A 115,343-nucleotide genomic window follows, 5' to 3' on the forward strand; every position below is an offset into this window, starting at 1 on the left:
AGTAGTAATAACCTTATAGGTTAAGTTAGTAAGGGCGCACGGTGGATGCCTTGGCACTAGGAGCCGATGAAGGACGGGACTAACACCGATATGCTTCGGGGAGCTGTAAGCAAGCTTTGATCCGGAGATTTCCGAATGGGGGAACCCACTGCTCGTAATGGAGCAGTATCCTTATCTGAATACATAGGATAAGGAAGGCAGACCCGGGGAACTGAAACATCTAAGTACCCGGAGGAAGAGAAAGCAATTGCGATTTCCTGAGTAGCGGCGAGCGAAACGGAAGAAGCCCAAACCAAGAGGCTTGCCTCTTGGGGTTGTAGGACACTCTATACGGAGTTACAAAGGAACGGAGTAGATGAAGAGGTCTGGAAAGGCCCGTCAAAGAAGGTAACAACCCTGTAGTTGAAACTTCGTTCCCTCCAGAGTGGATCCTGAGTACGGCGGGACACGTGAAATCCCGTCGGAAGCAGGGAGGACCATCTCCCAAGGCTAAATACTCCCTAGTGACCGATAGTGAACCAGTACCGTGAGGGAAAGGTGAAAAGCACCCCGGGAGGGGAGTGAAAGAGAACCTGAAACCGTGTGCCTACAAGTAGTTAGAGCCCTGTGCATATTTTCCTTTGGAAAAATGCCGGGTGATAGCGTGCCTTTTGTAGAATGAACCGGCGAGTTACGATTTCATGCAAGGTTAAGCTGATGAGGCGGAGCCGCAGCGAAAGCGAGTCTGAATAGGGCGAACATAGTATGAGGTCGTAGACCCGAAACCAGGTGATCTACCCATGTCCAGGGTGAAGGTAAGGTAACACTTACTGGAGGCCCGAACCCACGCACGTTGAAAAGTGCGGGGATGAGGTGTGGGTAGCGGAGAAATTCCAATCGAACTTGGAGATAGCTGGTTCTCTCCGAAATAGCTTTAGGGCTAGCCTCAAGATGAAGAGTATTGGAGGTAGAGCACTGTTTGGACTAGGGGCCCTCATCGGGTTACCGAATTCAGACAAACTCCGAATGCCAAATACTTATGCTTGGGAGTCAGACTGCGAGTGATAAGATCCGTAGTCAAAAGGGAAACAGCCCAGACCACCAGCTAAGGTCCCAAAGTATACGTTAAGTGGAAAAGGATGTGGAGTTGCTTAGACAACCAGGATGTTGGCTTAGAAGCAGCCACCATTTAAAGAGTGCGTAATAGCTCACTGGTCGAGTGACTCTGCGCCGAAAATGTACCGGGGCTAAACGTATCACCGAAGCTGTGGATGGACACCGTAGGTGTCCGTGGTAGGAGAGCGTTCTAAGGGCGGTGAAGCCAGACCGGAAGGACTGGTGGAGCGCTTAGAAGTGAGAATGCCGGTATGAGTAGCGAAAGAAGGGTGAGAATCCCTTCCACCGAATGCCTAAGGTTTCCTGAGGAAGGCTCGTCCGCTCAGGGTTAGTCGGGACCTAAGCCGAGGCCGAAAGGCGTAGGCGATGGACAACAGGTTGATATTCCTGTACCACCTCTTTACCGTTTGAACGATGGGGGGACGCAGGAGGATAGGGTAAGCGCACTGTTGGATATGTGCGTCCAAGCAGTTAGGCTGGTTACGAGGCAAATCCCGTAACCGTGAAGGCGGAGCTGTGATGGCGAGGGAAATATAGTACCGAAGTTCCTGATTCCACACTGCCAAGAAAATCCTCTAGTGAGGTAAAAGGTGCCCGTACCGCAAACCGACACAGGTAGGCGAGGAGAGAATCCTAAGGTGAGCGAGAGAACTCTCGTTAAGGAACTCGGCAAAATGACCCCGTAACTTCGGGAGAAGGGGTGCTCTGGTAGGGTGCAAGCCCGAGAGAGCCGCAGTGAATAGGCCCAGGCGACTGTTTAGCAAAAACACAGGTCTCTGCGAAGCCGCAAGGCGAAGTATAGGGGCTGACGCCTGCCCGGTGCTGGAAGGTTAAGAGGAGGGGTTAGCGCAAGCGAAGCTCTGAATTGAAGCCCCAGTAAACGGCGGCCGTAACTATAACGGTCCTAAGGTAGCGAAATTCCTTGTCAGGTAAGTTCTGACCCGCACGAAAGGCGTAACGATCTGGGCACTGTCTCAACGAGAGACTCGGTGAAATTATAGTACCTGTGAAGATGCAGGTTACCCGCGACAGGACGGAAAGACCCCGTGGAGCTTTACTGCAGCTTGATATTGAATTTTGGTACAGCTTGTACAGGATAGGTAGGAGCCTTTGAAGCCGGAGCGCCAGCTTCGGTGGAGGCGTCGGTGGGATACTACCCTGGCTGTATTGAAATTCTAACCCGCACCCCTCAATCGGGGTGGGAGACAGTGTCAGGCAGGCAGTTTGACTGGGGCGGTCGCCTCCTAAAGAGTAACGGAGGCGCCCAAAGGTTCCCTCAGAATGGTTGGAAATCATTCGTAGAGTGTAAAGGCACAAGGGAGCTTGACTGCGAGACCTACAAGTCGAGCAGGGACGAAAGTCGGGCTTAGTGATCCGGTGGTTCCGCATGGAAGGGCCATCGCTCAACGGATAAAAGCTACCCCGGGGATAACAGGCTTATCTCCCCCAAGAGTCCACATCGACGGGGAGGTTTGGCACCTCGATGTCGGCTCATCGCATCCTGGGGCTGTAGTCGGTCCCAAGGGTTGGGCTGTTCGCCCATTAAAGCGGTACGCGAGCTGGGTTCAGAACGTCGTGAGACAGTTCGGTCCCTATCCGTCGTGGGCGTAGGAAATTTGAGAGGAGCTGTCCTTAGTACGAGAGGACCGGGATGGACGCACCGCTGGTGTACCAGTTGTCTTGCCAAAGGCATCGCTGGGTAGCTATGTGCGGAAGGGATAAGTGCTGAAAGCATCTAAGCATGAAGCCCCCCTCAAGATGAGATTTCCCATAGCGTCAAGCTAGTAAGATCCCTGAAAGATGATCAGGTTGATAGGTTCGAGGTGGAAGTGTGGCGACACATGGAGCTGACGAATACTAATCGATCGAGGACTTAACCAAAAAACGATTCTCTTTACTTGATTCTTCTGCAGTATTTAGTTTTGAGGGAACAAAATTCAATTAGTTATTGAAATTTTTCCTGAATCATATATAATAATATATGTCACATTGTTTGGTGGCTATAGCGAGAAGGTCACACCCGTTCCCATCCCGAACACGGAAGTTAAGCTTCTCAGCGCCGATGGTAGTTGGGGGCTCTCCCCCTGCAAGAGTAGGACGTCGCCAAGCAGTGTTCCACAGTAGCTCAGTGGTAGAGCTATCGGCTGTTAACCGATCGGTCGTAGGTTCGAGTCCTACCTGTGGAGCCATAAGGAGAGCTGTCCGAGTGGCCGAAGGAGCACGATTGGAAATCGTGTAGGCGGGCAAAACCTGTCTCAAGGGTTCAAATCCCTTGCTCTCCGCCATATTATTTCTGGCCCGTTGGTCAAGCGGTTAAGACACCGCCCTTTCACGGCGGTAACACGGGTTCGAATCCCGTACGGGTCACCATTCAATTACGGAGGATTAGCTCAGCTGGGAGAGCACCTGCCTTACAAGCAGGGGGTCGGCGGTTCGATCCCGTCATCCTCCACCATATATTATTGTCGCGGGGTGGAGCAGTCCGGTAGCTCGTCGGGCTCATAACCCGAAGGTCGCAGGTTCAAATCCTGCCCCCGCAATTAATGTAACTTATTTTCAAGGAAACTTGAAAATATTCGGTCTGGTAGTTCAGCTGGTTAGAATGCCTGCCTGTCACGCAGGAGGTCGCGGGTTCGAGTCCCGTCCAGACCGCCATTTTAAATAAAATATGTACATAGGCTCAGTAGCTCAGTCGGTAGAGCAAAGGACTGAAAATCCTTGTGTCGGCGGTTCGATTCCGTCCTGAGCCACCATTTTTTATGCCGGCCTAGCTCAATTGGTAGAGCAACTGACTTGTAATCAGTAGGTTGGGGGTTCAAGTCCTCTGGCCGGCACCAGAAGTTTTTCGGAGGGGTAGCGAAGTGGCTAAACGCGGCGGACTGTAAATCCGCTCCTTCGGGTTCGGCGGTTCGAATCCGTCCCCCTCCACCATTTAAGATAGGGGCATAGTTTAAAGGTAGAACTAAGGTCTCCAAAACCTTCAGTGTGGGTTCGATTCCTACTGCCCCTGCCAAACTAACTATAATGGCGGCTATGGCGAAGTGGTTAACGCACCGGATTGTGGCTCCGGCATTCGTGGGTTCGATCCCCATTAGTCGCCCCATTAAATTTATTCATATCATTGGGCTATAGCCAAGCGGTAAGGCAACGGACTTTGACTCCGTCATTCTCTGGTTCGAATCCAGATAGCCCAGCTTTCGCGGAAGTAGTTCAGTGGTAGAACACCACCTTGCCAAGGTGGGGGTCGCGGGTTCGAATCCCGTCTTCCGCTCCATCTTATTTCGGCGGCATAGCCAAGTGGTAAGGCCAGGGTCTGCAAAACCCTTATTCACCGGTTCGAATCCGGTTGCCGCCTCCATATTAATATGCCGGTGTGGCGGAATTGGCAGACGCGCACGACTCAAAATCGTGTTCCTCTGGAGTGTCGGTTCGACCCCGACCACCGGTATCTAATAAACAGTAGTCCTTGATATACATTATAAAAAATGTTATCAAGGACTTTTTCTATGTATTTTTTCTCTATATGATTCTTAACGGAATCCACTTGCATATACAATTGCAGACAAAATAGTAAATCCGATGGTAGGTTACGCAGGATATCCTATTATCTGTTCATACAGGTTCGAACTCCTCTTATTTACCAAGACTATAACGTACATTCCCTTAATGATTTTTTTGCCTCATACTCATCTCCAACACTTAAACCCTTCCTACATATTTTTTGATAAAAATCATCATTTATTAATTTTCACATCGAATAAATACTTTTTTAAAGGTAACCATATACCTGTCAATTCTTAATTTATCCTATGGAATTGAGGATAATTCAAACCTCTTGGGACAAGAAGAACATGCAAGTATATTAACCGACTACATCTACCACCTTAGGAGGTTTAAAATTAAATGGAAAACAGCTGCTTTTACTGTGATTATTCCATTGAAGGTGGAAAACATCACTATATTTCCTTTTTTAAGGATGGAGTAGAACATGAACAACCTCTTTGTGATATTTGTTACTCAGAATGGTTAGAGGGTATTAAAGAATAAGGTGAATTTAGAGGTCATTTGTTCCCTCTGTTAAATGGAGAGTTTACAAAAAAGTAGTACAAAAACAGCTAAGTCTTTTAAATTTAAGCTATGCCGAATTTGCTGCCGGGAATCAGCCTAAAAGATTAAATTTCCGGTGTGAAGGTTTTCAGCACCCCATATTTGGGGGCAATTAATTTACAAAAAAGTGAGAGAAAGTGCAGAAAAATATATGAGATTTTAAACCAAAAAGGAGATTTTATCATGACTCAAGAAACATTTATTATTAACAAGGCGACTTCAGAAGAATCCGTTCAAGAAATTGAGCAAGCTTTAAGTCAGTTAAGAGGGGTTGAAAGAGTTTTAATGGATATAGATGATGGTGAAGTTAAGATTGAATTTGATGAAAACATTATTTCCAGTAAACGTATTCTTAGTGCAATACAAGAATGCAGTATACACATTTAGCAGATCAAAAAGAACTACTTAGCTCATCCCAATAGTTTTTATTGTTTTAACCACCATAGTAAGGTTTTTGTTTCATTCAGAACGCCACTGCTATACCTGTAGGAGTATAAAGTCGGAGGACATATTTTGGTATATTTACCTTTCCTGGTGGACAAAGTACCAAAATTTCCACCGATGGTGCTTGACACCACAAAAATGTGTTACTATATAGTAGGAATATTATCCTATAAAGGAAATTTAAAAAGAACATTTTTAAGGTGCAACATGGAAGAATTTTATACACATATCAATAAAAAATTATATTATATAACAGTTTGCATTGTTATCACCATTATGGCAATGGGATTACTAGTGGGTGATGCTCTCATTGGCTGGAAGAAGATTGGGTTTGTTTTACATAGTCTGCTAGTAGTGATCTTATCTGTATGTTTATTAATATATCCTAAGCATGTAACTCATGTATTCAGAACCATCATTCTTATCTTGGCCTTTTGCTACTTTTATACCATCTTTTTCCTGTATCCTGATGTTGGCTCTACTTTTACTTTGCTATGTTTTATTCCTGCTGTTGCTATTTTGTTTTTTGATTCAAGGCTATTTTATTTTTCCATCCTGATTAACAGTATACTAATAACGTTTACGTTCATTTATATTAATCTATTGGATAAAGAATCTGCTTACTACTATATTCAAGAGAATTTAATCGGTAATGTAATAAATTTTATCGGGAGCCAAGCACTGATCTGTTTTATTTTCTATTTAACATACGGGCGAATGAAAAAACAGCAATTATATTATCAGCAAGTTAAAGAGACTGAACGTTTAAAGACAACTGGTCAATTAGCAGCTGCTGTAGCTCATGAAATTAGAAATCCTTTAACAGTGGTAAAAGGATTTTTACAGTTATATGAGAAAGATTCAGCATATAGTACAGATGCTAAAAGACATATCCGATTAATGATAGATGAATTAAATATAGCAGAAGAGGTCCTTTCTCAGTTTTTATCCATAGCAAAGCCGAATAGAAATGAAATGACAGAAACCGTAAATGTTAGATCTGTTCTTCAAAGTGTATCGGATTTGCTTCAATCATATGGGCTTTTTCGTGATAATAAAATTGAACTGAATGTGGTGGAAGATTGCTATATCAGAGCTAATAACATTGAGATAAAACAACTGCTTGTCAATATCTTGAAAAATGCCATTGAGGCTTCCAAAATTGGTGATTCTGTTATTGTAACAGCTGAAAGGAAAAAGCATTTCGTGGAAATGAAGGTTACAGACTTCGGAGATGGAATGTCTGAAGAAGAAGTGAAATCACTTGGTACTCCTTTTTATTCATTAAAAAGTAAAGGTACAGGCTTGGGGATGATGATTTGCTTTAATATTGCCGCCAAGTATAAAGGGACGATTGACTTTCATAGTGTAAAAGGAGAGGGAACGACGGTTACCATTCGGTTTCCTTGAGGTTAAAGCGAAGAGTTAGATGCTCTTTGCTTTTTTGTTTTCTCCAGTTTTTAAAGCCTGAATAAAAAATATGGAATCCGTTCCTCTGTCTTGTGTCTTTTGTGCAGTACGGGCACAAAATGATGCAGTTTCTCTATTAACCGGTGCAGTTGGATGCCTGAATGATGCAGTTCCCCTGAAATTTCATGCAGTTTAGGAAGGATTCTAGAGATTTTAGAATAGACGGGGATGGTTCTACCGTTGCAAATCCATCAGGATTTCTTACACTTATGATTTTCTTTTGGATAATATAAGAACATCGGGACCGTCCCAATGTTCCAAGAAAATGAAAAAGAAGCATCCGCCATTTCATCCCGAATGCTTCTTTCCTAAATAAAACTTATAATACTCGACGTGCCTTTACATAGTTCTGTTTAGCCCAATTAGATGCTAAATCCTCTGTAATAACACCATTGGAAGCTAAACGAATATATTTATTATTTCCAATGTAAATACCTGCATAAGTGATTTTTGTTCCACTATTATCACTAGAGAAGAAAATTAAGTCGCCTTTTTGTAAATCTGCTTTTTGAGTTGCTTGGCCAATTTCTGCTTGACGGCTCGCTAGTTTTTCTTTTAAATCGATACCCTGATTTTTGAAGACATAATACGTAAAGCCAGCAGGGGTAAAGGTTAAGGAATTCTCATCATAAACATAACCAAACTTTGCTTTTCCGATAAGACTTGTAGCGGAATCCACTATTTTATCTGCGGGCGATGATGTATTTGTTACCGGTGGTTTTTCATTTGGAGCAGGATTTTCAACTGGAACCGCTTTTTCGGTAAAAACACGTTTAGCCGTTATATAGTGCTGTTTGTAGTAATCAACAAAGAGAACCCTAGTCGAAATTCCATTTGAATTTGGAACGATAATTCTATGGTCTCCTGCATAGATGGCAACTGATCCCGGTGTCGTTGAACCAACCGTATTGTTGAAGAAGATCAAATCACCTTTTTTTAAGTTTTGTTGAGAAACAGTTGTTCCTTTATTCATAAGTTCTTTAAGGTTTGTTGTCCCTAATGTGACTCCATTTTTTTGATATACATAATTAACAAAACCGGTACTTGTAAATTTCATCGCTGCTTCATCATTTACGTTCCCCATTTTCACTTTATTCATCAAATCATAGGAAAGCCCGACAATGTTATCTCCAGTAGTTGCAGGGTTTGAAGGGAGTAAGGTTGGTAACACTCTTCTTGCAGAATAATAACTTTCCGTATAATAAGGTTTGCTATTCATGTCTGAGATAACGATATTTTGCTGTGGATCGGCCATATGAATGATTTTATTATCGCCTATATACATTCCTACGTGATCCGGATCTGTACCTGTTTTCTTACTTTTAAAGAAAACGAGATCCCCTTTTTGTAGTTCATTTCTGGCAACGTATGTTCCTTGTTGAACCATATAATCTTCATTGTACGTAGCTAAATCGACTCCATTTTTTTCAAAAATGTACATGATAAATGATGCACAAGAAAATTTATATGGGGCTGTTGGTTTATACTCTGTATTACTGTATGTTGCCTTTCCTATTAAACTTTTAGCTGTGTCAATTAATTGATCCGCTTTTGCCTCGACAGCTGATTGATTATTTTGAGGATTAATAGTAGCTGCCGATACTTTCCCTTCTTGAAGCGAAGGTACAATTATCGTGCCTAATCCAAGTGTAACTGCCAGCGCTGTGCTTACTAGATGTTTTTTCATTCCGTTACCTCCCAATACTGTCTTTCTAGTTTCGATTCTAGCATATTAAAAGGAGGTGTCTTGGTGGTTATTTATTCCTGCACTGTTTTTAATCGGCTTAGGCCTTGTTAAATCAGGGGGTACAAGAAAACCTAACACTTCCATTACAATTGCTACAATTTAAATACAAGGTAAGGTGTTGTGGCAGAAAACCTAACCATTGGATACCTGTATGAAACTAAAATTCCTATGATTGGAGTTTAATAGTTACTTGTACAAACATAAATCAAATTTCGGCATAACTTATCCTATAAATATGTGATGAAGGGAAGGTCTTGTTATGGGATTTTATCCATGTCCTCCAAATAATTGTTCGTGTCCAGTTAACTTTGTTCACAATATGGGAGGAAGTTTTAGTTTATTGTGCGGCAGTGAGCCATTCAAAATTTTTGAGAGTAATATTCCGACGGAGATGTTTATTTCTGTTCAACAAAATGAAATAGTAAATGAAGACTTATGTGATCTAACCGTAACCTTCGAACTAGAAGATGGGACTAGCAGGATGTTTGTGATACCAAATCCAAATTCATCTGCACAATCGTATGAATCTAGCGGTATACAGTTTTATAGTGACAATGTTCGAAGAATTACTCTTCAATGCCAGGGAGGCGAAGGAGGAACTCGATGTAATGGATATTTGCAAGCACAGATCTTTTTAAGAGGGTCGAGCACAGATCCCAATTGTGAATGTCCAGTTTATGTTAGAAATCCCGAATCCGGAGGTTTTCTCCCGTATGTTAGTACTAACTTTTTCCTTCCTTGCGGGAGCGAAGAGTATACAATCTTTGAAAGTGCTGAACCTGTTGAAATCATTGGATCAATAAGCTTAAGTGAATTTGCATCACAAAATAATGATACATGTGAATTAGAAGTAACGGTTGAATTAAACGATGGGAGTAATCTGGTTTTTCTTGTGCCAAATCCCAATACATCTCCATCAAGTAGTGATTCAAACATTATCCTCTTTCACACCAAGGAAACTAGAAGGGTTAATCTCCAATGTCTAAGTGGAGCAGGAAATGGATGCCGTGGAGGTTCTACTAACACGTTAGTGCTCCGTACGGGAAATAATTAAATGTGTGGTTGCTACGTTACTATATGGGAAGGAGGATTTTAATGAGTAACCGAACTAAGAGGTCACGTACGGATTGTTCCTGTCCAATAAATTTCGTTCAGGACATGGTTGGTGAATTTAATTTAATCTGCGGTAGTGAGCCATTCAAAATATTTGATAGTGATGTTCCAACAGAAATTTTTATAAGTATTGAGCAGAGAGAATTAATATTTTCAAATGAAAACTTGTGTGAACTACAAGTCACTATTGAACTAGACGATGGAAGCTTCATTGTCGAAACCATTCCAAATCCCAATGCGTCGGCGCAAGCTTATGAAAGCGTCGGTAAACAGTTTTACAGTAAAATGATAAGAAGAATTACCATTCAATGTGAGGGAGGGGAAGACGGGACTCAATGCTCAGGAAATTGGCAATTACAAATATTTTTAAGAGGATCAAACAAATATCCAAGTTGTGAATGTCCTGTATTCTTTAATCAGAATCAATTTGGAAGCTCTCTTCCAAGTACAGGTAATTTCTTAACACTTTCCTGTGGAAGTGAAGAATTTACAATGTTCGAAAGCAATGAGCCTTTAGAAGTCATCGGCCAGGTTGTTTTACGGGAGTTATTTTCAGCAAATAGGAATGTGTGTGAATTAGAAATAACAGTCGAACTACAGGATGGAAGCAGCATAGAGTTTATCTTGCCAAATCCAAATACAATACCAACAAGGGAGCAACAAAATACAATATCCTATCATTTTCAGGATACAAAAAGAATCACCCTGAAATGCTTAAGTGGCGAAGGAAATGGCTGCCCTATTAATTATCAAAACTATTTTGTAATGCGTTCTTGAAACAGTGAACAGATAATTGCTTGATTTAAAAGTATAAAAACAAATGAATTCATTTTGTTTTTATACTTTTTTTATACACAGGAATATACACAGGGAGCGTTCTACCGTTTCCATTCCATATGGATTTGTTCCCCTTATGATTTTCTCTTGGAAAAAAGAGAACAAGAGAACCGCCCTATGTTCATTTCCCAATATACTCAAGCGAATATATATGTGTTCTCGTTAAATCAATTACTTCTTGGATAAATTCCTCTTCAGACTCTTGGAAGTCATTTGTAATCCAATTCAGAAGTAATCCGTAAAAGCCATATGCTGTATAGCGTTTAAAATAATCCATGTTGACTGGTATATGGTTAATCGTTTCAAATGTAAATTTTTCCTTATATATTTTTAGAATCGTTTGTGGGAATCTCTTGTGTATTCCCGGTAAGGTGTCATCGTATTTAATAAGCTCAAAAAAATTCCTGTGCTTATATATGAAGGAAACGATATTAAAGGATGGAGCATTTAGTTTGGATGTATATACCTTGTGTCCAGGTGTATATGGTTTGCCTACGGAATCTTCTAATCCTTGAAACATAGAAACGAGTAACTCTTCCGCTAATTCAATTTTATCTTGGTAATGAACATAAAAGGTACTGCGATTATACGCGGCATGATCGACAATGTTTTTGACAGAAACGGAATGGAATCCCTTCTCTTTTATAAGTTCTATAAAGGCTAGCTTTAAATGCTCTTTTGTCCGGTTTCTCCGCTCTGATGTCAGACTTTGTTCATGATTCATGAAAAAACCTCCCTAAAAAAAGACAATTTTGCTATAGGTGTCTACTATTTAGACATTTGATAATATCTTAATGATTGTTAAATGTGCTAAATATTTTACAATTATATTGTGAACAAAATAGCACAAATGATATTGAAATATCTTTTTCAGGTTAAAATATGACAGTGCTATATTCATATTATAATGGAGGAATCTATTATGGGAAAATTACAAGATAAAGTAGCTGTGATTACTGGGGGAGCATCCGGTATTGGTGCAGCAACTGCACGTTTATTCGTTGCAGAAGGAGCGAAAGTGGTTATTGTTGATTTAAATGAAGAAAAAGGGAAGGCGTTTGAACAAGAATTAAAGGAGCATAATGCCGATGCTCTATTTGTAAAAGCAAATATTACTAGTGAAGAAGAAGTCGCGAATGTATTTAAACAAGCAGTGGAAACATTCGGTAAAGTCGATGTTGTGTTCAATAATGCTGGTATCGGACGCGTTCATTCATCACATGATTTAGAATACTCTGAATGGCGTAACACCGTGAATGTGGACTTAGATGGTGTATTCTTAGTCGCTCGTGAAGCAATCCGTGAAATGTTAAAAACAGGTGGCGGTACTATTGTGAATACTGCTTCTATGTACGGTTGGGTCGGTTCACCTGGTTCAGCAGCCTATAACGCAGCAAAAGGCGGAGTCATAAACTTAACTCGTTCACTTGCACTTGAATATGCAGAACAAAATATTCGGATTAACTCGTTATGCCCAGGCTTCATTGATACACCTATTATTCCAGCAGAAAGTAAACAAGCATTAGCTGCTATCACTCCGATGAAACGTCTTGGAAAAGCAGAAGAAATGGCAAAAGCTGTATTATTTATGGCTTCGGATGATTCTTCTTTCATGACTGGTAATAGCTTAACAGTTGATGGTGGTTATACAGCTCAATAATAAACCTTTAGGGCTTATATTACTTTAAATATATATGGGAGGTCAACATAATGACAAATCGTTTTGATGATAAAGTAGTTTTGATTACAGGAGCAGGCTCAGGTTTAGGACAAGCATCTGCATTACAAGTGGCAAAAGAAGGCGCAAAACTTTCACTTGTTGATTTACACTCTGAGTCTTTAGAGGAAACAAAACGCAAAGTTTTAGAAGTCGCACCAAATACGGAAGTGCTATTAATAACTGCGAACGTAGCAGATGAAAAAGCCGTGGAAAACTATGTAAACACAACCGTGGAAAAATACGGAAAAATTGATGGTTTCTACAACAATGCAGGTATTGAAGGAAAACAGGACCTAACAGAGGATTTTGGTATCGATGAATTCCAAAAAGTAGTAAGTGTCAATTTAAACGGTGTGTTTTATGGATTAAAATACGTATTGAAGGTTATGAGAGAACAAGGTTATGGTTCTATTGTGAATACCGCTTCTGTAGGTGGTATTCGAGGTGTGGGAAACCAATCTGGTTATTCAGCTAGTAAACATGGTGTAGTAGGATTAACAAGAAACTCCGCCATTGAATATGGTCAATACGGCATCAGTATTAAAGCAATTGCACCAGGCGCAATCATGACTCCAATGGTTGAAGGATCCTTAAAACAAATGGACCCAGATAATTGGGAAGAGGTAGGAAAACAATTTGTTCAGCCAAACCCAATGAAACGATTTGGCAAACCAGAGGAAGTTGCATATTTAGTTGCGTTTTTATTATCTGACCAGGCAAACTTCATCAATGCAGCTGTTATACCAATTGATGGTGGACAATCATATAAATATTAATGGAAATACCATAAGAGTAGCTCATATTTTGGGCTACTCTTTTTTTCGTCAACTTACTTACTTATAAAATGATCGTGTTTCATTATTATGGATTACTTATAGCATTTCCGTTATTCACTCCTGATAAATGAAAAAACAAAGGACATACTAAGTATTAAGTTTATATTGATAGTGGGAGGATATGAAGGTGAGTACACATGAGAATATCTTATCTATCTTCGCTTTAGGTGGCTTGAATGAAATCGGGAAAAACATGTATGTAATCGAATATGCAGACGATATTGTGATTATCGATTGTGGCAATAAGTTTCCAGATGAAAGTCTATTAGGGATTGATTTGATTATTCCTGATATCACTTACTTAATAGAAAATAAAGATAGGGTAAAGGCTTTAATTGTCACACATGGCCATGAAGATCATATCGGAGGGATTCCGTTCTTCTTGAAAAAACTAAATATACCCGTTTATGCTACCCGTTTTACATTAGGATTAATTGAACTGAAATTAAAAGAACATAGACTTTTAAGAGAAAGCAAACTGGTTGAAATCAATGCAAACTCAAAATTAGAATTTGGAAACATAAGCGTGGACTTTTTCAGAGTGACTCATAGTATTCCGGATTGCTTGGGAATGGTCTTTCATACTCCAGAGGGGAATATTGTACATACTGGAGACTTTAAGTTTGATTTAACTCCTGAGGTAAGGGAAGAGCGTCCGGATATTCATAAAATGGCGGAAATCGGTGATGAAGGGGTCCTGCTTCTATTGTCCGAGAGTACAAATGCAGAACGCCCTGGCTTGACTCCTTCCGAGCAAATGGTAGCAGATCATTTGGAGGTAGCGTTTATGAATGCGGAACGCAAAATTATTGTTTCCACATTTGCTTCCAATGTTAGTCGTGTTCAGCAGGTCGTGAACGCTGCATATAAAACAAATCGAAAACTTGCGTTGCTTGGAAGAAGTATGCTGAACGTAGTAGAGGTCGCAATGGAACGAGGCTATTTAACTGTTCCAGATGGAATGTTAATAGACCAAAATGAAATTAATGAATTGCCTCCTGAAAGAGTAGCGATTTTATGTACGGGGAGCCAAGGGGAACCTTTGGCTGCACTTGCCCGCTTATCGACTGGAAACTTTCGTGGCGTTGAAGTTTTACCAAAGGATACGGTTATACTTGCAGCAGGTCCAATACCTGGGAATGAGAGAAGTGTAACAAGTATTGTAGACAATTTTTTTGCCATTGGTGCAAGGGTGATTTATGGATCGGGCAGTACATCGGGTATGCATGTTTCCGGTCATGGCTATCAAGAAGATTTAAAACTAATGTTGACATTAATGAAACCAAAATATTTCGTCCCAATTCATGGCGAACTTAGAATGCTGCACCATCACCGTTTATTAGCTGAATCCGTTGGAGTAGAACCAGGAAATACGTTTATTATCAATAATGGCGATGTGGTCGATATTGAACATGGAAACGCGCGCCAGACGAGGGAAATACCAGTTGGTAACACTTATGTTGACGGTGGAGATGTGGGTAATGTAGGAGATTTTGTCCTACGAGACCGTAAACAGTTTGCTGAGGACGGCATGCTCATCGTCGTGTTAACGATAAGTAAATCAGGTAAACTACTTTCTGAACCGGAAACGATTTCCCGAGGATTTATGGACGGTGGTTTCGCGGAACTTCGAAAAAATGTGAATCAACTTACTACCAATACGGTTAATGAGCTTCAAAAAGAAAATCGAAATGATTGGAAAGTAATGAAAAGAGAAATAAAAAAATCCATTCAGCAGCATGTGTTCAGCCAAATGAAGAAAAAGCCAATGATTGTCCCTATCATTATTGAAATTTAATGGGGAATAGAAGCAAATGAGGAATTCCATATATATGGACCGCCGCAATACAGATATAACATCCGAAAAATAAAAATTCCCCCATTAAAAAATGGGGGAAATTATTTTACCAACTTGCCTTTTTTACGCCAGGAATTTGCCCTTTATAAGCAAGTTCGCGGAAGCAAATTCGGCAAAGCTTAAATTTTCTAATGACAGAGTGCGGACGCCCGCAGCGTTCACAGCGTGTATATTGTCTAACCGGATATTTTTGTTCTCTACTTTGTTTTATTAATAAGGCTGTTTTGGCCATTATCCATTCCTCCTTTTTATTTAATTGGAGGTAGGAGAGTCTAAAAATTATACACCTACTTTATTCACGTGTATACAAGTAATTTGTGGTTAAATAGGTAGGGATAATTAACTAACCCAATCTTATGCAAACAAAGTAATAAATTCTAGTTCGACAAAAAAATGCAAATAACTTATAATGTAATAGTTAAAAAGCAGCATGAGATTTGTACCGTTTTTTTCTAAAGTTGAAAAGGCAAACTTATCGAAAGATAAGGACGCAAAGCTACGAGTCTAAAATCCACTTGGATAAAGATAGTCGGGTTGCCAGGAATAATAATTACAAGGATTATTCGATGATTTGGCTATTCTTATCTTATTTGGGGTAGCTTTTTTTATTGCCCTTTTACGAAAAGAACGTGTAAATGACATCAATGAAGAAATAGTAGACTATAGCAAAAAGGAGATAAAAAGATGATTGTCGTAGATAGAAAGAAATACAAAATGGCAATTAACGAAGTTGCGAAGGAAGTTCATGTACAGGTGCATGGATTAATGAGGGAGGAAGATGTAGAAGGTTATATGATTGATTTGCAGGATACGATTAATAGAGTAACAAAACATGAATATACCTTTGTTGTCGATGCCACTCACCAAACACCTGTCCCATCAAAGGTTGTACCGCAATTGGAGCAAACGATGCTATTTTATTCTAGTTTAGGTTTTAAGGATATCCTTGTTGTAAAACCTTCCTCTAAAATTGCCCAAGTGCAAATTAGGAATGCGCTGGAAAGAATTGTGTTCGCAGGTACATTTGTCGATAACGTACCTCGTTCTATGTAATGTCAGGTTTAATAGAAATGGAATTTCTTTATTTATAATTTGAAAGGAAGATCAACAAGTGCAAACAACACAAGAGTTATATACATATGAAATTGTAACGAAGGAACAAACAGATTTAATTCAGAAAGCAGCTGAGTGTCTAGCCCGAACATTTATTGGAGTGGATGTTGCAGGGAAATGGGTTCAAGAACCTATGGTTGGTCAATTAAATTTAGATTATGAAGATTTCTATGATTTTACCAAGGAATATTTAGATGCTACCGTAGAACAGGGATATTGCGCAGTCGCTCTGGATCAGGATAATAATGTGGTTGGTGTACTTGCTGGAGATACAAATGCACCAGAGATTATCGGTGAAGATATCTTTGAAGGTTCTTTTTATGATATGAATGTCATTCTGCGTGTTCTGGAAGATGTAGATAAACGTTTCATGGAAGATTATGAAAAACGTAACGGAAAAGAAATCGAAGATGGAGAGCTATTGCACTTATTCATGTTAGGAGTAATAGCGGAACATGACCGCCACGAGATTATTCAACAATTAGGAAATAGTTTAATCACAAAAGCAGCATCACAAGGGTTGAAGGCTATATTAGCGGAAGCGACAAACCCGAAATCAATCCGAGTAATGGAAAAATATCATAATATGGAAAAATATAAAGATGTAGAAGGAAACTATATTGTTCATACATATCAGGATAATAGTAAGCTAAATGGTATTCCGACAACTGTAGCGGATGGAACATATATCCTTATTAAGGAGCTTTAAAATATTCATATTAAAGGTTAATTCAATTATTAATAGGAGTTAGGGGATTTATTCATCATGGAAACTATATTAATTGGTATTATTGTTATCTTATTAGGGTTATCGGTGTATTTTGCTTACCGATATTTTTCACTAAAACGTCATCATGTTAATAAAGAAATTATTAATGGAATGAAAGAAATAGCAGCAGGTAATATCACAAGCAAGGTTAATGTAAAAAGTTCTGATCATGCTGTGTTTAATCAACTAATTGATTTTTTAAGCCGTGTTAGGGACAAGTTTTTTTCCTTTTCAACAAATGTACATAATACAGGAGGGAATCTTGCTGAAATCGGGGAATATGCTTCTGAAAAAGCGGATATTGTTCGAGCAGCAATTGATGAGGTAGGTAGAGGATTACAGAAACAATTAGTAGCAACAGAAGAAACAGCTGCATCTATGGAAGAAATGGCACAGGCTATCGATGATCTATCCGTAAGATCTAATCAAATTTCAGAACAATCGAATACGACATTAGAATTGACGGAAGAAGGAAACGTGAAGCTGAAAAGTTCATTAGAAAAATTGGAGCAGTTTAATCAAACGATCACTACCACATTTGATGCAATCAATAAACTCGGAGAAAAATCTCACGAAATCGGCATGATTGTAAAAGTGATTACAGGGATTTCCGAACAAATTAACTTATTGGCTTTGAATGCGGCAATAGAAGCTGCCCGGGCAGGAGAACATGGTAAGGGATTTGCGGTTGTAGCAGATGAAGTTCGAAAATTGGCTGAACAATCACGCCAGTCTTCTTCTGAAGTATCCAATATTGTAAAGAATATACAAGAAGAAACAGAAATTGTAGTCAAGTCCATGCAACAGGGTACAGAAGAATTTAAAGATACAAATTCGAATATTGTAGAGGTCGGATCGATGTTCGAAAAGATTCTATCTACAACAAAGATCATTGCGGAAAATAATGAAAATTCTTCTGCAAGTACAGAAGAACTATCTTCTGCTTCTCAGCAGATTATGACAACCATTGTAGAAATTGCTTCTATCTCTCGCGAATCAGTTGAAATGTTTGAAGAGTTAGTTGAAATTAGTGATGATGAACTAAATACAATACAAAAACTTGTTGAGGAAGCTAAAAGCCTTGTAAAGATAAAAAATGATGTAGAAAAATTACTAAGTTCATGGAATCAAAGTGTTAAAACACTGGAAGCTAAAGTGGGACAAGATACTAAAAATAAAGCTAGTGTCGCAGTATAAAGATATTCACCTCGTTAGCTGATCGAGTGAAGTTGCTTCTCATAGGTTGGTCCAACTTGTGGGAAGTTTCTTTTTTACAAGAAGCAGTGTGTATCACTGTCTTGCGCAAGCAGCCGTTGGCTAGTGGATTTCTCCGTCTTCTCCATACGATAAGCGGGCATCGACTCGTTCTTTATCGTATTTCCTAAATCTTGCATCGAAGACTTCAAAGTTGAAATTCCTTAGATCTAATTTCACTCATCCACACGCCGATGAACAAGGCGCTTATGCATTTCTAATTAAACTACTTCTAGTAAAAACAACATGGAGGTAAAACAATGAAGGAAATTCAAAAATTGTTTCCCAGTATGGACGGAAATAACCTGCAAAGAGAGGAATTATTGTCCTACTTGAAGACGATTTTAACGAAAATAGATGAATTAAAAGATCCTAACAAACTAACGTTAGGAGAAATGCCCGATTATACAGAGGATTACTATAATCGTGTTATTCAAAAGGCTGCTGTTCCGCAAACGGGAGTGTCGATGGAGGAAGTGATTCAAGAACTTCTAAAATTAGTAGAAGGACACCGGTACGTCAATCGAAATTATGTAGCCAATGCAGCTCCTCTACCGAATATTGCAAGTATCATAGGGAATTTAGTAATGGTGTTAGTCAATGGGAATAATCTTTGGGATGTGGAAGGCCCGGCAGCGGCTACAGCAGAAATCGAAATATCTAGTATGCTATCCAAACTAATCGGATACGATGAAAGCATCAGTGCAGGATATACCACTTGGGGAGGACAAGGGGCTGTCTTTAACTCTTTACGTCTTGCCATTGCCCGTTACGCACCATCCTCTAATCAAAGGGGTGTGCCGAAAAATCTCTATTGCTTCTGTTCCGAGCTATCCCACTACAGTCTATATAAATCTGTAGAAGCAACTGGGATTGGTGTAGAAAACATGATTCGCGTGAAAGTGAATACGGATCATTCTATGAATCTAGAAGATTTAAGAGAAAAGATGGAGCATGTTATTGCAAAAGGCGGTGTTCCTCTTTATGTCCTTGCCACCATGGGAACGACGGATACATTTGGGATTGATGACTTGGAAGGCATTAAGGGGATAGCGGAAGAATTGGAACGCACCTTTGGGATACATCCAATCTATATCCATGCGGACTCCGCAATGGGAGGCATGTATACTTTCTTTAATGATTATGATTTTGAAAGTAATCCTCTACGCTTGGATGACAATGTTATGGTGGTATTGAAATCCTATCAAGAGAAGTTCAAACATATTAAGCTTGCAGATAGTATGGTCTTTGATTTCCATAAGCTTGGTCAAACTCCATATATTACGAGTTTATTTTTAATCAAAAACCGAGAGAATCTTCAGTATGTTGATTTAGATGCAGCGGAAACACCGTACGTTGGAAATCGTGGGTATGGCAGCTATCATACAGGATACACGCTCGAATGCTCACGAATGGGAAGTGCTTTAGCGATTTATGCATCTTTATTAGCATTTGGAATCGAAGGCTATCAAGAGCTTTTAGCCAACTATATTCGTGTCAATCTTGCCTTTCGAGAGACGTTAACAAAGGAAATTTCGAACGTGGTGGTTACGAATGAGGTTTCTCCAATAACCACATTCCGCTTTTATCCGGAAAAGACAAAATGGAACGATGAAAGGAATGGGCTTTTAACTGTAGAAGAGATAACGGAAATTAACCAGTTTAATGACGAGTTCGCAGAGATACTTGGTGCAGAACGAGATACCGTCTTCTTTGGAAATACTAAAAAGCAGTGTCTCGTAGACGCAGCAAACACTAACAAGCGGATATCCATCTATGCGCATAAATTTTTTACCATCTCGCCATACTCCACAATCGAAGAGGTCGACCGGTATGTTGGGTTTCTAAAAGAACATCTTGAATTTTTTATGAAAACGAGAAGTAGTAATAATATTGGTGTAAGATCCTAAATAGAATAGGTTCGATTCATTTCACATAAAATAATTATAAGAAGAGAGAATAGCTGGGAGTGGAACAGGAAGTCTCCATTCAGATGTTGTTCTTTAAAAATAAGAGGACACACGATCCGTTATCTGTGACAAAAAGAGTGATTTCACGAGTTTCGAGGATAGAGGTTCCGTTATTTAGATATAAAGGCCATATTTTTGGCTGATTTTAGGGCAATAATGGAACCAGTGTCCGCAAACATCTCCATTTCCTTTATATTAATTTAAATAACGCAACCTGAGTCCTCCAAAATGGGAATAGAAACAAAATCAGTTCACAGCAAAAAGGGCAAAACACTTGGATTTACTATTATCCAAGTGTTTTTTGTTCTATCTTGTAAAGCATCTGCTTGATTTACTATTTTGTTCAAATCAACTGTATGGGTGTGGATCACCTTCTTAATTTATAGCTGTATAAAAATGTATGGATTATATGTAATAATTATCCATATGTATTATAATAACGTTGTAGGAAAAGGGGGATGGGTATGAATGAAGTTCGGACAAATACGAAAGCAGTAGTTTCCTTAACGCTTGGAATTCTTTCTATTGTGATACCATTTATAGGATTAGTGCTTGGTATTATTGGTGTTGTCATTTCTAGAATGGGATTAAAAGAGATAGAGAGTTCAAATGAAAATGGTAGAGGACTTGCCATTTCTGGGTTTATTTGCAGCCTAGTTGGTATTGTAATTTATGTCTTTTGGATATTCTTAGCTATTTTTTCATACTATTCATTCACTAATGTGGAATTCAACTTAGAATTTATTTCTCTTTTAAAGTGATGGTCTCGTTCTTTTTTTACCTTTCCAGTTTACTATAAATGGGTAAATATACATATATAAACAAAACATCTTCCAAGTAATTAGGAGGATGTTTTATTTTATAAAAAATGTTCTTTATAAAGAAAAATAATTAGAAAATTCTCTTGATTTAAGTTATTTTTCAAGCTATAATCATCGTAACGTTCTTTAATAAGAACAAAATGAGACATATATAAAATATTAATAAAGTAATAGGGAATAGGACAGGAGAATGAGTGAAAATGTTAAAAAAAACGATCAAATCGATGGGGAATATTATCATTACATTGTTGATAATTCTTAGTATCTCCGCACTCATTTCCATAGTGCAGTCAAAGAAGGATCCAGGGCGAACTCCCTCCATACTAGGGTATAAGGTGATGAATGTACTATCCGGTAGTATGGAACCGAGCTTAAAACCAGGAGACGTTATAGTAGTGAAGCCAATAGATCCCGGTAAGGTTAAGGTGAATGATGTCATTTCATACAAGAATAGCCGAAACCATTTTGTGACTCATAGAGTCATAGAAATAGTAAACAAAGACGAGAAACGATTTTTTCAAACAAAAGGGGATGCAAATAATATCAAAGATGAGGGATTAGTTTCTTCAGAGCAGCTTGGAGGATCCTTGTTATTTCATATTCCAAAGGTAGGATATCTAGCAAACTTTTTAACTAGTTCACTTGGATATATTGTGTTAATTACAATTCCTCTTTTAATTTTAACCATTGGGATGTTCAGAAAAATGAACAAAACTAACAAGCAACAGAAAACAGTATAAAAAGTTGGTATCCCAATGTTAAATAGATAATTTTGTTGGAGGTGAACATTTTTTCACTATCTAATTAGTAGCAGTCAAAAAGGAAGAAAACAAAATATGGGGGGAAGGCTCTGTGAAAAAGAAGTCTATTATTAGTTTGTTGTCTGTATTCATTATTGTAATTGCAATGGTAGGAACAAGTGCTTATTTTTCAAAGAATTTTAGCAGTGATAATAATACTGCCAAAGCTGCTGACTTCGATGTAGAAGTAGTTAATTCAGAAGGAAAAGCAATTGGGAATGCCCAATTTAGCCTTGGCGATAAACTATATCCTGGTATGGAACCGGTCGAGGTCTATAGCTTTCAAATTAAAAAGAATCATACAGAATTGCCTTTAGAATATAAAGTAAATTTAATTCCTAGTGGAGATTTATTCCCGCAGGACAACAGCTCGCCAGTGAAGGTTACTATGCAAAGAAATATTGATAATCAATGGGTAAATGTTGATTATTCCACTACCTTTAAACCAGAAAATGCTGTTGAAAGCTATAAGATATTAGTACAATGGCCGCATGGTGATCATGATATTGACTTCCAAGGTAAAACTGGAAACATTAAGTTGGATGTAACAGCTACTCAAGTAGATGGAAATAGCTTGGGTGCAGCCCAAAAAATGTATCAAGATGCAAGTAACGCTCTAACAGCATTAGACAATGTCGGCACTGGCTTTGACAAGGGCAATTTCTCCAAAGCACAATCAAATGCTGTACAAGCCTCCATCGATAGCTTATTAGAGTATATGAAAGGCGTTCCAAATGGAAAAGGTAAAACAGATTTGATGAGTGATATTAATAAATTGCAAAGTGCACTTGATGCAAAAGTAGCGTCTCGATATGTTTATTATGAAATTGATAAGAAATACACGAATTTTACCCAACTAGGATTGAAATTGACGGCTGATCAATCGGGTCAAGTTATTCGATATGAAGAAGCTAGGTCAATGATGGTTTCAGCTCAATATGTAGGCTCCGATAAAATTTATTCCATGGAATACCATCCAGCTTCTAAAAAGGACGCAACAGTTGGAGATAAGTTTAAATATGGAATGCGATTTAATGGTAATGTTAAAACAATTGACGTAACCTTCACAAATTTAGGTGGAGGAAATTGGAAAATCGAAAGTGATTGGTTAGTAGAAAAAAAATAAGAGATTAGTTTGCTGCCATTTTAAATGGCAGTATTTTTGTTTAATGAAACTAATCCCTGATTAACAGCGTATAAGTTTTAATAGGGGGCGGTGATGTTGAAAAATACAAAATGAAGAATAGTATAGTTTATTCCCAATGTATTTAGTTATTTAATGTTCATAGGTATATCTATTTTTACTTTGCTTTATTGGGATGGTTTACAAGAAATAAATGAACTACTTAAATACGTTATCATTAGTTTATTGCTACTCTTGCTTTCCATATTTGGCAGCTTTCAAATATGGAATTGGATCAAGGATGGTAAAATATAATTATATGCAGTATTTTTAAGAAATGAGGAGGAATATCAATATGAGAAAAGCATATGATGCAAAAGGTGCTGTAACCTCTGGACCTTATTCCCACGCAGTAGAGGCCGGAGAACTAGTGTATTTATCCGGACAAACACCATTAAATCCGTCCACAGGAGAAATGATCAGAGGAGATATCAGTGAGCAAACTAGACAGTGTTTCCGTAATTTATTTGCGGTCTTAGAAGAAGCAAACTTAACCTCTGATGATGTTGTAAAAGTAAATGTATATTTGACGGATATGAAAAACTTTTCTGCAATGAATGAAGTATATGAAACACAATTTGCAAAACCTTTTCCTGCAAGAACGACAGTAGCGGTTCTCGAGCTGCCTCTTGGAGCTGAGGTAGAAATTGAAATGATTGCGAAACGGCCTTAGGCTTTTTTCTTAACTTTTTGCTTTTGCAGACCAAAATATAGCAACACCCTAATTTTTTTCAAATAATATATTGGCTGCTTAAGAAAAGATGCCCGCGAACTATGTCTGAACTATATAAGAAAGGCAATAATCGATATAAATACAACGATTAGTTATGAAAGGAGTGAATTCTGATCACTTCTTTTTTTTAAATTGCATTAATACATTAGCTTTTTAATACTTATTTATAAAGTACATCTTGGAAATTGTTTTACTTTTTCTATTTGTAGATATTAGGAAGGAATTATCAACGTTTTCTAGAACTTTAGTATAAGATAATTTTATGTTAGGAAAAAAACATCCGGTTTTACGAAAATGGGACCTTTAAAATAAGAAAACCTATTTACAGGTATTATTCAAAATAGGTTAAATGAATAACATTAAATAGAGTAATGGAGTGAGATGGGATGAAAGTAGCTTTAAAAAGGGAACTAAAAAGTTGGGCGAAATCAATATTAATCGCTATTTTAATAGCTTTTGTCGTTCGTAACTTTATTTTTTCCCCTTATATAGTCAAAGGGGTATCAATGGAACCAACCTTGCATAATCAGGAAAAAGTAATAGTTAATAAAATGACTTTTACCGGGAATTTTGATAGAGGAGATATTGTGATCATTGAAGGAAAGGAAAAAAAATATATAAAAAGAATCATTGGGCTTCCTGGTGATAAGGTTGTAGTGAAAAACGACAAATTATATGTAAACGGCGTTTATTATAACGAGCCATATCTTGCCAAAAACCGTAAATTGGCAGAACAAATGGGAAGTCGCTTAACTGGGGATTATGGTCCGATTACCGTTCCTAAGGATAAGTTTTTTGTGATGGGAGATAATCGTTTGGAAAGTATCGACAGCCGTAATGGTTTAGGCTTCATCCAAAAAGAAAAAATAATAGGAAAAGGTAAAATCGTTTTCTCCCCACTATCAGACCTGAGAAATATTCGCTAGTTTACCTGTCATTTAAAGAAAAAATATGAAAATATTAATTGGTGCCAAGAAATGAAAGAAATGAGCCGAAGACTTGAATGAATATTTCGAAAAACGTATAATATTATAAGAAACTACTTTGAATTTGCAGTAAAAAAATAGTGGATGTGTTTATTATGGTAGAGTATGACGGTAATACGAATGGATTACAAATTACACTGGATTTGTTAAGAGATTTAAATAGAAATCATTCATTAGTTTCCAAGTCTGATTATTTGGAATTAAAAGGGGCTATTCAAGGTAAAAGTCAGGAAGGTCTTTTGGATAATATTTATCTTCAATTAGAAGGAATTCAAGATCAGATAGAACGGTTAACATGGCTTAACAGTCACTATAGAATTTTGCAAAATTTCGCACAGATTTGCAGCAAGACTTTAAGTGAAGAAATCCTTTTGAAAGAATCGTATGAAATGGTGTCTCAGGTAATGCCGACAGATTCTTTCTATATTGCCATATATAATGAAGGAGATTCACATATTCGCATCGCCTTTATGATAGATAAGGGAAAAGAGTATCCTACAGTTACCGTTGAATTTGGCGATAATCACACTTCTGATGCAATACGAGCAAGGAGAATAATTCATCATAGGGAAACTAGAGTAGAAGAGGAATATAATGTTCTTTTAGGAGATCAAGAGGCTGGAGTAACGCAGTCATGTCTTTATGTTCCTGTTATTATTGATAATCAAGTGAAAGGTGTTATTTCTGCACAATGCTATGAGGAATTTGCCTATCGGAAAGAGCATGAGGAGTTACTGCAAATAATCGGTACACAGGTCTTTAGTTCACTTGAATCTGTAAGATTGTATGAGCAAATATATCAAATCTCCCAATTGGATGAATTAACCGGCTTAAAGAATTACCGAGCATTTCATGACGACTTAACGTCGTTATTGGGTAAAAGCGATGGCATGAACAAGCTCATTATGATTGATTCCGACGGCTTGAAAGAAGTAAATGACCATTATGGCCATGATATAGGAGACGTGTATTTAAAAGTATTGGCCGAGGGAATTAAAAGTATTTGTAATGATACCGTTGAAGGGTACCGATATGCTGGTGATGAGTTCATGATTATTGTGAAATCAGAACAAGTAATTGATTCGTTATTTGTAAAACTAATGAATTATTATGCAGCTCACCCTGTTACTGTTCAAGGTAATCAAATATTTGTTTCTATCAGTACAGGTGTGTCCAGTTATCCGAAAGATGGAACTACTGTTGATACCTTAAAGAAGTCGGCAGATACAGCACTCTATTCAGCAAAAAAGCAAGGCGGAAATCAAATTGTTTTTGCGAGCAATTAGAAATTTTCGTTTTCAAATAAGGCTCTTTTCTTAAACTTTGTTGCTTTTTCAGAAGAAAATCCTTGTATCGACCTAATTCTTGGTAAGGAAAGAATACACTTCTTAAGAAAAGATGCCCTAAGCTAAGACGATATTATGATTAATAACCAATATGCACAAAAACAACAATATGCGAAATTAACCACAAATAAAAATGCCAAGCAAGTATATTTAATAATTTTTTAAAGGGTACAGTTCAAAATTGTACCCTTTTATCATTAATGGAAAAATCAATTGGATGATAAACCGAAAGATAATTTGAAAAAATGATCTATTGATGCTTTAAACATATCTATTTTGTTAAAAATGAAAAGTATGTATAACTTGCTAGGAAAGGGATGGTAGGATGAAAAAATCTGCGATTAATATCATTACGATTGTGTCGGTAATCTCCGCACTGCTATTTCTTTTCGGCTTCGGTTGGGTATTGAATGATCAATTAATAGGCTCACAGGGAAAAGTAAGTGTTCAAAAGCAAGTGAATACGGAGGATAATCTTGCAAAATCGACAAAGCAGCTTCAAATTGCCGCATTAGGTGATTCCTTAACACGTGGCACTGGGGATCCTGAAGGAAAAGGATATATTGGATACTTAACAGATGAACTGAAGCAGAAAACGAAAAAATCCATTCTCTTATCTAACAGTGCAATAAAAGGTCAAACATCCTCACAGCTAATTTCTCAGCTGAAAGGGGCAGAAATTCAGAGGCAATTACGGGATGCGGATATTATTCTTTTGACTATTGGCGGGAATGATTTATTTCAAGGTGGAGAGGCCATAACAAATCTCAACGCGACGTATATGAAAAAAGCCGAAAAACCATATTTAAAAAATTTGAATCAAATTTATAAAACAATACGTTCTATCAATAAGGATGCAACTATCTTCCATGTTGGTTTATACAATCCATTTATCGATATGGAAAAATCGAAATTCACATCCTCTATTGTTCGGAAATGGAATTTTGATTCAGCCAATTTGGCTGCAAACTACAAAGCAGTCATCTATGTACCAACATTTGATCTTTTTGAACTCCATGTGAATGATTATTTGTTTAGTGATAAATTTCATCCCAATGCAGCTGGATATAAATTAATTGGAGAGCGGGTTGCTTCTTTAATTACATTTAGTGAGGGGGAGAAAAAGTGAAGGATATCCCGGCACTTGAAGTAAAGGATTTACGCAAAACAATTGGAAAAAAGGAAATTATTAAAGGTATATCCTTTCAATTATTCCGTGGGGAAGTGTTTGGTTTTCTTGGTCCTAATGGAGCTGGAAAAACAACGACCATTCGTATGCTTGTTGGATTAATAAGACCAACCTCCGGAACTATTTTAATTTCCGGAAAAAATGTTCAAACGGATTTCAAGGAAGCGATGAGAAATCTAGGCTGTATAGTGGAAAACCCTGAATTGTACCCATATTTATCTGGATGGGAGAATCTTGAATATTTTGCCCGCATGGATCCCTCCATTTCCCCTAATCGACTTCAAGAAGTAACCGATTTAGTAGGATTAACCGAACGTATTCATGATCGGGTAGGGACGTATTCTCTTGGAATGAGGCAAAGGCTTGGTATTGCGCAAGCATTATTAGGAAATCCCCACCTGCTTATTTTGGACGAGCCAACAAATGGCTTGGATCCAGCTGGTATTAGGGAAATGAGAGAATTCATTCGTTTTCTTGCCAAAAATGAAGGGTTAAGCGTCCTCGTATCCTCGCATTTGCTTAGTGAGATTCAGCTTCTTTGTGATAGGGTGGCAATTGTGTTGAATGGTGAGATTATCCGCATCGACTCGGTAGAATCCCTACTTGCTGAGCAAGAGAGGGTTATTTGGAAGGTTGAGCCTGTCCAAGTAGCGAAAGAGCTTTTACAAGAGGAAACGGATGTGAGAGAAGGAGAGGATCATTCCTTAATCACCCCTTATGTAGAGGAAAAAGTAGCGGATTGGAATAAAAAGCTGGTCGAAGCAGGGATTAAAGTGAAGGAAATGCAGACTAAGCTTCCTGCTCTTGAAGATCTATTCCTCGAATTAACAGGAGGGGAGCACACATGATTAACCTTGTTTTTAATGAACAGCTAAAGATATTTCGCAAAAAACGTTTATTCGTTATTATCTTGATTGTCGCATTTCTTGTACCTATTTTTACTTATGCCCAATATAAGCAGAATATAACAATTGAAAAAAAGCTTGGTACTTCCGATTGGCGGATTCAGCTTCAACAACAGATTGTAGATATACAAAATCGCCTTGGCTCTAGCAGAATGCCGGAGGATATTGCCCAATATTTAAAAATCGAATTAACCCAGCAGCAATATTATTTGAATCATAATATCAATCCTAATTCTCCGGGAGCTCCTACGTTTATGAGAGTTTTTGTGGAAAATGCCATTAACTTGCTTCTGCCTCTGTTAGTAATGGTAGTGGCTGCAGATCTTGTTTCTGCAGAAGCTAGCGGAGGAACGATCAAACTGCTGCTAACTCGTCCGGTCAAGCGATGGAAAATATTATTAAGTAAATATATTGCTTTACTGCTTTCGATTTCTTTTATTGTTTTATGTGTTGGGATCCTTACTTATTCGATATCAGGAATAATCTTTGGATATCGAGGCTGGAATATGCCGATGCTGACAGGATTTGTTACAAAGGGAGAAGACCTGATTACAACCAATGTGCATCTAATCGCTCAATGGAAATACATATTAATGGAGTTTGGGCTTGTCTGGTTTGTATGTATAGTGGTTGGTACCCTTACATTTATGCTTTCGGTATTAATTCGTACCACTGCCGCGGTAATGGGAGTAATGCTTGCCTCACTAATTGCTGGAGCCATTTTGGTTAATATGGTCTCCTCCTGGACAAGTGCTAAATACTTATTTATGGTGAATCTCCAGCTAACGGATTATGTTAATGGAACAAAGCCTCCAATAGAAGGGATGACACTTGGGTTTTCCATTATTGTACTGTTAGTATGGATGATTGCGGGATTAATCGTTTCTTTCGCTGTATTTAATCGAAGAGATGTATATTAAACAAGAAAGAGTAGTTCATACCAAACTGCTCTTTCTTAATATTTAGGAGAAACGATATGCTCCTTTAATTCTATAACTGGTTCTTCCGGCTTTTCATTCCTGAATACAGATCGGCTTCGAATTGGAAGGTTTTTTTCCTCTTCAATTTTAAAAAAATGATAAAGCAAAAAAATAATATTCACTTAGAAAATATGCTATAATACATTCGCTCGTCAAAATAATACAGTAAAATAAATTTTCAAGATTAAATACTGTATATCTAAAAGAGGAGATAACTATGATTTCAACAGAAGTAAAAGAGCTTCTTAAAGATAAAATGGCGATTCTTTCGCAAAATGATAAAAAAGATATTTGTTTAGTCGGTCCTATACATTTACCGGTTCAATTGGATGATCAAGTTATTCATTTCCAATGGTATACATGGATTTTGCTGGAGGATACTTTATCCAGCAAAGAGGATATTTTAGATTCCTTACCATCTATGAATCTCGCTTCCTTACAGCAATCATCGGTATTGGTATATGGTGACTTTGAACAGACAGACAATGCTTTAATCAGAATGCACAGCATTTGTCATACAGGTGATATTTTTGGAAGCAAGCGTTGTGATTGCGGCTATCAACTACGCCAGTCTATGAGAATGATCGTTGAGAACAAAGCCGGTGCACTTTTTTATCTTGCTAACCATGAAGGAAGAGGAATAGGACTATTTTCCAAATCATTTGCATATCTTCTTCAACAAGAAGGTTTGGATACGGTGGAAGCTAACCATGCACTAGGATTTGCTGATGATATACGGAGCTATGAAGAACCGATCAGGGTATTGCAATTTTTGAGGTCAAAGCCTGTAACATTAATTACAAATAATCCAAAGAAGTTGGATGCATTGAAACAATACGGATTATCAGCAGATCAACATATCCCGCTTTGGGGAGATATATCTGATTTCAATAAAGATTACCTAGAAACAAAGGTGCAAAAATCTGGCCATATTCCCGCAAAGAAATTAAGCGGAACAAGTATTTAATTCAATGAAGTGTTCTTATCTAATTAGCTGATAAGAACACTTTCTTAAAAAAATATGAAAAAACACTTGAAAATTTTTTGTTATGCTTGTATAATAAAAAAGTCGACAAGAGATTGTCGGAAAATAATTGAAACCTAAATGCGGGTGTAGTTTAGTGGTAAAACTACAGCCTTCCAAGCTGTTGTCGTGGGTTCGATTCCCATCACCCGCTCCATACATAACTTTTGAACCAACGCAGTATTTCGTTTTCTAGAAAAACGGGATATTGCGTTTTTATATTACGATTTATTTAGGAGAATCGAGGTGATGATAATGAACTTCCAACAGTTTAAAAAGGATCTCATGGAATACAGCAAATCAATTGGAATTGATAAAGTTGGATTTACAACCGCGGATCCCTTTACAGAAATGAAAAGCCGTCTCTTGAAACAGCAGGAGCTGCAATATCAATCAGGTTTTGAGGAGAAGGATATTGAAAAGAGAGTGGATCCGTCCCTTATATTTGATAAGCCTCAATCGATTATTTCCATTGCTCTTGCCTATCCTTCGAAAATGAATGATGCTCCTAAGGGGAAAGCAGGTCAAAGACGGGGGATTTTTTGCAAGGCTTCCTGGGGAGAAGATTACCATACTATTTTGAAAGGCAAGCTTGCTAAGCTGGAAGCTTTCATAATGGAGTACTATCCGGAGGCAAGATGTAAGTCCATGGTGGATACCGGTGAGCTGGTAGACCGAGCAGTTGCTCAGCGGGCAGGGATTGGCTGGAGCGGAAAAAATTGTTCCATTATCACACCTGAGTTCGGCTCTTATGTATATTTAGGCGAAATGATCACGAATATACCATTCGAACCAGATACTCCAATGGAGGATCAGTGCGGCAGCTGTACGAAATGCTTGGATGCCTGTCCTACTGGGGCATTGGTACAGGGTGGCCAGTTAAATGCGCAAAGATGTATAGCTTTTTTAACTCAGACAAAGGGATTCTTAGCGGAAGAATTCAAGGTGAAATTAGGAAATCGCTTATATGGCTGTGATACATGTCAAACGGTCTGTCCGAAAAATAAGGGAATCGATTTTCATTTTCATGAAGAAATGGAGCCAGATCCGAATTTAGCCAAGCCAGAATTGACTCCGCTTCTATCCATCAGCAACCGTGATTTCAATGAAAGCTTTGGAAAAATGTCCGGTTCCTGGCGCGGGAAAAAGCCGATACAAAGAAATGCTTTAATTGCACTTGCTCACTTTAAAGAGGCATCTGCAGTGCCGGAAATTATTGCAGTGCTGCAAAATGATCCTAGACCAGTATTAAGAGGAACAGCGGCATGGGCTTTAGGCAAAATTGGCGGCGATGAGGCAAAAGATGCACTATTAGAAGCGAAATCGAAGGAAACAGAGGCAGAAGTACTTAAAGAAGTAGAGGAAGGTTTATTGAAATTGCGTTAAGTCAATGACACCACACATCATATAGGGATGAAAAGATAAGGATAGATGCACAGTTGGGAAACCTGGATGCGTCTATCCTTTTTATATAAAATTCTACCTTTACTAAAACAATTATCAAGGATTTTCCTTAACAATTTCCAATCATAAGACCAGAACTTCACAATAGGTAGAAACTGTGATTTAGACATACAATTAGTATTATTCCATTTGCTCTATACTTCTTTCCACAATTGCCACCATATCACTTTCGGCACCAAGACTAAAGTTTAAAAAAACACCTTGTCCTCCGCCAGCACCAATCGCTGAAATAAAAATATTACTGTTATTACCCACTACAGTAAGACTCAAACTGGCTCTGTTTCCATTTCTCATAAAATATTTATCGTACACTCGAACTGCTAATTTAGTATCTCCAATCGTGTAGTTGCTTTCATCCACTAATTTCATACTTATACCACTATTACCAATATCGTTTTCCAAATGATTAACTACCTCTTCAAATTGACCAGTAATGGTCTTTTCATACTTTGCCATGATTAGCTCATCCTTCCCACAATACTTCTTTCGCTATATATACGATTTTTTAATATCCTCGGTTTCCTTTTTGTATTCCATTTTTGGAACATTATTTAACAGTAAATTATTAATGGATAATCTTACTCCGTTAACAAAGAAAGCGTTAATCCAAGAAGGATTAACGCTACTATAGCGAAAGAAATGATTACTTTTTTAAAAAATACTACATGCGAAGCAGGAAATGGAGCTTACTCGGGATTTAGCCAAACCTGAATTGACTCTACTTCTTACTACAGAGAGAATACCTGATTACATCTATACTTGTTGTCGTATAACATTATATACTCCAACAACATCAAGTTCTTTTTTTACAACAAATTTTCAAAGTACCTTCAATTAAAGACCTAGTTAATTGAAGTGATAAACTTTTATTATTTTGTAAAGCTGGTGTAGCCAATGTTTGAAAAGATGTTAGTATTTTAAACGAAAAAAATCCCTATTACTTTTTATTATGATAAAATCGCTTTGCTTTTGCACGATTCCCGCAGTCTGCCATCGAACACCAACGTCTGCTGCGATTGCGGCTAGTATCCAAAAACAGCCAACCACATGGATACCCTTCACACTTTTTCACCCTACTTAGTTCTTTTTCAGAAGTAAGAATGTCAATAGCAGATTGAACAATCGGTGGAAGCATTCCGTCTAATCTCTCTTCACCATTTAAAAATTCCAATGAAAATTTATGATCACCAGGAACTATTTGCATCATGGCGTAAGCTTTACCTATGGCTTCATTCAAAATAGAAAGATCTTCAGATGCTGGTGTTTCATTGTTTGATGCTAGACTAAAAATTCGGTAAATCGATTCCCGCAGCTTAATAGCTTGTTGGAGGACCTCTGTTGCCTGAGAAGGATGATTTTCTGCTTTTTTTAGTAGTGAAAGCGATTGTTGTTTATTAAGAATATCGGCATGCAAACTCCAGTTTACCAGCTTCTCATAACTCGTCAGTAACTCCTGTGATTTCTCACTGCTATCGTGCCAACTTACTGTATTGGCAAAATCCAAACACAAACGGCCACCGAGCATACCAGGCTTGTGTACATCATTATTTATATCAGACATATAACTTCTCCTTGTCTTTCCCAATTTGACAGTCCGGGCAATTTAAATTTGAATTTTTATCTATAACCATTATAAAAGGTATTGACAGTTAGAATCAATATCTCCATAATATAACCATCTAAACAATTATAGAAGGTTATATGCATCTGGAAACAATATACCGATTTCACTCGAAAATCGTATTGCAAAAGTATCTTACTTGTATGTAGGGCGGTTGGTATTTCAATTGGCAGTTGTGTGAAGCATAACAAAATTTATTGGAGGGCATGGCATGAGCGAAATTTTAAGAAAGTCGGTTAAAACGATGGTAAAGGAAACATTCGAAGGCCCCCCAGTTCCTGTAAAGGGAAGTTGGTTCACAAGTTCTGAACCGAATTCAGGAATTTTCGGTGTAATAGAGGGGATGTCTTGTGAAAAAGCCTCCATGTTAGTTCACGAAACAACATTGGCTGCGCATATCGATCACGTTTGCTATCATATGTGGGGAACCAATGAAATCTTAAAAAATGGGAAACAACCGGAAATGGATTGGGGAAAGAGTTGGGATATTCATACAGTAGATGAACAACAATGGAACCGAATCCAGGAAGAATTGCGAAATGAATACTTAACACTTATGGAAGCGATTGACGCTATTGAATGGGATGAACTACTGGCCCATGAAGTATTATCTTCTTTGGCGCATTCAGCATATCATCTTGGTGCCATTCGCCAAATGTTAAAAGTAGTCAAGGTGTAGCTTTGCCATAATGTTTGATCATTCAATGATGTGCTTTCTCAAGGCGAGTCGCTGATCCAGATTAAAGTCGAGTTGACTGTGGAACTAATAAAGTTATAAAATATAAGACCCATTTCAAGAAGCGGCAAAAATAATATCCCCCGATATTCAGCCATATCAGTCGATTCCGGGGGATTATTACCTAAGGAAGTAACATGAAAATTGGTACCGGAATTCTAAGGATAATCTCGTCTTTCCACGTTTTTCCTGCGATTTATGGTGTAATTTAATTCAGATTCCTTAATAAACTCCTATATAATGTCACTGATTGTTCCATTAAATAAGCCCTTACTGTAAATACGCAGTAGTAATTGAACAGAGGATTATAATGGATCGTATTTTCTTATTAATTCATCACGATCGGCTGCCATTGGAGGCTGTTCCATCCAGCCATTTTTTATCATAAATTGGCTCCATCCTCCGAATACAATTGAACCTCCAAGGATAGCCTGTTATACATAGAAGTAAGATCCCCTCTGGGACTTTGACCGACAGCTGTGCAGTAATATCCAACACTCATAGAAATCAAACCGGATGTTAAGAACATGATGAGTTTATCAGAAAAAGTATGTGTGGTACTATTTGTTATTTCTGCATCCCACCCCATCGGTGTAGGAAGTTTGCATTCCTCTAACTTCCCTCTAAATAATCTAATGTGTTTGTTTCCAATTTCTATACCCTTTAAAAGGAATTGTTTTACATCCTTATCCTGTGCAACCTGGCAAAATCCAGTAAGTGTTGATACTCCGATAGCATTTCTTTGTAGATTCGTAAATAAATTATCGACTTCAGAAGCAACTAACGGTCTTTTTTCTCCAATAACATCTAACATAAACCACTGCTTTTTCACAAATTCATTCTTCTCTAGATTAGGAAGGTTAAGAGATCGAATAAACAATCCTTTCGATAATAATAATTCCGTTGAACGTTTATATAATTCCATTGTTTCTGTAAGGCAGTTCATGTAATAGGTTTTTATGTCATTTCTTACAGATGCTGCTACAGCAGCGCTATATAAGATAAGACCTATTTTAGACATGTGGTGTATAAAATTAAGCACAAAACCGTCTGAATATAATCTTGGAGCAGTTATATCAACATCCTCTTCCATGGTAAAACCATGAGGAATTACATTTTTTTCCTCTGTTAATATAGCTGTTATTATTTTAATGTGTGATTTAGATAACTCTAGCGCATATACAATGATAGGTTTAATCTCATTGTCTTCTGCTTTTTCTAAGAAATATGTGAGGACACATATGCTTGCGCTATCATTTAAGTATTGCACCCAAAGTTGAGCGATTTCACCCGCAGTTAACCGTATCTGGTTCTCCTTTACCTCCATAGATGACCTCCAAAATAGAAATGCTATAATTAGCATTCCTTTAAGCTACCCTTAATATGTAGTGTCTGGTTATGCTGTGAAAATACCAACCCCGTTATTAAAAATTTGTTCGACAGTTCATGAGGGAAGACAAACAGGTTTCTTAATTTGAAATTAATCCACTCCAATATAAAGAAGTGGATATTTGGTTTTGGCTGTAAAAAAGGTTTAAAGAACACAAAACATCTTAACTAGAGTGCACCATTCGTATATTTACAAACTGCCCTTGAACCAAAAATCATAACTTGTTTTTAATTATATAAAATAGGATAGGCATACTTGTTTTGTTTTTCCTTCTTCCTTCATATGTTTTTTATAGAAGGAGGGAGTATACATGAAATCGCAGCTTCAAGAGCATCTGCAATCCCGATTAGAGCAAGTGGTCCATAAGGGAGGAAACGATGAAAAAATAAATAGAAAAAAAGAACTGATGTCAAAGCGAAATGCAGAAATTGTAAAGGTGCAGGCGCAGGTAAAAATAAAGGATAAACAAGAAGAGGATAACCAAACCTATCTACAATATCTGGTACATCTGCAGTATCTAATTAAACAAAAAGACAAGATGTATATGGAAGAGGAGATGGAAACCAGAAAAGCAACCTTTTTTCGTGAACGCTTATACGATGATCACGAAATTTTTGCTGATTTTTCTTTACAGGAGGAAGATGTATCATCATCGTCAGTCGTGTCCATAGGGGAGGAACATAGAAAAGGATACACCTATGACAGGTTAAGGGCTGTACAATATGCAGAAAGATGGTGGAACAGCTATAATCCGAAATATCGTAAGTTTGATGTGGATTGCACGAATTTCATCTCCCAATGTCTGCATGAAGGGGGAGCACCAATGAGAGGCTATCCGAATCGAGGACAGGGCTGGTGGATGCAAAATAATAATTATAGCTATAGTTGGGCGGCCGCGCATTCTTTGATGCTATATTTAAGTAATTCGAAATCGGGACTACGTGCCAAGCAAGTCAGTTCTCCAGATGAATTAAACTTAGGGGATGTTATTTGCTTGGATTTTCAAGGCGATGGACGTTTTGATCATAATACGATTGTAACTGGCAAGGATGCGTTTGGAATGCCACTTGTTAATGCCCATACGTATAATAGTCGTATGAGATATTGGGCTTATGAGGATTCCTCAGCATACACTCCAAATATAAAATATAAGTTTTTTACTATTGTAGATGGCTAAAATGGAAAAGGTATTTCAAGTATTATGCTATAATGGGTAGGGAAGACGAGGCTGTTTTAGTATAATTGTTACTTTTCGTATATGATTATAAATACTAAATTAGATCTTGTTTCGGGGCATCTTTTCTTAAAAAGTATTCGTTCTTAACTTAAATAAGATTGACATAGGATTTCGTTTTACGAAAGCAACAAAGTATAAGAAAAGTGCCTTAAATAATTTTAGAGGTGACCATTCTTGGCAATTCATGTCGTACTATATCAACCAGAGATTCCTGCAAATACGGGGAATATTGCCCGCACATGTGCTGCAACCGATACGAAGTTGCATTTAATCCGGCCGCTTGGTTTTTCAACAGATGATAAAATGCTAAAAAGAGCTGGGTTGGATTACTGGCATTCTGTAAATATAACCTATTATGATTCATTAGATGAGTTCTTTTCTAAAAATCAAAATGGAGAATTCTATTATATTGAAACGTTCGGGGAGAAGCCGCATTCGTCCTTTGACTTCAGCGATGTGACAAAAGATCATTATTTTATGTTCGGCAAGGAAACAACAGGACTTCCAAAGGATCTATTAGAGAAAAATAAAGATCATTTTTTGAGAATACCAATGAATGATAATGTCCGTTCCTTGAATCTCTCCAATACAGCTGCAATCTTAGTATACGAAGCATTAAGGCAGCAAGGCTATCCAGGATTAAAATAAAAAATCTTCCGAATGGAAGATTTTTTTGTTATACATCTCTGTCTAGTTAGCGCCTATCGGCTAGTGGATTTCTACGTCTTTTCCCAACGATAAGTCAAAGACTCCAAAATCCATACGCCGATAATCAAGGCGCTTCCACTTTTATTATTTATTCACACCTGGCTTATCTTCATAGCCTGCAGTAAAGATTGCAGCTAGAAATGCGACGATTCCAAGCAAAATGATTAAAGTTTTCATTAATATGTACGCCTCCTTTGCCCAAAGTACATGCACTAATTGATATTATAGACCATTTTATAATAAAAGTGAACGTTCTTCTATTTCATTTCTAACAATTTTTTGACAATCCTTTCTTCTACATTAACACTATTTTTCCATAATATTTATCGCATTATTCTCGTCTATTTCATTCATGTTCACTTCGCTAAAAGCATAAAGTATATAAATCGTCTCTTAACAAGTGACAAGGGGAGGTCTATATGGATATTTTAAAACGACTTTCACATTACCGTGAAGAAGAGGAAAAGCTATATTGGGAAGGGACATTTGCTGAATATTTGGAGCTGTTAAAGGAAAGGCCATGGATTGCTCAATCGGCGCATTCCCGTGTTTACAATATGATTAAAGATGCTGGTGTCGGTGAAGTAAACGGTAAGAAAAAATATGAATTTTTCAGCAAACAATTATTTGGACTAGAGGAAGCATTAGAAAAACTAGTAGAAGAATATTTTCATCCCGCGGCTAGACGTTTAGATGTTCGAAAGCGGGTTTTGCTATTAATGGGACCTGTCAGCGGCGGAAAATCGACATTAGTAACCATGTTAAAAAGAGGGCTGGAGGCATATTCCCGCACGGATAAAGGGGCCGTATATGCGATTAAAGGCTGTCCAATGCATGAAGATCCGCTGCATCTAATTCCAGGCCACCTCCGTCAAGATTTCTATGAGGAATATGGAATCCGGGTAGAAGGGAATTTATCCCCGCTTAATTTAATGAGATTAGAGCAGGAATATGGCGGGAAGATTGAAGATGTCATGATTGAAAGAGTGTTCTTTTCAGAGGACCGCCGTGTGGGAATTGGAACGTTCAGTCCGTCCGATCCGAAGTCTCAAGATATTGCGGATTTAACTGGAAGCATTGACTTTTCCACCATCGCTGAATATGGCTCTGAATCGGATCCCCGCGCCTACCGTTTTGACGGTGAATTAAACAAGGCAAACCGAGGATTAATGGAATTCCAGGAGATGTTAAAATGCGACGAAAAGTTTCTCTGGCATCTTTTATCCTTAACCCAGGAAGGTAATTTTAAAGCAGGGCGTTTTGCTCTGATAAGTGCGGATGAGCTAATCGTCGCGCACACGAATGAAACCGAATATCGCTCCTTTATTTCCAATAAGAAAAACGAAGCATTACATTCACGTATCATCGTTATGCCTGTCCCTTATAATCTCAAAGTTTCCCAAGAAGAAAAAATTTATGAAAAGATGATTAATGAAAGTGATGTGGCAGATGTTCATATTGCACCACACACATTAAAGGTCGCAGCCATGTTTACCATTCTTACCCGTTTGAAAGAGCCGAAGCGTGGAGATATTGATCTTCTGAAGAAAATGAGGCTATACGATGGGGAGAGTGTAGAAGGATTCAACTCTGCAGATGTAGAGGAATTAAAAAAGGAATATCCGGAGGAAGGCATGAGCGGAATTGATCCGCGTTATGTCATTAACCGAATTTCGTCTACAATCATTCGTAAGGAAGTACAATCGATTAATGCACTGGATGTTCTTCGCTCCTTGAAGGAGGGGCTGGATCAGCATCCATCCATTACGACAGAATTGAAGGAGAAGTATTTAAATTATATTTCCCTTGCTCGCAAGGAATATGATGAGCTGGCGAAGAAGGAAGTTCAAAAAGCCTTTGTCTACTCCTATGAAGAATCCGCCAAAACACTAATGGATAACTATTTAGACAATGTTGAAGCCTATTGCAATAAAGCGAAGCTTCGTGATCCATTAACAGGGGAAGAAATTAATCCAGATGAAAAATTAATGCGGTCCATTGAGGAACAAATCGGCATTTCGGAAAATGCAAAAAAAGCATTCAGAGAGGAAATCTTAATTAGAATTTCTGCTTATGCCCGAAAAGGCAAACGCTTTGACTATAATTCACATGATCGCCTGCGGGAAGCAATCCAGAAGAAGCTATTTGCCGATTTAAAGGATGTAGTGAAAATCACTACTTCCACCAAAACACCGGATGAAATTCAGTTGAAGAAAATTAACGAAGTGGTTGCTCGTCTGATTGATGAGCATGGCTATAATTCTACTTCTGCCAATGAATTACTGCGCTATGTTGGAAGTTTGTTAAATAGATAGTTAGAAAAGCGAAGGCGCCTTGTCCATCGACGTACAAACTGAAGGGCTTCGACTGAGAGAAAGGAAACCGTGCTTAGGTAGTTTACGAATTGCACTACCATTTTCACCGAGTGAAATTAGTAGTGTAATTTCACCGAGTGAAATTAGTAGTGTAATTTCACATGATGCTGACTTATCGTAGGTAGGAGACCGGAAGTTTGCTAATCGAAAATCGCTGGTGAAATTTGAAGTGCCAATTTCACTTGTAGCTGGACAGCACTAAAAAAGAGGTAGGAGTATTTTCCTACCTCTCTTATTTCCAAAAATAAGCATGTCCAACAGATAGGTAAATGAACATTTATCATAATTATTTGTAAATAATTATAATTTCCTGCATAGGATAGAGTAATCAATATTTACTTTTTTTTCGTAAATTTGGTAACCAACATATTGTATGCAAGACATTCAATATTTGTGACACTTTTTTCAAAAAATTTTTATAGGAGGGGAGTAAATCAAATGTCTCAATCAGAACATCAACAATTTGTGATTTCAAGCGAAGATTGGTCCCTCCATCGAAAAGGACATGATGATCAAAAGCGTCATCAGGAGAAGGTACAAGATGCAATCCGCAATAATCTGCCAGATCTTATTACGGAAGAAAGCATCATCATGTCAGATGGCCGTGATGTGGTCAAGATTCCAATTCGATCATTAGATGAATATAAAATCCGGTATAACTATGACAAAAACAAGCATGTCGGCCAAGGGGACGGCGATAGTAAAGTGGGGGATGTAGTAGCTCGTGATGGCAATCCTCAGAAAGGACCAGGTAAAGGCGAAGGTGCCGGTGACCAGCCGGGCGAGGATTATTATGAAGCGGAAGTCTCTCTAATGGAACTGGAGGAAGCATTATTTAAGCAGTTAGAACTTCCAAATCTGCAGAGGAAAGAGAGAGATGAAAATACGGTTCAGGACATCGAATTTAACGACATCCGAAAGACAGGGCTCATGGGAAATATTGATAAGAAAAGAACGATGATGGCAGCCTTTAAGCGCAATGCCATTAATGGCAAACCTAGCTTTCATCCGATAGTACCGGAGGATTTAAAATTCCGGACGTGGAATGAAATTGAGAAACCTGATTCAAAAGCAGTGGTTCTTGCTATGATGGATACAAGCGGAAGTATGGGAGTCTGGGAAAAATATATTGCAAGAAGCTTCTTCTTCTGGATGACAAGGTTCCTTCGTACAAAATATCAATCCGTTGATATTGAATTTATTGCCCATCATACGGAAGCAAAGGTTGTATCCGAGGAGGACTTCTTTTCAAAAGGTGAGAGCGGCGGTACGATTTGTTCCTCCGTCTATCGGAAAGCGTTAGGCTTAATTGAAGAAAAATATGATCCTGCCAGATTTAATATATACCCATTTCATTTTTCAGACGGTGATAATCTAACCTCTGATAATGCGAGATGTGTAAAACTCGTGGAAGAATTAATGAAGGTTTCCAATATGTTCGGATATGGTGAAGTGAACCAGTATAATCGCCACAGCACTCTCATGACAGCCTATAAAAACGTCAAAAACGATAAATTCCGATATTATATCTTAAAGCAAAAATCAGATGTCTTTTATGCGATGAAAAGCTTTTTCCAGAAGGAAGAGGAGAAGGCGTATATATAGGGAAGTAAACTACAAGTTATATAATGGCTTGTAGTTTTTTTGTATATAAGAATGTGAAAAATGATACATAAATTAAACGTTAAATCTAACCAGGTCAGACCGGAGAAACGAAGACTATTACCCGAGTAAAATAAAAATTTAAAAAGTTCTCGGCGTCATTAATGGAGGTAAGCCATTTTTTGAAAGAATGACTAGCAATACTCAGGGAGATAATAAATAGGAAATCTATGTTAATTGTCCAAATTAAAAAAATTAGAAGGGAAAATGTATAATGGCAAAAATTGGTGTTTTAGTGGGTAGTCTTCGGAAAGAATCTTTTTCAAAAAAACTTGCAGCTGATGTTGCATCTTTATTCCCAGAGGGATATGATACAGAATTTGTAGAAATAGGAAATTTAGCATTATATAATCAGGATTTTGACGATGAAAACAATGCCCCATCGGAATATTCTACCTTTCGGAATAAGATGAAGGAAATCGATGCTGTTTTATTTGTAACTCCTGAATATAACCGTTCTATACCTGCTGTCTTAAAGAATGCATTGGATGTGGGCTCTCGTCCTTATGGAGAAAGTGTATGGAATGGCAAACCAGCCGCAATTATCAGCCAATCCCCTGGTAAATTAAGTGGTTTTGGTGCTAACCACCATTTACGTCAACCTCTAGTATTTTTAAATATGCCAATACTTCAACAACCTGAAGCTTATATTGGAAATGTAGCTGATTTATTGGATGAAAACGGCCAAATTAAAGACGAAGGAACGGTTAAATTTCTGCAATCCTTCGTTGATGCGTTTGTCGATTTGATTAAGAGACATCAAGTATAACAAAATAAAAACAGTGAGGTATGGATAAACTTCTTTCGATGCTTTTCTTATTTTAGTAAATCCCTGTTTCTTTTTTGAAAAGTATTTACCAAAAATGAAAAGGTGAATTATATAAATAAACCATCAGGCTGCCTTTAATGAGAGCTTAAAAGATTTTAAGGAATTATTTAGGCTGGAAGAAAGGAAATGTCTGCATTTAAATGTTATTATGTGGTAAAATGAGAGTAACTCTATTTGGATAGAAAGGATACAGGGGAACAAGTATGCCAATATTTACTTTGTAATGATCAATAAATTGGATAGCATCACCCTCGAAAAAACAATGGTTTTTTCTAAGGGGGTAGTATGCCCATTTTTCTCATTACAAAGGAACCAAGCAACCCTGTAGTCTTGATGCGAAAGGAGGTCCTTGTGTAGGATCTCCTTTTTTATTTTTCCATTTAATATTATACTGCACTGCAAGTTATCCAAATAGATGCTTGCGTTCCTTTATCTTATTAAGAGGTGAAGGATTAATGTCAAATATAACATTCCATTGGAAACTATCTGGAATATCAGAACAATATGTAAAGAAGCACTGCAAAATGTGTGGGAAATTATCCATTTTTACGGACACACATGTGCGAAGGCATAACGCAAACGGAAAAAGTATATACCAATATACGATTTATAAATGTGAAAAAAATCATACGTGGAACAAAAAGTTAGCTATATATAAAACGTTCTCAGAGCATGTTGCTGAAATGGAGGAGCAGAAACAACAATCTTCCGTTTTGTCAGCCATTCCAATAACCAGCTTAGTGGAACAAGAAATAAAGATAATACACATTGTATTAGATGATGTGATAGGAAAACATCGAATTGATAAAGTGCTTGCAAACCAAATTGAGGATTGGAGTCGATCACAGATCATAGAAAAGATTGAAAAAGGAACGATTCAATTAAATGAACGAGTCATTAAACCTAGTTCAAGATTGTATAAGGGAGAATGTATTTCCATTTACATTGGATGAAAAACATTTAGCAACCTAACTAAATTTTAAAATGAGTGAATAGGATATTTTAAATTAACTATTGGGGCTGTTTTGTTTAAATGATTGGATTCACAATCTATGTTTTAGCTTCCACTTAGATGCCTCTTCTTATAATGAGCAGTGAGTTAACACTGCTCTATTTTTTTTGCAACAAGCCAAATTACACCAAAACACCGGTTTTATTCAAGATCTATCCAACAATGCCCATGTTTGTTCAGCCATAACACGGGCAGACAATGGCATTCCATTTTTACACCACCATTCCACTGCTCCAACTGCCCCAATAAATCATATTTATCCGCGTAATGAAGATAAATGGTCCCCCACTCCTGTACAAGAAATGCTTGAATCTCCCATTACTTAGTGCTTTATAGGTGTGTTAAGTATAATAATTACCTACTCAGCCAAACATAGTTAGGAATGCGAGATGAGAATGTTAAGGAATAAGGAGGAGGACCCTGCGAACTATGAAAGCTGTAACTTATCAAGGCCCCAATCGTGTACAGGTTAGCAATGTAGAGGACCCAAAAATAGAGAAAAAAGATGATATTCTTGTAAAGATTACTTCTACTGCGATTTGTGGTTCCGATTTGCATTTATATCAAGGAAACTTTCCCTTACCTCCCGGATACATTATTGGTCATGAACCGATGGGAATTGTTGAAGAAGTAGGACCAGAAGTAACGAAGGTGAAAAAGGGGGATCGCGTAATTATTCCTTTTAATGTAGCATGCGGTCATTGCTTTTATTGCGAGAATGACATGGAAAGCCAATGTGATCATGCTAATCCACATTATGATTCAGGAGGATTTTTTGGTTTTTCAGAGAAGTTCGGTAATTATCCGGGAGGTCAAGCTGAATATCTAAGAGTTCCTTTTGGAAACTTTACCCCCTTTGTGATTCCAGAATCATGTGAATTAGAAGATGAATCACTTCTCTTTTTATCCGATGTTCTTCCTACAGCTTATTGGAGTGTAGTAAATGCAGGGATAAAACCGAACGACACCGTTATTGTACTTGGATGTGGACCGATTGGATTGATGGTGCAAAAATTTGCTTGGATGAAAGGCGCTAAACGTGTGATCGCTATCGACTATTTGGATTATCGGATGGATCATGCCAAAAAGATGAATCATGTGGAGGTATTTGAGTTCACAAAATATCCCGATATGGGGGAACATTTAAAGGAGATTACTCATGGAGGAGCAGACGTAGTTATTGATTGTGTAGGTATGGATGGAAAGAAGTCACCTTTAGAGTTTATCGAGCAAAAACTAAAACTTCAGGGTGGAACCCTTGGGCCAATTCAAATTGCTACAAAAGCTGTTCGGAAATTTGGAACGGTACAATTAACAGGTATATACGGGGGAAATTATAATGTATTTCCATTAGGGGCTTTTTGGGTTAGAAATATCAATTTAAAGATGGGGCAAGCTCCAGTCATTCATTTAATGCCTGAATTATACGAAAAAATAACGAATAATGAGTTTGACCCTAAGGAGATTGTCACTCACAAAATGTCCCTAGAAGAAGCCAGTCAGGGTTACAAATTGTTTAACAATCATGAGGATGAATGTATAAAAGTGGTATTGAAGCCTTAATAGGATAATACTTCTAAAATAAGTTTTGACTTTAAAGTATAAGATAAAGGGAGATTATACAAAAAAGCCCACAATTAAATTGTGGTCTTTTCTGCAAATTTTTACTGTTTTCTATTCGAGATTAGCATGTTTACCATACATTTTATTTGAATCCAAGCCTTTTTTCTCCATAAAGCGTAAGATGATGGCATCATAAAATAACAACATTGTTTGCTCAAAAAGGGATCCCATTGGTTGAATGGTCTTGTAATCACCGGCAGATTGATCTTTCGTTACTCCCAGTAATTTAACAATAATATCAGCTAATTTTCCGATTGTGGATTCAGGAGAAATGGTGATAGCGGCCACTGTACCTCCTAAGCTTTTCGCTTTTTCGGCAATGGCGACTAACGTTTTGGTTTCTCCTGATCCTGAACCAATGATTAATAGATCGCCCTTTTCTAAGTTGGCTGTTACGGTTTCACCTACCACATAGGCATCAATCCCCATGTGCATCATTCGCATCACAAAAGATTTACCCATGAATCCGGATCTGCCAGCACCAGCCACAAAGATTTTGCTGGACTTTAAAATCTGGTTTACCAATATCTCTGCTTGTTCATCAGAAAACACCTATGGATGCTGCAAAAGCAATGTGGCTATTTTATGAGCATCCAGAATTAACTTTTGAAGAGGCAACTCGTCCTTTCACATTACCAAACCTACGTACAAAAGCAAAATTCATTGGAATTCCAACAACAAGTGGAACGGCTGCTGAAATATCTAATTTGTCAGTCATAACAGATGAAAAGACAGGCATCAAATATCCTTTGGCAGATTTCGAGTTAACTCCTGATCTTGCTATTATTGATCCTATTTTGGTCGAAAACATGCCTAAACATTTGATCGCTTATAGTGGTATGGATGCAGTGACTCATGCGATTGAAGCATATGTAGCCAAGCCGCGCACAATTTTCACGGATTCATTAGCAATTGAAGCAGCTGAGGTACTAAAAGACAATCTTCTGTCTTCTTACCATGGTGATTCAAAAGCTCGTGAACAAGTACACTATGCACAAGCGATGGCTGGTATGTCATTTGCAAATGCTGTACTAGGAAATGTGCATAGCCTCGCACACAAAAGCGGCCCGACTTTTGACATTCCGCATGGTTGTGCCAATGCGATTTATTTACCATATGTAATCCAATTTAATCGTACGGTAGTAGAGGATCGATTTGCAGCGATTGCGAAACGACTTGGTCTAGTAGGCGAGACGAATAAAGAACTAGTGGATTCATTAATTTCTTGGATTCGTGATTTAAACCATGAAATGGAAATACCAGATACCCTTCAAGAATACGGAGTATCTGAAGAGATGTTTAATAAACACGTAGACAAAATGGCGGCAAATGCTGTACAAGACCCATGTACAAGCACAAATCCACGTGAAACATCTGTAGAAGATATGAAGAAACTATATGTAGCCGCGTTTTATGGCCAGGAGGTTACGTTCTAAATAAAAGATCATACACTCTATCCGGTATTATAATATGCACCTCCCTTTTTGCAGCCGTTCTAACATAAGAACGGCTGTTGTTCTATTTATGTCTTACTGGCTCTAGTGCTTTAAGATTGCAACATTATTACAGAATCAAGTTTCAAATATTATGGATAAAACATCCTCTGTATCATTACTGGTGGGAACGTAGATTATTTCGTTAAATATGAAAGTAATGAATGAACATGAATAAAGAGAATGAACTGGTTGGTACGAATATCGCTTCTGGATTTTTGTACAATCTAGAAAATTACAATTTACTAACAAGTTGGTTCGCATAGTGTTTCAAAGTGCCAAAAATGGTGTTCCATTGTGGAATTTTCAATGTTATTCTTGTTGTCTACTTCAAAACTGAACTACTTAGAAATTGGTTTTCGTGATTGTGACTATAAAAATGGTTTATAAGTGAAACCATGTAATGTATTTTATATAGATCATTCTCATCCTCTGTATTCGAACATATAATAAAGCAAATGACTTTAATGTATTACTATTAGCTTATCTCAGACTTCATGTTTACCTATTTTAAAAATATGTTAGAGAGGCGATTGACATTTTAATTTTTGAAATGGGGAAAGGATATGAGGAATTATTACTCATTTTTAGCTTTACTTCTATCTATTGTATTAATTTTAATAATGAAAATTAGAGACCAATGGGAACCTGCTATTATTCTAAGTGCTTTACTTCTTTCCATAATAGGTTTTGTAACTTCTTTTTTTATTCATAAAGGCATTGTTCGGTGGATAGCTTTAATAGGTAATACAGTTATGTTTTTATTAATAGTTGTTTTCTCAATGCTAATTATTATCGCACTAAAAAACTTTTCGTGAATTCTTATTTATAGGTTGTAAGTTAAAGCTTCTGTAGGGGAGCTGTTTTTCTTTGTACTATTCAGCTTACAGGGCGGGTTTGTTTAACAAGGAGTTCTGGAGGAATTAGCCCAGTTCCCTATCATTTTTCGAACCGAATCGCATCATGATTTGACATATGCTAACTTTTTTACATGCTTTAAACATCTTGTTTGACCTAGGGCGTCCTCATTTTTTATACGAGGATTACTGCCTGGTCTTAAATTGATTAAAGTTCTAAGGAGTTCAAGAAACGTATAACCTTAGGTTACAATCAAGTTGGTTTCGACTATCGACCGTCTACCTTTACAGCAGCAAAACGAGGGAACGAACTTCCGACTGAGGTTAAATTTTGGAAAAGGACTATAGTAAGCAAGATTGGGATTATGGTCATGTTTTTAAATTCTCCAATAGCTTTTACGACCATTTCCTCCGAGTGAAGCAGTTGAAAGAATCATATTTTTAAAATTTTCGATATATAATTGCCAAATCGTCACAATTTGATTGAATGAAAGGATTAGATATATAAAAATCTGATTGAAAATATATTAAATGTGGTTGTGAAGTATTGTACTTAAATTAACGTGGGCGTTAGTTAAACAAACATAAGGAAACAATCATAATCATGATCTTAATCTTCCACTAGCGGGCGCTATTCCTTAGTAAAGAGTAGTTCTCGTTTTGCATATAAGGTCCAGATTATGGAGGATGTAGTTCAGCATTAATAGTGGTGAACCGTACCATAAGTATATGAGGTTTCATGTTGTAGTCAAATTCACAAAAAAATAAATAGCGGTTCAAAAAAACAGCTATAACCATAAGTTTTAAACTTTTAAGGTTATAGCTGATGTTTTTTCTCATAATTTAATTCGCCAGCAATCTTGAAAACGTGATTCTCGAGATAAAATTCACTATAAAATTGCTTTACAAAAAAACTCAATATGATTGGACATTTTACGCTCTACATCACTAGTATCTATATTATCAAAGCTCAGTAAAATGTATTCTGTAATCATCGTGAAGATCGGGTATTGATATTCGACCGCTAATGTTCTTGGATCCAAGGGTGGAATTTGGTTTTTATCCTGCATGATTCTAAATGCTTTTTCCAGGAAATTAATCGTTGTACTTAATATATCGTTTAAATAGATCTCTCTGGCTAGCGGATCACGGTATTGTTCGATGTAAATTATTCTCCAAATCTTCCGCATAATCGGATTGTTGATATGATCCATGAAGTTCAATAATCCTTTTTCTAGAAATTGCTTTGGGCTCATTGTAGCTAGGATATCTTCCAACATGATCACCGGTGGGCAAATTTTCTCGGCCTCTTTGCGAAAGTTTAAGAAAATTGTTTCAAGTATTTCCTTTTTATTTTTAAAATGTTTGTATACGGAACTTTCCTTAATTCCCACTTCTCTAGAAATATCACGAATGGAGACACCATTGAACCCATTCCGGGAAAACAAATAAATAGAAGTATCTAGAATTTTAATCTTAGTGGGATTTTGGATGAGTTCCAACTCCATATCAAAATAATTTCTTTCCGTTGAACCAGTCAATTTATTGCACTCCTTGTAAATATTGAATAAGTCTTTGCTCATTCTCTCTTGCATCATTAAGATGAAAGACATGTGAAGATTTATCAGACCAATATAATGTTTTTCCTTTTGGAGCATCAAGTTTTTCGTAATAGCGGGTGATAAGTTCAGGCAAAACATGCTTTTCTTTGCTCCCGTGAATAAACATAACAGGTATTTGTAATGTTGGAACCTCTGTAAAAAAATCAAACGTATTAATATCATGCAACAAGCCTTCTGTATACGAAAGCTTGAAGCCACGTACAAGTGAATTATAAATGTCTTTTAGAGAATAATCCGGTGAATTAAGCATGATTTTGAGGCCAGAAAAGAATGTTGCGGATTTTTTATCTCCTGCGTCATAAAACATAGTATTATTTTTAAACTGCCATTTCCGAATTACCGACCACTGTTTAAAGTCTTTCGTATACGGTGGTTCTCCTACGACTGAGAGTTCTCGTAAAGCCTTTTGATTATTTGTCTTTTTGGCCTGTTCCAGTAGCCACTTGTAACTTAATTTATCATTTTCAACCCAGTTAGTAATTTGCGAAAATCCTGTATAGGAATAGTACCTTTCTGGAAATTGATAGGCGAGGTTTAAGGCAATTACGCTCCCCCAAGAATGGGCAACCAGATGTATTTTGTTTTGCTTGAACCGTTCCTTTAAATAGTCCGTTACATCTTTGGCGTCGCTGATGTATTGTTTCAAGTTCATAGTTTCTTTCGGAATATTTTTAGAAAATGATTTGCCTGTCCCACGTTGATCCCAAAAAACAACCGTAAAATGTTTGATTAGCTCTTTCGTAGTCATTACCAATGCATAATCAGTGCCCCGATTCGATACGCCAGGAACAGGCATACTAGGGCCACCATGAATAAAAAGGAGGACGGGACTTCCTGGTTTTTCCGTTTGTATCAGGATGTTCTGTTGAATACCTCCGATTATAATCTTTTCAATGGAGTTGATTCCTTGCTCAGAAATATTAAAATCTGCTTTATTAAAAAATTTCATTAGAAAATCACCTCATCAGTTTAGTTGGATATAAAATTCGCATTAAAAAAGATAACGAACGTTAGCTAAAATGAATATTAAGCTAACGTTCGTTATCTGTCAAATGTTATTTTCTTATAACTCGTTATTTACATCTATCTTTAAAAGCATGAAAGATGAGTTTAAATATTTATATAAAGTGGGGTGCAAATTAAATGTCAGAAGTAATCAATAAATTAGAAACCGTTGTGTGAAATTTTAATATTAGGTGCTTTTAAAAACGAAGAAAATTAAAGTATTGTGGTTTAAGTCGTTTTCGAGCGGAATTTTTTCCTAAAGGAACAGGGATATGGTTCAATGCCTTTCCTAAGCCATAATGAGGCATGTTTACGTAAATAGATTCATAATTTCCTTTACTTATTTGATAAGTTTCATGATAAATTCCAACTGCATTATTGTTACCAACTTTTTGGTTGAACTTTTTCCAAGCAGTTAAATGTTTTTCATTTTTAGCATAGGCAAGCAGGTCTTCGGTTGAACGCCAATATTGGATCATGGCAGTTGTTCTAAATCCAAAATAATTCTCCATTGATAAAAATCCCAGTTCCTCTTTGTTGTTATATAGCTCCTTAATCATTCCAGGCATGGCGTTAAATACTGGTAACCACTTATGAATTGCGAGTCGCTTGTTAATTCTCATTCCAATGATGAAAACGACAATATCCTCTGTATTTTCATTCGTATAACGCCCAGTATAAATCTGATTGGTCATCACAAATCCTCCTTCACAGAAAGTTTATCAAGAGTAAACTCGCACCATTCCATTGCAGCCTTTGTCGTTCGTTTTCCATAATCTAATGTAAGCAACCAATATATTGAATCCTCCATGTCATCGTTGTGATTGCTAATAGCCATTTCAATAGTTTGATAAGTTTGATAACGTCTTTCCAGTTTTTGCTTATAGTTCTGTAGAAGTGATATCTTACTTTCTAAAGTTTGAAAGCGACCAAAAAATAATTTAAGTAAAAATTCATTTCGCTCCGTTGGTAATTGTTCGATTGGATGCTCCAACCAATTTTTTAGTGTTTCAATTCCTCTTGAGGTAAGATAGTATTCCTTTTTATCAGGCGATCCTGTTTTAGATGAAAGACGAACTTCTGCTAATTCATCTTGAACGATTAATTTTAAAGTGGGATAGATTTGCCCATAACTGATTTTCCAAAAATGATTTAAGCTTTGATCAATGAACTGTTTAATGGAATAACCAGATTTACATTCAGTAGTTAAAATTCCTAATATTGCATATGTTGCATCATTATAATTTTTCAATGTACTCACACCTATCTAAAAGATATATATCTTTTAGATATATAATAGTGGATGTATATGGTAAATGCAATGCATTTTTCTGAATAAATAAAAAACTGATTTTTTGAGGATAAGAGATAAGTCAACATTTGTTCGAATTACAGTTAGGAATTAGAAGATACATGTTCTGTCTATAAAGAAGAACCTCTTTTGCTTGTGTAAAAGTTATAAGAAGAGGAGCGCGAACAAAAATACATTTATACACCCTAAATTCCTACGAATGAATTTTTTTTGAAAAGTTTAAACGTCTAGAGTGCAGAATGATGGCATAAATAAAATTGAGAGAATAAAGCCTTTAGAGCTGGGGAGGAGAGTATATGGTTAGGTTATGGAAGACAATATTCCTTTTTATATTAATATTTACGTGTTTTCAAGGGTATATCCCTGCTAATGCAAATACAGGGACAAATGTTAGTGGAACTATTTATCAGAATACTACATGGACGAGGGCAGGATCTCCATATTATTTAACAGGAGATATTCAAGTTAGTAAGGGTGCTAAATTAACGGTAGAACCTGGTGTAACGATTGAAGGGAATAATTGGCGTATTGTAGTGGACGGGGATTTTGAAGCGGTCGGGAACCCTAATTTAAAAATTATATTAAACGATGTGATTTTTAACCTTCCAAAACACGATCCACTTTCGGCTTCTATCCACCTTGAAAATACTGATATCAAAAGTGGTAATAAAAGTTGGGGGCTTATCACAAATTTGATTTTAAAAGATTCAAGGATCTTCAATTTACCAAATCCCTTAACACTTTTTTATCCGACAAAAGATGTTTTTATCGAAAGAAATGTCTTTATTAATTCTTCTGGAATAAGTGTTAGAACATATCTTGATGCCAAGGTAAATATATTAAATAATGTATTTTACAATTATACAGACTATGCCGTTTCCAACGTGGTAACTACCGATAGTTCTGAAACCATTGTTGCCTATAATTCTTTTTTAAAGAATAATGGAGGTTATGCTTTAGTTTTACCTGCTGATTCCCCAACCGCAAAAATGACAGCAATCAATAACTATTGGGGAGCAACAGACGAAACAGCGATCAAAAAAATGATTTATGATAAAAATATCGACCCTAGTTCTGGTTCTTATATCAATTACAAACCATATTTACTATCACCAGACAAAAATACACCATATATAAAACTTGTCCCGCCAGAAAAACCGGTTGTGTATGATGTTACTGACAAAAGTGAGTATATCACTGGTAACGCTGAAAAACTTTCTGTTATTAGGGTAGTAAACGAAAATAATGATCTTGTTGGAGAAACGAAAGCCGGACAGAATGGGGATTTTAGAGTTAATATAAAACCACAAAACGCTGGTAGTAAATTATACGTTACGGCCACAGATGATTGGTTTAATAAAAGCAATTCAACAATAATCACCGTCAAAAAATTTATAACTGTTCCCACTGTCAACCCAATAAATAATAAATCAACTTTAGTGACTGGAAAAACAGAGCCAGCGTTAATTGCCACTGTAAAAATCGGAACAAAAGCATACACAGCAAAAGCGGATGGAATGGGGATTTACAAAGTGACTATTCCAGTCCAAAATACGGGAGCAACCATTTCCATTTCAGCAAAAGATAGTGAAGGAAATGTCAGTGCCGTAAAGACTGCAACAGTAATCAGAGTTGCGCCGAATAGGCCAAGAGTCAACTCTGTAAATAATAAATCAACTTTGGTGATGGGGGAAGCAGAACCAAAAGCAATCATCACCGTAAAAATCGGAACAAAAGTATATAAAGCTAAAGTAGATGTACTTGGTAATTACAAAGTGACCATTCCAGTCCAAAATACAGGAACAACAGTTTCAGTCACAGCAAGTGATAGTAAGGAAAATGTCAGTAGCGTAAAGAGTACAAAAGTAATAAGAGTTGCACCTAATATGCCTACAGTCAATGCTGTAAATAATAAATCAACTATAGTGGCGGGAAAAACAGAGCCAAAAGCCATAGTCACCGTAAAAGTCGGAACAAAAACATTTACAGCTAAAGCAAACGTGAAGGGTAATTACAAAGTGACAATTCAGAAGCAACGAATTGGAACGAAAATATATGTGAATGCAAAGGATAAAAAAGGGGTAATTAGTGCTACGAAAATTATAACAGTATCTAGGTAATTAATTTTATTAACTATACTTTTGAAAGGGCAGTTACAGTATGCTCTTTCTTTTTATGAAGATGATCTATATTAAAAGTAAACGGTGTCAGGCACCAATTGAATTATCAAATGATGCCCGACACCGTTCATAATATTACTGCACTTTAATGATTAATATTTTTGGTGACGTACCATTCAGTAATGTCTTTATTATTATTTGGTTCGTTTCTTTATTTTTTGCAATTTCTTTGGCAAGATATCTGCTTCCTTTGCACCATTTTTTGGTTGAACCAGTACGTTTGTGGATTTACTTGTAATTTTATTTACGGTAGGAACTAATGGTGTTTTTTATCAATCGTGAAACTAAATGTGTATGTTTTTCCATAGCCATCCTTCACTGTTATTTTGTATTTCCCGTCTTTCGTAAAGGTGTTGGAAGATGGCCAAGTAATTTTTCTTCCATTCTTTGTTACAGCCTTTGACTTTAATTTATTATTGGTTATTTTAACGGTAATATTTTTATTTACTACCGCATTATTAACAACAGATTTTCCGGTGCTTGAAACAACTTTTAAAACAGGAACAACCGTTACACTGCAAGTTGCAAGCTTACCATTGGAAGTTTTCGCTGTAATTATTGTACTACCCGCTTTTAAAGCGATGACGGTTCCATCGGTTTTGACCTTGGCAATAGAACTATTGCTGCTTGCCCAAGTTATTTTTTTGTTAGTGGTGTTTTCCGGTTGAATGACGGCAGTGAGTTTTTCGGAGGTTCCGGCACCTAAACGAGTGTTTGTTTTATTCAATTTAACGCTCGTTGCATCAATAGGCTCCACATATTTTGGATTTGTGTTAAACCAAGCATAGGAATCAGCATTATTGTTTGAGTTTGTTTTAATTCGTAACCAGGGATATCCACCAACTGATTTTTTGACGAGAAGGGGATAAATGACGTCTGATTCACCCCCTGGGTATAAATTTACTGAGAATTCATCATAGCCAATAAATTCACCAAAAAATAAAGGAGCCGGCCCAAGGTTTCTAATTTGCTTTCCGTCTGGTGTGAAGAAATTTTGATCCGTATAACTAGAAATGAAGTCACCCATTGGAAGTGATTCCTCAGGTCCGGAAACATATTTTATATGAAATTTCATTAAAATCCACTCTTCATCATTTTTCGGCTGAGGATTATCCTTGTATTCATTATGAATAATTCGATTAGCTTCCTCTCCATTATAAATTTCTTTCAGCTGCAACTCCATCGTTCTCTTTGGATAAAACGAAGCGTACTGATAGGTTATTTTGTGTTTTTTAAACGCAGAGTACGGCGTTTGCCGGTCCCCTGTACTTGCTTGAACAGATAATCCAATAAGGTTTGACATGATTAAAAAAAACACAAAAACCTTTATTGCATTTTTCATTTTCATTTAGGTCACTTCCTCCTTTTTTAAAAAAATATTTCAATTTGCTGTATGTTATCCGAAGGGATAAATAACTTTTTTGGTAGTTTAATAAATCTTTTTCCACTTCGAACAACGAATGTTTCCTTATCAAAATATGTGTGTATAGGTCTTTTAGAACATTTTTGGGAAGGAATCGATTAAGGACTAATTGGACTAAGCAATTAATAATCTAGTGGTAAATCACCCCTGTATTACATTCGATTGAATAGCTTAATATTCAAAAAAAATGAGGGGGGACAAAAATGTGATGGTTAATCAGTTTGTTGGGTCTTTTAGGCATTTAGCAGACCTTTCACGTGAATACTACATTTTACATACTGACATCAAACACTTGAAGTTAGGGAACAGATATTTCTATACAAGATTACCTAGGATTTATTGAGTGTATCCTTAGTAAACTGACCGAACAAATCAATTTTAAATGCTCAGAAATATTTGCAGGAAATATGGAGTGGATGTCGAGAGTAAAAAGCTGCAAAGAAATCAATCATTTAAAATGGTAGGATTTAGACCAATTTAATCTTAAGGGGAAGTATACTTTTACAAGATGGGAATTTTCCAAACTTTGTTGATTGTACTAAAGAAGCAGTATTGATTAATAAAAGTTTGGAAAACAAGAAAGAATATGGAAACTCGCTACAGCATTATGTTAAACTCTACTATATATTACCTAATTATTTTAATTATCAGAGAATTATGGAGGTTAGAGTATGAATGATGGATTTAAAAAGGTTCATGATGTTATAGAAAATTATAAGTTAGCTGTTTATGAACAGGATGTTGAGAAGTTTGTATCAGCATACGCAACTAACATTCAAGTTTATGATTGTTGGGAAGACTGGGAGTATAAAGGTATTTCGAAGTGGAAGGAAGCTGTGAATGGTTGGTTCAACCACTTGAAAGAGGAAGGTGTTCAACTCAAAGTAGAGTTGAATGATTTAGTTGTTGAAGAAAATGTAGGACTTGCCTTCATATATAGTAATATGTCTTTAATAGCTTACAATGGGTCTGGAGAGAAACTCCGCCAGATTACTAACAGATTTACATTTGGATTAAAAAAGGAAAAAAATTCTTGGAAAATAATACATCAACATTCATCATTGCCAATCAGTATGGAAACTGGAAAAGGTATTTTTAACTTAAAGTAATAATCAGAATTAACTAAAATTAATCATTCCTTAAATTATAGGGGTATTCTAAATAGAATATCCCTTTTTCTTCAATAAGCGGGGGCAATAGTTTAAGTTCAAGCTGTCATTTAGGGCGGTTCTTCTTATTAAAGTAAATGGAATATTTGTGACATTAGATAATCGACTATGAAACTAGTTTGTTTGGTATTATTAAAGCGAATAAAAAGCAGACCACTCCTTTCGTTAAGGATTGGTCCGTATTGTGTTAAAGAACTTACACTTGTAATTCATACTGCTTAGAATACAAGTGTGCATACGCTCCATTATTTTTAAGTAAATCCTCGTGTGTACCTTGTTCAACAATACCCTCATCTGTTAATACGATAATTCTCTCAGCATTGCGGATTGTGGACAGCCGATGGGCAATAACGATGGTGGTACGCCCTTTTGCTAATGATTCCAGTGATTGTTTGATAATACTTTCACTCTCGTTATCCAATGCACTCGTCGCCTCATCTAATATGAGAATGGGTGGATTCTTTAAAAATGCACGAGCAATACTGAGTCGTTGCTTCTGACCTCCAGATAGCCTGACACCTCGTTGCCCGAGTTCGGATTGATATCCCTTCGGCAAGTTCATGATAAATTCATGTGCATTTGCTTGCTTTGAAGCAGCGAAAACTTCTTCATCACTTGCATTTGGATTCCCGTAGCGGATATTTTCCATTACCGTCCCAGCAAAAATATAAACATCTTGCTGGACAATACCTATCTTGCTTCTTAATAATTGAAGATCGATATCACGAACGTCTATCCCATCTAGTAATACTTCCCCATCGGAAACATCATAAAAGCGGGGGATAAGCGAACATAAAGTGGTTTTTCCTGCTCCAGACGGACCAACTAATGCAATGTACTCCCCAGCTTCTACATGAAGAGATAATTTTACCAAGATATTATTCGATTGCTCTCCGTAACGAAAGGAAACTTCCCTGAACTCAATTTCACCGTGTACCTCTTTCAGAGTTATAGCATTACGTTTATTTTCGATAGCCGGTTTCCTATTCATGATTTCCATAAAACGCTGGAAGCCTGTGATTCCTTCTTGAAACTGAGTGCTCATATGGATGAGCTTTTGAATTGGTTCAATTAAAAAACCGATATACAATAAAAAAGTAATCAAATCCGCTAAATCAAGCTTGTAATTAGCGATACTGGCACTTCCAAAGATAATCACGGTGATCGTAATCAATTGGATAATGGTTTCAAAACAATTATAAAAGTATGCTTCTGCCTTATACGTTTTCTTTCTGCTATCGAGGAAACGATTATTTTCAATATTAAACTTCTTAATCTCCAAATGCTCGTTGGCAAAGGATTTTACTACTCGAATTCCCGATAGACTATCTTCCACTTGCCCGTTTATGTCTGCAATTCGCTCTTTGTTTCTTGTATAAGCTTTGTTCAATATCTTATTAAAATACAATCCGAAGATAACCAAGAATGGTAAAAAACAAAATACTGCGATTGTTAAGGGTGCATTTATTAAAAACAAAATGATAAATGCTCCGATTAACCGAACCAGATATTTAAGGTAGTCCTCGGGACCGTGATGATACAACTCAGAAAGAAGCAAAAGATCGTTTGTTAATCTTGACATGAGCTGACCGGTTTTTTCCTTATCGTAGAAGCTAAAGGAAAGCTTTTGCATGTGAGCAAAAAGATCCTTGCGCAAATCACTTTCCATACGAGCACCAACTTCATGCCCCTTATAGTCCACAAAGAAGTTACCAATATTCTTGATAGCGACTAATAAAAGCATTAGCCCGCCAATCCAATATACTTTATTTAGAACAGTCGTTAGGTCTCCTTCTAGAACATCTTTCGTAATAAACCTGACGAGTAACGGGAAAACCAAATCAACAGTTGAAGCAATAAAGGCACATGCCAACACCAAAAGATATAACCCTAAATATGGTTTATAATATGAAAAAAATTTTTTTATTGGAAAACTCATTTTTTACCCCTTTTTTGTGTTTTATTGGAACACATATAAGGGGGACACGGATTACATTTAAGACAATGCTCCCTTATATGTTAATACGGAATTTTTTGTCATTTTTCTCATGTAAATTACCTCCTTGTATTAGATACATAAAGTGTATTTTATTTTCAGAAAATTGTAAACGGATAGTTTGAGAAAGATTATCGATATACTAACGAACGCTTGAACTAGACATGAGGACATATATCATAAAATTTTATTGAGAAGAGATGGTCAATTTCCGCATTTATGCTGATGGTTTTGTCCAATACCATATCCATCCTATGCATATCCTAAAAGGAAATGGATTGGTAAGGAGAGATGAAAATGTCGGAACACTACAAAGAAAAATACAGAAGTAGGGACAGAGACAAAGACAAATATAGAGACAGAGACAAAGAGAGAAACAAAGACAGGGACAAAGACAGCCAAGTTTTAAAAGAAATGGATTCCAAGCAAAAAGAATCACAGGGATTATATATACGCGATTCGCACAATATTCAGGTTACACAAACGGAGATACAAGGATTACTACTCATTCAAGCAGCTCTACAGGCAACTCTTGAAGCCTCTATCGTTGTATTGGGCAGTGAAGACAAGGATGTTAGACAGTTACAAAAGGTAGCGGAAAATTTAGAAGCAGCTCAAAAGCAGTATCAAACTATAGTTATTGAAAACTCAAAAGGTATTAAAGTTACACAAACGGAAGTACAGGTAGAAGTAGTTGTGCAGGCGGCAATTAATCTTTTAGCACAGTTACTCTTAAAGATTGAAAAGTCTAGTTAACTTTGAATGTAACAAGTCGAAGTGAGATTGCACACCTATATTAATAGAATAATGATATGGAAAAAAGCAGTTATGGTAATCATGATTGCTTTTTTATTCTTTGCAACCATATGAAGCTGCTATTGAGTGGTCTCTATATCCACATTCATTTGTCTAGTCAATATTCTGATGCTGCTAAAAATATGCTTAAGGCAGAAATATCATTTATTGCACCTCTTTCATTGAACTTTACTATAATATTAAGAATTTAAATCATAACGGAAATGGTGGAAAGATTCGGTGTTTTAAGCATTCTTGTATTTATTTGCATAAGGAGTTGATGTATGTGGGAATAAATGATCTGTTTAATCTATCTGGTAAAACAGCTATTGTTACAGGCGGAGGAAAGGGTTTAGGTGCAGAAATGGCCAGTGCACTTGCTGCTGCTGGTGCAAATGTGGTTGTATGTTCAAGAGATTTAGAAGCGTGCCAATTAGTCGCTAACGAGTTAAAAAAATGTGGTGTAGGTTCTCTAGCTTTTAAATGCGACGTTACTAACCAAAAAGAAATTGAAAATGTAGTCAGGGAAACGATCCAAGAGTTTGGAAGCATAGATATTTTAATTAATAATAGTGGAACATCGTGGATTGGACCTGCTTTAGAATTGCCTGAAGACAAATGGGACAAAGTCATGGATGTGAATGTAAAGGGAGTATTTCTTTTTAGTCAGGCTGTAGCAAAGGAAATGATAAAGCAAGGTAGCGGAAAAATTATTAATATATCATCTGTTACTGGATTTGGCGGCACACAACCAGAATTATTAGATACGATAGCTTACAATACTAGTAAAGGTGCCGTTATGACATTCACAAAAGATCTGGCCATCAAATTAGCACGTCATAATATTCAAGTTAATGCTATCGCACCAGGATTTTTTCCTACTAAAATAAGTCAAAAGGTATTAGATAAAGCTAGCTCATTTATTCTAAATCAAATACCGTCAAGAAGATTTGGAAAGGTGGAAGACTTACATGGAGCTACGGTCTTCTTAGCCTCAAAAGCATCAGATTATATGATAGGACATGTTTTAGTAATTGATGGTGGTATAAGTAGTTTAGTCTAGTTTGAAAGGAGGAAGAAAAGTGGAGCATAACGAACAAGTGGAACTCTATAAGGCTATAAAACTAGCTGGCTTTAAAGTGGAACAAGAAGTGAATAATTGGATAAAGGATCAGATTAATCACAAGAAATTAGTGGAAGGAACAAACATTGCCGGCAAGTATTATGTTCATTTAATGAAATGCGTTCAAAATAAAATGGGCCATTTGCTCTGTCATTTAAATATACCTTCGAAAAATGATGTTACAAGTATAGGTAAATTGGTGTTACAAGTGGAAGAAAAAGTAGATAAGGTGGAAGATCAGGTACTTTTACTTCAGAAAAAAGTGGATGATTTAAAAAATGGGTAGCACTACTTGTTTTTTATGAAGGAGATGGAGTAATCGTGGATAAAAAGGATGATCATCCAAATAGCTTGAAAGCGGGGACAACTGATTTAGTAATGGCAAATATAAATGTAACAAAAGAATTTTTAAGGTGGAAAGGCTTTTTCAGCCATTGGACAGACAATGAAGTAATGCAACAACATACTCCAAGGGAGGCAATCTGGAAGAAAAACAAGGCTACATTATGGTACTATCCTGCCTCACAGAAGAAATATAAAAAGCCATTATTTTTAATCTATTCCCTAGTTAACCAACCATTTATATTAGATTTATTACCTAATGAGAGTGTTATCCAATCATTTGTAAAAAGTGGCTTCGATGTTTATCTATTAGACTTTGGGATTCCTGGAAATGAAGATAGTGATATCACTGTCGATCATTATATAGTAGATTATATCCAGCGAGGAGTAAATAGGGCACTTCATCATTCTAATGCTGAAAAAATAAGTATTGTTGGTTATTGCCTTGGAGGAACTCTTGCAACGGTATATACGGCAATATCTAATGAACCGGTAGAAAATTTAATTTTAATGGTGGCACCTATTGATTTTCAGCATTTCCCTTCCTATGACCAATGGCTTGAAGCATTAAGAGAGGGTTATATAAATGTAGATGATTTTATTGATGCTTATGGAATCGTCCCAGCGGAATTTGTAAAGTTTGGGGTAAGACTACTTACATCACCTGTATATTTAAGCCATTACCTATCGTTATTAAATCGATCTGATGATCCAAACTATGTACTTAGATGGAGACTTTTTAATAAGTGGACAATAGAACATATTCCGTTTGCCGGGGCTGCAATGAAACAATTAATCAATGATTTTGTAAAGGAAAATAAGTTGATCAAAGGGGGGCTAATCATACGGGGGCAAAAGGTTCATCTTAGCGATATTAAGGCTAATCTTCTCGTTGTTTCCTCTAATTTAGATCACTTGGTCCCTAAGGAACAAAGCATGCCTATTATAGATCTCGTTTCCAGTCAGGATAAAACGTATAAACTTCTTCAAGGCGGTCACACTCATTTAATAGCAAAAGGGAACAAACTTCCAGATTATCTGGAAGAATGGTTGCCTCAACGTTCAGATCCACTTTGATAATGGTAACTGGAATATTACCACAATCAACCAAACTCACCCATACTAATATCAGTGAATAAAGGGGTTAAATCTCTCAAGAAGGAAAATAACCAAAGATAGGAGAGAATTTTATGTATTTACTTTATTCAAGTAAGTGGAGCAATATGGAACCGTATATCGATTATTTAGGGTTTGCTGGCATAGTTTATCTCGATTTTTTCATCCATCAACAACAACGATAAGATGTTCTTCTCTCTACTCTCCATTCCCATGAGCGGATTGGAGTTTTTTTGATTAGTTAGATGGAAGAAATAAATTCAAAGGGGGTATGTATAACTTTATAAATCATGGAACAATTTCCATCACTGTACCTTGGTTAAAATCTGTCACTTTCATAGAACCATACACCCCTAAATATAGTCTGGTTTGATCCAAATTTGTACCCAAACTAACATAATATGCGGGTTGAGACCCAAAATCATAATCGGTTTCAATAACACTAAAATCATTTAGTTTACCATCTGTTCTTACCCTGGTATAGGCTAAAACCCCTTTAACCGGAGGCCTAGATTCTTCTTTTCGGGCAAAATCGGTAAACACAACGCTTCCCGTTAAATTTGGGATTCCATTACCCATATAGGCTTGCACTCCTGTAAGTGCAGTTCCCCCAAACTTGTCGGGTCTGGGCTCTGTATGAAAATAACTTGTTAAAGGCTGTAGACGCCTCACTGAAGTTTGTACTGCTTCATTGTAGTAAGCAATTATTTTCTCGTCAGAAGTGGAATTCGTAGGACAGGCCCTGACAAACGAAGTAGGAAAAGCACCTTCCCATCCCCGCCAGCCAAAGTTAATAAAACCTTCTTGGTCTGGAGCAGTTTTTCTTAAGGAAGCTTGAATTAGGTGAGTAACAGGTATAGGTTTATAATGTACAAATGAAAAAATCGACTCTACCAAATCCTGTCCGACATTCCCCACATATTTGATATACTGATTACCAAACCTTTGAAATGATATTCCTGGAACATTGCGAACTCCTTTAGCTATTACCGTAAGAGTTTCCTGAATAGGCACTGGCAGCTCGTTAAAGCGTGTGACGACGGGTGGATTATGGATAAACGTATTCTTTACTACATCCATTTCGATTATTTTACCGAATATCTCCATATCATCCTGACTTAAATTAAATGGATCATAGCCTGCTCCACCATCTCCAATAGTTAAAACTAATTTTCCTGTTTCTGGTGAAAAGTTTAAACTATTGACACCATTATGATTAAAAAATGGTCTTCTTAAATTAAGTAATGTCCGTCGTTTTTGAGGTTGACCATTTGATTGGAGAATCCATTCTTCCACTGTATCAATATGATCATACCGTGTATCTCTATTTACCCACCTTAGATTTAAAGTACTGGGATCACAAGGGTTTGGCCTAAAGTGTTCAGAAAGAGCCCCTGGACCTTGTGTTCCAGCTACCGAATAATGAAGATAAAATAGGCCGTTATAATAAAATTGTGGATGAAATGCTAGCCCTAGCAATCCACGTTCATCATATCCGCCAGTTGAAACACCTGGTTCGGAAGTACCTAGTTTTATGATTCGGTGGCGAATGTCTAAAAAAGTCCTTATACCCCCATTTCCTATGTAAAAGATCTCTCCTACCTGGGTTGCAATAAATAATCTTTCAATGGAATCACCTGGAAGTATTGCCGTTTTCAAAACAGTGGGTAAATTGATCTTATTAACAATGGGCCTTAGACTAACATTAACTTTTATCAACTATTTTCTCGCCCCTTCTTATTATTTTCTTTTATAAGAATATGACTAGAACTGTTCTATTAGTATCAAATTGGGGTAGGGTAACTTCCTGATGAAGTAAAACAACCATCCATAAAGGTGAGTCATATACTTAGAAATCATAATGGGAAAATTGTTGGGGGAATTAATGGAACGATATATAGGTACCATTTTACATATTGATTATCTGTAGGTTGATCATTCATTAAGAGGTAAAGTTTATGGTAAAGAAATTATTAAATAATATGGAAAAAACGGCAATATAAAATAATTACAGACTAATTCTATTGTAAAACTCCCAACTTGCTCGTTGAGTAGTATTTTTAAAAAATCTTAATCCAGAAACACATATAAAAACAGGCCCTATTAATAGGGCCTGTGTACATGATTTTATTTAGATTAAGCTTTTTGAACGTTAGCTGCTTGATCCCCACGAGGACCTTTTTCTACGTCAAATGTTACTTTTTGACCTTCGTCTAAAGATTTGTAACCTTCACTTTGGATAGCTGAAAAGTGTACGAATACATCTGTTCCATTTTCACGTTCGATAAAGCCGAAGCCTTTTTCTGAATTAAACCATTTAACTGTACCTTGTTCCATTTTTGTTGCCTCCTAGTGTGTAACCACACAATGTGTTACTATCCTTGCCCACAGTGATCATCAAGACGAAAAGTCGACACTTATACTATCCTTTACACGGAACAAAAATAATTCTATTGTATTATAACATAAAAAAATAAGTTTGCAAATAAATTACTTTTTATTTGCAACGAATTGGTGCTTTAGGTTAGATAGGATAATTAAAGCGCAAATTTTTTTTACTTCTAACGGGGGGCAGGTTAGTGAAAAAGGAAATACCGTGTAGTCTAATCTATGGTGATAATGTTATGATTTTAATTATTGCAGTAGGTTGGTTAATAAATGAGTAAAATGACTAAAACTAATCAAATAGGGTACTCATCTTAGATTAAGGGTAAGTTAACAGGAGAGTCTCTTTTCAGAATAAAAAGAGCACTTTATTTCGTTTAATGTTATAGTTAGGAAGAAAATTTTTAGAGTGAGTAGGTGAACCACATGATTGAGGTAAAAAAATCTCCACTAAGTGATGGAGAATTCAATAGAGGGGTATTTGCTACATGTGATATCAAAAAAGGCGAGCTTATACATGAAGCACCTGTCATCTCATATCCAAACGATCAACATCAATATATTGAACAAACCTTACTAGCTGATTACGCTTTTGAGTATGGGATTAATCATTCGGCAATCCTTCTTGGTTATGGAATGTTGTTTAACCATTCCTATGAACCAAATGCGACTTATGAGATTAATTTTGACAATCACACATTTGACTTTTATGCTTACAAAGATATAAAAGCAGGGGAAGAGATTCTTATCAATTATAATGGGGATGTGGATGACAAAGATCCACTATGGTTTGATCAGGATTAAAATCTGTTTAATTGTGTTCCAGGTTATGCTAAAATGTGAAACCTTGGGTAATGAAGCCTTTTACTCATAACGGAACGGATGCAAAAAAAGCCTCCGTTAACTGAAAGAATATAGAGGTGTAAGAGAATGAATAAACGATGGACAATCGATAAAATTAAAGAATTTGTTGAGAACAATTCGGAAAGTAAGTTGTTAACAACAGAATTTCATGGTTTTTCTCAAAAGTTACTATTTAAATGTGCATGTGGTAGTAATTTTGAAAGAACATTTACGAAATTTAAAAATAATCACCAGCGTAAATGTGACGTGTGCCAACCTCCAAAAGCGTCACGCTAAATATATATCCTCCATTCAATATTGCGTTTGCCTGAATTAAATAAATCATTAAAATTACCTTACTTCTATTGTCTTGTTAGCAGTAAGGTAATTTTTTTGATATAGTGCCACTGCTCTGAGAGATGGGGAGGAAATCAAACTTCATGCTAAAAACTCCCCTATACAAATAGTTCCAATAGAAGAATCATTAGCTGAGCGCAATGATTAGTATGATAATATACGTTTTTTCATTGCTAATATTGAAGCTTGTTTTTATAACAGAAATTTAATTCTCTATTTATAAGTAAAATAAAATATTTTCTTGAGAATATAATGACTTGAAAAGGAGGGCGTAAAATGACAAATAACTTCCCCTCAATGAATTTTGAAATAATAACGGAACGGCTCTATATGAGTATGTGGCAGGAATCAGATGCATCCTGGTATAGGAAACTTGTTGGGGAGCGGGGTGTTGCCAAGCCAACTATTGATGTTGCTCACAAAAAGGTTATCAGTCTTCGCGATAAAGCACTGGAAACTGGTATAAGTTTACTCACGATCCGACGCAAAGAGGAGGGAGATGTAATTGGATATTGCGGGTTAATTATAGGTCGTTCTACTTTAGAAGAGCCGGAAATTGCTTATGAACTGTTCCAAAGAGTCCACGGAAATGGCTATGCAACAGAAGCAGCATCGGCGATAGTAGAAGCTGTGGTTGCCACTGGAAGACAACGTCTGTGGTCTACTGTGCGTTCCTGGAATATTGCTTCCTTTCGAGTTCTTGAAAAAATTGGTTTCATTCGGCACCATAGTATATGGGACGAGAATGGTGAAATTGTTTGGAGCGTGCGTGATCTTTAGATAAATAAGGTTCTTTCGACTGCGAAGATTACATTCTAAAAACTTATTTTTAAATGGGAAAATAGGAAGAAAAATGAATGTTCTTTTTGTTCAAGTTATTAAGCTTACTGGCTGGTTAAAAATGGGCGCTAACTAGCAGGATTCCTGTAATAAATATAATGGTAATAGATTATGTTTGTGAAAAACTATACCTAACTAAAGGGTAGCGTTAATCCAAGAAGGATTAACGCTTTTTTTGTAGAAGTTATTAATCTAACGAAGCAGTTCGGTGGAAAAAGGAATAATAAAAAAAGTAGAATTTATCTTTTATAAGACATATATTTTAAACTTCATGTTCATATGCTCAATTAAGGTTTTAAAAAAAGGTCCGGTTACCCGTGATTCTTAAAGGAGAATTCGTCATGAAGGCTATAATATATGAAAAATATGGAACGACAGATGTACTTAAACTCCAAGAAATAGAAATGCCTTATCCAAAGGTTAATGAGGTACTGGTAAAAGTCCATGCGGTTTCCGTAAATTCATGGGACTGGGATCTCCTAAGAGGTAAACCATTCTTGGCACGTATGGGAGGACTTTTAAAACCAAAATACAAAATACTCGGTGCGGACATATCTGGTAGGGTGGAAGCGGTTGGAAGCAACGTAAAACACCTTGTTCAAGGTGATGAGGTATTTGGAGATATTTCCTGGTGTGGGTGGGGTGGATTTGCGGAATATGTGTGTGTACATGAAGAAGCCTTGTCCTTAAAACCAGTTAGTATGACATTTGATCAAGCGGCGGCCATACCGCAAGCAGCTGTTCTCGCCTTGCAGGGACTACGCAATAAAGGCCAGATTAAGGATGGTCAAACAGTATTAATTAACGGTGCTGGTGGAGGTGTGGGCACATTTGCATTGCAAATCGCTAAATTACATGGTGCCGAAGTAACTTGTATTGACAGCCCCGTAAAGTTGGATATGTTGAAAGAAATGGGGGCAGATCATGTAGTAGATTACACTCGAGAAGATTTCACTAAAAGGGGTAAGTATTATGATCTAATTCTCGATGTTGTAGGAAATCGGTCCATCTTCGATTACAAGCGTGTATTAAATGCAAATGGTACCTATGTTATGGTCGGAGGTACTCTGTCTTTAATCTTACAATTATTGTGTCTGGGACGTTTCATTTCCAAAAAAGAAAATAAGAACTTGGCTATCCTTGTTCATAGACCAAATAAGAATGATCAAGATATTTTAAAAGACCTATTTGTTGCTGGTAAACTAGTGCCTGTTATTGGTAAGCGATATAAGCTAAATCAAGTAAATGAAGCTATCGGGTATCTTGGTAAAGGACATGCCAAGGGAAAAGTAGTTATAAGTGTGGATGATGAGGAATTTGAGAAGAAATTGAATAATTTTTAGTTAATCCAAAGTGAATTAAACACTTTTCTACAAACACTTATTAAACTAATCATTATTAGAGGTGAGAAGATGAATATATTGATAATTGGCGGTACGCGTTTTTTAGGTCCTTATGTGACGAAACAACTAGTGGAATTGGAACATGATGTAACGATTTTTCATCGAGGCCAGACAAATTGTACATTACCAGATTCAGTGAATGAGATAATCGGAGATCGAAAGAACTTGAAAGACCTGAGACAACAAATTGAACATCGTTCCTTCGATGTAGTAGTTGATATGTTCCCATATATAGAACAAGATGCGATTGATGTCATAGAATTCTTTTCAGATGTGACCAAAAGATTCGTCGCTTTAAGCAGTGCTGATGTTTATCAGGCATATGGCAGACTGATAGGCATTGAAAAAGGTGATTTTACGACAGATAACCTGACAGAGGAATCTCCTGTTCGGGCTGTTATTTATCCGTATAGAGGTGTTTCCAAGGAAGATGATTGGCGATATCACTATGATAAAATCCTGGTAGAACAGCAGTTTATGAAGAAAAGTCCTGTACCCTCGACGGTCTTGAGACTGCCTATGATATATGGCCCAAATGACCGTCAATTTCGTTTATCCCAGTATTTAAAGACAATGAAAACTAGCGACGAAATAAACTTACACTCAACGGAAGCAAAGTGGAGAACATCACGCGGATTTGTTGAAAATGTAGCCTATGCCATTACACTTGCAATTGTTAATCCTAAGGCTGCAAATCAAATTTATAATGTAGCTGAGGATTTTGCCTTTACTGAATTAGAATGGGTAAAAACCATTAAGGAGCATTACAAATGGGATGGTCAAATTCTTGTTGAAGATACTGGGGTCGCTTCGGATGGGTTTAATCCAGAACAACATTTGGTAATCAGTTCTAAGAAAATTCGTACTGAGCTTGGATATAAAGAAATTGTTCCTTTTGAAGAAGGAATTCAGCAAACGATCAGCTGGGAATTAGAAAACGCTCCAGAATAATGATATTCTCATCTTAATTTTACATAAACTATTACTTATATTAATAGATCTGGCTGCACCATATGCAGCCGTTTTTTTATGATAATGGAGATGGATTTCTTTATCAATACCTGCTCGTATTGATATACGTTTTATGATATATCTGAATTGCTCTTTACATTTGATAAAGAAGTCTTTCTGTTACAAACATAGCTGTACCATGATCATTTCTACCTTCTATGTATCGTTTAAGCCAAATATTGCAACGAATTATAAAAAAGACTTCTCTTTCCTTTTCTCCTTTTCCTCTAACAATTGCGGAATGATTAAACCAATTGATGTTTTTCTTATTAAGTGCTCTCACCAATCCTACTTAAAAGGGGGCAATGGTTAAGATCAAGCTACTATTTAGGCGACTTTTCTTATTAACTATCGGGCAGGTTAGTTGAACAATCGTCATTAGCTTTTTTTCAATATTCGGGCCATTTAACGGATTAAGGAAAAGTATTATTAGTGGCAAAAAAAGAGGTTTGATTAGAGATTATTTTTGTCCATAAAAAGGATTTAGTATTCTGAAAATCCATTGTAACAAGAACATACGTTTGTTAAAATAAAATAAATGACAAAGGGGGAGTTTGATGTGTAATATAATGCTTCGGAATGTGATTGAGGATGATCTTCCTATTTTTTTCAGACATCAACTGAATCATGAAGCGAACCATATGGCTGCCTTTACGAGCAAAGACCCCAGTGATTGGGATGGCTTCACTACACACTGGAAAAAAATTCTTACTGATAAGGAAATTATTAAGAAGACGATTATTGTCGAAAAGAATGTGGTTGGGCATATTTCATGTTTCGAGCAGTTCGGAGAACCAGAAGTTAGCTATTGGATTGGAAAGGAATATTGGGGAAAAGGAATCGCAACAAAAGCTTTACGGGAATTTCTAAAGCACATTACAATTCGTCCCCTTTATGCTCGTGCCGCGAAAGACAATGCTGGATCTCTTAAGGTTCTAGCGAAATGTGGATTCATGATTACTGGTGAGGACAGTGGGCTTTCTAATGCACGTGGCAAAGATGTGGAGGAGTTTATTCTTACCCTCAATTAAAGAAATCTAAAAATATGGTGTGTATTACGTTATAGGGCGCAATTCTGCAGCAAGAATTGTGCTCTTTCTTTATGTTAAGGCTTATTGAGCTAAAGGGGCAGGATCGCATAATAAAAATTGAATTTATATGGTGAAAATTTATCAGTGAAGGGGTGAAAGTGGTTTTTTTAATGGGCTGTAGTTAGAGTAGCTAATGCAGTTGTATGGACTTTAGACACAAAATGAATTAGTTGTTAAATAATCTTAAATAAATAATAATAAAAAGGCACAAATTCAAGAAACTCTGAAGGTTACCTGTATACTAGAAGCTCATTCATTATTTGACGTCTATTGCTAGTGTATTGTCGTTTTATGCTAGTTACAGGACCGGATTATATAAGTAAAATGAAATAACTGTCCCGTTAGCAAACTTATCTGTTTTATTTTCTAAAAAAACGTTAATGTGCTGATAGATGAGAGGTGTAATATATGACTGCACATACTCGTATTAAAATACCGGATGGATTTTGGGCAGGACTGTACCAACTTGGAGTTACGGCTCAAGATGTGGTTAGGAAATCGAAATTGCCACTTACGGTAATCACTGAATCTGTTGTTACTACTGAGCAATATTTCGCAATATGGCAAACATATTCCGATCTTATCGGTGATATGGAAGCGGCGATAATTAAGCTTCAGACAGTATTTAAAACATCTCATTATCCACCGTCTGTACTGGCAGCTTACCATGCTCGTGACTACCGGGATGCTCTAAATAGAATGGCTCGGTACAAAGAAATGTGTCCTCCTGAAAATATTCGCATTGTGGAGGAAGGTGGAAGTTGTACCATCGAAGTGGAATGGTCGGATACTGATCAACCTGGTCCACCGTTGCTTGTTGGAACTACGCTTGCATTTTTACTGGAGCTTGGGAGACGTGGTACGGGTTTGCCTTTAAAAGCGAGCTTAGTAGAATTTAAACATACCATGAATCAAGTACAAGAAATGGAAGATTACTTTGGTTGTCCTATCCAAATTGGTGCAAAATGTAACAGATTGACATTGCATAGAGAAGATTTGGATCGCCCATTTGTTTCTTACAATGCTGAATTACTGGACATATTAACTCCCGTACTCGACCAAACGTTGGACGAACAGAAACGTCGTCACTCTATAACGGAGATAGTTAAGTGGATACTAAAACGCAGTTTAACAGGAGATCTAGTAGAAATACAAAATGTAGCAAGTGAGTTGGGAATGAGCGAACGTACCCTACAGCGCCGGCTAAATGACGAACAAACAAGCTTCAAACAGCTGTTGAAAGATGCCCGCCATGAACTGGCAAGAGATTACTTGTCAAATCCTTATTTAGATATTAAAGAAGTTGCTTTTCTTGTAGGATATAAAGATCAGAGCTCGTTCTATCGAGCCTTTCGTGGTTGGGAAGGTATTACCCCGTTGAATTGGCGTGCTGAATATGTAAATATAAATTCAAAAAATTGAAACCGTCTTAAATGATGAAACGTAAAGGAGAAGTAATAGGATGGAAATGGGATTAAAAAATAAAACAGCCTTAGTAACAGGCTCCACAAAAGGAATAGGTAAAGCAATTGCTATAGAACTGGCAAAAGAAGGAGTTAATGTCATTATAAATGGACGTAATGATGGAGAGGTAGAACGAACGGTAAAGGAAATCAAATCAACTTTCCCAGCAACTTCTCCCCAGAATGCTACAGCTGATATCGTTGATGCCCAACAAAGAGAAGCATTATTTAAAAAATTCCCCAGTGTCGATATTTTAGTGAACAACATAGGAATATATGAAATTATGCAATATGAAGATATTACCGATGAAATATGGGAGAAATACTTCCGTACTAACGTATTAGCTGCAAATGGATTATCCAAATATTATTTAACGAAAATGTTGGGAAATAATGATGGCCGCATTATCTTTATTGCAAGTGAAGAAGCAGTAATGCCTTCTGGACAGATGCCTCAGTATTGTATGACAAAATCCATGCTTTTATCATTGTCAAAAAGCTTATCTAAATTAACAAAAGGAACCGAAGTTACAATCAATACGATTATGCCTGGACCTACGCTTTCAGAAAATGTACAACAAATTATTGAGGGTATTTACAATAATGATAACATTTCTTTTTCAGAAAAAGAAAGACAATTTATGATTAATAATCTACCTCAATCTGAAATTCAGCGATTTATTAAACCTCTGGAAATAGGCAGACTAGCTGCATTCTTATGCAGTCCATATGCATCTGCATTTAAGGGATCTCCAATCCGTATGGATGGAGGAATGGTTCCAACCATTTATTAAAATTAATATTTGCTACTATATATTTTAGTATATTTGCATGTCTCATGGCATGTATGGTTATTTTCAGGCATAGGGAAAATATCCAAAGGCTGCTTTCGGGAACAGAAAGTAAACTAAATTTTTTAATTAATTCGCGACTTTGAGCATGTAATGCATTTAAACTAAAGAAAATAAGAGTTTAACATTGGGGCTGTCATCGCAGGCAGCTTTTTCTTTTTGTACAAAACGGGGCAGTTAGTACATTAACTAGTTTCACATTTAACTAGGACATACCTTTGAAAATGTTGAATAAAGTATAAATAAGAGGTATTCGATATGGAGTTGATTTCTATGGATGAATGGAAAAAGGTTGTACTTAGATCGACTGAGGTCATTGCATTCTTATCAATCGGTTTACTTTGCACGGTATATATTTTAAGACCTGTTTACGAGAATAATGGAATTCAATTTACTGGAAATGTATGGGTGGATTGGTTTGGAGTTTCTTATATATTATTCGTCTTATTCTCATTGATAGTTGGTTTGTGTATATCTAAGGAAAGTATTTATAAACAGAGACTTACATCGATAATATTTTGGTTTATTTTTATTGGTTCAAATTATGTAGTCTTTATCCCTTTTCTAAAAGAGGAAAATCTATTCTAAGCTAAAAATAAGGAAGAAAAAATATTATTATTTTCTCAACAAAAAGATGCGTTGATCCAAGAGGGATTAACGCTTTTTTGTTGAAGTTCTTATTGGACAAAAGGGGGAGGTTACTTAAAGATGAATGGTACGCAGTAAAATTAATATACGAATTTTTAATAACAGGAGAACCTGACCCAGCAAAGATTGATCAAGATTACAATACAGATAAACAATATGAGGAAAACATTATTATAGTTAAAGCAAACTCTTTTGAGCATGCATTTTCAATAGCTGAAATGAGGGCAAAAGAAAAAGAATGATTATATAAGCAAAAATCAAACCATTTATTTTCCCACCCCCCTTCCTGCATTTAACCTCCTATATTTAACCACTTTGCAAATGTTTATAAAAATAAAGAGACTTACAGAATGTAACATGAAAATAGCATACTCTCATTATGGTATCTCTATAATTGATGTAACCTTTTCCTGAAATTATACGTCTAAAATAGAAGTATTTTCACGATAAAAGGGTGGGATGAAGCAGCTTTATGATTCCATCTAAAATTAGGTAAGTCCCATTGACGTTACAAGTGTTTTAATGGATGTCGATCACATTTTATCTTATTACATATGGGAGGAATTTTATTTGAAGAAACATATTATGATTTTAATGTTTTTCTTAATTGGTAGTTTACTTATTGGTTGTAGTACAAAATCGAATACCGTTATTAAAAAAGAGGTATCGGAGAAAAAGGTATTGATTAATGAGATACCGAAGAAAGAGGATAAAATTGTCATTACAGCACAAAAAGGTACACCTGAATGGACTTTTGAAAACTTGGTGAAAGCAGTTGAGGAAAAAAATCAGTCTGATTTTATGAAATTTCAAAATAAAAACAACGAAGTGTTTTTTAAGGAACAACAAAGATGGATCGAAGAGGTCATTTACAAAAAAGATCACGGTTTTAAAATTTCCATTTCTTTCTACGGTTTTCAACAAGAAAGTGATTCCAAGGGAACAGTTGTATTCTCCGTACAAATGGACGATCAAACAAAAGGCAGTAAAACGAATGCCGTTACATATGAATGTATCAAAGAGGGGAATGTTTGGCTGCTCAATGATGTACCGTTTAAAAAATTATCAGATGATTCTAATGGTATTACTGTTTTTTATACAGAAGATCAAAGGGAAGCTGCCAAGACAATGATGACTGATGCAAAAGATATTGTTGCTTTTTATTCTGAGAATTTTCATTGGAAACCAAATCCGATTTCGATAAAGATTTATTCCTCCGATGAGGAGGCATCGGCTACAGTGCCCTATATACAGCTTTCAGGATGGAATGAAACGGGAGAATCATTAAAAATTTCAACCGAGCAACAGCCTATTTCCTCTGTTTTTTCCATATTAGCACATGAACTTACGCACAAGATGTTAAGTGATCTTTCAAATGATAATGCTTCTTTGTATATTCAAGAGGGATTTGCTACTTATTTAGAAAATAGAGTACAACGGGATAAGGCCGGAGCAATTCATTTCAATCAAAGGATAGTCGATGAAAAAGCAAAAAAAGCGATTGAAGTATCAAAAAGTATATTATCAATCGAGGAACTTGGAAAAATTGACCCTTTAGATCCAGAAACCTCGTTTCCTTTATATCGTGATGGGTCTCTCATTTCAAATTATCTTGTCTTAACCTATGGAATAGACAAATATTTAGAGATGTTAAACTACCTTTCAACATTTGATTATATTGATAAAAGGGCTGAACATAAGTTAGCTATACTGGATAAAAGAACTGTGGAAGCACTAGAAAAGGTATATGGGTCAACAAAGGAGCTTTCGGCAGCCTATAAGGATTTTTATTTAAAATAAAGTAATAACGGAGATTGTGTAGCTTTGTACTTAAACTATCAGGTGCATTAGTTCAAACTTAAAAGCAGATTTTGGAGCAACACTTGATAAGAAGAATCAATTTGCTCTTTATCCATGATATTATAAAGCTATGATTTCAGTTGCAAGGAGAGTAATATATGAAAAATATTATCGAAACATTCGAAGGATCAAAGCATTTTCGACTGAAACAAGTGGCCGATGGGGTATTTGCAGCAATCTCCATTCCTGGTACCGGCTCTGTAGGAAATGCAGCAATCATCGACTTAGGTGATTCAACTATTGTGGTGGATACCTTCACGACTATACACGCTGCAGAAGATTTAAAGGCCGCGGCAATGTATCTGACGGGAAACCCAGCTTCCTATGTAATCAACACGCATTGGCACAGTGACCATACAAGCGGAAATCAAGTGTTTGCTTCTGAAGCACAGATAATTTCTACTTCTGCCACACGTGAAATTATGGATACATTTGGGAGGAACAGGTTGGCCCAGCAATTGTCAAACCCGAAACCGATTTTTCAGGCTATCGACGAAATAGAGACGAAAATTCAAAATGAGACGGATGAAAATTTAAAAAGAGACATGCAATGGGAGAATGCTAGTGATCGTGAGTATATGAAAATACTACCTGAATTGGTTTATACGCTACCAAACATTACCTTTGATCATCACATGAAAATTCATGGTAGTGACCGAACAGTGCAACTTATTACGTATGGAGGCGGTCACACGCAAAGTGATGCATTTGTGTACCTCCCTGAACAAAAAATTGCCATCATGGGGGATTTAGTGCTATCGAAGCATCATCCTGTATTGAACAATGCAAATCCACATGAATGGTTGAATATTTTAGAGCAAGTCGAACTACTTAATATAGAAACTATAATTCCGGGACATGGGGAAGTCTGCTCCATGAAAGAACTTTATGAGGTAAAAGATTACATAAAGAATATCGTGGTATTGGTGGAGGAAACGGTTCAAAGTAATAGAAATATTAATGATATTTCCATACCAAATGCGTATCAAGATTGGTATTTTTCTACCTATTTCAAGTCGAATTTGCAAAAAGTTTATGATGTGACAATTAAATCAACGGATTAAGGAATATGTTTTTTTAAATTCCTAAAAAAGATGAGCTTTTCTTACTTGAGGTAATGGCCAGGTTAGTTGAAGAAAGAAATAAATACCTCTCCTGGAGCGGCTATAATGAAAAATAAATAATATCACTTGATATGGATTCTTAAGGTATGTCTGACAGAGATATTTCATTCTCTGTCTTTTTTTTGTCTAAAAAACTGCTAAGTCGGAAGTCTGAAATAAAAATAAATCTCTAGCACAATTATAAAGGTTTTGAAAATAAGGTAATCTAGTATCATCAGTGAATACCCTACGGGGGTACCACAATATTTTGCGGTAACCCCCAAAAAGAGTGCGGTTTTTAATGTGATCAAACTAAGTACAATAGGAATCAGTGGGGAGTCAATAACAAATAATTACATTTTTAATTAGAAAATGGAGGAAGGAATATAAAATGAAAAAGTTAGTATTACGTATAGCTGTTTATGTATTGATTTTGCTCGTGTTTGTGGGAGGGATCGAGTTCTATGGTTTTAAACGTCATCAAAAAGATTTTTACTTTAACGTCCGTCATGAGCCTGTTCCTTCACTACAAGGGGCGGTAGTACCTCAGTATGATCCTTATAAGCCCACCGTGGCAGTTATGATGGCGGATTCATCCATAACAACGGAAGATTTCGATTTTCTCATTCCATATACATTGTTTTCTATGACGGATGCCTACAATGTATATGCAGTTGCACCTGACAAAAACATTAAGACCTTATCAGGAGGTTTGGATGTAATCCCACATTACTCTTATAAAGAATTAGATCAATTATTAGGTAAAAGTCCCGATATTGTCGTGGTCCCTTACATGCCAAGCATTAAGGAGAAAAAATATCAACCAACTCGCGAATGGATTCAGAAGCACTCTAATAGCAAAACTACCTTTTTAAGTATTTGTGGCGGTTCAGTGAATCTAGCTGATGCAGGCTTATTAAAAGGCAAATCAGCCACTTCCCATTGGCAGAACATACCTTTATTTAAGAAGCAATATCCTAATACAAATTGGAAAGAGAATGTGAGGTATGTTCAGGAAGGTAACATATTAACCACTGCTGGTCAAAGTGCAGGTATCGACGGTGTGCTCCATCTGATAGCTCAGCAGTTAGGAGAACCTATGGCAGCAAAAATTTCGAAGGAAATCCACTATCCTTCGTATTACTTTGTTCAAAATCCAAAAGTGGATCAACCTTTTAAAACCGATATAAAATTTGCAACATATTGGCTAAATATTGGATTCCATTGGAATAAGAAACAAATGGGGGTACTTCTGTATAAGGATATGGATGAAATGGCTTTATCTTCTATATTTGATTCTTATGGAGACACCGGAACGACACAAGTCTTAACCGTTTCTAGTTCAGATGCACCAATTACAACGAAGCATCATCTTAATATACTGGCTAGACATCCAATATTGAATGTTCCAAAACTAGACAAAATGATTATACCCGGTGGCGACGCAAAATCCCTAGCTGCAGCCGATATAAAACTTTGGGATAAAAAGGATAATGCAAAAGAAACACTTTTGATTCATAGTGATTCACCAAACAGATATGTATTCGAAGCACCTTTGGAAGACTTAGCAAAACAAGAGGACCTTTTAACTGCAAAGCATGCTGCCAAACGATTTGAATATCGCGCGAATGGTATCCATCTTGAGGGCAAAACATTTCCTCTGGAAACTTACGGCTATTTACTGCTAACTGGTTTACTAGCTTTGTTAGTAGCTTTCTATATTGACAGGCGATTCATTATGAAGAAATCCATTTTCAAATCGTATAAACAAGCCAGTTGATTACTGCCGCCTTCGGGCGGTTTTTGATTCTTAGCGTTTTATCATTATAGTAAATGAACAAAAAAGTGATAACGGATATTTAGTCAACATAGCGATCCTACCGGGAGCAACCAAAAGAATGAGTGCGTTTTAACAAGCTAAAAGTGGTTTTCCTAGTTTACAAGAAAGATATAGTTTAAGTAACGGGTGCGTTGCTCTAAGAAGGAATAACGCTATTTTTGTGGAAGTATTAAGATAACGTGACTTGGCTATTTGAAGTAAAGGGATAATTTTCATGTGCGAGAGGAAGAAGAGAGAATGTTATTCATTATTGGAGTAGTATTAGGGGTTGTTATTTCATTTCTTGGCTCACTTCTTATAAGCTTAATACCATATATACCATTGGTTCCAGTATTTTTAGCTTCCGTCATCCCTTCTATTTTCGTTTTTGTAATCGTAGCATTTCGTACTAAGCCGGATGCAACAAAATTTACATATTGGCTAAAAGGCTTCATTTCTCTTTTTGTAATTAGCTTCTTTGCCTTTGCGATAAAGAACTATTTTGAAGCAAAAGCTGTTGCGAATAATCCAGGAAGCAGTCTAAACTGGGATGCAGTTATCCTTTTTAATATTTTATACTCATTGGGTGCAGCTTTGCTGATTTCACCAATCAGTTATCTTGCTATAAAATGGATTGCCCAATTTAAAAAGCAAAATATAGGAATCTAAATATGTTTTAAAAGTGTCAGCTAAAGGGTACGTTTCCACAAAAGATGAAGATGTATTTTTTATTCAAGTAACTGGCAGGTTACGTTACTAATAGTTGCTTAAGGTTAAAATAAAAAAGCTTAGCTGAATATCTCTAAGCTTTATTTATACAAATATTTTTGGAAATTAGCTCTCGGTTTGATTGATTTGTATCATAATCTTGGTGACATAATGTTCCTTATGATTCATTACAACGGTATCATAAATATACTCTTCAAAGACATAATCACCTAATTCTAAATTTAAACGTTCCATCTCGGAGAAAATTCGCTGATATGTTTTATGTATTGTTTTCTCATCCCCAATATGATATCCACTGAGAAACTTACCTTTTACACTTTTAAAGTAAGGATATCCTTCCTTTGGATTTGGTTGCTCAATGTATAAATAGCTATAATTAGTGAATTCTCCCTTTAGTATTTGCTCCCGTTTCGTTATTACCCCTATTGGGTAACCAGTATCAAGTTGTAGTACATCCAATTCATTAATAAAATCTGAAATGACCTCTACAAATTCCTCTGCAGTTATATTTTCAATGTTTCTACTTATATAAAGTGATGCTTCAGGGAATTGTTCAAGCGTAATTTGATTGAAGTCCAGATCTAGTGCTTCTTCCATTAAAGCTATTTTTGTGTCGATGATTTTTTCCTTCGCTTCGATCTCCTGACGTTTTTTTACTATCTCTTCTTTTTTTTGATACATGATGGACAAAAAACTTTCAGGCGATTTATTTTGCGTATATTGTTGAATATCGTTTAGCGACATATCAAGTTCCTTTAATAAATCAATCACAGAAAATAGCTCCAATTGGCGAATGGAATAAAAACGGTAACCTTTTTCGTTTTTATATTCCGGAGAAAAAAGCCCAATTTGATCATAATAAAAGAGGGTCTGTTTGTTTACTTTGCAAAGCTTCGCGAATTCCCCTGTCGTTAAATATTTTCCCTTTTTTTTATTCATTTTTACCGTTCCTCCTTGACTATATAGTTACTATATATAATACGATGGGAATTGTAAAAAATAAAAACAATCAAGTTAGTATGCGACTGCGGTAATTAGTTTGTTAAGGAGTATGTAAAAGATGAAAACGTACAAAGTCACCTTAGGATTATTATTAATGAATTTATTTATAGCCTTTTTGGGGATTGGTCTTGTCATTCCAGTCTTACCTACTTTAATGAATGAGTTAGGCATTACTGGAACTACAATTGGCTATTTAACAGCAACATTTGCAATAGCTCAATTGATCGTTTCACCATTTGCAGGGAAAGCAACAGATAAATTGGGTAGAAAAATCATGATTGTAATGGGTTTATTTATTTTCGGCATCTCCGAATTTTTATTTGGAATCGGCAGAGAAATCGAAATGCTATTTTTTTCACGTGCATTGGGGGGAATTAGTGCTGCGTTCATTATGCCCGCTGTTACAGCTTTCATTGCCGATATTACCAATTTAGATACTCGCCCGAAAGCACTCGGGTATATGTCAGCTGCAATTAGTACAGGATTTATCGTTGGTCCAGGTATTGGTGGGTTTTTGGCGGAATTTGGAACACGGATACCATTCTTCGCAGCAGGAGCACTTGGTTCCATTGCAGCTGTACTCTCCATTGTTTTATTGTCGGAGCCTAGTCGTAATGAAGATAATAATGAACAAGTCTCAGATGGTAAGGCTGGAGTGAGACGGATAATTGCTCCGAAATATTTCATCGCGTTTTTGTTAATTTTTATTGCCTCATTTGGTTTGGCAGCTTTTGAATCGTTCTTTAGTCTATTTGTGGACCATAAATTTCAATTTAAACCGTCGGATATAGCAATCGTTATTACAGGCGGTGCGATATTTGGTGCTGTTTCACAAGTCTTACTATTTGATAGACTTACACGAATTTGGGGAGAAATTAAACTGATTCGATACAGCTTAATATTATCTGCCTTGCTAGTCTTCTTAATGACTGTTGTTCATTCTTATTTCACTATTTTGCTTGTTACATTTATTGTTTTTGTAGGATTTGATATATTTCGGCCGGCAGTTACTTCATACCTTTCCAATATCGCTGGGAACCAACAAGGTTTTGTTGGTGGAATGAACTCCATGTTTACTAGCTTAGCGAACATTAGTGGACCGATTCTTGGCGGGATATTATTTGATTTAGATATTAATTATCCCTACTACTTTGCGACTATAATACTATCTCTGGGAATAGTTATTACATTGTTCTGGAAGAAGCCAGCAAATGATTCTTTAAATAAAGTGAAAGCTAATGTAGAAAATTAATGAAGTAAGCAAAGCAAGCATCGAATTCTAGAATTTGATGCTTTTTTTTATTTATAATGATATGTTTGATCACCAACAGGATCCAACCATTCCGATGTACCCGCCTTTATTGCAATATGTTCAAACAAGTAGCACCATTCAAGTATTTTACTCTATCTGAGTAACAATATCATCGCCTGTTTTTAAGGATTGTGCAGGGTTTCCTTCTTCTTGACCAACCTTCGCCACCAGTTACTAAATAAGTTTGGAGCCATCACAATGAATATGTCCGTTATTTCTGCATCCCGGTTCATAAGGTCACATTCCCAACACCAACACTCACTTTAGGGTCAGTAAATAATGTTTGAAGATAACTTTTTCCCACAAAGATTGCACATTTAATTATTATGAAAGTATGGTGTAGCGAAAACGGTCATCGAGTTCAAGAAAGATGTGAATATAACAGATGGAAAAAATCCGGGATTTTATGAAGATGTGATTATTCCTTTTTTGGGGGCGGCAGTAGTTTGAATCGTAGAATCTTTGCTCATCAATGAATTACCTGAACCGGCTGAAGTTATTGCGAAGCAAGCGGGGATGTTGTTAGATAGGAATATATGAAATCAGATGCATATTTTTTTTATATATGCCAAATAAGTTTGTGTAGAATTTTGTACTTAAACAAAACAAATGGCTGAGTTAATCGAAGAAGGAATTTGTTTTTATTTAATGAATATATAATGTAAGCGAAAAATTACAGAAGGGATCGAGTGATTATGATGATAAAAGGATTCGGGGGAATATTTTGGAGGACTAAAAATCTAGATGCTATAAAAAAATGGTACAGTGAAGTGCTGAAGATTGAAATAGAAAATTGGAATGGCACTATTATTAAACCTCAACCAGGAAATCAAACTATCTTTTCTTTCTTTACAGAAGATAGCAACTATTTTCCAAAAGAACAGCAAGTAATGTTAAATTTCCAAGTTTATAATCTAGACGAGACTATTAAGCATCTTGAACAAATTGGTGTACCTCTCGAAAAGGAAAAAGTGACTAGTGAATTTGGTGATTTTATTTGGATTAAAGATCCTGAAGATAGACTGATTGAACTATGGGAGAAATAACAGGTTGTAATTATTCAAATTTGTTAAACAAACTGGTGCCTATGTTAAAGATGGGATGGCTGCGGCGATCCCGTATTCTTATTGAACTAAAGAGGCGTGATTAGTTGAATATAGGTGAAGATCTTTAATGTCGCTTTTGACCCATTATCCGCATCAAACTTGGTCATAGAACTGATGAAATTAAATTTAAAAAAGAAGCTTTTTAAGACTCCTTTGTTTTAGTTCGTTTGTATTTTACTATGTCGTAAATTGCTCTAAGTGAAAACACGAGTATAGACAAAGCTTTAAGCCAAACATATCCATTAGAAAAGCGAATTAGTGCAGTAACAATAATAACATAGCATACTAGGCTGACAATTAAATTTGCAAATTTAGATTTGAATAACATTAATACCATCACCTTTTGCGTATTTACTAGAGTTTTACGTTCCGAAAATAAAAAAGTTTCATTTGAGGTAAATTTAACAGAAATGCAAAGAAAGTAATGTCGCTTTACGAAGATTATATGCAATAAAGAAAACTGTACTATGTTAAACTATAGGGGCATTTAGTTCAATATGTCAGGATTAATAATAAATCTATTTTTTAATTATGTATACTAGATTAGATACAGCAATAAACGTAAAAGGTGGGGATGATCCTAAACAAACAATCAAGGATTTATTAGATATTTATTCTGAACTTCCATGCAGTAGAAATTAAAACCGTATAGTACTTTAACGAAACAAGGGGTTGCAGTTGCAATTCCTTTTTCTTGTTCCATCAAAGACATGAATAGTTGAATAAATATATCGATAAGTGAAACTTATTAAATGTCATAAAATAAAAGCAATTAACTTATGGGGTGAATTCAGTTAGCATAGAATTTAATAAATAACAGGGGGGATATGATTGAAGACACAAATAAGTTTTAGAATGGCTACTGAAGAAGATTTAGACAGTATTGTTGCAATGCTTGCTGATGATGTTTTGGGAAGTAAACGGGAGCGTTATGAGCATCCACTTCCTAATAGTTACATAAAAGCATTTGAGGCTATTACAACTGACCCTAATAACGAATTAATAGTGGCTTGTGATGGTAATGAAGTGATTGGGGTGCAACAAATTACTTTTACACCTTATATAACACATCAAGGTGGATGGAGAGCTACTATCGAAGGAGTGAGAACATCTGCTTCAGTAAGAGGAAAGGGTGTGGGAACGGAACTTATAAAATGGGCAATTCAACGTGCAGAAGCTCGAGGCTGTCATTTAGTACAATTGACAACTGACAAAAAGAGACCAGATGCGTTAAGATTTTATGAACGATTAGGTTTTAAAGCAACGCATGAAGGTTTAAAGCTGAAGCTTTAAAAACTATCGGAGTATCAACGACATGCAGATGCACTTTTTTACTAATGCTCAGTATTCTTATTAGTTGTATTGGTTTTATATAAGGATAGGATAATCAGCGAGTCTTTCGATTTATGGAGTGTAGGGTTAAGTTTAAAAATATTTTTTTCAAAGTGTCGATTTTTAAGAAACCGGTTCGTTGTATTTATAAAGAGGTTCATTTTTGCCTCTAAAAAAAGGAGGAAATGATTATGTTGTTTATGTTGATTGTCAAAGCCTCGAAGAATTCGGAAGGTGGAAATCTCCCGAACCCAGAGCTCATGGAAGCCATGGATAAGTACAATGAGGAATTAGTTAAGGCAGGAGTGCGGGTTATGGCTAAAGGACTCCATCCAAGTTCAAATGGGATTCGCATTTCTTTTCCGAAACCAGGGGAAAAGCCAGTGGTTATGGATGGCCCATTTACGGAAACGAAAGAATTGATTGCTGGGTTCATTCTGATTGATGTGAAGTCGAGAGAAGAAGCCATCGAGTGGGCAATGCGGATGCCGGACCCGCAAGGATATGGGGAAGGTCAGATTGAATTGCGTCAAGTATTTTAAGCATCGGAGCTGACCGGGTTCCGGAAATATTGTTAAAGATTTTGTTTCTTTTCTTATTCCACTAACGACGGGCGTTAATCGAAAAAGGATTAACGCTATTTTTGTTTACTATTATTAAGCTACCGAAGCAAAATAGTGAATATTAGTGAAAAACATTACTGTCGTTGTGGACCCATGTTGGGAAACAAAAAAAGCCTATAATTAAATGTTTAATTAGAATTATTGTTATTGATTGGAATGATGATCGTTTCTTTTCCTTTCTATGTAAATCCAGATATAATAAATTAGCCATGCTATTAACATGATAAAAAATGAATAGCTCTTATATATGAAAGGCAAGTATAGATAACTAAATATTGTAAGTATTAATCCGGGAACTAGTATAAAAAGATATTGTTTTTTGTGCTGCAATTTAAATTCCCCTTTAGTAGTTTTTTAATTCTACGAATGAAGGGATAAAAAGTTCCGAATTTTCATGTCAATTATTGAAGAAGTTGATGGAATGGAAGGAACTATTTTCGAAAAAACTTGTTAAAAGATAAATTTAGTGAAAAAAGGACAATTTCCGGTAAGTTAAAACATGGATGTGATGAAATGGGGAGGAAGTGAAAAGAATTTCAAGAGAAAAAAATAGGATGCCGCAGCATCCTATTTTTCATTTTTACACCTATTTATTTAAAAATCTGCATTTCCAGGTGTACGAGGGAATGGTATTACATCGCGGATGTTCTTCATTCCGGTTAAATACATAACAAGTCGTTCAAACCCAATTCCATAGCCTGAATGCTTTGTACCACCGTATTTTCTAAGCTCGAGATACCACCAGTAATCTTCTTCCGCCATACCAAGTTCTTTAATTCTATTTGCAAGGACCTCTTCTCTTTCCTCACGCTGGCTACCCCCGATTAATTCGCCAATACCGGGAACTAATAGGTCAGTGGCAGCTACTGTCTTACCGTCCTCATTTGCTCTCATATAAAATGCTTTAATCTCTTTCGGATAGTCGGTTACGAAGACAGGACGCTTGTATATTTCCTCGCTAAGATAACGTTCATGTTCCGTTTGCAAATCCGTACCCCATTCAACAGGGTAGTCAAATTCCTTACCGGAGTTCTTTAATAATTCAACCGCTTCGGTATAAGTAACTCTTCCAAAATCGGATTCTAATGCATTCTTCAATCTTTCCATAAGTGTTTTATCGATAAAGCTATTAAAGAAGGCCATTTCTTCTGGTGCATGTTCAAAAACATAATGAATGACATACTTGACCATTTCTTCTCCGAGGTCCATGATATCCGGTAATTCTGCAAAGGCAACCTCCGGCTCGATCATCCAGAATTCTGCGGCATGTCGTGCCGTATTAGAATTTTCTGCTCTAAAAGTCGGACCAAAGGTATACACATTACGGAAGGCAAGAGCAAAGGTTTCCGCATTTAATTGACCACTAACGGTTAAGTTGGTTTCTTTGCCAAAGAAATCTGCACTGTCATCCACCTTTCCGTCTGTTTTTGGAAGTTGGTTCAAATCCATTGATGTCACACGGAACATTTCCCCAGCGCCTTCTGTATCGCTTCCCGTAATAATCGGGGTATGTACATATACAAATCCTTTTTCTTGAAAGAATTTATGAATGGCATAAGATGCAAGCGATCTTACTCTGAAAACGGCTGAGAAAGTATTGGCTCTCGGACGTAAATGAGCGATCGTTCTTAAATATTCAAGGGAATGTCTCTTCTTTTGTAAAGGATAATCAGTATCTGATAATCCTTCCACAACTATTTTTGTCGCTTTAATTTCAAAAGGCTGTTTCATTTCCGGAGTTGGAACAAATTCGCCTTCTACTAAAACAGAAGAACTAATAGGCAACTTCGTAATTTCCTTGAAGTTTTCAAGGGTATCCTCAAAAACTACTTGAACACTTTTAAAGAATGTTCCATCGTTTAACTCCATAAACCCAATGGTTTTGGAATCGCGAAGAGTACGGATCCAACCTGAAATTTGAACAGTTTGATCATTAAAATTTTCTTGATTTCTGTATAGATCTTTTACTACAGTCTTTATCATAATTAGCCTCCTTATGGTAATTTTTCACAATAAAAAAAGCCTTCTATCCCCAAAAAAAGGGACGAAAGGCTAACTTCCGCGGTACCACCCAATTTGTCATTATATGACCAACTTTAAAGCTATATTGCTTACTCCAGTCCATAACGTGCTGGTAACGTCTAAGCCTACTTAAGATATCCCTTTCGGTTAGAACTCAGGAGGTGTTCTTCATTCCTGCTTCATCACCAGGCTTCCACCATCCCCGGCTCGCTATCGAATATAGCAAAAACTACTTTCCTCTTCATCGATTTAAAAATATGTAATTGTTAAATGAATTTATATTGTAATAATTTATCATAAAACATAATCCTTTGTCTAGTTACCCTTAAAGATTTAGATATACGTTGCGATTTTTCTGGTGATAAAATAGTCTCTTTTGGAAAAAGAATAATAAAAAAAGCAGTCAGGGAAAGGTTCCTTAACTGCTTGTATTATTCTTTTATTTTGAGTGAATTTCCTTTATACGTCCGATCTGTCCATTTGTTAGCCTGACTTTGATGCCGTGGGGATGAGTGCCCGATTTGGTGAGGACATCTTTCACGATGCCCCTTGTAAGCTTCCCCGTTTTTTGATCGGATTTTAAAACAATATCAACTTCCAAGCCTGGTAATACGTCTTTCCGATTTTGTCCGTTCATTAGACACCCATTTTTCTACGGGTATTGCTTGGTTTCTTCGTTTGCTGGCTTTTCATTTTTTTGGTTGAAAGGTTGGCATTCGCTTTTCCCTTACCAGCAGAAGTTTGATTCTTTTTGTTTTCAAGCTGCTGCATCATTGCCTCTTTCAGGCTGATTTTCTTTTTTGGTGCTTCTGATTGATTATTCTCAGTCAAAGGAAATTCCTCCTCTTTGTATAGGATAGTAAGTCCAGTATAATCTATATTCGCTTATTTGTGAAAGAACAACGAAAACAATTTGGAAAGAAAAATTATGTATGTTTAAAAATGCGCGTTAATCAAAAGCCTGGTGCCATTCGCTGTGGACTACTTAGTCTAAAGAAGCAGGTTGATTCGCCTATGGTTTTTGTGCTTAATCCATTCAACTGGTCGGTATTCTTTAGGAAGATCTTTGGTTGTTTAACGGGATGGTTAGACCGCAAAGTATAACATCAAAGTTCTGAAAATTTCTCCGGACATTTGTATACTATTTTCTTTTAAAATAGAAACCGCAGCTATTTATAAAGGAGTTTCTTTGCTGTTAATATTAGTTGGAAATTTTTTCGGAAAAAGAGTTGACATCTCTTGCTACTCAGTGTTACGATATACCTGTAATAAGTAATACTTAATAGTTTGATTTCCAAAAGCTATTAAGTATTAAAATTTACCTTAGTACTAAGTAATACTGAATATAAGTCAGACAAAATAGAGGTGGCTCTGAACATGGAGAATTTAACGGAAATGCTGAAAGGTTCGCTGGAAGGCTGCGTGCTGGAAATTATCAGCCGGCATGAAACCTATGGCTACGAAATTACCCGTCGCCTGAATGAGCTCGGGTTTACCGAAGTGGTGGAAGGGACGGTCTACACCATCCTCGTGCGATTAGAGAAGAAAAAACTGGTGAACATTGAAAAGAAACCGTCAGATATGGGCCCCCCCCGCAAGTTTTATACACTCAATGAGGCTGGCCGTAAGGAGCTTGAATTGTTTTGGGAAAAATGGGATTTTGTATCATCGAAAATTAATGTCTTGAAGTCAACCTAGCTTCATAAGATATTCCATCTGATATTTTTGAAGTGACTTTAGCTTTATAAAAAGGAGGAAAATAACATGTTGGAAATGTTCAAAAAAATGATTGGTGATAAAAAAGAATACAAGATGATGATGGCACGAGTCGAAGCATTGCCAGAAGACTACCAGTATGTATTTAAGAAAATCCAAAATTACATGTGGAAATTTACTGCGGGTAATGGGATGGATATGTTGCATATACAGTATGAATTAATCGATTTGTTCGAAGCCGGTGCAGCAGAAGGCAGACAAGTGCTGGAAATCACTGGGGACGACGTGGCATCCTTTGCCGACGAACTAGTGGCAAACGCTAAAACCTATGTTGCTAAGTATCGTGAAGATTTAAATCAAAGTGTCTTGAAGCGATTGGGAAAAAAATAAACTCATTAAATGATTATGACTGAATAGCCGATTACAAATATGAATGGATACCTTCGTTATTCAGTTTAATTTTTTCTTCAGTAGTAAGTAATACTGATTATCAGTAAGACTGAATAGTGAAATTTAGATAAGGAGGAAAAAAGTATGAAAAGTGAAGCGATTTATGTAAAAGGGTTAAAAAAATCCTTTAAAGACAAGGCAGTCTTAAAGGGGGGGGATTTTGAGGTGCGGCGTGGTGAAATTTTCGCACTGCTGGGCTCGAATGGTGCTGGCAAGACGACGACAGTTAACATCCTTTCGACACTGATGAAGCCTGATAGCGGCGAAGTATGTATCTACGACTATGACGTCCAGCGTCAACCGGATCATGTTCGCCAGAGCATCAGCCTGACAGGGCAATTCGCAGCTTTAGACGGCATGCATACTGGGCGGGAAAACCTGATTATGATTGCCAAGTTGCGGGGAGTTTCCAACCCAGCACAAGTCGCCGACAATTTACTGACAAGATTCAGTCTGACCGATGCCGCCAACCGCCGGGCAGACCAATATTCCGGCGGGATGAAGCGCCGCCTTGACATCGCAATGAGCCTGATTGGGAAGCCGGCAGTCATTTTTCTCGACGAACCAACGACAGGGCTGGATCCCGAAGCGCGGATTGAAGTCTGGGATACCATCAAGGAGCTTGCCGGCGGCGGCACGACCATCTTGCTGACGACCCAGTATCTGGAGGAAGCCGAACAACTGGCGGATCGTATCGCCATCCTGCATGGAGGGAAAATCATCACTACCGGTACTCTTAATGAACTCAAAGAAATGTTCCCACCGACGAAAGTAGAGTACATTGAAAAACAGCCGACACTAGAGGAAATTTTCCTTGCAATCATCGGCAAAAAGGAGGAAATCTAAATGAAAAGCAAAACAAGTGTATTACTAGGTCGTTTAATGCGTAACATCATGCGCAGTCCGGATACAATTATTACGGTGGCAATTACGCCAATTATGATGATGCTTTTGTTTGTCTACGTATTTGGCGGCGCCATCAAGACAGGCACGGAAAACTACGTCAATTATTTATTGCCGGGAATCTTGCTGATCGCTATCGCATCTGGGGTCGCTTACACTTCCCTGCGCTTGTTTAATGATGTTAAGAGTGGGCTGATGGCGCGTTTCATAACCATGCCTATCAAGCGTTCGTCGGTATTGTGGGCTCACGTTTTGACTTCTCTTGTTTCCAATGGGCTTACTCTTGTGGTGGTATTCCTTGTCGCTCTCTTAATGGGCTTCCGTTCCAATGCTAATATCCTGGATTGGCTTGCGGTTGCTGGGATACTTGGGTTGTTTACACTGGCACTGACATGGCTGGCGATTATTCCCGGATTAACAGCGAAGTCTATGGAAGGGGCGACAGCCTACTCGTACCCGTTGATATTCCTGCCGTTTATCAGTTCGGCCTTTGTCCCCACGGAAACCATGCCAAAAATTGTCCGTGTGTTCGCTGAGAACCAGCCAGTGACATCAATCATCAATACGATTCGTGCTCTCTTGTATGAAGGTCCTGTTGGCAACGGTATCTGGATGGCACTTGCCTGGTGCGTCGGCATCATGGTCATCGCTTACTTCTTCGCCAATAAACAATTTAAACGCCAGTTAGGGTAAATCCACTATTATGGGATTAGACGTATCAATGGTCAACCGCTGCGATGACATGGAAGGCTGCTAACATGCTGAAGCATAACAATGACCGAAATAATGGAAAACATCAAAACTAAAGGAACTATGGATTACATTTTAGGTGGAATGTGATTCATAGTTTTTTGATGTAGTAAGGCGTACGAAAAGAGAGAATTCTTCTCTCTTTAATCGAAAGTAAGTTTTTGGAATAATCTATTTAAAAAAAACGTGATTTTAATCGATGAAGGATTAACCCTTTTTTTGTTGAAATTATTAAGGTAACGATTCCATTAATTTTAATACATAATACCGATGGATTTATAAAGATTTTAGTATGGAACAAACTACCTTTATTTTACCTTTTCAAGAATAATTTATCTTATTTCACTATGCAGATTGGTTAAATGTTGAAAAAACATTTTTAAAAATTCATTGACATTAAACTAGGTTTAACCTTTATCTTAAAATATGAAAATATGATTAAAGGAGTGATTTTGATGTTTCGTTGGGATGGAGGATTTATCATGGTGGACGGTCACAAGTTTGAGGAAGCGATCCAATGGTATCAGGATTTTTTGGGTTGGGAGTGTCTAGATTCCATCACAACTTGGGTTGGTAGAAAGGGCTTTATGAAACTACCAAGATCGGGTATGGTCACCATTAAATCGTTTGAAGGGGAGTATGATCACTTCAGGTCCCCGGAAACGGAAGGGAACGTCAAGCTAGTATTTGTTACATATGATTTGGATGAAACAAGAAATTATTTAGTAGAAAAAGGTGTACAAACCTTCGCTATAAATGTATTGCCTAATGGACAAAGGTACTGTGACATCCTATCTTTTGACAATACAAAATTAACGATAGCGGAAGAACAAAAGCTGGAGGATAACAATGTGTACCCACCTTCTGGAATCATTGGTTTTGGAAATGTAAATACCATCATCCATGTAAAAGATCCTGTGAATTCTGCTGAGTGGTATGAAAAGAATCTTGGCTTTAATATAGTAGAGGTAAATGCCGAGAAGGGTTATGCCCATTTACAAACAGAAGATGCCTATTATAGAAATGTACTGGGTCAACCATTCTGGGATAATATTTGGCTGCTGCATGGTAAAGACATTTGTGTGGAAAAACCGAATGATAATAAAGCGAGAGCATATTATGATATCCGACCAGAAGTTTTCTTTGAAGAATATAACAAGCTGATTCAAAAGGGTATCAAGCCTTCAGAAATTGCCGGGGATCCAATCAATGGCTGGGGAGGATTCCATATCTATGATCCAGATAATAACCGTATAAATATTTGGTCATACAAGGCAAATTAAATAAGTAAAGCGGAGGTACATATGCATCTTACCATACAGGAATTTTCAAAAAGGACAGGACTGCCTCCCAGTAAGCTTAGATTTTATGATAAAAAAGGTTTGCTTCAGCCATCTACCCGTTTAGAAAATGGTTACAGAGCCTATTCGATAGACCAAATTGATTTGGCAAAAATGATTGATTCACTTAGAAATGCAGATATTTCCATCAAAGAGATACAACTCTATTGTGATGCTGATGAGCAGAAGAAACGAAAGATGCTAGAAAGATGGAAAAAAGAGATAGACAAAAGGATGGAAGTACTGCATGCCGCAAAAAAATATGTAGGCGGTATTAATGTAGAAAACAACCAAACCATTTTACTTTCTAAATGGGAAAAGGAAAAGTGCATAGTATGGCAGAGGTTTGAATCAGAGAGGGGCCCGCATCCTTTTCGGGAACATTTTTTGACTGCAAGAAATTACTTAGAAAACATTGTAACTTTATGTTCAGAAGACATATATGTAAAAACCGAACAGATTACCAAGAATAAGATAATTGGAGAAGTAGGTTTTGCGGTCGATGGCAGCATGGATTTAAAGGAAAATGAGTGCATGCGACTGGAAAGAATTCCTCCCGGTTTATATGCAGTCATGCAAGATTGCCGGGCTGACGATGCATTCCTTTGCTTTTCTTATATTCAAATGGTCATACGTTTTGGGTTTCAACCAGCAGGAAACAAGATGGAGAGATACTCTAATATAGATTCGGAAATCTTTGATTATTTAATACCGTTGATACAATAAAATACATCATCAAAAAATGCACCCCCACTTGTTAAAACAAATGGGGGTTTTAATATCGAATCTTTTATTATATTTTAATGACCCATCAATCTAAGCAAGAAATAGGGAACGTAGGTAGGGGGGGCGGACAGCAGAAATGACAAAATCAAATATGAAAAAATTAAAACTATCACAATTATATAATCAAGCACATTTTTGAAATTCTCGTTGGATTTAGGACAACCGTTGTGCCAGCATTCTTCTAACAACATATTTTATACGGAAACGCTTCTCGATCGAAAGTGTTATCAATACAAAAGGAGTTGTTTGTATGGGTTTGAGCTTTCTTGGTCTTACAACAGGTCCATTCCGTGTTCCTAGTAAAGTGAGTGGGGATCCGGTTGGAACTAATCCCGACACCGTTCTTGTGGAGGTAATGAATCCTACACTCACAGATTTGGAAGCGGAATTTTTCGCGGATTTTGGTACTGAACCAGGTAGTCCTTTAACACATGTTATTCCATCCGGTGTTATCACTTTTCCTGCTGATAGTCTCACTACGCTCGTAGTGCCTGTTACTTTTGTACCGGGACAAGTCGTTCGTGTATCAATGACAGGTGACGTAAGCACAAATGGGACATTACTAGAAGTTGAAGTGGTTGGTATACGCTCATCAGATAATATGAATGAGCCAACTATGTTCTTCCGTCATCACGATTTATTTCCAACAAACAATATTATCAGTCCAACGTTAGCTGGTGCTCGCTCTAGTAATAGACAATGGATTTTATCAAAGTAAAATAACATCATGGTGGAGATGAGATCATAATCTCATCTCCTTTTTTACATATGGTCCTAAAAATAGGGATACAGCGAAAATAAAGAAATCTCATTTAGAGTATTAATTAAACAAAACATTCCTCTAATAATTGGAGAGACACAATTAAATGAGAAAAGATAAAATAAAGTGGGAAGTAATAAAGATATAGCAACAAACTAGTGATAAGAATGTTTTCATTAGTTTTAGGTGAAACTGGGCTTAATCTGTACAGTAGGAATTAAAAAAATGTTAATTAAAGGATTCTACTAGGCTAATAGAGCAGGATTGTCTCCTATAAAAATTGTATATATATGATGATATTGATAAAGAAGGGGGATCTTAGAAAAAACTTTGCTGTTAATTGTAATTCTATAAGTAGAAGAGAACCATCGTATTGCTCCATTTTTTCGAAAAGATAACTTTTTATATGTAAAGAAAACTAGGGTTTAGAGTGAAATTTAAACAAAACCAACAATAATAAAAACAAAAAGGAGTCAGTTATGTGCCGAAACATTCGAACATTATTTAACTTCGACCCACCAGCTACCGATGAAGAGATTCATGCAGCATCCCTTCAGTACGTCAGAAAGATAACGGGTTATAACAAGCCCTCAAAGGCCAACGAGGAGGCATTTAATCGTGCAGTCAATGAAATTGCAATGATTTCGAGAGATCTTTTGAATACAATGGTAACTAATGCCGAGCCACGCAATCGGGAGATCGAAGCTGAGCGTGCTCGGACCAAAGCAGCTAAAAGATATGGAACAAATTAGAGGAATGAGAAAAGAGAAAGCTCCTACTAATTTTTCATTTCCGCAATCGTGCACGTTTGCATTAAAAATGGCATTATTGATATGCCTCTATACATTTAGTACATTGATTTTGTTAAGATAAAAAATAACGAAGAATTTCTATTAATCTTACAGGGCATTTCTCTACAAGGAATGCCTTTTCAAATTGAAGTAAAGGTGCAGCTTCATAAATAAAAATTCATTATCCAAATACGCACAAAAGAACATATATTCGTGTTACAATTTTCCTAATGTTGCAAATTGGGAGGGAGAACGTGAAATTAAAAAGGATTAACATACAAGAGCGTATGATGCATTATAATGTAGCAGGTTTAAGTCTTACATTAATGGATAATGGTCAAGTCAGTAATATAGAAAACTACGGTTTACTAGAGGCAGGCAGTAATCAAAGCATTAACAGCAATTCTGTTTTTAGTGCTTGTTCCATTAGTAAGTTTTTAACAGGAATGCTAGTTATGAAATTAGTGGAACAAGGTCTTCTAGATTTAGATAAGGATGTAAATAATAGACTTGTATCGTGGAAAGTACCTGACAATGAATTAACGAAAAATAAAAAAGTCACCTTACGAAACTTGCTTAGTCATCAATCTGGAATTATAGACCCTGAAAATAGTTTCTCTGAATTTAATTCCAATATGGGTGTTCCTTCCATGAATAGAATATTAGAGGGAAGAACCTCTTACTGTAAGGTTCCAATAGAAGTAAAGTATGAGCCGGAGAGTGAATTTCACTATTCAGATGCAGGCTTTTGTGTCATTCAGGTATTAATAGAAGATGTTACTCATAAACCTTTCCAACAAGTTGTAAACGAATTAATATTTGAACCATTAAATATGGAAAAAAGTTTAATGGTTACGGATATAACAGAATTGGGAAAAGAAAACTTTTCTTGTGGTCACAACAAAAATGGCGAAATAGTAGTTGGAAAATATCCTATCTATCCCTATCCAGCGGCTTGTGGACTTTGGACAACCTCAACAAACTTAGCCCTACTGGTACTAGAATTGATGAATGCATTAAAAGGAAAAAGTAAGATTGGGATTTCTGCAATATTAGCAAAAGAAATGATAACTCCACAAAGGGGAAAGCATTGGACTGGATTAGGAGTATTTTTAAATGAAATAGAGAAGGAATGTGAAATTACATCACTGGGTTGGGGGGTAGGGTTCCAATGCATGATGGTGGCGTTTCCGTATTTAGAAAAAGGTGTAGTGATAATGACGAATACAGAATTGGGTGTTCATCAAATGGACGGGATAATTGGAGAAATATATAGATCCCTTGTGTATTAAGATAGGAACATTTAATTATGGGGGGAGCATAATACGAATAGCTGTTGCTGAATTAACTCATACACCTAAAGTCGTGTCCTTTTTCAAAAACCATTTAGAACGGAATAACAGTGCGGTTTATTCTGAAGAGTTTTTATGTCCACTCGGAATCAAAGCGGCTATAAAAAGAAAACAAATGATAGTGGCAATAGTCGATGGTCAAGTAGTAGGCGCTTTTCGATATTATAGAAAGAAAACGACCAAGACCATTTCTCTTTATCAATTTGCAATATGTGAAAAGTATCGCGGTCAAGGTTTGTTAAAAAAGATGTTAGAAACTATTAATGATATACCAATAATTGCGTTATGCCCAACAGAATCGGGATTTAATGACTATTTTTGGAAAACAGGTTGGCATCTGCAAGCGCATAATCCGGAATTTAATAGGTGGCATTTTAATGAATAATTTCTTAAATAGAATAAAAATCAAGGGCATCAAGTAAGCCCTTGATTTTTATATAAATAGCAACAAGTTAGAAAAAACGAATAACTTTTAATAGACTTTTTTTACTTCACTCTAGATGTTTAAAGTTTTTATCCTCTTTACCTTTCATTGGGGCAACTCCATATTGGGTAATATCCTTATTCTTTGATTGATAATCATACTTGTAATAATAGACCACGTTTCTTTCATCATTAAATTTCACTTGAATTGCGTATGGTCCTCCCATTTTACTCGCACCAGTTGATTGATATTCCACATCCACGTGAAATTCATTTTCCTTATATCCTTCAGATATTAAATAGTTCACCACTTTCTGTTTAACAGATTCCTCTGTTTCAGGCTTTTTGGAAAACATATTACAACCTGTAGTGAAGACACCGATAATTAAAACCAAGAAAAGAAAAAATGGCCACTTTGTTAAAATTTTCATCATGCTTCTCCTTTAATTTCCAGGGTTCATATAAAAATAGTAACGTTAATAATTGTTTATTTTATCGGTCTTAAGTCTTAATCGACCTTACCGCAATAATTATTGAGTATTGCAGGATGCTAATACACCGTGTACTTATACAGGTGTATAGGTACATATAACAAATCCCATTTTAAATAATTATGTAACTGGTCAAAAGTAAAAAAGATTACGGAAGAAGAAGGTGGAAGGAAAGAGGAAGGAATTTTTAACCAAAAACAAGAATACATTATTTAGAAATTTGATATAAAGGCAGTTATTGTAAAGTGGGGGGATTGAATTGGAGGAGTTAATGAAAGAATATGCATTAGGATATTCCATGCTTCGGGAAGCCATTGAAGGATTAACCGAGGAAGAGCTTCGTTACAAGCCAGCACCGGACAAATGGAGTATACATGAAATAATCATACATGTAACGGATTCCGAGATCTCGTCCACATCTAGGTTGAAAAAAGTATTAGCGGAGGATGAGCCGATTCTGATTTCATTTGACCAAGACGCATGGGCTAATAACTTGGGGTATGATTTGTTGGACCGTGAACAGTATTTGCTTCTTTTCAAACTCCTGCGTTCCAGTATGCAGCCTATCCTAGATCATCTAACTTATGAACAAAATAAGCGAGTGGGGGTATATGTGGATCAGGGACGGTTTACTTTTAAGCAATTGCTGGGATACCGAGTACAACACGTCCGCGATCACCTTGATCAAATTGAGCGGGTAAAGAAGGCGTATCAAGAGAAACAAAATCTATTAAACTAAATAGTATAGCAGGTAGCGTTATTCAAGAAGGATGAACGCTTATTTTGTTGAAGTTACTAAACTAACGAAGTACGTTAATTGGAAAATCATTATCATAGGGGAATTTTATATTATAAAATTTTTACTTTTAGAAAGAAGGATTGAATATGGTATATTGCAAAGTTCGTCAAGCAGAGATATATTATGAAGATTTCGATGAAGGGACTCCCATATTAATGATACATGGATTTTCTCCCGACCATAGATTAATGACTGGATGTATGGAACCTATATTTGAAAAGAGGAACGGATGGAGACGCGTTTATATTGATCTACCAGGTATGGGATTAACAAAAAATTATCATAAAATAAGTAATTCTGATGAAATGCTGGATGCTGTTTTAGAATTTATAGAAGCAGTAATTCCTAATCAAGAATACATAATCGCAGGAGAATCTTACGGTGGTTATCTAGCGAGAGGCGTTATTGAAAAACAAAAAGAAAAAGTGCTTGGTGCAGCATTTATTTGTCCTGTTATTATTCCTTCTCCCGAAAATAGAACAGTAGAGAAACATAAAATATTGAAGACAGATACAAGATTTATTGAAAAATTATCAAAGGAAGAATTGGAGGACTTTAGAAGCAATAATGTTGTTCTGGATGAATACACATGGTTAAGATACAACGAAGAAATTTTAAGTGGTTGTAAAATTGGTGATGACAATTTTTTAAATAAGGTTAAGAATAAATATGGATTTACTTTTGAGATTGACCAATCGGATTTTAATAAGCCCAGTCTATTCCTGTTAGGAAGACAAGATTCCACTGTTGGATACAAAGATGCACTTGATATAATAAAAAAATATCCACGGGGAACATTTGCTATATTGGATAAAGCAGGTCACAATTTGCAAATTGAACAACCGCAACTATTTAATAATTTAATAAATGAATGGTTGGATCGAATAGCAGAGTATCGTGGCAGATAAAATATGCAGTGCGTTTGTTAAATAATGTTCTAAAGTTACTTGGTAGCGTTAATCGAGAAGATTAACGTTTTTTTTGTTATAGTTACTTAGCTAAAGACAGGTTAGCTTAACAGGAAAAGGAATAAATGTATTCCACATTTGGAAACATATTATAAATAGTTCCTGTAGGTGGATGTAATGGATAACTATACAAATGATAATACAGCCAGACGATATAAAGCACATGTTAGTACCTTTGGTACAACCCAATTGCATTTGAAAAATCCATACATGATTGCATGGTGGTCTGCAGCCTTCCCTGGATTTGGACATATGCTTTTATCTAAATATCTAAGAGGCTATGCTCTATTTATTTGGGAAGTATTTGTTAATATTAAAGCTCATGTTAATTCTTCGATGATTTATTCCTTTCAAGGGAATATTGACATGGCGAAAGAAGTATTAGACACAAGATGGCTTCTGATGTATATCCCTGTTTACCTTTTCGGCATTTGGGATAGTTATCGGACAACAGTAGATATGAATAGGGTATATCTTTTAGCAGAGCGAGAGAACCACCGTTTTAATTCATTTTCATTAGGAGCGTTAGAGATTAACTATCTCGATAAACGAAATCCATTTCTTTCGGTCATGTGGTCATTGTTTATTCCTGGTTTGGGACAGCTGTATATACATAGAATTTTAACCGCTATCTTTGTCATCATCTGGTTAGTGATATTTTATTTTTATTCTCATATTCAAGAAGCTGTTGTACTTTTATTTTTAGGAAAAGTAAAGGAAGCAACTTCCGTTTTAAATCCAGAAATACTTCTTTTCATTCCTTCGCACTATGGGTTTGCAGTTTATGATTCTTATATTAATACGGTTGAGAATAACAAACTTTTTGAAAAAGAGTTAAGGGGTTATTTAACAAAGAATTTTCAATCGGAGGGGTTCAAAATACAAAAAGGACAAAAAAGGGTAGGGAGGGGCATGCAACTATATTCAACATTTGAAACCACTGGATATTTAGAAATGGCAATTTCAACGCTAGAAAAGAAAGGGATTCAAAAAGAAAGCATATTTGCTGTCCCTCTGGATAATAGAGCCGAAGACCGTAAGATTTTTGATAACATACATCGCTCAGATGGAACAAGCCTAATTGATATTGGAATGGGACTTGCCACCGCTTTTTCCGTTATTGGAGCAAGTATTGGGTTTAAACTAGCTTGGGGACCAATTTACTGGGGACTGATAAGTGCGTTTGTTGGATTTGTCCTTGGTTTTGCTATACGGCTTTTGATGGAATTGGTTATGAAGAAGAAGAAAAGAGTTTTAAATGGTAAACACTCTGAGATAGTCCTAATAGTTGATTGTGATGAATCACAAGCTGAATTAGTAGAAAATATACTTTGGAGTCACTTTGCATTAGGAGTAGCAAAAGTAAAATGTTGATTTGTTGAATATATATTATTAAGATTGTGCAGTAAATACACTTAAAGTAACGGAAGCGGTTGTTCCATTTGGACAGTCGTTTTTTTATTAATGGGATTAGGTTGTGTAGGAGAGGATTATTATAAGTTGAAAAAATAACCACAAGAAAGGACCGTTTCGTAAACAAAAAAGAAAGAAGGCAAAAAGCCTTCTTTCTTTTTCTACTCAGATATCCTTTACCACCTATGAGCCTTTGCGTTACTTCTGAGTATTATATTATTTTGAGATACTCTTGTATGCCCATTTACTTGGGATTTTGAACGCTTAGGCCGTGTCCAATTATGGTGAAACTCTTGAGAATGTTCATCTAACTGACTTCGATAACTCATTACGAATCACCTCATTGATAGGATAGGATACTCTGAATAAAGTGATATTCAGGAATATCATTATAAGTATTTGAAGTTAGAAGTAAATTCATACATTTTTTCTGATTTCTGCAGGGCATCATGCATTTTATATTGAATTATTTTTATCTTTGTCATAGCTTGGTGATGTAGTAGAGTGTGATAATACAATAATCTAATACTTTTTCAGTAATTGGCATAAAGTAATTAAGTAGTAACCCACCTAAACAAACAGTTAATAAGATTCCAACATCGATTGGTCCATGGAAAATAATTGCGATTATCAAGAATATGAGGTAAATGAATGTTCTTGAAAAATGTTTTAGACAATTCTTTAATGATTCGTGTTAATCGGTCAACTGGAATTGGTGCAAAATCTGTGTGTAAATAGATTGCAGTTCCTAATCCTATAGCAACTAGGCCGATTCCAAACAAACAACTCTTCTGTCCCATAGATCAGGTGTTATTTAGTTGTGCAATAGGAAAAGCCACATATCAATACCAACGCCTGTTATAAATGCCGTTAACAATCCTAAAACTTCCGGCCTCTGTCTTTCTTTTTAAAAATGAATTACATCCAATTAATATGAAAGCTATTATTATTTCCCAGCCTCCCACTGTAAGCCCTACATATTGGGACAGTCCTACCAACAGTGCATCAAAAGGTGAAGTTCCAAGGTTTGTTTCAATAGTGAAAGAAATACCAAGCTTTAATATGAAAATTCCTAATACATAAAAACATATTTCACTCGTACTCGACCTCATTTCTTGTTTTTTTGTTGCAAATGCAACAAATATAAATTAAATTTAATGTATACGGTTTTTGTTGCATTTACAATAAAAAATACGCAAGGAGTTTATGATGAAGGAAATTTTACGTGAAATCGGAATGATAGCAAGAGCATTAGATTCTATAAGTAATATAGAATTTAAAGAATATGACCTTACTAAAGGGCAGTATTTATACCTTGTGCGAATATGTGAAAACCCGGGTATCATACAGGAAAAGGTAGCGGAGATGATAAAAGTTGATCGAACAACAGCAGCACGTGCTATTAAAAAGTTGGAAATGGGTGGATTTATTGAAAAGAAAGAGGATGAGCATAACAAAAAGATAAAAAAACTCTTTCCAACAGAGAAAGCAAAAGATGTATATCCTTTTATAAAAAGAGAAAATGAATATTCCAATAGTGTTGCATTAGCTGGATTTTCCGAAACCGAAGTAGAAACCATTTTCCGTCTTCTTCAAAGAGTAAGAAAAAATGTAGAAATAGATTGGGAATTTGTAAAAAAGGGAAACAAGAGAAGTTATTGATTATATAAAGGAGCGACATGTTTAAATGACTGTAAATATCAAAAAGTGTACCCTTGAAGATTCACACATACTACAAGAAATAAGTTATGAAACATTTAATGAGACGTTTAAGGATCAAAATTCACCTGAAAATATGAATGCTTATTTGGAAAGAGCATTTAACTTATCACAATTAGAAAAAGAATTATCTAATATTTCTTCGCAATTCTTTTTTGTTTATTTTAATAATGAGGTAGCTGGATATTTAAAGGTTAATACAAATGATGCTCAGTCTGAAGAAATGGGTGATGATTCACTTGAAATCGAGAGAATTTATGTAAAGAGTAACTTTCAAAAACATGGGCTAGGCAGATATCTGCTAAATAAAGCGATGGAGATTGCGTTAGAACGGAATAAAAAGAAAATCTGGCTTGGAGTATGGGAAAAAAATGAAAATGCTATTGGTTTTTATAAGAAAATGGGGTTTGTTCAAACTGGAGCTCACTCTTTTTATATGGGGGATGAAGAACAAACCGACTTTATTATGACCAAAACACTTTTTTGAAAGGTGGGGTATTATGTATATTCCAAAGTATTTTAAGGTTACAAATGTGGATGAAATTTGGGATTTTGTTCTAAATAACTCTTTTGGCACGATCGTCTCAACAGAACAGGGGAAACCAATTGCTACTCATTTGCCTTTGGGGTTAAATAAAAAAGGCGATGACTACTATATTACTGGGCATTTGGCTTATGCGAATCCTCAATGGAGAACATTCGAGGATGAGAATGAAAATGAAAATGTACTTGTTATGTTTCAAGGTCCACATGCTTACATCTCTTCTTCTTGGTATAACCATGAAAATGTACCAACATGGAATTACCAATCTGTTCATGTATATGGAAAAGCTAGTATAATGGGCGAACAAGAGTTGGAAGAGGAACTTATATTATTATTACAAAAATATGAACATCATCGAGAGAATGCAACTTTATGGGAAAATTTATCTCCACAAACGAAGAAACAAATAAAAGGTATAGTAGGATTTAAAATTAAAATACAAGAAGTTCAAGCAGCGTATAAACTAAGTCAAAATCGAAATGAAGAGGACTACCATAGCATCATTAATAAGTTGAAAAAGGAAGCAGATAATAATTCTCATCAAATAGCAGAAGTGATGAAAAACAGAGACTCTAATAGTTAACTGCTTCAAAATAATACATATACCGGGATGATTTAGATGAAGATGCAATAGTAAATGGAATGAATAAAAACGATTATCAACTAAATCATATAGGTATGAGCTAGCATCATAAGAATGAGGACAATAAAAGGAGAAAGGATTATTAGCACTTTTATTTGCCATTGTAGTCTAATGATATGATTTATCAAAAACAGTGACATAAAAGCAATACAATATCTTAACCAATAAAACCAACCGAAGTCAGTTCTCCTTAAGATTATAACAAATAGAATAAAGAGTATAATAATATTTAAAGATATTGGCCAATTCTTTATTTTCTTTTTAAATATTGAATATATGATTATATTAATTAAGGCAAATATGTAATAGATAGGGATGTTGAGAAACATTCCAAAAATTATACCATCTAACATCGCACCTTCCGTAGCAAAATCAAAGTGATGAAGAAAAATACTTACATATCCTAATAAATGATAGATGGTATAAAGTAAAGCAACTCCAATTAAACTTTTTTCAATACTCATATACATAGACTTATTCCTTTCTGTAATATAACCACCAAACAATCTATTTATAAAATTAATTTTACATTTATAGTTGTTCTTGGAATAGGGGGAATTTATAAAGCTCCTCCTAAATTCTTTATTTTTTCCTACCTGGAAAAATACCTCCCCTTTATACTAACGCAACGATGATGGTACGGATGGAGGTGATTAGTTGATAAAAGATGTAGTTTAATATGCTATAATTTAGTTAATTCTACTTTTTTAAAAAATTATAGGAGAAACTATATGACAAGTTTACAAGATATTTTAAAATTGGATTTTGCATATCTAGAAACTTTTACTACACGTACTAACACCAATTGGGGAGCATTATTTTGCAATGAGAATCAACCTACTTATTACGATGCGAATCATGCACATATTCATGATACTTGTGAAAACCCTCAATTAGTCATTGAGGAAGTAAAAAATTTCTATGAGTCTAGAAATATCATTCCAAGGTTTTATATATATAATTTGGAAGCACAACAAAGTTTGATTGATCAACTTAAAAGGAATCATTTCGGATTTGAAGAATTAGTAAACCCAGTTCAACGGTGGAATCAAAAAGTTATGAAAAAAGAAAAACTTGAAGGAACTTCGATTGAATTGGTGACAAAAGAGAATTATTCCGAAGCATTGCATATTGAATGCACTATTAAAGAATTTGGAGGGAAAGCGGTTAGAGAAAAGGCTTTGAAGGTAGAATTTAATCACCCAAGCTTTATACACTTTTTACTCCGACATAATGGCATTGCCTGTGCAACAGCTTGTATTTTTGTAAGTGATAATCAGGCAAGAATGGAAAGTGTTGCAACTCTAGAGGAATACAGAGGAAGAGGTTTAATTGGCGAACTGATTCATTATATTCAAGCAATGGTTGCAGAAAGGAGCCTTGAAAACCTCTGGGTGTTCCCAATTAATGAAAAAATAGAAAAGGTCTATCAAAAATATGGATTTAATACTGTTGCAAAATTAAAAGTGGGACATGCATTTTTAGGCGGAAAAAGCATTAAAGAAATCCATGCATAAAGCTCTCCGATAGTTGGAGGGTTTTTTTGATTCCGGTGAGGACACATACTTACTGATTTTGTTCAAGAAATAATAAGAATAAAACTGAAAAAATCTAGCCGATGGCTAGATTTCCCCAGGTAGAAAGTTCCTCAAAAGGGAGGTTTAAAATCATTTATATATATATATTCTACAAACGAATTATTAAGAACTGGTGAAGAGAAGAAAAAGATTGTATGAAAAAGCTATTTTGAAAGCTCCCTCTCTTTTTTATAAAAAGGATTAAATGAAAGAAACGTTTTTGTTAAGAAAGACTCCTTCCTGTATAGCAGTCCCTGTTGTTTCAATAAAGAATATTGCAATAACCCCTTTCCTAACGCGATGAAAGAAAAGATCGTAAAAGTGATGACAATACAAGTGAATATTGGGACCCATGGACAGTTATTCATATCATTAAATGTATTTGCAAGAAATGTTGGCCATGCAATTGATGTATTCTCAATGGCATAGTAAGTGACATTAGTTCCTGGTATTCCTCCAACCTGCGTTAATTTCTGTGCTACAAAAATATTAAAAAATCCTAGCTGTCCAAGTAAAAATAACATATTTCCCATATGTAAAATAAAATAGGATAGCCACTGTGAAAAACAGCCTGGTACATAATACCATCTCCAAAGACCAAAAACTCTTGTCCCAGAGACGATAGCAGCATCATAGTAGGCCGTTTGCTGTATTTCCTTTACTGTTTTATGTACAAATTCTGCCGTTTTTCCAAGCTCCAGCACAATAATGAGCGAAATCATCCATATTGGGCGCTGCATAGAAAAAATGAAGAAAGGTATCGTTGTTAATATAATCACGTAGAAAAACACTGGTATCCTGGAGAATAAGTAATTCCACCCCTCTAGTAATCTTTTTAAGAAAGGAATATGTGCTGAAAGCATTCCAAACGGAAGAGCTAAGAGAAAGGTAATTAAAGATATTAATCCAATCTCTATGATGGTCGTTCTTGTACCTAGAACAAGAGCACTATACATATCTCTCCCTTTTGAATCAGAACCTAATAGAAAGCGTTCAGAAGGGGGATATGGCGGAAGAATGAAATCTAAATTACCCCCCTTTCCTAATATGTATTTGGTTTCTTTTACCTCTGTATCAATGTTTGGTAAATGAGGTCCGAAAATAAAAATAAAACTAATAATGCTGCATCCAATGATACCAATCCATAATAAAGGAATCTGTTTCATGATTGCTCCTCCTTTCGAATTGGATTCAGAAAATGCTTGATAATTTGATTCAACCACTGAGCCATTAACAGGATGAGCATGAAGCCTAGACTAAACCCGATAATCGTAGCGGTTTCAATTGGAAGAATCGTATCCACGGAAGAAATCATATCCTTAATCTGAATTGCTTCTATTAATCTAGTTCCCATCCCCCGGTAGAGGGTCATATATTCCACTAAAACCATGGAGGAAAGAAGGGTTAGAACAAGAGGCATAAAGTGAAGCAGAATTTTGGACCAGCAATTACGCAGAATATGCTTCCAAAGAATGACTCTTTCCGGCAGGCCTTTTGCTTTTGCGGTTAGTATGTAATCTCGATTATCCTCTTCCTTTAAGGCTTGTGTTGTATAGCCGGCGATAACAGCAGCCGGATACATAGATAAAAAAATAATAGGCAAAAAGATGCTATACCAATGGGAATATCCATATAACTGTAGCTGAGGAAAAAAACGTTGTATTGTTAAGGAAATTAATAATTCGAGTATGATAATAACAAAGAAGTCTGGAATAGCTTGACCCAACCATGTAGATCCCTCTCCAAATAGCTTCCATATACCACGATTATGTCTGTAATCAAATACCCCTTTTAGAATGCCAATGATGATGCTGATAATGAGAGCTGGAACTAAAATGATCACACTTCTTAATCCATAATGAGCAAGCTCCCATTCCACTGGCTGCTGTGTAGAAGATTTTCCTAAGCTCTTATTTTCCTTCACTTCTTTTACATAATGAACGATATTGTCTTTATAACCTGACCATGTAAAATGATAAGACATAACATCAGTGACGTTCACACGCTGAACTTTTATATCCCGCGGGAGTAAAATTAATAATACAAGAATTGCTGCCATTAAAATCCAAAGGATTAAACTGCTAGCTAAACTTAGAAGTAATTTCATATGGGTTCTCCTTTCTATTTACAATCTTTGTAAATTTTGTATTAACAAAGTCATATTCGAAGTGAGAACCCAATTATAACACAATATAACTGGAATTTTCGTATTTTTTAGAAAAAGGTGCTAACATTTCATTTTTTTAGAAATGTATTATGTAATTTGGAAAGCAAGATTAAGCATAGAATTCCGCCAAGAAAGGATAAAGACATATCCCATTCCGAATCCCATACATCCCCTTGGGTTCCAAGAAAGTCTTTCGCAGATCTGCCTAAAATTTCGGCTACAAGCCATTCAACTATTTCATACAAAGCCGAGATAGCTAAAACAAAGGATAATGTGATGAAAATTAGCCATTTTGATGGTTGAAGACATGATTTTCGAATCAATATTTCCCTAATGGCGATTGCAAAAAATCCTTTTGCAAAATGGCCAAAGCGATCGTATTCATTTCTTTGTGTGTGTAACACCTCTTTAAACCAATGAAATAAGGGAACTCTGGCATAAGTATAATGTCCCCCAATAAACATGAAGATGGCCAAAATAGTAATGATTAAATAAGAAAGTGTAGTAAATGGAAATTTTCGATACGTAATAACTAAAATAAAAATTCCTAGAACCGCAGGAGTAACCTCTAAAACCCAAGTAAAATAATCTGTTGCCTTAATGGACGACCATATAAAAACAATAATAATCATGGAAAATAGTAGTAAATGAATACGATTGATACGCATAAGCATGTTGGAACCTCCTTTTTGACTATAGGTTTTCCAATTTATCCAAAAATAATGAAGGTTTCGGTTTGTAAAATTCTAAATATTATAATAAGATAATATTATTCGGTAAATTATATAAGGAGTAATAAATACATGAGAAGATTACATATTGGAATGTGGCACGTATTAAAGGAAGAAGAGTGGAATCAATTCCACTTTGGGATGATTCATGGGTTAGAGGCATCCCAATATGAAAAGGAGGAGGATTGGAGAACATTAAAGGATTTTTGTCAGCAAAATAATATTTCTTTTGGTATTCATTCTCCAATATACTGCAATGAAAGAGCATGGCTCCCGCAGGTTACATCCAGTGATGAGCAAAAAAGAATTGAAGCATTAAGTTGGATCGGACAGGAAGTCGAATTTGCCGCAAAATATAAGGCGGACTATATTCTTTTCCATTATCCTTTCCCTGCCATCCTACCAAAATACGTAGATTATAACTATTGGCCAAGAGAGGTAAACTTTCCGACCATGAAATGGAACGAGCTTTCGAGGGAAGAGTTTGTGCATTGGAGCGAGGAAGTTTTTAAGAGATTAGTAGAATTACAGGTCAACTATAAACAAAAAATTATCTTGGAATATGATTTCTTTGGAGAATTTGAAGAGGAATACCTGCAAATGTTTGAAAAGTACAAAGAGATACAGCTTGTTATTGATACACAGAGATTAGATGTTCATAAACGGGCATTTCCAGGCTTTGATCCATATAGCTTTTTAGTGAAAGCTGCTCCTTATGTTTATCTAGTACATCATAGCACAACAATATACGGCGAAAATCCCAAACGGCATGTTCCTGTAGTGCCGGGAAGTATTCATAACCCTAATTATGGAGATGCTCATCTGTACTTGGAGTTCTTGTCCAAATATAATCAAACCTTCCATATTCATTTTGAACATAATCCGAATCTAGTAACTAAAGAACAGCTCAAAGAATGTTATGAATTAGCTATAGATACTATGAAAATTAAAATATAATTATCTTCCAGGAAATGTTAACTGGTTTTATTCTAAATATTTTTCAATGCAAAATTCTCAAGACGAATTACATATGGTTGGATGACTGAATTTAGTTTAATCGAACATTTGAGAGGATAAACGTGGGCTTAGGTGACCGAACTGTAGGTCTAAGAGCATATAAGGTAACCAAACCTGGGCTTAGGTGACCGAACTGGAGGTCCAAGAGCATATAAGGTAACCAAACCTGTGCTTAGGTGACCGAACTGAGAGTCCAAGAGCATATAAGGTAACCAAACCTGGGCTTAGGTGACCGAACTGGAGGTCCAAGAGCATTTAGGGTAACCAAACCTGGGCTTAGGTGACCGAACTGAAGGTCCAAGAGCATATAAGGTAACCAAACCTAGGCTTAGGTGACCGAACCGAAGGCCAAAGAGCATTTAGGGTAACCAAACCTGTGCTTAGGTGACCGAACTGGAGGTTCAAGAGCATATAAGGTAACCAAACCTGTGCTTAGGTGACCGAACTGGAGGTCCAAGAGCATTTAGGGTAACCAAACCTAGGCTTAGGTGACCGAACCGAAGGCCAAAGAGCATTTAGGGTAACCAAACCTGTGCTTAGGTGACCGAACTGAGAGTCCAAGAGCATATAAGGTAACCAAACCTGGGCTTAGGTGACCGAACTGAAGGTCCAAGAGCAATTAAGGTAACCAAACCTGTGCTTAGGTGACCGAACTGAAGGTCCAAGAGCATATAAGGTAACCAAACCTGGGCTTAGGTGACCGAACTGAAGGTCCAAGAACAATTAAGGTAACCAAACCTAGGCTTAGGTGACCGAACTGAAGGTCCAAGAGCATATAAGGTAACCAAACCTAGGCTTAGGTGACCGAACCGAAGGCCAAAGAGCATTTAGGGTAACCAAACCTGTGCTTAGGTGACCGAACTGGAGGTCCAAGAGCATATAAGGTAACCAAACCTGGGCTTAGGTGACCGAACCGAAGGCCAAAGCAAAGAGCATTTAGGGTAACCAAACCTGTGCTTAGGTGACCGAACTGGAGGTCCAAGAGTATTTTGAATAACCAATCGAGGATAATAGGCTACTCAAATATAGCAGGAAACTCAGAATCCAATTATTTCCCTAATTTCGCACGAATTCACTTCTAATGCTCAAATAATTATTTTATTGTATAGCATAACCACGTAATTTCGGATTGTTAGTGATACAAAAGAAAACCCCCTCTACAAAATATAGGGGGGTATATTTTTATTATGTACTACACTACAATTAGTTATTTGTATTTGGAATAAGCGGAAGCATTGCTTTTGGATCGCATAGAAGTTCTGTTAGTGCTAATTGTAACGTTCCTTTTGTCATCGCTTTGTCCTTGAAGCTAAGATCGTGATTCAGCATATTTTTAACAATTTCTGATCTTATCCCTGTGAGAACGGTTTGGCAGCCCATCATCGAAATACCGTCAATAATTTGAATTAGCTTATTAATAATCGGCGCATCCATCTGTGCAACTCCTGAAAGATCAATAATAAGAAATTGAATATGAGAGCTTCCTATATGATCGATTACTTTCTCACCTATGGTTCTCATACGTGTTGCATCTATTGCACCAATTAAAGGCAAAATACATACAGCTTCCGTTATTGGAATAATAGGTACGGATAAATTTTCAACTATTTTCATTTGGGAAGAGATGAGTTCATCTTTATATTTGGAATAGCTTATAAAGAAATGGTTTAAAAATTGATCTACCAAAGCATTAATGTTCTTTTCCAATGAAAAAAAATCCTCGAGAGCTGGTTCCTCTGTAGTCTTAGAAATATAATTATATAAAAATTCCCACGTAGTTCTTCGAATTGCTTGCACCCACTCCAGTTTAAATGCAAGAGTTAGTGAATGCTTTGCCCAAGCAATTCCTTCATTTTTCGCGAACTGAATTAACTCATGTTCTCGATTTTCTACTATGTATAATGTAAGTCTATGAGCATTTTCAATAAGATTTATATTCCCAATGGTTTGTATTTCTGCAATTTTGTCCTTCACATTAATAGCTTCCGATAACAAATGCTTTTCAAAATTTTGTCTGTTTGAAACGAAGAATTCACTTATAGAGAAATTTTTTGTACATTGCAGTTCCAATCTCGAAACGCTCCTCTTCGTAATAGGGTTTTGTTGTGGCAAAATGACTTTAAAAGTCGTTCCGATATTTTCCTCACTATCAACTACTATTTTACCTCCATGCTGATATACCACGGAAAACACCTGCGTTAACCCCATTCCAGTTCCATTTTCCTTTGTAGAATAGAAGGGGGTGCCTAATATAGATAACTTATCCTTTGGTATTCCAATGCCAGTATCGCTGATGATTACATGGACCTCGTTGTGCAAGGTGTAATGAGTAATTTTAATAGTGCCAGTGTCGGCAATCGATTCGATTGCATTTTTGATTAGATTAAAAAACACTTTTTTTAATTGATTTTTTCTCCCCGAAATTGGCACTTCGGTATTTTTAAAATCGGTTATTATTTCTATTTTGTATAGCTTATCTTGAAATAAATTTAAAATGGTTTCAAGCTCTACAGCTAAATGGATAGGCTGAAATGCTTCATCCTCGAGATCTGGCTTGGATACCTGAAGCAAATTATTTAAGGTAATTAGGGCATTTTCTAATTCGGATTGCGCTATCTCAATGTATTCCTCCTTCGAATCACTTTGCATTAGCTGCAAAAAGCCTTTCACGGCGGTTAAAGGGTTGCGGACCTCGTGTGCAATCCCTGCGGCAATCTGACCCACTGATGCTAATTGACTTAAATGGACCTCATCATTCAATTCTTCATGTCCAAGATGACTTTCCTCCATGCTATTCATCTCCTAAATTGCCTCTCTATTCTAATTTGTGAAAATGGCGCAAAAGTACAAATAATAAAATAATTATTTAGATTGACTAAATTTTACTAAAAAAAGCTTATTTAGTAAATAATAATAACTATAAATTAACCACAATGGTACTTTCTACTTAGTTAGCATGTAATGGATAGTATGGATATTTATCCCTTTCATAGTTCCTCCCAAACTCTTTAAAAAGGAGTATTTTCAAATATGCAATATGGTCTAAAAAGAGAGATTTATTCAAACATCTGAATAAAGTACTTTGCATTTTTGGATAGATACCGATCTTTCTGCCAAATGATTGCTGCCTCCGTAGTGATCGAAGAATCCGTAATTTCAAGGATTTTTAAATGGTTGGCAGGATAAGTAAGCAGAGAATCTCTCGGAATAATGGTTGCGCCTATACCAGCGGATACAAGTGATAAAATCATGGAAACATCCGGACATTCACAAATAATATTCGGCTCAAATCCATGCCGTCTGCACTCATTTACAACTAGTTCATATTGACCGGAACCCTGTATGCGATGAAGTAATAATAATGGAAGGTCTTTTAATTCTAAAAAACTAATTTCTGTTTTGGAATGTGTGAGTAATTCGTTTGGAAGGACGGCAACATATGGATCATTGGATAGTCTTATATGAGAAAAGTCATTTAAGTCCATTGGCATCCGGGTAATACCGACCTCTATTTCTCTATTTTTTATTAATTCCCCGATGACAAAAGTATCCCCCTCCCGTAATTGTAATGTGACTAATGGATATTTCTGAAGATACTCTTTTATTTTTTGAGGTAAGTGGGCGAAGCAGGATTTTACAGATCCAAGCGCGAGCACCCCGCGCAGCCCTTCATTGGATTCACGGACTTCCTCGATTGTTTCTTCTAATTGTTTTAATAGATTTTGAGCATGTTTATAAAGAATCTCTCCAGGCTGGGTTAGCTCTAGTTTTCTTCCATTTCTTTCGAATAGTGTTACACCTAATTCTTCTTCTAATAGCTTAAGCTGATGACTGAGCGGAGGTTGTGCCATATGAAGTTTTTTCGCCGCACGGGTTATTTGTCCTTCTTGAACAATGGTGGAAAAATAACGTAACTGTTTAATGTCCATCAGCTACCCCCTTTTAAAATATGCATACTTTTTTTATATACTTATCAAATATTTTAAATATTTTAAATATACTTTACCATATGATACATTTCAATTGTAAGGGTTTTCATATCGTGTAGGAAAAAATGTGTTATAAGGAGTGGAGGAGTATGAACCAATTTGTTGCAGTGAAGCAAAAATTGCGAGGATCGATTGCCCCAATTATTACCCCATTTAATGAGGATTTTTCCATTGATTATGATACGTTGGAGAGGCTGATTCATTGGCATATAGAGAGTGGCTCACATGGAATATCCGTTACAGGAACGACTGGAGAACCAAGCTCCTTAACCGTAGAAGAACGAGTCAAGGTAATGGAAACCGCAGCTAAAGCGATTAGTAAAAGAGTTCCATTTGTTCCGGGTACAGGTTCCACCAATCATCAAGAAACATTATATTTAACGAAAAAAGCACAGGAAATTGGCGCGGATGCAGCCATGGTCATTGTGCCTTACTACAATAAACCTTCGCAGCATGCCCTATACAAACATTTCAAAGCAGTCGCCGATTCGGTCGACATCCCGATTATTGTGTATAACATTCCAGGTAGAACAGCAACAAATTTACATGTGGACACGTTGGCGAGACTTGTGGAGGATTGCCCAAATATCATTGGTGTAAAAGAATCGAATAAGGATTTTGAACATGTGAATCGAGTATTGCTGAAGTGCGGACGAGATTTTCTTCTCTATTCCGGCATTGAGTTACTATGTTATCCAATGCTCGCTATTGGAGGAGCAGGACATATAAGCGCAACGGCAAATATTGCTCCTGACAAAGTAGCGGAAGTATATAATGCTTGGGCAGATGGCGACATCAAACGGTCACAAGATCTCCATTATGAATTAATGGAATTAAATGATGTTCTCTTTAAGGACACCAATCCGGCTCCACTGAAGGCAGCGCTAGGAATGATGGGAAAAATTAAACCGGTACTACGCATGCCAATGGATTTGCCTTCTGAGGAATTGCAAAAGGAAATCCGTTCTGTTTTAAAGCATTATGTGGAACTACAGGATGAAGTCACTTCCAAATAGCAGGAGGGTATAGAATGGAAAAAATTCAAGATGTAAAGCTTTATATCAATGGTCAATTTGTAGAGTCGAAATCAGGTAGAACATTTGAAAATCTTAACCCTTTTACAAATGAAGTAATAAACCGAATTGCGGAAGGGGATAGTGAAGACATCAGTTCCGCAGTGGAAGCAGCACATGCAGCATTTAAAGGGGAATGGGGAAAATTAAAGGTAAGCGAACGACTGAAATATATTCATAGAATTGCAGATTTAATTGATGAGCATATAGAAGAAATCGCTCCTTTAGAATCTTTGGATACAGGACTGCCAATCAGCCAAACAAAAAATATGGTTGCACGTTCGGCGCAAAACTTCCGTTTCTATGCGGAAATGGTGGCCAGCCGCATGGTTGGAGAGGCGTATCAGGTAGATGGTGAATTTTTAAACTATACCATTCATAAGCCAGTAGGAGTCGCAGGGCTTATTACTCCTTGGAATGCCCCATTCATGCTAGAAACGTGGAAAATTGCCCCTGCATTAGCAACTGGAAATACGGTTGTATTAAAGCCTGGTGAATGGTCCCCTCTAACAGCGAATCGACTAGCCGAAATCATTGATAAGGCGGAGCTTCCGAAGGGAGTATTCAATGTTGTCCACGGGTTCGGGGAAACGGCAGGGGCCTCATTAGTGAAGCATCCTGATGTCAAATTGATTTCTTTTACGGGAGAAACGACAACAGGTTCAGAAATTATTAAAAACGGTGCAGATTCTTTAAAACGCGTGTCAGCTGAATTAGGTGGAAAATCACCAATTATCGTTTTTGAAGATGCGGATTTTGAAAGAGCGCTGGATGCTAGTACATGGGGGATATTTTCTTTTAATGGGGAGAGATGTACGGCTAATTCCCGATTATTTTTACATGAATCTATCTACGATAAATTTGTTTCCGCTTTAAAAGAGCGTATTCCTAACATTGTAATCGGTGATCCCTTACATAAGGATACAGAAGTCGGACCGTTAATTCATGTAGAGCATTTTAATAATGTAAAACGCTACTTAGAGATTGCAGTAGAAGAGGGGGCAGAGGTGTATTCTGGTGTGGTTCCGGAAGAATTCAAGAGAGGTAACTTTGTTCCGCCAACACTGCTTTTAAACGTTGAAAATCATATGAGGGTGGCCCAGGAAGAAATTTTCGGCCCAGTCATGACTGTCATGAAATTTAAAACAGAGGAAGAGGCTATTGAGCTTGCAAACGATGTGAAATACGGATTAGCAGGTTATGTATGGACAAAGGACATTATGCGAGGACACCGTATAGCCCAAGCGATTGATTCAGGAATGATTTGGATTAATTCGCAAAATGTCCGAGACCTGCGCACACCTTTCGGGGGAACAAAAGCAAGCGGGGTCGGTCGTGAAGGCGGACATTACGCATTTGATTTTTACACAGAAGTTCAAGTCATACACGTAGCATTAGCGGAGCATCATATACCGCAATTTGGGAAAAAGAAATAGGGGGAATATATATGCCGGCAAAAACGGGAAAAGAGTATATCGAACGCTTAAAGAAAGCAAATAACAATATCTATATACATGGGGAAAGAGTAAAGGATGTCACAGAGCATGCAGCCTTTAAGAATGTCATTCAATCGATGGCGAAATTATATGATCTTCAATATGAAAAGGCAGATAAAATGCTCTACACCTCTCCGACCACAGGCAAAAAAGTTGGTATGACCTTTATGCAACCGAAAACGGTTGAGGATTTAATTGCTAGAAGAGAGGCAATAACTGAATGGGCCCGCACCTCTGGTGGGATGATGGGGCGCTCGCCTGATTATCTTAATGCCGAAGTAATGGCCATGGGGGTTGCCAATGAATTATTTGCGGAAGCAGACCAGATGTTTGCGGACAATGCGAAAAACTACTATGAATATGCCCGTGAAAATGATATCAGCTTAACTCATACATTAATTCATCCTCAAGTGAATCGTGCAAAAGCACAACATGAGCAAAAGGATGCGAATGTAGCACTTCATTTAGTCGAGAAAAATAAAGAGGGAATTATTGTAGATGGTATTCGTCTTCTTGCTACACAAGGTGGGATTACAGATGAAATTCTTGTATTCCCATCAACAGTGAAAAAGTCAGGTGAATTAGATGATCCTTACTCCTTAGCTTTTGCGATTCCTAATAATACACCAGGGCTTAAATTTATTTGCCGTGAATCCTTTGATTACGGTAAGAATCAGTGGGATCATCCATTGTCCGCTAGATTCGAGGAAGGGGATGCAATAGTTTCCTTTGAAAACGTATTTGTCCCTTGGGAGAGAGTATTTGTTTGCGGAAACTCGTCCATTTGCAACCGTACCTTCCGAGAAACGAATGCTGTTGTTCATATGGCCCATCAAGTATTAGCGAAAAATATAGTGAAAACAGAATTTCTATTAGGGCTCGCCTTAAGTGTCATGGATGCGATTGGGATAGATCAATTCCAGCATGTCCAGGATAAAGGAACAGAAATCATGCTGACTCTAGAAACTATGCGAAGCCATCTATATAGAGCGGAGCATAATGCCAAATTGGATAAGTGGGGAACGATGACGCCGGATTATGCCGCACTGGATGCAGCGAGAAATTGGTACCCGCGCGTATATCCTAGACTGGTAGAAATTTTACGTATTTTAGGTGCATCTGGACTTATGGGAATTCCTACGGAAGCAGATTTCCAAAATGAAGATATCGGAGCGATCATTCATCGCGGCTTACAAGGGAAAAATCTGGAGGGCTATGAGCGTGTTCAATTATTCCGTCTTGCTTGGGATATGACGATGAGTGCTTTTGGAAGCCGTCAAATGCATTATGAATATTATTTTTTCGGAGATCCAATCCGGATGGGAATGGCTTATTTTGATTCCTATGAAAAAGATTCCTATAAAGGGATGATTCGAGATTTTCTTGGGAAAGTAAATACAGGAAAGCCGAGTTTTGTGTGAGGGGGAAACAGATGATGAATTTTAATATCATTCGCGCAGCCAGGGCGATATTAAATGTAACGAATTTAGAGGAATCCCGGCGCTTTTATGTAGATGCACTTGGCTTTGTAGAAACCACAAGCGATCATGATCATATTTATCTAAGAGGTCTAGAGGAGCATTGTCACCATAGCTTAGTTCTGCAAAAAGCGGACGAACCAAGTGTAGAAGCCATAAGCTACAAAGTCCAATCAGATTCTGATTTAGATAGATTATCTGTTTTTTTCTCCGAAAAAGGCATGCAAACGAAATGGTTGGAAAAAGGTACACAAAAGGCAATGGGAAGAGCTCTTCGGGTTCAAGATATATCTGGATTGCCACTTGAATTCTATGCCGAAATGGAAACAGTGGATCGCTTGCTCCAACGCTATGATCTATATAAAGGAGCAAGAGTACAGCGAATTGATCATTTTAACTGTGCTGTGGAAGATGTGGAAATGGCCTACCATTTTTATATCGATGAATTAGGATTTGCCTGCTCTGAATATACTACCTCCGATGATGAACAAATATGGGCTGCTTGGCTGCATCGCAAACCAACTGTTCACGATGTTGCATTCATGAATGGTGTTGGACCACGCTTGCACCATATCGGTTTTTGGCTAAGTGACCCAATGAGTATTATCAACACTTGTGATGTTCTTGCGTCGATGAGATATGGAGCAAGCATTGAACGTGGACCGGGCCGCCATGGCTTATCAAATGCATTCTTCCTTTATTTGCGTGATCCAGATGGACATCGAATTGAGCTTTATAATGGGGACTATTTGACAAGTGATCCAGATTTCAAGCCAA

105 protein-coding genes, 16 tRNA genes, 2 rRNA genes, 2 pseudogenes, 1 riboswitch and 1 other annotated feature (1 of these 127 running past the window's edge) are annotated in these 115,343 nt (G+C 36.5%); of the genes and pseudogenes, 97 read left to right on the top strand and 28 right to left on the bottom strand.

The window, feature by feature from the left end; translation table 11 throughout:
* Window positions 1-18 precede the first annotated feature (18 nt).
* From KHA87_RS00005 to KHA87_RS00100, 20 genes are all read left to right on the top strand, one after another.
* Window positions 19-2,976 (top strand): 23S ribosomal RNA (locus tag KHA87_RS00005).
* A 111-nt stretch (window positions 2,977-3,087) separates the two neighbouring features.
* A 5S ribosomal RNA gene (gene rrf / locus KHA87_RS00010) occupies window positions 3,088-3,204 on the top strand.
* Between the two features lie 5 nt (window positions 3,205-3,209).
* Window positions 3,210-3,284, top strand: a tRNA-Asn gene (locus KHA87_RS00015).
* Between the two features lie 3 nt (window positions 3,285-3,287).
* Window positions 3,288-3,380 (top strand) — tRNA-Ser (locus KHA87_RS00020).
* A 10-nt stretch (window positions 3,381-3,390) separates the two neighbouring features.
* Window positions 3,391-3,465: transfer RNA gene (locus tag KHA87_RS00025), tRNA-Glu, on the top strand.
* 9 nt (window positions 3,466-3,474) lie between these two features.
* Window positions 3,475-3,550, top strand: a tRNA-Val gene (locus KHA87_RS00030).
* An 11-nt stretch (window positions 3,551-3,561) separates the two neighbouring features.
* Window positions 3,562-3,635, top strand: a tRNA-Met gene (locus KHA87_RS00035).
* A 38-nt stretch (window positions 3,636-3,673) separates the two neighbouring features.
* Window positions 3,674-3,750: transfer RNA gene (locus tag KHA87_RS00040), tRNA-Asp, on the top strand.
* A gap of 22 nt (window positions 3,751-3,772) precedes the next feature.
* Window positions 3,773-3,848, top strand: a tRNA-Phe gene (locus KHA87_RS00045).
* Between the two features lie 8 nt (window positions 3,849-3,856).
* Window positions 3,857-3,932: transfer RNA gene (locus KHA87_RS00050), tRNA-Thr, on the top strand.
* A 10-nt stretch (window positions 3,933-3,942) separates the two neighbouring features.
* Window positions 3,943-4,026: transfer RNA gene (locus KHA87_RS00055), tRNA-Tyr, on the top strand.
* An 8-nt stretch (window positions 4,027-4,034) separates the two neighbouring features.
* A tRNA-Trp gene (locus KHA87_RS00060) sits at window positions 4,035-4,108 on the top strand.
* Between the two features lie 14 nt (window positions 4,109-4,122).
* A tRNA-His gene (locus KHA87_RS00065) sits at window positions 4,123-4,198 on the top strand.
* A gap of 19 nt (window positions 4,199-4,217) precedes the next feature.
* A tRNA-Gln gene (locus KHA87_RS00070) sits at window positions 4,218-4,289 on the top strand.
* Between the two features lie 5 nt (window positions 4,290-4,294).
* A tRNA-Gly gene (locus KHA87_RS00075) sits at window positions 4,295-4,369 on the top strand.
* 9 nt (window positions 4,370-4,378) lie between these two features.
* Window positions 4,379-4,453 (top strand) — tRNA-Cys (locus KHA87_RS00080).
* 9 nt (window positions 4,454-4,462) lie between these two features.
* Window positions 4,463-4,543 (top strand) — tRNA-Leu (locus KHA87_RS00085).
* 455 nt (window positions 4,544-4,998) lie between these two features.
* Window positions 4,999-5,142, top strand: a complete 144-nt coding sequence (locus KHA87_RS00090; protein ID WP_213092105.1) for a hypothetical protein — start codon at window positions 4,999-5,001, stop codon at window positions 5,140-5,142.
* A 243-nt stretch (window positions 5,143-5,385) separates the two neighbouring features.
* Window positions 5,386-5,589, top strand: a complete 204-nt coding sequence (locus KHA87_RS00095) for a heavy-metal-associated domain-containing protein (protein ID WP_213092106.1) — start codon at window positions 5,386-5,388, stop codon at window positions 5,587-5,589.
* Between the two features lie 264 nt (window positions 5,590-5,853).
* Window positions 5,854-7,056, top strand: a complete 1,203-nt coding sequence (locus tag KHA87_RS00100; RefSeq protein ID WP_213092107.1) for a sensor histidine kinase — start codon at window positions 5,854-5,856, stop codon at window positions 7,054-7,056.
* Between the two features lie 379 nt (window positions 7,057-7,435).
* On the opposite strand, the gene KHA87_RS00105 is transcribed toward KHA87_RS00100, so the two are convergent.
* Window positions 7,436-8,803 (bottom strand): C40 family peptidase, encoded by a 1,368-nt coding sequence (locus tag KHA87_RS00105; protein WP_213092108.1) that lies wholly within the window; start codon window positions 8,801-8,803, stop codon window positions 7,436-7,438.
* Window positions 8,804-9,122: 319 nt separating this feature from the next.
* Between KHA87_RS00105 and KHA87_RS00110 the strand changes: the two genes are divergently transcribed.
* Window positions 9,123-9,917 carry a hypothetical protein gene (locus KHA87_RS00110; RefSeq protein WP_213092109.1) on the top strand — a complete coding sequence of 265 codons (795 nt, stop codon included), beginning with the start codon at window positions 9,123-9,125 and terminating at the stop codon, window positions 9,915-9,917.
* 41 nt (window positions 9,918-9,958) lie between these two features.
* Window positions 9,959-10,753: a hypothetical protein gene (locus KHA87_RS00115; protein WP_213092110.1), complete on the top strand. Its 795-nt coding sequence runs from the start codon at window positions 9,959-9,961 to the stop codon at window positions 10,751-10,753.
* A 181-nt stretch (window positions 10,754-10,934) separates the two neighbouring features.
* Here the strand turns inward: KHA87_RS00115 and KHA87_RS00120 are convergent, their stop codons facing one another.
* A complete protein-coding gene (locus KHA87_RS00120) occupies window positions 10,935-11,537 on the bottom strand; it encodes a TetR/AcrR family transcriptional regulator (RefSeq protein WP_213092111.1) in 603 nt (200 codons plus the stop codon).
* 198 nt (window positions 11,538-11,735) lie between these two features.
* Between KHA87_RS00120 and KHA87_RS00125 the strand changes: the two genes are divergently transcribed.
* From KHA87_RS00125 to KHA87_RS00135, 3 genes are all read left to right on the top strand, one after another.
* Window positions 11,736-12,473 (top strand): SDR family NAD(P)-dependent oxidoreductase, encoded by a 738-nt coding sequence (locus tag KHA87_RS00125; RefSeq protein ID WP_213092112.1) that lies wholly within the window; start codon window positions 11,736-11,738, stop codon window positions 12,471-12,473.
* Window positions 12,474-12,523: 50 nt separating this feature from the next.
* On the top strand, window positions 12,524-13,309 hold the full coding sequence (locus tag KHA87_RS00130) for an SDR family oxidoreductase (protein ID WP_213092113.1): 786 nt from the start codon (window positions 12,524-12,526) through the stop codon (window positions 13,307-13,309).
* Between the two features lie 187 nt (window positions 13,310-13,496).
* Window positions 13,497-15,167 carry a ribonuclease J gene (locus KHA87_RS00135; RefSeq protein WP_213092114.1) on the top strand — a complete coding sequence of 557 codons (1,671 nt, stop codon included), beginning with the start codon at window positions 13,497-13,499 and terminating at the stop codon, window positions 15,165-15,167.
* Between the two features lie 106 nt (window positions 15,168-15,273).
* Here the strand turns inward: KHA87_RS00135 and KHA87_RS00140 are convergent, their stop codons facing one another.
* Complete coding sequence (locus KHA87_RS00140) at window positions 15,274-15,459, bottom strand: type Z 30S ribosomal protein S14 (RefSeq protein ID WP_213092115.1); 186 nt, start codon at window positions 15,457-15,459, stop codon at window positions 15,274-15,276.
* A 223-nt stretch (window positions 15,460-15,682) separates the two neighbouring features.
* Window positions 15,683-15,769: riboswitch (cyclic di-GMP riboswitch) on the top strand.
* A gap of 142 nt (window positions 15,770-15,911) precedes the next feature.
* Here KHA87_RS00140 and KHA87_RS00145 point away from each other — a divergent pair.
* From KHA87_RS00145 to queG, 16 genes are all read left to right on the top strand, one after another.
* Window positions 15,912-16,280 (top strand): hypothetical protein, encoded by a 369-nt coding sequence (locus tag KHA87_RS00145; RefSeq protein ID WP_213092116.1) that lies wholly within the window; start codon window positions 15,912-15,914, stop codon window positions 16,278-16,280.
* A 58-nt stretch (window positions 16,281-16,338) separates the two neighbouring features.
* On the top strand, window positions 16,339-17,049 hold the full coding sequence (locus tag KHA87_RS00150) for a hypothetical protein (RefSeq protein WP_213092117.1): 711 nt from the start codon (window positions 16,339-16,341) through the stop codon (window positions 17,047-17,049).
* A gap of 447 nt (window positions 17,050-17,496) precedes the next feature.
* Window positions 17,497-18,306 (top strand): methyl-accepting chemotaxis protein, encoded by an 810-nt coding sequence (locus tag KHA87_RS00155; RefSeq protein WP_481748345.1) that lies wholly within the window; start codon window positions 17,497-17,499, stop codon window positions 18,304-18,306.
* 317 nt (window positions 18,307-18,623) lie between these two features.
* The gene (locus KHA87_RS00160) at window positions 18,624-20,273 is read left to right on the top strand and encodes a pyridoxal phosphate-dependent decarboxylase family protein (RefSeq protein WP_213092119.1); all 1,650 of its coding nucleotides are present in this window, start codon (window positions 18,624-18,626) and stop codon (window positions 20,271-20,273) included.
* Between the two features lie 524 nt (window positions 20,274-20,797).
* Entirely contained in the window at window positions 20,798-21,094 is a 297-nt protein-coding gene (locus KHA87_RS00165; RefSeq protein ID WP_213092120.1) for a DUF4190 domain-containing protein, read from the top strand.
* 260 nt (window positions 21,095-21,354) lie between these two features.
* Complete coding sequence (locus tag KHA87_RS00170) at window positions 21,355-21,894, top strand: signal peptidase I (protein ID WP_213092121.1); 540 nt, start codon at window positions 21,355-21,357, stop codon at window positions 21,892-21,894.
* Between the two features lie 112 nt (window positions 21,895-22,006).
* Entirely contained in the window at window positions 22,007-23,080 is a 1,074-nt protein-coding gene (locus tag KHA87_RS00175) for a hypothetical protein (RefSeq protein ID WP_213092122.1), read from the top strand.
* 352 nt (window positions 23,081-23,432) lie between these two features.
* Window positions 23,433-23,810, top strand: coding sequence for a Rid family detoxifying hydrolase (locus tag KHA87_RS00180; protein ID WP_213092123.1), 378 nt, complete (start codon window positions 23,433-23,435; stop codon window positions 23,808-23,810).
* A 446-nt stretch (window positions 23,811-24,256) separates the two neighbouring features.
* Window positions 24,257-24,796, top strand: a complete 540-nt coding sequence (lepB, locus tag KHA87_RS00185) for a signal peptidase I (protein ID WP_213092124.1) — start codon at window positions 24,257-24,259, stop codon at window positions 24,794-24,796.
* 155 nt (window positions 24,797-24,951) lie between these two features.
* Window positions 24,952-26,142 (top strand): sensor domain-containing diguanylate cyclase, encoded by a 1,191-nt coding sequence (locus KHA87_RS00190; RefSeq protein WP_213092125.1) that lies wholly within the window; start codon window positions 24,952-24,954, stop codon window positions 26,140-26,142.
* 385 nt (window positions 26,143-26,527) lie between these two features.
* On the top strand, window positions 26,528-27,331 hold the full coding sequence (locus KHA87_RS00195; RefSeq protein ID WP_213092126.1) for an SGNH/GDSL hydrolase family protein: 804 nt from the start codon (window positions 26,528-26,530) through the stop codon (window positions 27,329-27,331).
* Entirely contained in the window at window positions 27,328-28,239 is a 912-nt protein-coding gene (locus tag KHA87_RS00200) for an ABC transporter ATP-binding protein (RefSeq protein ID WP_213092127.1), read from the top strand. Before KHA87_RS00195 ends, KHA87_RS00200 begins: the two co-directional genes overlap by 4 nt.
* Window positions 28,236-29,216 (top strand): ABC transporter permease, encoded by a 981-nt coding sequence (locus tag KHA87_RS00205; protein ID WP_213092128.1) that lies wholly within the window; start codon window positions 28,236-28,238, stop codon window positions 29,214-29,216. The genes KHA87_RS00200 and KHA87_RS00205 overlap by 4 nt, the downstream gene beginning before the upstream one ends.
* 277 nt (window positions 29,217-29,493) lie before the next feature.
* Entirely contained in the window at window positions 29,494-30,243 is a 750-nt protein-coding gene (locus tag KHA87_RS00210) for a GTP cyclohydrolase II (RefSeq protein WP_213092129.1), read from the top strand.
* Window positions 30,244-30,383: 140 nt separating this feature from the next.
* Window positions 30,384-30,457 (top strand) — tRNA-Gly (locus tag KHA87_RS00215).
* 98 nt (window positions 30,458-30,555) lie between these two features.
* A complete protein-coding gene (gene queG / locus KHA87_RS00220) occupies window positions 30,556-31,686 on the top strand; it encodes a tRNA epoxyqueuosine(34) reductase QueG (protein WP_213094180.1) in 1,131 nt (376 codons plus the stop codon).
* A gap of 198 nt (window positions 31,687-31,884) precedes the next feature.
* Here queG and KHA87_RS00225 read toward each other — a convergent pair whose 3' ends face one another.
* Window positions 31,885-32,220: a DUF6054 family protein gene (locus tag KHA87_RS00225; protein WP_213092130.1), complete on the bottom strand. Its 336-nt coding sequence runs from the start codon at window positions 32,218-32,220 to the stop codon at window positions 31,885-31,887.
* A 481-nt stretch (window positions 32,221-32,701) separates the two neighbouring features.
* On the bottom strand, window positions 32,702-33,325 hold the full coding sequence (locus tag KHA87_RS00230; protein ID WP_213092131.1) for a CGNR zinc finger domain-containing protein: 624 nt from the start codon (window positions 33,323-33,325) through the stop codon (window positions 32,702-32,704).
* A gap of 271 nt (window positions 33,326-33,596) precedes the next feature.
* On the opposite strand from KHA87_RS00230, the gene KHA87_RS00235 reads away from it, so the two are divergent.
* Window positions 33,597-34,064 (top strand): hypothetical protein, encoded by a 468-nt coding sequence (locus KHA87_RS00235; RefSeq protein ID WP_213092132.1) that lies wholly within the window; start codon window positions 33,597-33,599, stop codon window positions 34,062-34,064.
* Between the two features lie 439 nt (window positions 34,065-34,503).
* Here KHA87_RS00235 and KHA87_RS00240 read toward each other — a convergent pair whose 3' ends face one another.
* Window positions 34,504-35,448 (bottom strand): DUF3231 family protein, encoded by a 945-nt coding sequence (locus KHA87_RS00240; RefSeq protein ID WP_349305541.1) that lies wholly within the window; start codon window positions 35,446-35,448, stop codon window positions 34,504-34,506.
* Window positions 35,449-35,821: 373 nt separating this feature from the next.
* Here KHA87_RS00240 and KHA87_RS00245 point away from each other — a divergent pair, with 373 nt between their 5' ends.
* The 7 genes from KHA87_RS00245 to KHA87_RS00275 all read left to right on the top strand — a co-directional run bounded on the left by KHA87_RS00245 (window position 35,822) and on the right by KHA87_RS00275 (window position 44,897).
* Entirely contained in the window at window positions 35,822-36,688 is an 867-nt protein-coding gene (locus KHA87_RS00245) for an amidase domain-containing protein (RefSeq protein ID WP_213092133.1), read from the top strand.
* Window positions 36,689-36,922: 234 nt separating this feature from the next.
* The gene (gene trmL / locus KHA87_RS00250) at window positions 36,923-37,396 is read left to right on the top strand and encodes a tRNA (uridine(34)/cytosine(34)/5-carboxymethylaminomethyluridine(34)-2'-O)-methyltransferase TrmL (protein WP_213092134.1); all 474 of its coding nucleotides are present in this window, start codon (window positions 36,923-36,925) and stop codon (window positions 37,394-37,396) included.
* A 479-nt stretch (window positions 37,397-37,875) separates the two neighbouring features.
* Window positions 37,876-39,771, top strand: coding sequence for a PrkA family serine protein kinase (locus KHA87_RS00255; RefSeq protein WP_213092135.1), 1,896 nt, complete (start codon window positions 37,876-37,878; stop codon window positions 39,769-39,771).
* 498 nt (window positions 39,772-40,269) lie between these two features.
* Window positions 40,270-41,436: a sporulation protein YhbH gene (gene yhbH / locus KHA87_RS00260; protein ID WP_213092136.1), complete on the top strand. Its 1,167-nt coding sequence runs from the start codon at window positions 40,270-40,272 to the stop codon at window positions 41,434-41,436.
* Window positions 41,437-41,707: 271 nt separating this feature from the next.
* A complete protein-coding gene (locus KHA87_RS00265; RefSeq protein WP_213092137.1) occupies window positions 41,708-42,262 on the top strand; it encodes an NADPH-dependent FMN reductase in 555 nt (184 codons plus the stop codon).
* Window positions 42,263-42,777: 515 nt separating this feature from the next.
* Window positions 42,778-43,275 carry a DUF1062 domain-containing protein gene (locus KHA87_RS00270; RefSeq protein ID WP_213092138.1) on the top strand — a complete coding sequence of 166 codons (498 nt, stop codon included), beginning with the start codon at window positions 42,778-42,780 and terminating at the stop codon, window positions 43,273-43,275.
* A 488-nt stretch (window positions 43,276-43,763) separates the two neighbouring features.
* Window positions 43,764-44,897, top strand: a complete 1,134-nt coding sequence (locus tag KHA87_RS00275) for a zinc-dependent alcohol dehydrogenase (protein ID WP_213092139.1) — start codon at window positions 43,764-43,766, stop codon at window positions 44,895-44,897.
* A 111-nt stretch (window positions 44,898-45,008) separates the two neighbouring features.
* On the opposite strand, the gene hxlB is transcribed toward KHA87_RS00275, so the two are convergent.
* Window positions 45,009-45,509: a 6-phospho-3-hexuloisomerase gene (hxlB, locus tag KHA87_RS00280; protein ID WP_481748329.1), complete on the bottom strand. Its 501-nt coding sequence runs from the start codon at window positions 45,507-45,509 to the stop codon at window positions 45,009-45,011.
* Between the two features lie 2 nt (window positions 45,510-45,511).
* Here hxlB and KHA87_RS00285 point away from each other — a divergent pair, with 2 nt between their 5' ends.
* Window positions 45,512-46,393 (top strand): iron-containing alcohol dehydrogenase, encoded by an 882-nt coding sequence (locus KHA87_RS00285; protein WP_249310023.1) that lies wholly within the window; start codon window positions 45,512-45,514, stop codon window positions 46,391-46,393.
* A 1,804-nt stretch (window positions 46,394-48,197) separates the two neighbouring features.
* Here KHA87_RS00285 and KHA87_RS00290 read toward each other — a convergent pair.
* From KHA87_RS00290 to KHA87_RS00305, 4 genes are all read right to left on the bottom strand, one after another.
* Entirely contained in the window at window positions 48,198-48,848 is a 651-nt protein-coding gene (locus KHA87_RS00290) for a TetR/AcrR family transcriptional regulator (RefSeq protein ID WP_213092140.1), read from the bottom strand.
* A 1-nt stretch (window position 48,849) separates the two neighbouring features.
* Window positions 48,850-49,878 (bottom strand): alpha/beta hydrolase, encoded by a 1,029-nt coding sequence (locus KHA87_RS00295; protein ID WP_213092141.1) that lies wholly within the window; start codon window positions 49,876-49,878, stop codon window positions 48,850-48,852.
* Window positions 49,879-50,131: 253 nt separating this feature from the next.
* Window positions 50,132-50,629, bottom strand: coding sequence for a DUF4188 domain-containing protein (locus KHA87_RS00300; protein ID WP_213092142.1), 498 nt, complete (start codon window positions 50,627-50,629; stop codon window positions 50,132-50,134).
* Entirely contained in the window at window positions 50,629-51,186 is a 558-nt protein-coding gene (locus KHA87_RS00305) for a PadR family transcriptional regulator (RefSeq protein ID WP_213092143.1), read from the bottom strand. Before KHA87_RS00305 ends, KHA87_RS00300 begins: the two co-directional genes overlap by 1 nt.
* 356 nt (window positions 51,187-51,542) lie before the next feature.
* Between KHA87_RS00305 and KHA87_RS00310 the strand changes: the two genes are divergently transcribed.
* Window positions 51,543-53,366, top strand: a complete 1,824-nt coding sequence (locus KHA87_RS00310; protein ID WP_213092144.1) for an Ig-like domain-containing protein — start codon at window positions 51,543-51,545, stop codon at window positions 53,364-53,366.
* A 316-nt stretch (window positions 53,367-53,682) separates the two neighbouring features.
* Here KHA87_RS00310 and KHA87_RS00315 read toward each other — a convergent pair whose 3' ends face one another.
* The gene (locus KHA87_RS00315) at window positions 53,683-54,774 is read right to left on the bottom strand and encodes an Ig-like domain-containing protein (protein ID WP_213092145.1); all 1,092 of its coding nucleotides are present in this window, start codon (window positions 54,772-54,774) and stop codon (window positions 53,683-53,685) included.
* Between the two features lie 746 nt (window positions 54,775-55,520).
* Here KHA87_RS00315 and KHA87_RS00320 point away from each other — a divergent pair.
* The gene (locus tag KHA87_RS00320) at window positions 55,521-55,958 is read left to right on the top strand and encodes a YybH family protein (RefSeq protein WP_213092146.1); all 438 of its coding nucleotides are present in this window, start codon (window positions 55,521-55,523) and stop codon (window positions 55,956-55,958) included.
* Between the two features lie 256 nt (window positions 55,959-56,214).
* Here the strand turns inward: KHA87_RS00320 and KHA87_RS00325 are convergent, their stop codons facing one another.
* Entirely contained in the window at window positions 56,215-57,957 is a 1,743-nt protein-coding gene (locus tag KHA87_RS00325; RefSeq protein ID WP_213092147.1) for an ABC transporter ATP-binding protein, read from the bottom strand.
* A gap of 354 nt (window positions 57,958-58,311) precedes the next feature.
* Here KHA87_RS00325 and KHA87_RS00330 point away from each other — a divergent pair, with 354 nt between their 5' ends.
* From KHA87_RS00330 to KHA87_RS00345, 4 genes are all read left to right on the top strand, one after another.
* Complete coding sequence (locus KHA87_RS00330; RefSeq protein WP_213092148.1) at window positions 58,312-58,770, top strand: spore coat protein; 459 nt, start codon at window positions 58,312-58,314, stop codon at window positions 58,768-58,770.
* A 325-nt stretch (window positions 58,771-59,095) separates the two neighbouring features.
* Complete coding sequence (locus KHA87_RS00335) at window positions 59,096-59,872, top strand: glucose 1-dehydrogenase (RefSeq protein ID WP_213092149.1); 777 nt, start codon at window positions 59,096-59,098, stop codon at window positions 59,870-59,872.
* Between the two features lie 19 nt (window positions 59,873-59,891).
* Complete coding sequence (locus KHA87_RS00340) at window positions 59,892-60,218, top strand: hypothetical protein (protein WP_213092150.1); 327 nt, start codon at window positions 59,892-59,894, stop codon at window positions 60,216-60,218.
* 35 nt (window positions 60,219-60,253) lie between these two features.
* Window positions 60,254-61,351: an alpha/beta fold hydrolase gene (locus KHA87_RS00345; protein ID WP_349305542.1), complete on the top strand. Its 1,098-nt coding sequence runs from the start codon at window positions 60,254-60,256 to the stop codon at window positions 61,349-61,351.
* Window positions 61,352-61,678: 327 nt separating this feature from the next.
* On the opposite strand, the gene KHA87_RS00350 is transcribed toward KHA87_RS00345, so the two are convergent.
* Together KHA87_RS00350 and KHA87_RS00355 are read right to left on the bottom strand one after the other, a co-directional pair.
* Entirely contained in the window at window positions 61,679-63,109 is a 1,431-nt protein-coding gene (locus tag KHA87_RS00350; protein WP_213092151.1) for a PQQ-dependent sugar dehydrogenase, read from the bottom strand.
* Window positions 63,110-63,526: 417 nt separating this feature from the next.
* Window positions 63,527-63,727, bottom strand: coding sequence for a cold-shock protein (locus KHA87_RS00355; RefSeq protein WP_213092152.1), 201 nt, complete (start codon window positions 63,725-63,727; stop codon window positions 63,527-63,529).
* A 474-nt stretch (window positions 63,728-64,201) separates the two neighbouring features.
* Between KHA87_RS00355 and KHA87_RS00360 the strand changes: the two genes are divergently transcribed.
* From KHA87_RS00360 to KHA87_RS00375, 5 genes are all read left to right on the top strand, one after another.
* Window positions 64,202-64,579 (top strand): SET domain-containing protein, encoded by a 378-nt coding sequence (locus tag KHA87_RS00360; protein WP_213092153.1) that lies wholly within the window; start codon window positions 64,202-64,204, stop codon window positions 64,577-64,579.
* Between the two features lie 126 nt (window positions 64,580-64,705).
* Window positions 64,706-64,915, top strand: a complete 210-nt coding sequence (locus tag KHA87_RS22075; RefSeq protein ID WP_249310027.1) for a hypothetical protein — start codon at window positions 64,706-64,708, stop codon at window positions 64,913-64,915.
* Window positions 64,916-65,251: 336 nt separating this feature from the next.
* Complete coding sequence (locus KHA87_RS00365; protein ID WP_213092154.1) at window positions 65,252-65,755, top strand: GNAT family N-acetyltransferase; 504 nt, start codon at window positions 65,252-65,254, stop codon at window positions 65,753-65,755.
* A 401-nt stretch (window positions 65,756-66,156) separates the two neighbouring features.
* Complete coding sequence (locus KHA87_RS00370; protein WP_213092155.1) at window positions 66,157-67,158, top strand: NAD(P)-dependent alcohol dehydrogenase; 1,002 nt, start codon at window positions 66,157-66,159, stop codon at window positions 67,156-67,158.
* 69 nt (window positions 67,159-67,227) lie between these two features.
* Window positions 67,228-68,169, top strand: coding sequence for an NAD-dependent epimerase/dehydratase family protein (locus KHA87_RS00375; protein ID WP_213092156.1), 942 nt, complete (start codon window positions 67,228-67,230; stop codon window positions 68,167-68,169).
* A 154-nt stretch (window positions 68,170-68,323) separates the two neighbouring features.
* On the opposite strand, the gene KHA87_RS00380 is transcribed toward KHA87_RS00375, so the two are convergent.
* Entirely contained in the window at window positions 68,324-68,512 is a 189-nt protein-coding gene (locus KHA87_RS00380; RefSeq protein ID WP_213092157.1) for a hypothetical protein, read from the bottom strand.
* Between the two features lie 274 nt (window positions 68,513-68,786).
* Between KHA87_RS00380 and KHA87_RS00385 the strand changes: the two genes are divergently transcribed.
* From KHA87_RS00385 to KHA87_RS00425, 9 genes are all read left to right on the top strand, one after another.
* Window positions 68,787-69,260 (top strand): GNAT family N-acetyltransferase, encoded by a 474-nt coding sequence (locus tag KHA87_RS00385; RefSeq protein WP_213092158.1) that lies wholly within the window; start codon window positions 68,787-68,789, stop codon window positions 69,258-69,260.
* Window positions 69,261-69,728: 468 nt separating this feature from the next.
* Complete coding sequence (locus tag KHA87_RS00390; RefSeq protein ID WP_213092159.1) at window positions 69,729-70,742, top strand: helix-turn-helix domain-containing protein; 1,014 nt, start codon at window positions 69,729-69,731, stop codon at window positions 70,740-70,742.
* Window positions 70,743-70,782: 40 nt separating this feature from the next.
* Window positions 70,783-71,577 carry an SDR family NAD(P)-dependent oxidoreductase gene (locus tag KHA87_RS00395; RefSeq protein WP_213092160.1) on the top strand — a complete coding sequence of 265 codons (795 nt, stop codon included), beginning with the start codon at window positions 70,783-70,785 and terminating at the stop codon, window positions 71,575-71,577.
* Between the two features lie 315 nt (window positions 71,578-71,892).
* Complete coding sequence (locus KHA87_RS00400) at window positions 71,893-72,222, top strand: hypothetical protein (RefSeq protein ID WP_249310028.1); 330 nt, start codon at window positions 71,893-71,895, stop codon at window positions 72,220-72,222.
* Between the two features lie 77 nt (window positions 72,223-72,299).
* Window positions 72,300-72,524 (top strand): DUF4288 domain-containing protein, encoded by a 225-nt coding sequence (locus KHA87_RS00405; RefSeq protein WP_213092161.1) that lies wholly within the window; start codon window positions 72,300-72,302, stop codon window positions 72,522-72,524.
* A gap of 328 nt (window positions 72,525-72,852) precedes the next feature.
* Complete coding sequence (locus tag KHA87_RS00410; RefSeq protein ID WP_213092162.1) at window positions 72,853-74,082, top strand: gluzincin family metallopeptidase; 1,230 nt, start codon at window positions 72,853-72,855, stop codon at window positions 74,080-74,082.
* A 158-nt stretch (window positions 74,083-74,240) separates the two neighbouring features.
* The gene (locus KHA87_RS00415; protein WP_213092163.1) at window positions 74,241-75,206 is read left to right on the top strand and encodes an MBL fold metallo-hydrolase; all 966 of its coding nucleotides are present in this window, start codon (window positions 74,241-74,243) and stop codon (window positions 75,204-75,206) included.
* A 430-nt stretch (window positions 75,207-75,636) separates the two neighbouring features.
* Window positions 75,637-77,025 (top strand): DJ-1/PfpI family protein, encoded by a 1,389-nt coding sequence (locus KHA87_RS00420; protein WP_213092164.1) that lies wholly within the window; start codon window positions 75,637-75,639, stop codon window positions 77,023-77,025.
* Window positions 77,026-77,322: 297 nt separating this feature from the next.
* Window positions 77,323-77,733, top strand: coding sequence for a hypothetical protein (locus KHA87_RS00425; RefSeq protein ID WP_213092165.1), 411 nt, complete (start codon window positions 77,323-77,325; stop codon window positions 77,731-77,733).
* Between the two features lie 165 nt (window positions 77,734-77,898).
* Here the strand turns inward: KHA87_RS00425 and KHA87_RS00430 are convergent, their stop codons facing one another.
* A complete protein-coding gene (locus KHA87_RS00430; protein ID WP_213092166.1) occupies window positions 77,899-78,732 on the bottom strand; it encodes a MerR family transcriptional regulator in 834 nt (277 codons plus the stop codon).
* Between the two features lie 121 nt (window positions 78,733-78,853).
* On the opposite strand from KHA87_RS00430, the gene norA reads away from it, so the two are divergent.
* From norA to KHA87_RS00450, 4 genes are all read left to right on the top strand, one after another.
* A complete protein-coding gene (gene norA, locus KHA87_RS00435; protein ID WP_213092167.1) occupies window positions 78,854-80,047 on the top strand; it encodes a multidrug efflux MFS transporter NorA in 1,194 nt (397 codons plus the stop codon).
* Between the two features lie 758 nt (window positions 80,048-80,805).
* Window positions 80,806-81,153, top strand: a complete 348-nt coding sequence (locus KHA87_RS00440) for a VOC family protein (protein ID WP_213094183.1) — start codon at window positions 80,806-80,808, stop codon at window positions 81,151-81,153.
* A 915-nt stretch (window positions 81,154-82,068) separates the two neighbouring features.
* A complete protein-coding gene (locus KHA87_RS00445; RefSeq protein ID WP_481748346.1) occupies window positions 82,069-82,506 on the top strand; it encodes an N-acetyltransferase family protein in 438 nt (145 codons plus the stop codon).
* A 230-nt stretch (window positions 82,507-82,736) separates the two neighbouring features.
* The gene (locus KHA87_RS00450) at window positions 82,737-83,087 is read left to right on the top strand and encodes a YciI family protein (protein ID WP_213092169.1); all 351 of its coding nucleotides are present in this window, start codon (window positions 82,737-82,739) and stop codon (window positions 83,085-83,087) included.
* A gap of 675 nt (window positions 83,088-83,762) precedes the next feature.
* Here KHA87_RS00450 and asnS read toward each other — a convergent pair.
* From asnS to KHA87_RS00465, 3 genes are all read right to left on the bottom strand, one after another.
* Window positions 83,763-85,151 carry an asparagine--tRNA ligase gene (gene asnS / locus KHA87_RS00455; protein WP_213092170.1) on the bottom strand — a complete coding sequence of 463 codons (1,389 nt, stop codon included), beginning with the start codon at window positions 85,149-85,151 and terminating at the stop codon, window positions 83,763-83,765.
* Between the two features lie 54 nt (window positions 85,152-85,205).
* Window positions 85,206-85,444 (bottom strand) — a binding site (T-box leader).
* A gap of 185 nt (window positions 85,445-85,629) precedes the next feature.
* Window positions 85,630-85,827 carry a YwbE family protein gene (locus KHA87_RS00460; protein WP_213092171.1) on the bottom strand — a complete coding sequence of 66 codons (198 nt, stop codon included), beginning with the start codon at window positions 85,825-85,827 and terminating at the stop codon, window positions 85,630-85,632.
* A complete protein-coding gene (locus KHA87_RS00465; RefSeq protein WP_213092172.1) occupies window positions 85,827-86,021 on the bottom strand; it encodes a hypothetical protein in 195 nt (64 codons plus the stop codon). Before KHA87_RS00465 ends, KHA87_RS00460 begins: the two co-directional genes overlap by 1 nt.
* Before the next feature lie 546 nt (window positions 86,022-86,567).
* Here KHA87_RS00465 and KHA87_RS00470 point away from each other — a divergent pair.
* From KHA87_RS00470 to KHA87_RS00515, 10 genes are all read left to right on the top strand, one after another.
* The gene (locus KHA87_RS00470) at window positions 86,568-86,888 is read left to right on the top strand and encodes a PadR family transcriptional regulator (protein ID WP_213092173.1); all 321 of its coding nucleotides are present in this window, start codon (window positions 86,568-86,570) and stop codon (window positions 86,886-86,888) included.
* 66 nt (window positions 86,889-86,954) lie between these two features.
* Window positions 86,955-87,296: a DUF1048 domain-containing protein gene (locus KHA87_RS00475; protein WP_213092174.1), complete on the top strand. Its 342-nt coding sequence runs from the start codon at window positions 86,955-86,957 to the stop codon at window positions 87,294-87,296.
* Between the two features lie 144 nt (window positions 87,297-87,440).
* Window positions 87,441-88,202, top strand: coding sequence for an ABC transporter ATP-binding protein (locus KHA87_RS00480; protein WP_213092175.1), 762 nt, complete (start codon window positions 87,441-87,443; stop codon window positions 88,200-88,202).
* Window positions 88,203-88,952: an ABC transporter permease gene (locus KHA87_RS00485; RefSeq protein ID WP_213092176.1), complete on the top strand. Its 750-nt coding sequence runs from the start codon at window positions 88,203-88,205 to the stop codon at window positions 88,950-88,952. It begins immediately after the preceding gene.
* A 512-nt stretch (window positions 88,953-89,464) separates the two neighbouring features.
* Window positions 89,465-90,292 carry a VOC family protein gene (locus tag KHA87_RS00490; RefSeq protein ID WP_213092177.1) on the top strand — a complete coding sequence of 276 codons (828 nt, stop codon included), beginning with the start codon at window positions 89,465-89,467 and terminating at the stop codon, window positions 90,290-90,292.
* A 21-nt stretch (window positions 90,293-90,313) separates the two neighbouring features.
* Window positions 90,314-91,075 carry a helix-turn-helix domain-containing protein gene (locus KHA87_RS00495; RefSeq protein WP_213092178.1) on the top strand — a complete coding sequence of 254 codons (762 nt, stop codon included), beginning with the start codon at window positions 90,314-90,316 and terminating at the stop codon, window positions 91,073-91,075.
* Between the two features lie 310 nt (window positions 91,076-91,385).
* Window positions 91,386-91,853, top strand: coding sequence for a hypothetical protein (locus KHA87_RS00500; RefSeq protein WP_213092179.1), 468 nt, complete (start codon window positions 91,386-91,388; stop codon window positions 91,851-91,853).
* Between the two features lie 521 nt (window positions 91,854-92,374).
* Window positions 92,375-92,647: a DUF2277 domain-containing protein gene (locus KHA87_RS00505; RefSeq protein WP_213092180.1), complete on the top strand. Its 273-nt coding sequence runs from the start codon at window positions 92,375-92,377 to the stop codon at window positions 92,645-92,647.
* 293 nt (window positions 92,648-92,940) lie between these two features.
* Complete coding sequence (locus KHA87_RS00510) at window positions 92,941-93,978, top strand: serine hydrolase domain-containing protein (RefSeq protein ID WP_213092181.1); 1,038 nt, start codon at window positions 92,941-92,943, stop codon at window positions 93,976-93,978.
* Window positions 93,968-94,423: a GNAT family N-acetyltransferase gene (locus tag KHA87_RS00515; RefSeq protein ID WP_213092182.1), complete on the top strand. Its 456-nt coding sequence runs from the start codon at window positions 93,968-93,970 to the stop codon at window positions 94,421-94,423. The genes KHA87_RS00510 and KHA87_RS00515 overlap by 11 nt, the downstream gene beginning before the upstream one ends.
* A 106-nt stretch (window positions 94,424-94,529) precedes the next feature.
* Here the strand turns inward: KHA87_RS00515 and KHA87_RS00520 are convergent, their stop codons facing one another.
* Window positions 94,530-94,892, bottom strand: coding sequence for a DUF3139 domain-containing protein (locus KHA87_RS00520; RefSeq protein WP_213092183.1), 363 nt, complete (start codon window positions 94,890-94,892; stop codon window positions 94,530-94,532).
* Between the two features lie 319 nt (window positions 94,893-95,211).
* On the opposite strand from KHA87_RS00520, the gene KHA87_RS00525 reads away from it, so the two are divergent.
* The 4 genes and pseudogenes from KHA87_RS00525 (at window position 95,212) to KHA87_RS00540 (ending at window position 98,093) form a co-directional block, all read left to right on the top strand.
* Window positions 95,212-95,691: a DinB family protein gene (locus KHA87_RS00525; RefSeq protein ID WP_213092184.1), complete on the top strand. Its 480-nt coding sequence runs from the start codon at window positions 95,212-95,214 to the stop codon at window positions 95,689-95,691.
* 146 nt (window positions 95,692-95,837) lie between these two features.
* Entirely contained in the window at window positions 95,838-96,659 is an 822-nt protein-coding gene (locus KHA87_RS00530) for an alpha/beta fold hydrolase (protein WP_213092185.1), read from the top strand.
* A gap of 177 nt (window positions 96,660-96,836) precedes the next feature.
* A pseudogene (locus KHA87_RS00535) lies at window positions 96,837-97,616 on the top strand (hypothetical protein); the annotation flags it as partial.
* Between the two features lie 15 nt (window positions 97,617-97,631).
* The gene (locus tag KHA87_RS00540) at window positions 97,632-98,093 is read left to right on the top strand and encodes a hypothetical protein (RefSeq protein WP_213094184.1); all 462 of its coding nucleotides are present in this window, start codon (window positions 97,632-97,634) and stop codon (window positions 98,091-98,093) included.
* Window positions 98,094-98,308: 215 nt separating this feature from the next.
* On the opposite strand, the gene KHA87_RS00545 is transcribed toward KHA87_RS00540, so the two are convergent.
* Window positions 98,309-98,461 carry a YpzG family protein gene (locus tag KHA87_RS00545; protein WP_213092186.1) on the bottom strand — a complete coding sequence of 51 codons (153 nt, stop codon included), beginning with the start codon at window positions 98,459-98,461 and terminating at the stop codon, window positions 98,309-98,311.
* A 127-nt stretch (window positions 98,462-98,588) separates the two neighbouring features.
* Window positions 98,589-99,244: pseudogene (locus KHA87_RS00550) on the bottom strand (YczE/YyaS/YitT family protein).
* 97 nt (window positions 99,245-99,341) lie between these two features.
* Here KHA87_RS00550 and KHA87_RS00555 point away from each other — a divergent pair.
* From KHA87_RS00555 to KHA87_RS00570, 4 genes are all read left to right on the top strand, one after another.
* On the top strand, window positions 99,342-99,794 hold the full coding sequence (locus KHA87_RS00555) for a MarR family winged helix-turn-helix transcriptional regulator (RefSeq protein WP_213092187.1): 453 nt from the start codon (window positions 99,342-99,344) through the stop codon (window positions 99,792-99,794).
* Window positions 99,795-99,819: 25 nt separating this feature from the next.
* Window positions 99,820-100,338 (top strand): spermidine/spermine N(1)-acetyltransferase, encoded by a 519-nt coding sequence (paiA, locus tag KHA87_RS00560; protein ID WP_213092188.1) that lies wholly within the window; start codon window positions 99,820-99,822, stop codon window positions 100,336-100,338.
* A 13-nt stretch (window positions 100,339-100,351) separates the two neighbouring features.
* On the top strand, window positions 100,352-100,978 hold the full coding sequence (locus KHA87_RS00565; RefSeq protein ID WP_213092189.1) for an FMN-binding negative transcriptional regulator: 627 nt from the start codon (window positions 100,352-100,354) through the stop codon (window positions 100,976-100,978).
* Between the two features lie 791 nt (window positions 100,979-101,769).
* A complete protein-coding gene (locus KHA87_RS00570) occupies window positions 101,770-102,555 on the top strand; it encodes a GNAT family N-acetyltransferase (RefSeq protein WP_213092190.1) in 786 nt (261 codons plus the stop codon).
* A 224-nt stretch (window positions 102,556-102,779) separates the two neighbouring features.
* Here the strand turns inward: KHA87_RS00570 and KHA87_RS00575 are convergent, their stop codons facing one another.
* The 3 genes from KHA87_RS00575 to KHA87_RS00585 all read right to left on the bottom strand — a co-directional run bounded on the left by KHA87_RS00575 (window position 102,780) and on the right by KHA87_RS00585 (window position 105,456).
* Window positions 102,780-103,781: a hypothetical protein gene (locus KHA87_RS00575; protein ID WP_213092191.1), complete on the bottom strand. Its 1,002-nt coding sequence runs from the start codon at window positions 103,779-103,781 to the stop codon at window positions 102,780-102,782.
* The gene (locus KHA87_RS00580; RefSeq protein ID WP_213092192.1) at window positions 103,778-104,722 is read right to left on the bottom strand and encodes an ABC transporter permease subunit; all 945 of its coding nucleotides are present in this window, start codon (window positions 104,720-104,722) and stop codon (window positions 103,778-103,780) included. Before KHA87_RS00580 ends, KHA87_RS00575 begins: the two co-directional genes overlap by 4 nt.
* Before the next feature lie 128 nt (window positions 104,723-104,850).
* Window positions 104,851-105,456: a DUF2238 domain-containing protein gene (locus tag KHA87_RS00585; RefSeq protein WP_213092193.1), complete on the bottom strand. Its 606-nt coding sequence runs from the start codon at window positions 105,454-105,456 to the stop codon at window positions 104,851-104,853.
* A 129-nt stretch (window positions 105,457-105,585) separates the two neighbouring features.
* On the opposite strand from KHA87_RS00585, the gene KHA87_RS00590 reads away from it, so the two are divergent.
* Window positions 105,586-106,470 (top strand): sugar phosphate isomerase/epimerase, encoded by an 885-nt coding sequence (locus KHA87_RS00590; RefSeq protein WP_213092194.1) that lies wholly within the window; start codon window positions 105,586-105,588, stop codon window positions 106,468-106,470.
* A gap of 1,263 nt (window positions 106,471-107,733) precedes the next feature.
* Here the strand turns inward: KHA87_RS00590 and KHA87_RS00595 are convergent.
* Together KHA87_RS00595 and KHA87_RS00600 are read right to left on the bottom strand one after the other, a co-directional pair.
* Window positions 107,734-109,320: an ATP-binding protein gene (locus KHA87_RS00595; RefSeq protein ID WP_213092195.1), complete on the bottom strand. Its 1,587-nt coding sequence runs from the start codon at window positions 109,318-109,320 to the stop codon at window positions 107,734-107,736.
* A gap of 266 nt (window positions 109,321-109,586) precedes the next feature.
* Window positions 109,587-110,462: a LysR family transcriptional regulator gene (locus tag KHA87_RS00600; protein ID WP_213094185.1), complete on the bottom strand. Its 876-nt coding sequence runs from the start codon at window positions 110,460-110,462 to the stop codon at window positions 109,587-109,589.
* 146 nt (window positions 110,463-110,608) lie between these two features.
* Here KHA87_RS00600 and hpaI point away from each other — a divergent pair, with 146 nt between their 5' ends.
* The 4 genes in view from hpaI to hpaD are tightly spaced (at most 14 nt apart) and all read left to right on the top strand, a layout consistent with a single transcriptional unit that may run on beyond the window.
* Window positions 110,609-111,535, top strand: coding sequence for a 2,4-dihydroxyhept-2-ene-1,7-dioic acid aldolase (hpaI, locus tag KHA87_RS00605; protein ID WP_213092196.1), 927 nt, complete (start codon window positions 110,609-110,611; stop codon window positions 111,533-111,535).
* Window positions 111,536-111,549: 14 nt separating this feature from the next.
* A complete protein-coding gene (hpaE, locus tag KHA87_RS00610) occupies window positions 111,550-113,028 on the top strand; it encodes a 5-carboxymethyl-2-hydroxymuconate semialdehyde dehydrogenase (protein WP_213092197.1) in 1,479 nt (492 codons plus the stop codon).
* A gap of 11 nt (window positions 113,029-113,039) precedes the next feature.
* Window positions 113,040-114,509, top strand: a complete 1,470-nt coding sequence (hpaB, locus tag KHA87_RS00615) for a 4-hydroxyphenylacetate 3-monooxygenase, oxygenase component (RefSeq protein ID WP_213092198.1) — start codon at window positions 113,040-113,042, stop codon at window positions 114,507-114,509.
* Window positions 114,510-114,523: 14 nt separating this feature from the next.
* On the top strand, window positions 114,524-115,343 hold the 5' portion of the coding sequence (gene hpaD, locus KHA87_RS00620) for a 3,4-dihydroxyphenylacetate 2,3-dioxygenase (RefSeq protein WP_213094186.1). The gene runs 164 nt beyond the window's last position; 820 of the gene's 984 nt are visible here — the first part of the coding sequence; its start codon is at window positions 114,524-114,526; its stop codon lies off the right edge, out of view.

Origin of the sequence: Bacillus sp. FJAT-49736 (assembly GCF_018343615.1) — a bacterium.
Classification (GTDB): domain Bacteria; phylum Bacillota; class Bacilli; order Bacillales; family Bacillaceae_C; genus Margalitia.

Coding starts and splice junctions, on each gene's coding strand:
- KHA87_RS00090 (WP_213092105.1), top strand. CDS start 4,999: ATGGAAAACAGCTGCTTTTACTGTGATTATTCCATTGAAGGTGGAAAA.
- KHA87_RS00095 (WP_213092106.1), top strand. CDS start 5,386: ATGACTCAAGAAACATTTATTATTAACAAGGCGACTTCAGAAGAATCC.
- KHA87_RS00100 (WP_213092107.1), top strand. CDS start 5,854: ATGGAAGAATTTTATACACATATCAATAAAAAATTATATTATATAACA.
- KHA87_RS00105 (WP_213092108.1), bottom strand. CDS start 8,803: ATGAAAAAACATCTAGTAAGCACAGCGCTGGCAGTTACACTTGGATTA.
- KHA87_RS00110 (WP_213092109.1), top strand. CDS start 9,123: ATGGGATTTTATCCATGTCCTCCAAATAATTGTTCGTGTCCAGTTAAC.
- KHA87_RS00115 (WP_213092110.1), top strand. CDS start 9,959: ATGAGTAACCGAACTAAGAGGTCACGTACGGATTGTTCCTGTCCAATA.
- KHA87_RS00120 (WP_213092111.1), bottom strand. CDS start 11,537: ATGAATCATGAACAAAGTCTGACATCAGAGCGGAGAAACCGGACAAAA.
- KHA87_RS00125 (WP_213092112.1), top strand. CDS start 11,736: ATGGGAAAATTACAAGATAAAGTAGCTGTGATTACTGGGGGAGCATCC.
- KHA87_RS00130 (WP_213092113.1), top strand. CDS start 12,524: ATGACAAATCGTTTTGATGATAAAGTAGTTTTGATTACAGGAGCAGGC.
- KHA87_RS00140 (WP_213092115.1), bottom strand. CDS start 15,459: ATGGCCAAAACAGCCTTATTAATAAAACAAAGTAGAGAACAAAAATAT.
- KHA87_RS00145 (WP_213092116.1), top strand. CDS start 15,912: ATGATTGTCGTAGATAGAAAGAAATACAAAATGGCAATTAACGAAGTT.
- KHA87_RS00155 (WP_481748345.1), top strand. CDS start 17,497: ATGGCACAGGCTATCGATGATCTATCCGTAAGATCTAATCAAATTTCA.
- KHA87_RS00160 (WP_213092119.1), top strand. CDS start 18,624: ATGAAGGAAATTCAAAAATTGTTTCCCAGTATGGACGGAAATAACCTG.
- KHA87_RS00165 (WP_213092120.1), top strand. CDS start 20,798: ATGAATGAAGTTCGGACAAATACGAAAGCAGTAGTTTCCTTAACGCTT.
- KHA87_RS00170 (WP_213092121.1), top strand. CDS start 21,355: ATGTTAAAAAAAACGATCAAATCGATGGGGAATATTATCATTACATTG.
- KHA87_RS00180 (WP_213092123.1), top strand. CDS start 23,433: ATGAGAAAAGCATATGATGCAAAAGGTGCTGTAACCTCTGGACCTTAT.
- lepB (WP_213092124.1), top strand. CDS start 24,257: ATGAAAGTAGCTTTAAAAAGGGAACTAAAAAGTTGGGCGAAATCAATA.
- KHA87_RS00190 (WP_213092125.1), top strand. CDS start 24,952: ATGGTAGAGTATGACGGTAATACGAATGGATTACAAATTACACTGGAT.
- KHA87_RS00195 (WP_213092126.1), top strand. CDS start 26,528: ATGAAAAAATCTGCGATTAATATCATTACGATTGTGTCGGTAATCTCC.
- KHA87_RS00205 (WP_213092128.1), top strand. CDS start 28,236: ATGATTAACCTTGTTTTTAATGAACAGCTAAAGATATTTCGCAAAAAA.
- KHA87_RS00210 (WP_213092129.1), top strand. CDS start 29,494: ATGATTTCAACAGAAGTAAAAGAGCTTCTTAAAGATAAAATGGCGATT.
- queG (WP_213094180.1), top strand. CDS start 30,556: ATGAACTTCCAACAGTTTAAAAAGGATCTCATGGAATACAGCAAATCA.
- KHA87_RS00225 (WP_213092130.1), bottom strand. CDS start 32,220: ATGGCAAAGTATGAAAAGACCATTACTGGTCAATTTGAAGAGGTAGTT.
- KHA87_RS00230 (WP_213092131.1), bottom strand. CDS start 33,325: ATGTCTGATATAAATAATGATGTACACAAGCCTGGTATGCTCGGTGGC.
- KHA87_RS00235 (WP_213092132.1), top strand. CDS start 33,597: ATGAGCGAAATTTTAAGAAAGTCGGTTAAAACGATGGTAAAGGAAACA.
- KHA87_RS00240 (WP_349305541.1), bottom strand. CDS start 35,448: ATGGAGGTAAAGGAGAACCAGATACGGTTAACTGCGGGTGAAATCGCT.
- KHA87_RS00245 (WP_213092133.1), top strand. CDS start 35,822: ATGAAATCGCAGCTTCAAGAGCATCTGCAATCCCGATTAGAGCAAGTG.
- KHA87_RS00255 (WP_213092135.1), top strand. CDS start 37,876: ATGGATATTTTAAAACGACTTTCACATTACCGTGAAGAAGAGGAAAAG.
- yhbH (WP_213092136.1), top strand. CDS start 40,270: ATGTCTCAATCAGAACATCAACAATTTGTGATTTCAAGCGAAGATTGG.
- KHA87_RS00265 (WP_213092137.1), top strand. CDS start 41,708: ATGGCAAAAATTGGTGTTTTAGTGGGTAGTCTTCGGAAAGAATCTTTT.
- KHA87_RS00270 (WP_213092138.1), top strand. CDS start 42,778: ATGTCAAATATAACATTCCATTGGAAACTATCTGGAATATCAGAACAA.
- KHA87_RS00275 (WP_213092139.1), top strand. CDS start 43,764: ATGAAAGCTGTAACTTATCAAGGCCCCAATCGTGTACAGGTTAGCAAT.
- KHA87_RS00285 (WP_249310023.1), top strand. CDS start 45,512: ATGGATGCTGCAAAAGCAATGTGGCTATTTTATGAGCATCCAGAATTA.
- KHA87_RS00295 (WP_213092141.1), bottom strand. CDS start 49,878: ATGAAATTTTTTAATAAAGCAGATTTTAATATTTCTGAGCAAGGAATC.
- KHA87_RS00300 (WP_213092142.1), bottom strand. CDS start 50,629: ATGACCAATCAGATTTATACTGGGCGTTATACGAATGAAAATACAGAG.
- KHA87_RS00310 (WP_213092144.1), top strand. CDS start 51,543: ATGGTTAGGTTATGGAAGACAATATTCCTTTTTATATTAATATTTACG.
- KHA87_RS00315 (WP_213092145.1), bottom strand. CDS start 54,774: ATGAAAATGAAAAATGCAATAAAGGTTTTTGTGTTTTTTTTAATCATG.
- KHA87_RS00320 (WP_213092146.1), top strand. CDS start 55,521: ATGAATGATGGATTTAAAAAGGTTCATGATGTTATAGAAAATTATAAG.
- KHA87_RS00325 (WP_213092147.1), bottom strand. CDS start 57,957: ATGAGTTTTCCAATAAAAAAATTTTTTTCATATTATAAACCATATTTA.
- KHA87_RS00330 (WP_213092148.1), top strand. CDS start 58,312: ATGTCGGAACACTACAAAGAAAAATACAGAAGTAGGGACAGAGACAAA.
- KHA87_RS00355 (WP_213092152.1), bottom strand. CDS start 63,727: ATGGAACAAGGTACAGTTAAATGGTTTAATTCAGAAAAAGGCTTCGGC.
- KHA87_RS00360 (WP_213092153.1), top strand. CDS start 64,202: ATGATTGAGGTAAAAAAATCTCCACTAAGTGATGGAGAATTCAATAGA.
- KHA87_RS22075 (WP_249310027.1), top strand. CDS start 64,706: ATGAATAAACGATGGACAATCGATAAAATTAAAGAATTTGTTGAGAAC.
- KHA87_RS00365 (WP_213092154.1), top strand. CDS start 65,252: ATGACAAATAACTTCCCCTCAATGAATTTTGAAATAATAACGGAACGG.
- KHA87_RS00370 (WP_213092155.1), top strand. CDS start 66,157: ATGAAGGCTATAATATATGAAAAATATGGAACGACAGATGTACTTAAA.
- KHA87_RS00375 (WP_213092156.1), top strand. CDS start 67,228: ATGAATATATTGATAATTGGCGGTACGCGTTTTTTAGGTCCTTATGTG.
- KHA87_RS00385 (WP_213092158.1), top strand. CDS start 68,787: ATGTGTAATATAATGCTTCGGAATGTGATTGAGGATGATCTTCCTATT.
- KHA87_RS00390 (WP_213092159.1), top strand. CDS start 69,729: ATGACTGCACATACTCGTATTAAAATACCGGATGGATTTTGGGCAGGA.
- KHA87_RS00395 (WP_213092160.1), top strand. CDS start 70,783: ATGGAAATGGGATTAAAAAATAAAACAGCCTTAGTAACAGGCTCCACA.
- KHA87_RS00400 (WP_249310028.1), top strand. CDS start 71,893: ATGGAGTTGATTTCTATGGATGAATGGAAAAAGGTTGTACTTAGATCG.
- KHA87_RS00415 (WP_213092163.1), top strand. CDS start 74,241: ATGAAAAATATTATCGAAACATTCGAAGGATCAAAGCATTTTCGACTG.
- KHA87_RS00420 (WP_213092164.1), top strand. CDS start 75,637: ATGAAAAAGTTAGTATTACGTATAGCTGTTTATGTATTGATTTTGCTC.
- KHA87_RS00425 (WP_213092165.1), top strand. CDS start 77,323: ATGTTATTCATTATTGGAGTAGTATTAGGGGTTGTTATTTCATTTCTT.
- KHA87_RS00430 (WP_213092166.1), bottom strand. CDS start 78,732: ATGAATAAAAAAAAGGGAAAATATTTAACGACAGGGGAATTCGCGAAG.
- norA (WP_213092167.1), top strand. CDS start 78,854: ATGAAAACGTACAAAGTCACCTTAGGATTATTATTAATGAATTTATTT.
- KHA87_RS00440 (WP_213094183.1), top strand. CDS start 80,806: ATGATAAAAGGATTCGGGGGAATATTTTGGAGGACTAAAAATCTAGAT.
- KHA87_RS00445 (WP_481748346.1), top strand. CDS start 82,069: ATGGCTACTGAAGAAGATTTAGACAGTATTGTTGCAATGCTTGCTGAT.
- KHA87_RS00450 (WP_213092169.1), top strand. CDS start 82,737: ATGTTGTTTATGTTGATTGTCAAAGCCTCGAAGAATTCGGAAGGTGGA.
- asnS (WP_213092170.1), bottom strand. CDS start 85,151: ATGATAAAGACTGTAGTAAAAGATCTATACAGAAATCAAGAAAATTTT.
- KHA87_RS00460 (WP_213092171.1), bottom strand. CDS start 85,827: ATGAACGGACAAAATCGGAAAGACGTATTACCAGGCTTGGAAGTTGAT.
- KHA87_RS00470 (WP_213092173.1), top strand. CDS start 86,568: ATGGAGAATTTAACGGAAATGCTGAAAGGTTCGCTGGAAGGCTGCGTG.
- KHA87_RS00475 (WP_213092174.1), top strand. CDS start 86,955: ATGTTGGAAATGTTCAAAAAAATGATTGGTGATAAAAAAGAATACAAG.
- KHA87_RS00480 (WP_213092175.1), top strand. CDS start 87,441: ATGAAAAGTGAAGCGATTTATGTAAAAGGGTTAAAAAAATCCTTTAAA.
- KHA87_RS00485 (WP_213092176.1), top strand. CDS start 88,203: ATGAAAAGCAAAACAAGTGTATTACTAGGTCGTTTAATGCGTAACATC.
- KHA87_RS00490 (WP_213092177.1), top strand. CDS start 89,465: ATGTTTCGTTGGGATGGAGGATTTATCATGGTGGACGGTCACAAGTTT.
- KHA87_RS00495 (WP_213092178.1), top strand. CDS start 90,314: ATGCATCTTACCATACAGGAATTTTCAAAAAGGACAGGACTGCCTCCC.
- KHA87_RS00500 (WP_213092179.1), top strand. CDS start 91,386: ATGGGTTTGAGCTTTCTTGGTCTTACAACAGGTCCATTCCGTGTTCCT.
- KHA87_RS00505 (WP_213092180.1), top strand. CDS start 92,375: ATGTGCCGAAACATTCGAACATTATTTAACTTCGACCCACCAGCTACC.
- KHA87_RS00520 (WP_213092183.1), bottom strand. CDS start 94,892: ATGAAAATTTTAACAAAGTGGCCATTTTTTCTTTTCTTGGTTTTAATT.
- KHA87_RS00530 (WP_213092185.1), top strand. CDS start 95,838: ATGGTATATTGCAAAGTTCGTCAAGCAGAGATATATTATGAAGATTTC.
- KHA87_RS00540 (WP_213094184.1), top strand. CDS start 97,632: ATGCAACTATATTCAACATTTGAAACCACTGGATATTTAGAAATGGCA.
- KHA87_RS00545 (WP_213092186.1), bottom strand. CDS start 98,461: ATGAGTTATCGAAGTCAGTTAGATGAACATTCTCAAGAGTTTCACCAT.
- KHA87_RS00555 (WP_213092187.1), top strand. CDS start 99,342: ATGAAGGAAATTTTACGTGAAATCGGAATGATAGCAAGAGCATTAGAT.
- paiA (WP_213092188.1), top strand. CDS start 99,820: ATGACTGTAAATATCAAAAAGTGTACCCTTGAAGATTCACACATACTA.
- KHA87_RS00565 (WP_213092189.1), top strand. CDS start 100,352: ATGTATATTCCAAAGTATTTTAAGGTTACAAATGTGGATGAAATTTGG.
- KHA87_RS00570 (WP_213092190.1), top strand. CDS start 101,770: ATGACAAGTTTACAAGATATTTTAAAATTGGATTTTGCATATCTAGAA.
- KHA87_RS00575 (WP_213092191.1), bottom strand. CDS start 103,781: ATGAAACAGATTCCTTTATTATGGATTGGTATCATTGGATGCAGCATT.
- KHA87_RS00580 (WP_213092192.1), bottom strand. CDS start 104,722: ATGAAATTACTTCTAAGTTTAGCTAGCAGTTTAATCCTTTGGATTTTA.
- KHA87_RS00585 (WP_213092193.1), bottom strand. CDS start 105,456: ATGCTTATGCGTATCAATCGTATTCATTTACTACTATTTTCCATGATT.
- KHA87_RS00590 (WP_213092194.1), top strand. CDS start 105,586: ATGAGAAGATTACATATTGGAATGTGGCACGTATTAAAGGAAGAAGAG.
- KHA87_RS00595 (WP_213092195.1), bottom strand. CDS start 109,320: ATGGAGGAAAGTCATCTTGGACATGAAGAATTGAATGATGAGGTCCAT.
- hpaI (WP_213092196.1), top strand. CDS start 110,609: ATGAACCAATTTGTTGCAGTGAAGCAAAAATTGCGAGGATCGATTGCC.
- hpaE (WP_213092197.1), top strand. CDS start 111,550: ATGGAAAAAATTCAAGATGTAAAGCTTTATATCAATGGTCAATTTGTA.
- hpaB (WP_213092198.1), top strand. CDS start 113,040: ATGCCGGCAAAAACGGGAAAAGAGTATATCGAACGCTTAAAGAAAGCA.